97 protein-coding genes (1 of these 97 only partly in view) are annotated in these 115,343 nt (G+C 43.1%); 62 read left to right on the top strand and 35 right to left on the bottom strand.

Translation table 11 applies throughout. From position 1 onward, the window contains the following. Positions 1-5: 5 nt before the first annotated feature. The 22 genes from QM738_RS24150 (at position 6) to uxaC (ending at position 31,462) form a co-directional block, all read left to right on the top strand. Positions 6-1,904 (top strand): RagB/SusD family nutrient uptake outer membrane protein, encoded by a 1,899-nt coding sequence (locus QM738_RS24150; RefSeq protein WP_462279338.1) that lies wholly within the window; start codon positions 6-8, stop codon positions 1,902-1,904. An 81-nt stretch (positions 1,905-1,985) separates the two neighbouring features. Further along, positions 1,986-2,747: a rhamnogalacturonan acetylesterase gene (locus tag QM738_RS24145; RefSeq protein ID WP_462279337.1), complete on the top strand. Its 762-nt coding sequence runs from the start codon at positions 1,986-1,988 to the stop codon at positions 2,745-2,747. A gap of 5 nt (positions 2,748-2,752) precedes the next feature. Beyond that, positions 2,753-3,706 (top strand): pectinesterase family protein, encoded by a 954-nt coding sequence (locus tag QM738_RS24140; protein WP_462279336.1) that lies wholly within the window; start codon positions 2,753-2,755, stop codon positions 3,704-3,706. Between the two features lie 4 nt (positions 3,707-3,710). After that, positions 3,711-4,637, top strand: coding sequence for an alpha/beta hydrolase (locus QM738_RS24135; RefSeq protein ID WP_462279335.1), 927 nt, complete (start codon positions 3,711-3,713; stop codon positions 4,635-4,637). Between the two features lie 8 nt (positions 4,638-4,645). Beyond that, entirely contained in the window at positions 4,646-5,614 is a 969-nt protein-coding gene (locus QM738_RS24130) for an alpha/beta hydrolase fold domain-containing protein (protein ID WP_462279334.1), read from the top strand. 196 nt (positions 5,615-5,810) lie between these two features. After that, entirely contained in the window at positions 5,811-6,413 is a 603-nt protein-coding gene (locus QM738_RS24125; protein ID WP_462279333.1) for an RNA polymerase sigma factor, read from the top strand. 63 nt (positions 6,414-6,476) lie between these two features. Beyond that, complete coding sequence (locus tag QM738_RS24120; protein ID WP_462279332.1) at positions 6,477-7,670, top strand: FecR family protein; 1,194 nt, start codon at positions 6,477-6,479, stop codon at positions 7,668-7,670. A gap of 132 nt (positions 7,671-7,802) precedes the next feature. After that, positions 7,803-11,120 carry a TonB-dependent receptor gene (locus QM738_RS24115; RefSeq protein WP_462279331.1) on the top strand — a complete coding sequence of 1,106 codons (3,318 nt, stop codon included), beginning with the start codon at positions 7,803-7,805 and terminating at the stop codon, positions 11,118-11,120. A gap of 24 nt (positions 11,121-11,144) precedes the next feature. Continuing rightward, entirely contained in the window at positions 11,145-12,662 is a 1,518-nt protein-coding gene (locus tag QM738_RS24110) for a RagB/SusD family nutrient uptake outer membrane protein (RefSeq protein WP_462279330.1), read from the top strand. A gap of 143 nt (positions 12,663-12,805) precedes the next feature. Continuing rightward, entirely contained in the window at positions 12,806-13,825 is a 1,020-nt protein-coding gene (locus QM738_RS24105; RefSeq protein WP_462279329.1) for an alpha/beta hydrolase fold domain-containing protein, read from the top strand. 10 nt (positions 13,826-13,835) lie between these two features. Continuing rightward, a complete protein-coding gene (locus QM738_RS24100; protein WP_462279328.1) occupies positions 13,836-15,710 on the top strand; it encodes a pectinesterase family protein in 1,875 nt (624 codons plus the stop codon). A gap of 92 nt (positions 15,711-15,802) precedes the next feature. Next, entirely contained in the window at positions 15,803-16,591 is a 789-nt protein-coding gene (locus QM738_RS24095) for an SDR family oxidoreductase (protein ID WP_462279327.1), read from the top strand. A 412-nt stretch (positions 16,592-17,003) separates the two neighbouring features. Further along, positions 17,004-18,047 (top strand): Gfo/Idh/MocA family oxidoreductase, encoded by a 1,044-nt coding sequence (locus QM738_RS24090; RefSeq protein WP_462279326.1) that lies wholly within the window; start codon positions 17,004-17,006, stop codon positions 18,045-18,047. Positions 18,048-18,424: 377 nt separating this feature from the next. Beyond that, positions 18,425-19,195 carry an SDR family NAD(P)-dependent oxidoreductase gene (locus QM738_RS24085; protein WP_462279325.1) on the top strand — a complete coding sequence of 257 codons (771 nt, stop codon included), beginning with the start codon at positions 18,425-18,427 and terminating at the stop codon, positions 19,193-19,195. Between the two features lie 171 nt (positions 19,196-19,366). After that, the gene (kduI, locus tag QM738_RS24080) at positions 19,367-20,197 is read left to right on the top strand and encodes a 5-dehydro-4-deoxy-D-glucuronate isomerase (protein ID WP_462279324.1); all 831 of its coding nucleotides are present in this window, start codon (positions 19,367-19,369) and stop codon (positions 20,195-20,197) included. 118 nt (positions 20,198-20,315) lie between these two features. Then, positions 20,316-22,244, top strand: a complete 1,929-nt coding sequence (locus QM738_RS24075; RefSeq protein WP_462279323.1) for a glycosyl hydrolase family 28 protein — start codon at positions 20,316-20,318, stop codon at positions 22,242-22,244. Further along, positions 22,235-22,717 carry a hypothetical protein gene (locus QM738_RS24070; protein ID WP_462279322.1) on the top strand — a complete coding sequence of 161 codons (483 nt, stop codon included), beginning with the start codon at positions 22,235-22,237 and terminating at the stop codon, positions 22,715-22,717. The genes QM738_RS24075 and QM738_RS24070 overlap by 10 nt, the downstream gene beginning before the upstream one ends. A gap of 23 nt (positions 22,718-22,740) precedes the next feature. Then, complete coding sequence (locus QM738_RS24065; RefSeq protein ID WP_462279321.1) at positions 22,741-24,636, top strand: DUF4350 domain-containing protein; 1,896 nt, start codon at positions 22,741-22,743, stop codon at positions 24,634-24,636. Positions 24,637-24,638: 2 nt separating this feature from the next. After that, positions 24,639-26,711 carry a pectate lyase gene (pelA, locus tag QM738_RS24060; RefSeq protein WP_462279320.1) on the top strand — a complete coding sequence of 691 codons (2,073 nt, stop codon included), beginning with the start codon at positions 24,639-24,641 and terminating at the stop codon, positions 26,709-26,711. A gap of 18 nt (positions 26,712-26,729) precedes the next feature. Then, the gene (locus tag QM738_RS24055) at positions 26,730-28,244 is read left to right on the top strand and encodes a tagaturonate reductase (RefSeq protein ID WP_462279319.1); all 1,515 of its coding nucleotides are present in this window, start codon (positions 26,730-26,732) and stop codon (positions 28,242-28,244) included. Between the two features lie 42 nt (positions 28,245-28,286). After that, positions 28,287-29,930: a UxaA family hydrolase gene (locus QM738_RS24050; RefSeq protein WP_462279318.1), complete on the top strand. Its 1,644-nt coding sequence runs from the start codon at positions 28,287-28,289 to the stop codon at positions 29,928-29,930. Positions 29,931-30,061: 131 nt separating this feature from the next. Continuing rightward, complete coding sequence (gene uxaC / locus QM738_RS24045; protein ID WP_462279317.1) at positions 30,062-31,462, top strand: glucuronate isomerase; 1,401 nt, start codon at positions 30,062-30,064, stop codon at positions 31,460-31,462. Between the two features lie 76 nt (positions 31,463-31,538). Here uxaC and QM738_RS24040 read toward each other — a convergent pair whose 3' ends face one another. From QM738_RS24040 to QM738_RS24000, 9 genes are all read right to left on the bottom strand, one after another. Continuing rightward, positions 31,539-31,964: a lysozyme inhibitor LprI family protein gene (locus QM738_RS24040; RefSeq protein WP_462279316.1), complete on the bottom strand. Its 426-nt coding sequence runs from the start codon at positions 31,962-31,964 to the stop codon at positions 31,539-31,541. Then, positions 31,961-32,803 carry a rhomboid family intramembrane serine protease gene (locus QM738_RS24035; protein WP_462279315.1) on the bottom strand — a complete coding sequence of 281 codons (843 nt, stop codon included), beginning with the start codon at positions 32,801-32,803 and terminating at the stop codon, positions 31,961-31,963. The genes QM738_RS24040 and QM738_RS24035 overlap by 4 nt, the downstream gene beginning before the upstream one ends. 78 nt (positions 32,804-32,881) lie before the next feature. Then, positions 32,882-33,457: a GNAT family N-acetyltransferase gene (locus QM738_RS24030; RefSeq protein ID WP_462279314.1), complete on the bottom strand. Its 576-nt coding sequence runs from the start codon at positions 33,455-33,457 to the stop codon at positions 32,882-32,884. Continuing rightward, positions 33,454-34,071 (bottom strand): hypothetical protein, encoded by a 618-nt coding sequence (locus tag QM738_RS24025; RefSeq protein ID WP_462279313.1) that lies wholly within the window; start codon positions 34,069-34,071, stop codon positions 33,454-33,456. Before QM738_RS24025 ends, QM738_RS24030 begins: the two co-directional genes overlap by 4 nt. Before the next feature lie 116 nt (positions 34,072-34,187). Continuing rightward, entirely contained in the window at positions 34,188-34,652 is a 465-nt protein-coding gene (locus QM738_RS24020; protein ID WP_462279312.1) for a DUF5991 domain-containing protein, read from the bottom strand. A gap of 11 nt (positions 34,653-34,663) precedes the next feature. Continuing rightward, the gene (locus tag QM738_RS24015; protein WP_462279311.1) at positions 34,664-35,203 is read right to left on the bottom strand and encodes a lysozyme inhibitor LprI family protein; all 540 of its coding nucleotides are present in this window, start codon (positions 35,201-35,203) and stop codon (positions 34,664-34,666) included. 43 nt (positions 35,204-35,246) lie between these two features. Further along, complete coding sequence (locus QM738_RS24010; protein ID WP_462279310.1) at positions 35,247-35,717, bottom strand: DinB family protein; 471 nt, start codon at positions 35,715-35,717, stop codon at positions 35,247-35,249. 20 nt (positions 35,718-35,737) lie between these two features. Then, complete coding sequence (locus QM738_RS24005; protein ID WP_462279309.1) at positions 35,738-36,946, bottom strand: exo-beta-N-acetylmuramidase NamZ family protein; 1,209 nt, start codon at positions 36,944-36,946, stop codon at positions 35,738-35,740. A gap of 35 nt (positions 36,947-36,981) precedes the next feature. Continuing rightward, entirely contained in the window at positions 36,982-37,188 is a 207-nt protein-coding gene (locus tag QM738_RS24000; protein WP_462279308.1) for a DUF4287 domain-containing protein, read from the bottom strand. 174 nt (positions 37,189-37,362) lie between these two features. Between QM738_RS24000 and QM738_RS23995 the strand changes: the two genes are divergently transcribed. Then, entirely contained in the window at positions 37,363-38,340 is a 978-nt protein-coding gene (locus tag QM738_RS23995) for a hypothetical protein (RefSeq protein WP_462279307.1), read from the top strand. Positions 38,341-38,361: 21 nt separating this feature from the next. Here the strand turns inward: QM738_RS23995 and QM738_RS23990 are convergent, their stop codons facing one another. Next, positions 38,362-38,940, bottom strand: coding sequence for a DJ-1/PfpI family protein (locus QM738_RS23990; RefSeq protein ID WP_462279306.1), 579 nt, complete (start codon positions 38,938-38,940; stop codon positions 38,362-38,364). Positions 38,941-39,168: 228 nt separating this feature from the next. On the opposite strand from QM738_RS23990, the gene QM738_RS23985 reads away from it, so the two are divergent. Beyond that, positions 39,169-40,512, top strand: a complete 1,344-nt coding sequence (locus QM738_RS23985) for an aminopeptidase P N-terminal domain-containing protein (protein ID WP_462279305.1) — start codon at positions 39,169-39,171, stop codon at positions 40,510-40,512. A 33-nt stretch (positions 40,513-40,545) separates the two neighbouring features. Here QM738_RS23985 and QM738_RS23980 read toward each other — a convergent pair whose 3' ends face one another. From QM738_RS23980 to QM738_RS23895, 18 genes are all read right to left on the bottom strand, one after another. Then, complete coding sequence (locus QM738_RS23980; protein WP_462279304.1) at positions 40,546-41,304, bottom strand: hypothetical protein; 759 nt, start codon at positions 41,302-41,304, stop codon at positions 40,546-40,548. Between the two features lie 69 nt (positions 41,305-41,373). Further along, positions 41,374-41,571, bottom strand: a complete 198-nt coding sequence (locus tag QM738_RS23975) for a hypothetical protein (RefSeq protein ID WP_462279303.1) — start codon at positions 41,569-41,571, stop codon at positions 41,374-41,376. Between the two features lie 46 nt (positions 41,572-41,617). Next, positions 41,618-41,809 (bottom strand): hypothetical protein, encoded by a 192-nt coding sequence (locus tag QM738_RS23970; RefSeq protein WP_462279302.1) that lies wholly within the window; start codon positions 41,807-41,809, stop codon positions 41,618-41,620. 4 nt (positions 41,810-41,813) lie between these two features. Next, entirely contained in the window at positions 41,814-42,578 is a 765-nt protein-coding gene (locus QM738_RS23965; RefSeq protein WP_462279301.1) for a hypothetical protein, read from the bottom strand. Between the two features lie 14 nt (positions 42,579-42,592). After that, positions 42,593-43,177, bottom strand: coding sequence for a hypothetical protein (locus QM738_RS23960; protein WP_462279300.1), 585 nt, complete (start codon positions 43,175-43,177; stop codon positions 42,593-42,595). Between the two features lie 17 nt (positions 43,178-43,194). Beyond that, positions 43,195-43,818 (bottom strand): hypothetical protein, encoded by a 624-nt coding sequence (locus QM738_RS23955; RefSeq protein WP_462279299.1) that lies wholly within the window; start codon positions 43,816-43,818, stop codon positions 43,195-43,197. Between the two features lie 58 nt (positions 43,819-43,876). Beyond that, complete coding sequence (locus QM738_RS23950; protein ID WP_462279298.1) at positions 43,877-44,695, bottom strand: helix-turn-helix domain-containing protein; 819 nt, start codon at positions 44,693-44,695, stop codon at positions 43,877-43,879. Positions 44,696-44,729: 34 nt separating this feature from the next. Continuing rightward, the gene (locus tag QM738_RS23945; RefSeq protein WP_462279297.1) at positions 44,730-45,749 is read right to left on the bottom strand and encodes an SDR family NAD(P)-dependent oxidoreductase; all 1,020 of its coding nucleotides are present in this window, start codon (positions 45,747-45,749) and stop codon (positions 44,730-44,732) included. A gap of 504 nt (positions 45,750-46,253) precedes the next feature. Continuing rightward, entirely contained in the window at positions 46,254-46,832 is a 579-nt protein-coding gene (locus QM738_RS23940) for a dihydrofolate reductase family protein (protein ID WP_462279296.1), read from the bottom strand. A gap of 173 nt (positions 46,833-47,005) precedes the next feature. Further along, positions 47,006-47,578 carry a hypothetical protein gene (locus tag QM738_RS23935; protein WP_462279295.1) on the bottom strand — a complete coding sequence of 191 codons (573 nt, stop codon included), beginning with the start codon at positions 47,576-47,578 and terminating at the stop codon, positions 47,006-47,008. Positions 47,579-47,617: 39 nt separating this feature from the next. Next, the gene (locus QM738_RS23930; protein ID WP_462279294.1) at positions 47,618-48,064 is read right to left on the bottom strand and encodes a VOC family protein; all 447 of its coding nucleotides are present in this window, start codon (positions 48,062-48,064) and stop codon (positions 47,618-47,620) included. A 141-nt stretch (positions 48,065-48,205) separates the two neighbouring features. Further along, positions 48,206-48,790 carry a hypothetical protein gene (locus QM738_RS23925; protein WP_462279293.1) on the bottom strand — a complete coding sequence of 195 codons (585 nt, stop codon included), beginning with the start codon at positions 48,788-48,790 and terminating at the stop codon, positions 48,206-48,208. A 94-nt stretch (positions 48,791-48,884) separates the two neighbouring features. Continuing rightward, positions 48,885-49,304: a hypothetical protein gene (locus QM738_RS23920; RefSeq protein ID WP_462279292.1), complete on the bottom strand. Its 420-nt coding sequence runs from the start codon at positions 49,302-49,304 to the stop codon at positions 48,885-48,887. 216 nt (positions 49,305-49,520) lie between these two features. Beyond that, on the bottom strand, positions 49,521-50,093 hold the full coding sequence (locus QM738_RS23915) for a hypothetical protein (protein ID WP_462279291.1): 573 nt from the start codon (positions 50,091-50,093) through the stop codon (positions 49,521-49,523). Between the two features lie 247 nt (positions 50,094-50,340). Next, positions 50,341-51,060, bottom strand: a complete 720-nt coding sequence (locus QM738_RS23910; protein ID WP_462279290.1) for a DUF2071 domain-containing protein — start codon at positions 51,058-51,060, stop codon at positions 50,341-50,343. Positions 51,061-51,256: 196 nt separating this feature from the next. Beyond that, the gene (locus tag QM738_RS23905) at positions 51,257-52,132 is read right to left on the bottom strand and encodes an alpha/beta fold hydrolase (protein WP_462279289.1); all 876 of its coding nucleotides are present in this window, start codon (positions 52,130-52,132) and stop codon (positions 51,257-51,259) included. Between the two features lie 156 nt (positions 52,133-52,288). Further along, positions 52,289-52,807, bottom strand: a complete 519-nt coding sequence (locus QM738_RS23900) for a hypothetical protein (protein ID WP_462279288.1) — start codon at positions 52,805-52,807, stop codon at positions 52,289-52,291. 134 nt (positions 52,808-52,941) lie between these two features. After that, positions 52,942-53,511, bottom strand: a complete 570-nt coding sequence (locus QM738_RS23895) for a hypothetical protein (RefSeq protein WP_462279287.1) — start codon at positions 53,509-53,511, stop codon at positions 52,942-52,944. A 765-nt stretch (positions 53,512-54,276) separates the two neighbouring features. Here QM738_RS23895 and QM738_RS23890 point away from each other — a divergent pair. Further along, on the top strand, positions 54,277-55,848 hold the full coding sequence (locus tag QM738_RS23890; protein WP_462279286.1) for a Na+/H+ antiporter: 1,572 nt from the start codon (positions 54,277-54,279) through the stop codon (positions 55,846-55,848). A 25-nt stretch (positions 55,849-55,873) separates the two neighbouring features. Here QM738_RS23890 and QM738_RS23885 read toward each other — a convergent pair whose 3' ends face one another. The 3 genes from QM738_RS23885 to QM738_RS23875 form a co-directional block, all read right to left on the bottom strand. Then, on the bottom strand, positions 55,874-56,299 hold the full coding sequence (locus tag QM738_RS23885) for a DUF3592 domain-containing protein (RefSeq protein WP_462279285.1): 426 nt from the start codon (positions 56,297-56,299) through the stop codon (positions 55,874-55,876). A 59-nt stretch (positions 56,300-56,358) separates the two neighbouring features. Beyond that, on the bottom strand, positions 56,359-56,814 hold the full coding sequence (locus tag QM738_RS23880) for a NanQ anomerase/TabA/YiaL family protein (protein WP_462279284.1): 456 nt from the start codon (positions 56,812-56,814) through the stop codon (positions 56,359-56,361). Between the two features lie 137 nt (positions 56,815-56,951). After that, on the bottom strand, positions 56,952-57,977 hold the full coding sequence (locus tag QM738_RS23875) for a PfkB family carbohydrate kinase (RefSeq protein ID WP_462279283.1): 1,026 nt from the start codon (positions 57,975-57,977) through the stop codon (positions 56,952-56,954). Positions 57,978-58,172: 195 nt separating this feature from the next. On the opposite strand from QM738_RS23875, the gene QM738_RS23870 reads away from it, so the two are divergent. Next, entirely contained in the window at positions 58,173-58,835 is a 663-nt protein-coding gene (locus QM738_RS23870; RefSeq protein ID WP_462279282.1) for a bifunctional 4-hydroxy-2-oxoglutarate aldolase/2-dehydro-3-deoxy-phosphogluconate aldolase, read from the top strand. A 58-nt stretch (positions 58,836-58,893) separates the two neighbouring features. Continuing rightward, a complete protein-coding gene (locus QM738_RS23865; RefSeq protein WP_462279281.1) occupies positions 58,894-60,318 on the top strand; it encodes an MFS transporter in 1,425 nt (474 codons plus the stop codon). 258 nt (positions 60,319-60,576) lie between these two features. Here the strand turns inward: QM738_RS23865 and QM738_RS23860 are convergent, their stop codons facing one another. Further along, the gene (locus QM738_RS23860; RefSeq protein WP_462279280.1) at positions 60,577-61,605 is read right to left on the bottom strand and encodes a GntR family transcriptional regulator; all 1,029 of its coding nucleotides are present in this window, start codon (positions 61,603-61,605) and stop codon (positions 60,577-60,579) included. 330 nt (positions 61,606-61,935) lie between these two features. Between QM738_RS23860 and QM738_RS23855 the strand changes: the two genes are divergently transcribed. The 31 genes from QM738_RS23855 (at position 61,936) to QM738_RS23705 (ending at position 108,116) form a co-directional block, all read left to right on the top strand. Then, positions 61,936-63,117 (top strand): L-rhamnose/proton symporter RhaT, encoded by a 1,182-nt coding sequence (locus QM738_RS23855; RefSeq protein ID WP_462279279.1) that lies wholly within the window; start codon positions 61,936-61,938, stop codon positions 63,115-63,117. 59 nt (positions 63,118-63,176) lie between these two features. Then, complete coding sequence (locus QM738_RS23850; protein ID WP_462279278.1) at positions 63,177-64,205, top strand: class II aldolase/adducin family protein; 1,029 nt, start codon at positions 63,177-63,179, stop codon at positions 64,203-64,205. Then, entirely contained in the window at positions 64,135-65,298 is a 1,164-nt protein-coding gene (locus QM738_RS23845; RefSeq protein WP_462279277.1) for an SDR family NAD(P)-dependent oxidoreductase, read from the top strand. Before QM738_RS23850 ends, QM738_RS23845 begins: the two co-directional genes overlap by 71 nt. A gap of 100 nt (positions 65,299-65,398) precedes the next feature. Further along, positions 65,399-65,713, top strand: coding sequence for an L-rhamnose mutarotase (gene rhaM, locus QM738_RS23840; RefSeq protein ID WP_462279276.1), 315 nt, complete (start codon positions 65,399-65,401; stop codon positions 65,711-65,713). A 148-nt stretch (positions 65,714-65,861) separates the two neighbouring features. After that, positions 65,862-67,136 carry a sugar isomerase gene (locus tag QM738_RS23835; protein ID WP_462279275.1) on the top strand — a complete coding sequence of 425 codons (1,275 nt, stop codon included), beginning with the start codon at positions 65,862-65,864 and terminating at the stop codon, positions 67,134-67,136. A gap of 97 nt (positions 67,137-67,233) precedes the next feature. Then, positions 67,234-67,587 (top strand): four helix bundle protein, encoded by a 354-nt coding sequence (locus QM738_RS23830; RefSeq protein WP_462279274.1) that lies wholly within the window; start codon positions 67,234-67,236, stop codon positions 67,585-67,587. Between the two features lie 31 nt (positions 67,588-67,618). Next, entirely contained in the window at positions 67,619-68,977 is a 1,359-nt protein-coding gene (locus tag QM738_RS23825; RefSeq protein WP_462279273.1) for an FGGY-family carbohydrate kinase, read from the top strand. Beyond that, positions 68,977-69,720 (top strand): (Fe-S)-binding protein, encoded by a 744-nt coding sequence (locus QM738_RS23820; RefSeq protein WP_462279272.1) that lies wholly within the window; start codon positions 68,977-68,979, stop codon positions 69,718-69,720. Before QM738_RS23825 ends, QM738_RS23820 begins: the two co-directional genes overlap by 1 nt. A 108-nt stretch (positions 69,721-69,828) precedes the next feature. Continuing rightward, positions 69,829-71,202 (top strand): lactate utilization protein B, encoded by a 1,374-nt coding sequence (locus QM738_RS23815; RefSeq protein WP_462279271.1) that lies wholly within the window; start codon positions 69,829-69,831, stop codon positions 71,200-71,202. Continuing rightward, positions 71,199-71,780, top strand: coding sequence for a LutC/YkgG family protein (locus QM738_RS23810; RefSeq protein ID WP_462279270.1), 582 nt, complete (start codon positions 71,199-71,201; stop codon positions 71,778-71,780). Before QM738_RS23815 ends, QM738_RS23810 begins: the two co-directional genes overlap by 4 nt. Positions 71,781-72,190: 410 nt before the next feature. Continuing rightward, a complete protein-coding gene (locus QM738_RS23805) occupies positions 72,191-74,425 on the top strand; it encodes a fasciclin domain-containing protein (protein WP_462279269.1) in 2,235 nt (744 codons plus the stop codon). 50 nt (positions 74,426-74,475) lie between these two features. Continuing rightward, the gene (locus tag QM738_RS23800) at positions 74,476-77,754 is read left to right on the top strand and encodes a SusC/RagA family TonB-linked outer membrane protein (protein WP_462279268.1); all 3,279 of its coding nucleotides are present in this window, start codon (positions 74,476-74,478) and stop codon (positions 77,752-77,754) included. A 21-nt stretch (positions 77,755-77,775) separates the two neighbouring features. Then, entirely contained in the window at positions 77,776-78,201 is a 426-nt protein-coding gene (locus tag QM738_RS23795; protein WP_462279267.1) for a hypothetical protein, read from the top strand. Continuing rightward, entirely contained in the window at positions 78,194-79,285 is a 1,092-nt protein-coding gene (locus QM738_RS23790) for a RagB/SusD family nutrient uptake outer membrane protein (RefSeq protein WP_462279266.1), read from the top strand. The genes QM738_RS23795 and QM738_RS23790 overlap by 8 nt, the downstream gene beginning before the upstream one ends. Before the next feature lie 27 nt (positions 79,286-79,312). Beyond that, the gene (locus QM738_RS23785; RefSeq protein WP_462279265.1) at positions 79,313-81,001 is read left to right on the top strand and encodes a fasciclin domain-containing protein; all 1,689 of its coding nucleotides are present in this window, start codon (positions 79,313-79,315) and stop codon (positions 80,999-81,001) included. A 35-nt stretch (positions 81,002-81,036) separates the two neighbouring features. Continuing rightward, entirely contained in the window at positions 81,037-82,479 is a 1,443-nt protein-coding gene (locus QM738_RS23780; RefSeq protein ID WP_462279264.1) for a fasciclin domain-containing protein, read from the top strand. Positions 82,480-82,517: 38 nt separating this feature from the next. Next, positions 82,518-85,670 carry a SusC/RagA family TonB-linked outer membrane protein gene (locus QM738_RS23775; RefSeq protein WP_462279263.1) on the top strand — a complete coding sequence of 1,051 codons (3,153 nt, stop codon included), beginning with the start codon at positions 82,518-82,520 and terminating at the stop codon, positions 85,668-85,670. Between the two features lie 28 nt (positions 85,671-85,698). Then, positions 85,699-86,580, top strand: coding sequence for a hypothetical protein (locus QM738_RS23770; protein WP_462279262.1), 882 nt, complete (start codon positions 85,699-85,701; stop codon positions 86,578-86,580). 19 nt (positions 86,581-86,599) lie between these two features. Then, on the top strand, positions 86,600-87,544 hold the full coding sequence (locus QM738_RS23765) for a RagB/SusD family nutrient uptake outer membrane protein (protein WP_462279261.1): 945 nt from the start codon (positions 86,600-86,602) through the stop codon (positions 87,542-87,544). Between the two features lie 283 nt (positions 87,545-87,827). Continuing rightward, the gene (locus QM738_RS23760; protein ID WP_462279260.1) at positions 87,828-90,953 is read left to right on the top strand and encodes a SusC/RagA family TonB-linked outer membrane protein; all 3,126 of its coding nucleotides are present in this window, start codon (positions 87,828-87,830) and stop codon (positions 90,951-90,953) included. A gap of 20 nt (positions 90,954-90,973) precedes the next feature. After that, positions 90,974-92,977, top strand: coding sequence for a RagB/SusD family nutrient uptake outer membrane protein (locus tag QM738_RS23755; protein WP_462279259.1), 2,004 nt, complete (start codon positions 90,974-90,976; stop codon positions 92,975-92,977). Positions 92,978-93,058: 81 nt separating this feature from the next. Further along, positions 93,059-93,655, top strand: coding sequence for a hypothetical protein (locus QM738_RS23750; RefSeq protein WP_462279258.1), 597 nt, complete (start codon positions 93,059-93,061; stop codon positions 93,653-93,655). A gap of 8 nt (positions 93,656-93,663) precedes the next feature. Then, positions 93,664-95,061: an alpha-L-arabinofuranosidase C-terminal domain-containing protein gene (locus QM738_RS23745; protein WP_462279386.1), complete on the top strand. Its 1,398-nt coding sequence runs from the start codon at positions 93,664-93,666 to the stop codon at positions 95,059-95,061. A gap of 9 nt (positions 95,062-95,070) precedes the next feature. Then, a complete protein-coding gene (locus QM738_RS23740; RefSeq protein ID WP_462279257.1) occupies positions 95,071-96,408 on the top strand; it encodes a glycoside hydrolase family 88/105 protein in 1,338 nt (445 codons plus the stop codon). A 30-nt stretch (positions 96,409-96,438) separates the two neighbouring features. After that, entirely contained in the window at positions 96,439-97,788 is a 1,350-nt protein-coding gene (locus tag QM738_RS23735) for a rhamnogalacturonan acetylesterase (protein ID WP_462279256.1), read from the top strand. 3 nt (positions 97,789-97,791) lie between these two features. Beyond that, on the top strand, positions 97,792-99,312 hold the full coding sequence (locus tag QM738_RS23730) for a rhamnogalacturonidase (RefSeq protein WP_462279255.1): 1,521 nt from the start codon (positions 97,792-97,794) through the stop codon (positions 99,310-99,312). Positions 99,313-99,321: 9 nt separating this feature from the next. Continuing rightward, the gene (locus QM738_RS23725) at positions 99,322-100,989 is read left to right on the top strand and encodes a GH39 family glycosyl hydrolase (protein ID WP_462279254.1); all 1,668 of its coding nucleotides are present in this window, start codon (positions 99,322-99,324) and stop codon (positions 100,987-100,989) included. Positions 100,990-101,318: 329 nt separating this feature from the next. Continuing rightward, on the top strand, positions 101,319-102,893 hold the full coding sequence (locus tag QM738_RS23720) for a sialate O-acetylesterase (RefSeq protein WP_462279253.1): 1,575 nt from the start codon (positions 101,319-101,321) through the stop codon (positions 102,891-102,893). An 81-nt stretch (positions 102,894-102,974) separates the two neighbouring features. Beyond that, the gene (locus QM738_RS23715) at positions 102,975-104,516 is read left to right on the top strand and encodes a family 43 glycosylhydrolase (RefSeq protein ID WP_462279252.1); all 1,542 of its coding nucleotides are present in this window, start codon (positions 102,975-102,977) and stop codon (positions 104,514-104,516) included. A 177-nt stretch (positions 104,517-104,693) separates the two neighbouring features. Beyond that, the gene (locus QM738_RS23710) at positions 104,694-106,169 is read left to right on the top strand and encodes an alpha-N-arabinofuranosidase (RefSeq protein WP_462279251.1); all 1,476 of its coding nucleotides are present in this window, start codon (positions 104,694-104,696) and stop codon (positions 106,167-106,169) included. Positions 106,170-106,289: 120 nt separating this feature from the next. Next, positions 106,290-108,116, top strand: coding sequence for a M61 family metallopeptidase (locus tag QM738_RS23705; RefSeq protein ID WP_462279250.1), 1,827 nt, complete (start codon positions 106,290-106,292; stop codon positions 108,114-108,116). Between the two features lie 21 nt (positions 108,117-108,137). Here the strand turns inward: QM738_RS23705 and QM738_RS23700 are convergent, their stop codons facing one another. Together QM738_RS23700 and QM738_RS23695 are read right to left on the bottom strand one after the other, a co-directional pair. After that, entirely contained in the window at positions 108,138-109,421 is a 1,284-nt protein-coding gene (locus QM738_RS23700; protein ID WP_462279249.1) for a DUF1501 domain-containing protein, read from the bottom strand. Positions 109,422-109,442: 21 nt separating this feature from the next. Next, positions 109,443-111,056, bottom strand: a complete 1,614-nt coding sequence (locus tag QM738_RS23695) for a DUF1800 domain-containing protein (RefSeq protein ID WP_462279248.1) — start codon at positions 111,054-111,056, stop codon at positions 109,443-109,445. Positions 111,057-111,400: 344 nt separating this feature from the next. Between QM738_RS23695 and QM738_RS23690 the strand changes: the two genes are divergently transcribed. From QM738_RS23690 to QM738_RS23675, 4 genes are read left to right on the top strand one after another with little or no spacing between them, the layout of a single operon-like run. Continuing rightward, entirely contained in the window at positions 111,401-112,918 is a 1,518-nt protein-coding gene (locus QM738_RS23690) for a hypothetical protein (RefSeq protein WP_462279247.1), read from the top strand. A gap of 13 nt (positions 112,919-112,931) precedes the next feature. Then, positions 112,932-113,627, top strand: a complete 696-nt coding sequence (locus QM738_RS23685) for a DUF5995 family protein (protein WP_462279246.1) — start codon at positions 112,932-112,934, stop codon at positions 113,625-113,627. A gap of 60 nt (positions 113,628-113,687) precedes the next feature. Continuing rightward, positions 113,688-114,518: a bifunctional helix-turn-helix domain-containing protein/methylated-DNA--[protein]-cysteine S-methyltransferase gene (locus QM738_RS23680; protein ID WP_462279245.1), complete on the top strand. Its 831-nt coding sequence runs from the start codon at positions 113,688-113,690 to the stop codon at positions 114,516-114,518. Positions 114,519-114,570: 52 nt separating this feature from the next. Then, positions 114,571-115,050, top strand: coding sequence for a DUF1203 domain-containing protein (locus QM738_RS23675; RefSeq protein WP_462279244.1), 480 nt, complete (start codon positions 114,571-114,573; stop codon positions 115,048-115,050). 2 nt (positions 115,051-115,052) lie between these two features. On the opposite strand, the gene QM738_RS23670 is transcribed toward QM738_RS23675, so the two are convergent. After that, positions 115,053-115,343: the final stretch of a PAS domain-containing sensor histidine kinase gene (locus QM738_RS23670; RefSeq protein WP_462279243.1), read on the bottom strand. The gene runs 762 nt beyond the window's last position; only the last 291 of its 1,053 coding nucleotides appear in the window; its start codon lies off the right edge, out of view — the gene reads right to left on this strand; it ends in the stop codon at positions 115,053-115,055.

Here is a 115,343-nt window from a genome sequence, read left to right as displayed (position 1 = left end):
TCAATATGAAAAATAAGATCATGAACATAAAAGGTGTCGCAGTAGCATTGCTGTGTACCGTTCTGCTTTCGCTTTCATGTAAAAAATATTTATCACCCGAACCGGTTTCCACATTCGATCCCAGCTTTGTATTTGGTAATGTACCCAATGCAAGGGCTGCATTGATGGGCGCCTATTTTTCCATGGCCGGCGATTTTGGTTATGGTATCAGGGTGAGCTATTACTATGCACACGATGATGATATTATCATGGGCGGTGGTTCTGCACTGGACCAGTTAAGGCACCAGGAAGCACACTATACATTAGTGGCAGGTAACACGGATATCGTAAGTACTTTCAACCAGTTTTATGCAGGTATTGAAAGGGCCAACAACTGTATCTATTATATTCCCAAAATGCCGCAGTACAGCGAAACCGGCACCAGCGCAGATAATGTGGAGCTGAGAAGGATGCTGGGCGAAGCTTATACCATCAGGGCGCAGTATTATTTTGAACTGATCCGTTTATGGGGAAATGTACCGGAGCAAAGAACGCCATCCGCATTTATACCCGACCTGTTCCCGAAAAGAACCAGCAGGGATACCATTTACGATCATATACTGAAAGACCTTGCTATTGCAAAGAATTTAATGCCGTGGAGAACTGCCGTAACACAGGACGAACGTTTTACCAAAGGTTCAGCAATGGCACTGCGTGCAAAAGTTGCTTTGTTTGCAGGCGGCTATTCGCCTGATATCAATGGTGTGATCTCAAGGCCTGCCAATTATCTTGATTTTTATAAAATAGCCAGGGACGAAACCTGGGAAATAATGCAGAACAGGAGCCAGCATACATTGGCTGCCACGTTCAAAGGTTTATTTAAAGATGTGATCGATGCCCATAAATCAATGGACCCTGCAGGAGAACTGATCATGCAGGTGGCCATGGCCAACGGTACCAACTCCGATAGTAAAATTGGTTTGCAGAGCGGAACCAAGATCAATGGTGTGGGTGGTTCATTGGGCAATATGTTGCCTACTTATTTTTACCAGTTCGATTCAACTGATGTAAGAAGGGATGTAAGCTTTGTGCCTTTTGAAGTGGTAAGGGATGTGTTTGGCCGTGGACATGCCAGCAACAGTATCTATGATGGTAAGTTCAGGAGAGACTGGGTATCTAGTCCTGCATTCTACTTCAGTATTGGGGTAAGCGCCGGCGTTAGTACCACACCTGCATCCAACCAATCATTACAGAATATGCAGCTGAACTGGCCGCTGATACGCTTTGCAGACGTTTTATTAATGTATGCAGAAGCACAGAACGAGATCAACAACGGCCCGGATGCTAATTCATATAATGCGTTTTCTGAAGTAAGCCTGAGAGGACACAACGGCGTTGCGGCACAGGTGCCTGCTAACCCTGGTAATAAAGATGCCTTCTTTAAATTACTGGTTAAAGAAAGAATGCTGGAATTTGGTGGCGAAGGTATCCGCAAATGGGACCTGATCCGCTGGAACCTGCTGGGTAAAGCATTAACTGAAAGTAAAGCAAACCTTGCTGCAATGGCTGCAGGAACTGCGATGGTAGCTTATACTTACCAGGCTGCACCACCTGCTTATTGCTTAACAGCCAACCTGCCTAAGCAAATGTATTATTACCAGAATGCATTGGCTGAAAACGGGCAGATATGGGCGAACTCTTTTTATACAACAACACCGGCAGTGGCACCTTTGGATCCAACTAATGGTAACATACAGTTGACCACAACAAACAGGGTAAACTGGTTTGCCAATACCAATATTACCACCACCTATGTTAACTACTTAGGTTATGGATTTAAAGATGGCCAGAGCCAATTATATCCTATACCACAAGCGGCCATAGATGCGAATGTGAACCTGAAGCCACAGAACTGGGGTTATTAATGTAGTTTTTTTTCTCAATAATCGTTTATGTTTTGAAGGCTGCCCCCGTGGCAGCCTTTTTTAAGCCTCTAAAATTTTAAAATGAAAAAATATCTTTATGCAGCAGCACTCTTCTTAGGTGTGTTTGCTTTTATGCCGGCAAAGAAAAAAATAAAAGTGTACCTGATCGGCGATTCCACTATGTGTGAATATGATTCTTCAAGAGCGCCGCTAACGGGATGGGGTATGCCTTTTAAATATTTTTTTGATTCTACTGTAAAAGTAGATAACCGGGCCAGGGGTGGCCGCAGCACCCGTACCTTCATCAGTGAGAACCGCTGGCAACCCATTGCCGATAGTTTACAGGAAGGTGATTATGTACTGATGCAGTTTGGCCATAATGATGAAGCAAAAGAAGAAATATACAAGGATCGTTACACACCTGTACCGGATTATAAAACCAATCTCATCAAATTCATTACCGAAACAAGGGCCAAAAATGCTAACCCGGTTTTGATAACACCGGTTACGCGTATGCGCTTTGATAAAGACGGTAAGATAGAAGAAACGCACAAGGAATACTCTGCGGCTGTATGGGAAGTGGCTAAGCAAACCAACACACCGGTAATAGACCTGGATGCCAAAAGCCGTGACCTGTTACAGCAGTTTGGTCCTGTCAATTCAAAATTGCTGTTCATGCAGCTGGATTCGCTGGAACACCCCGGCTATCCTAATGGACAAAAAGACAATACACACTTTACTGAATTTGGCGCAAGACGTATGGCAGAAATTGTGTTGAAAGAAATAAGAAATTTAAAACTGGAGCTGGCGGAAAGAATATATATACCACCGGCAAAAAAATAAACAGGATGAAGCGACTGTTGCTGATAAGCCTTTCTTTTATTGCATTGCATGCCACTGCGCAAACCATTAAAAAAACGGTGGCGCAGGATGGCAGCGGCGATTACACCACTGTGCAGGCTGCTTTTGATGCGGTACCTGCCAACAATGCAAAACGCACCATCATTTTTATTAAAAAAGGGATCTATAAAGAAAAATTATTCCTGGATTCCACTAAGAAAAATGTTTCTATAACAGGAGAAGATAAATCGACGACGATACTTACTTATGATGATCATACCGGTAAGATAAGTGCTACCGGTGAGGTGATCAACACCCGCAGCTCCTGGAGTTTCTTGATAAAGGCAGACAATTTTACGGCCAGTAATATCACCTTTCAAAATGATGCAGGCTTTACGGCAGGGCAGGCCGTTGCAGTGGAATCGGATGGAGATAAAGCCGTTTTTACCAATTGCCGTTTTATCGGTTTCCAGGACGTGCTGTTTACCAACAGCGAAAAAAGCCGGCAGTATTATAACAACTGTTATATTGAAGGCACTACTGATTTTATTTTCGGGTCCGCTACTGTATGGTTCGAAGGTTGTACCATTTACAGCAAAAAGAATTCGCATGTTACGGCCGCATCCACTCCGCCGGAAAAGAAATTCGGTTACATTTTTAATCATTGTACTTTAAAGGGTGATACTTCGCTGCACAGTGTATCGCTGGGAAGGCCCTGGCGGCCTTATGCTGCCGTAGTGTATATGCATTGCTATATCGGCGAGCATATTAAACCGGAAGGCTGGAGTAACTGGAACAATACAGATAATTATAAGACCGTACGCTATGCGGAATATAAAAATTACGGACCTTCATCCGATCCTTTGAAAAGGGTGGAATGGAGTAAACAATTAACGGAGGAAGAAAGTAAAGAATATACTATAAAGAACATTTTTGGCGATTGGGATGTTACTAAACAATAAAACTATGCGTAAACATACCGGGATACTATTATTGCTTTTACTGGCCTTGTATAAAATAGAGGCGCAGCAGTTCATTCCTATATGGCCCGAGGGCAAAAAGCCCAACAGCAATGGCAAAAAAGTGACCGACAGCCTTTTCAATGAAAGAATATGGCGTGTAGCCGTTCCCGGTATATATGCATTGCCGGTTGCCAAATCGGACAATAATGGCAGTGCGATATTGATATGCCCCGGCGGTGGATACGAAAGGGTATCATATATCTATAACGGTTTTAATTTTGCCAAATGGTTCAACAGCCTTGGCATCAATGTATTTGTTTTGATCTACCGGCTGCCCAACCAGGCCGACCTGCAGCAGCGGGAACTGGGCCCGTTGCAGGATGCACAGAGGGCCTTGCGCTGGATAAGGGCCAATGCCGCACAATGGAATATCAAGCCCGATAAGATCGGCGTGATGGGCATTTCGGCCGGCGGTCATGTGGCCAGTATGCTCGGCACACAAACCACTGATGTATCGGCCATAAAAGATTCGCTGGATACGGTAAGTTACCGCCCCGATTTTATGGTGCTGCTTTCCCCCGTGATCACCATGGGAAAATTTGCACATCCCGGTAGCAGGAAACAATTTTTAGGAGCGGATACCAGCGCCGCCATGATAGAAAAATATTCCAGCGAAATGCAGGTGTCTTCTTTTACACCACCGGCATTCATCGTGCATGCATTGAATGACAGTACTGTTCCGGTAAAGAACAGTTTACTTTTTTACAATGCACTCGTGGATAAAAAGATCAATGCTAGTATACATGTATTTCCGCAGGGCGGGCATGGCATCAGGCTGGATGAAAACCCGGGTTCTACTGATTTGTGGCTGAACCTGCTGGAATTATGGATGAAAGAAACCGGTTTTGTAAAACCTATACCATTTAAATAAACACCAGGATGACAAAAACAATTGCAGTTGTTTTTGCCGCATTATTTATTGCAGCTAAAACACAGGCCCAGCTTCTTAGTGGCCTTACAGGAATCACCGACACTACATTCTCCAACCGCAGCGCTTTTGCAGGAGCAAAAAAACAATATCCCGATATCAGCCTGCCAACAGTAACAGCAATGCCGGCGGTGAGCATCCAATATGATGTTACTTACAACAAAACAGGCAAGCGCAGTTTAAAGCTGGATGCATTTTATCCCAAAGAAAAAAAAGAGAACAACCATATTGCGATCATCATGATCTATGGTGGCGGATGGCGTTCGGGAAATAAGACACAGCACCATGCACTGGCACAGCAGCTGGCTGCAAAAGGTTATGTTTGTTTTACACCCGAATACCGGCTATCTACTGAAGCATTATTTCCTGCTGCGGTGTACGACCTGAAAGCAGCGATCCGCTGGGTGAGAGAACATGCAGCCAGTTATAATATTGATACAAATAAAATTGTCACTGCAGGTTTTTCTGCAGGGGGTGAACTGGCTTCGTTTTTGGCCACCACGGGTGATATGCCTTTGTTTGAGGGTGTGAATGCACCGGCTGCCACGTCATCTAAAATAAATGCGCTGGTAAATATTGATGGCACACTTTCGTTTGTGCATGCCGAAAGTTCTGAAACGACGGACACCAGCAGCAGGATAGGAGGCAGTACTTACTGGTTCGGCTACACGCAGAAAGAAAATTTTAAACTGATGGAAGCAGGATCGCCCCTGACATTTGCAGGGCCCCGTACACCACCCAGCCTTTTTATCAACAGCAGTATTGCCCGTATGCATGCAGGGCGGGATGATTTTACCCGGATACTGGAAAGCAATCATATTTATACCGAAGTACATACATTTCCCAACACGCCGCATACTTTTTGTTTGTTTGAGCCCTGGTTTACCCCAACGGTAAACTATATTGATGCGTTTTCTTAAAAAAGTGCTCGGGCCGGGAGTTAAACAATAAAACCGGCGCTGGCCCATCAAGACATCTGTTGAAGAAAAGCAGTAATAGGATTACCCGGAACAGCGCCCAGGATCCGTACCCGCCGAAATGTTAAAGCCTGTGAATATCATGTAATATTTTGTAGTTTTACTATACGCTTGTTTAATACCAAATACGTCTTGCCGCATGAATAATGTGTCTTACACAAATGAACAGGAGTTGCTGTGCGCTATTGCTTCGGGAGACCAGGATGCATACCGGTACCTGTTCAACAACAGTAAAGACAAGGTATATTCCTACGCTGTACATTTTACCCGTTCCACTTTTATTGCAGAAGAAATTACGCAGGAGGTATTTGTAAAGCTGTGGGTAGGCAGGGATACATTGACCGATATCAACAATATTGAGGCATGGATGGCCACAATTACCAGGAACCTCTGCTTTAATTATCTAAAAAAGAAAGCGCTGGAGCTGAAAGTAAAAACGGCCGTTACTGCAAAAGAAGATACTGCTACAGAAAATGTGGAAGAGTACATTTTGTACAAAGACCAGCTCAGCATGTTGCAGCTTGCTATGGAACAATTATCGCCCCAGCAGCGCATGATCTTCCGCCTGAACCGCGAAAACGGGTTGAAGAACGACGAGATAGCCCGCCAGTTGAACATTACCCCCAATACCGTTAAAACCCATATGGTGACTGCGCTGCGTAAGATCCGCCAGTTCATGGAAAGTCATCCCGCCAGTATATTTTTACCCCTCGCCATTTTTCTGAAAATTATTTTTAAATAGCCTAATCCTTTTTTTGCTGCCGGTTGTCTTTTGTAAAGAAGATCGATACAACGATTGCAAAAGATGAAAAATAAAAGATTAGCATACCTGCTCAACGGCTACCTGTCCAAAACTATTTCCGGAACAGAAGAAAAGGAGTTATTTGCCCTTTTGGCGGAGGGTGAGAACGATGAAGAAGTAAAGCTTTTTATGAATGACGTATGGAGCAAAACCAATACCGGCCACCAGCTCAGCGAAGCGCATTCCGATAAGATATTATCCCTGCTGTTTGAACAGGAAACACCTGCAAAAGGAGTACCCATGCGCTCTTCCCGCCGCAGGATATGGTGGGCGGCCGCATCCATTGCATTGCTCATCAGCATCAGTGGTATTTATTATTTCGCAAGCAAAAAGACGGCTTCTAAAAATGATATTGCAAAAAATATCCCCTCTTCTAAATATAAAAATGATGTGGCGCCCGGCACTACCGGTGCTGTGTTAAAACTGGCTGATGGAAGTTATATCGTGCTGGACAGCGCTTCCAACGGTACTTTGAGCATGCAGGGCAGTATGAAAGTAGTTAAGAATGGTGGTGTGCTGAATTATGTGCAGGATAATGACAGTAAGGTCAGCTCGGGCTATAATATTATCGAAACCCCGCGGGGCCGCCAGTTTGAACTGGTGCTGGAAGATGGCACCAAAGTATGGCTGAATGCGGCATCTTCTATCCGCTACCCGGTGGTATTTGACGACAAGGAACGTAAAGTGGAGATCACCGGCGAAGCTTATTTTGAAGTGGCTAAAAATAAAGAGAAGCCATTTCGGGTATCCGTTAACGGTACTACGGTAGAGGTATTGGGCACACACTTCAATATCAATGCGTATACAGACGAAGCTTCTCTAAATACCACACTGCTGGAAGGATCGGTAAAGGTGATCAAGAATGAAAACACCATGCTGCTGACCCCGGGCCAGCAGGCGCAGGTGAACGAAACCGGCGCTATTACCAAAGCGCCACGGGTGAATACGGATGAAGTAATGGCCTGGAAGAACAATAACTTTTCCTTCAATAATACCGACCTGAAAAAACTAATGCGGCAGCTGAGTCGCTGGTACGATGTGGAAGTGGAATATAAGAATAACAGCGAGCCCATCAAATTCAATGGTGATATTTCACGGGGTGTAACGCTCTCTAACGTGTTAAAAATGCTGGAACTGACCGGTGAGGTAAGTTTTGCAATTGATGGAAAAAAAATAATTGTATCAACCGAAAATTAAAAATTATGAACGGATAACTGCGTAGGCAGAAAAAAAACCGGAAGTGTTGCAGCACTCCCGGAAATATGTTCTGGCCAACCATAAAAAATAGCTTCACTATTCACTTATTATTAACCAAAACAACACAAAGGTATGAAATTGCTTGTTTCTATGGAAGCCTGGTCGCCGGGAAGGCGGTTGGGTTTAAAAAAACTATTGCTGGTTATGAAATTGTCTGTCATTTTTATCCTGGCAACTTGTCTTACTGCTACCGCCAGGAGCTATTCACAAAAGATCTCCATTTCATTACAGGAGGTGCCTGTGCAGCAGGTGTTTGATGTGATCCGCACACAAAGCGGGTACCAGTTCCTTTACACCGACAAAGTGATCTCCAAATCAAAACCGGTTACCATTATTGTAAAAGACGCCACGCTGGAACAGGCGCTTGAGCTTTGCTTTAAAAGCCAGCCGCTGGTATACACCATCGTTGAAAAAACGATCGTGGTGAAATTTAAAAAGATCCCTGAAGTAAAAGAACAGGCGCCGCCACCCGTTGCGCCACCTCCGCCACCCGTGGTAATAAAAGGGCGTGTGCTGAATGAAAAAGGAGAGCCAATGCCAGGGGTAACAGTTAAAGTAAAGAACTCGAACGTGGGTACAGAAACGGATGCTGCCGGAAATTTTTCTGTGGAAGTGGCCGATGAAAAAGCGGTGCTGGAACTTTCTTACGTGGGATATAAGACCATCTCTGCAGTGGTTGGAAAGAATACTTACTTCAATCTTTCGCTGAGCCTGGACGACAGGAAACTGAGTGATATAGTGGTGGTGGGTTATGGTACACAAAAGAAAAAAGATATCACCGGATCTGTATCGATGCTCAGTAGTAAAGACTTTAATGAAGGAGCTTTATTAAGCCCGCAGCAAAGTATACAGGGTAAATTACCGGGTGTGAATATTTCGCAGAACAGCGGTAAGCCCGGCGGTTCTAATACTGTAAGAGTGCGTGGCGGTACATCGCTTACTTCTTCCAACGATCCATTATACGTAATAGATGGTGTGCCTATTTCCAACAGTGCGGGCCAGGCACAGGCCAATATCAACAACTATGGTATTGATATTTTTGACCAGGAGCCTACCAATCCTTTAATGACCATTAACCCTGATGATATTGAATCGGTGACGGTTTTAAAAGATGCTTCTGCAACTGCGATCTATGGGGCAAGGGCTGCCAATGGTGTAATTGTTATTACTACCAAAAAAGGTGCAGCGGGAAGATCCAAAATAACCGTAGGCAGTTCTATCGGTATATCCAAGGTGGCCGGTACTTTAAAAGTATTATCTGCCGATCAATACCGCCAGGCCATTAAAGACCAGGGACTGACCATTGATGATAAAGGGGCCAACACAGACTGGCAGGATATGATCTATAAAACCGGTATCACACAGGATCATTATCTTTCTCTTTCCGGGGGTGTTGATAAAACTTCTTACCGTGCATCATTGGGTTATGGCGATCAGCAGGGCGTAATGCTGGCTTCTGATCTTAAAAGAGCGAATGCACGTATCAATATCAATCATTCGGCGCTTAAAGACAGGTTATTGTTCGATCTACGGGTGAACTACGGACAAACATTTTCCAAACAGGCGCCGGTGGCCAATACCGTGGGCAGTGAGTTTGGTACCAGCATGAATTACGAAGCGCTGGTGTTCAATCCTACTTATCCTGTATACGATCCCAATGGCAGGTATTATTTTGTTGCCCCTTATCGTGTTAATCCCGTTTCTTATTCCGACCAGGTGCTGGATCAGTTGACCAATAACCGTTTTATCGGCAACCTGTCCACCACGTTGAAAATATTACAACCACTCAGTGTTAATTTAAATCTTGGCTATACCGATCAGAATATCAACCGTAATTCCTTTATCAGTAAAAACAATTTGCTGGGCCAAGGTTCGGGCGGTTATGCCAGCGTGCAAAGGCTGGAAGATTACAGCAAACTGCTGGAGATGATCGTGCGGTATAACAAGAATTTTGGCAAACATGGGCTGGAAGCGTTGGCCGGTTATTCATGGCAGTATTTTGTGAGCGAGGGCGACCGCACCACTGCACAGGGATTTTTATCGGATGAATTTAAATGGTATAGTTTACAGGCTGCCAGCAGCATTACCAGTGTATCTACTTTTAAAGGCAGCAATACACTGATCTCTTTCTATGGCAGGGCGAATTACAGTTATGATGACAGGTTCCTGGTAACAGGTACTATCAGGAGGGACGGATCGAGCAGGTTTGGCTCGGGTAATAAATGGGGGGTATTCCCTTCCGGTTCTGTGGCCTGGAGACTGTCGAAAGAAAAATTCTTTGATGTAAAAGCGATCTCCGATCTTAAACTTCGTGTAAGCTATGGCGTTACCGGAAACCAGGAGATCGGTAACCTGAATTCTATTACTACATTGGGCGCCACCACCACCGGTTATATTGTAGGCGGGGTAAGGATCACCACCGTATTACCACAGCAATATGCCAACCCGAACTTAAAATGGGAACAGACCGGGCAGTTTGATGCCGGTGTGGACTATGTGCTTTTTGACGGCAGGATACGGGGTACCATTGATTATTATGTAAAAAAGACCACTGACCTTTTGTTACGTATACCCGTGCCATCGCCTACAGCCGTAAGTACACAATTGGCCAACGTGGGCAGTGTGCAGAACAAAGGGCTTGAAATTGATATTACCGGTAAAGTGATCGACAAAACCCATTTTAAATGGGAATCCGGTTTCAATATCAGCTTTAACAAGAATAAAGTACTGAGTTTATCGAACGAACAATACAGCGGTAATAATATCCAGATAGCGCCGCTGCAGGGTACTGTATCATTGGGTAAATATGCACAATTGATATTGCCCGGTCAGCCGCTCGGCACTTTCTGGGGACCAAGATTTACCGGCATCAGCAATGGTAAAGAAACATTTGCTGCAGGCGCCGATACCATCATTGGTTGTGCGCAACCCAAATTCATTTTTGGTTTCAACAACACTTTCAATTATAAAAAATGGACATTGAACTTCCTGTTCAGGGGTTCTGTTGGCAATGATGTATTTAATCTAACTGCTGCTAATATGAGTTACCTCAGCAATTTGCCCGGTAAGAATGTACTGGCATCAGCTGTTACCAGCGGTTTAAAAAGAGATGCGCCCAAAACATTCTCATCAAGATGGATAGAGGACGGCAGTTTTGTAAGGCTGGATAATATGACCCTGAGTTATGCTATCAGCCTGAGAAAAACATTTGTTACCAGTGCGAATGTATTTGTATCGGGCCAGAACCTGTTGCTGATATCCGGCTACTCAGGTGTGGATCCGGAAGTGAATGCGGAAATATCCAAAACCGGTGTTGCACCATTGGGTGTGGATTACCTGGGATATCCAAGGGCACGTTCGTTCAATTTTGGTATCAATGTATCATTTTAAATCATTAACCTAAACTTTTTAAATATGAACAATCGTTTTAAAATACTGGCGGCATTGGCATTAACTACCACGCTGCTGGGCGCCTGCACCAAGCTGGAAGAAGAGAAGTTTGGCAGCCTGTCGCCGGATACTTATTACCAGGGAGAAAAAGAAGCCCTGTCGTCTGTAGTGGGTGTGTACCAATTGCTATCACTCAATGTGGATATAGGCGATCCATGGCGCATGAAAGAATTCAGCACCGATGAATTCATTGTACCGGGCAGGGCCAATGGCGGCTGGTTCGATCAGAACAATATCGATCTTACCAAGCATGTGCAGAATGCGGATAATGCCACTATTGCAAGGGCATGGGTCAATATCTTCCAGGAGATCGGTACCGCCAATGCAGTGCTGGAAAGTTTGCAGAGTTCTCCCAATAAGGATAATATCAAACCACTCATTGCCGAAACCCGTGCATTGCGTGCGTATGGCTATTTCTTTGCAATGGACAACTGGGGCAATGTGCCATTGGTAACCGTGGCAAGAATAGATCCCAATAATTTACCAGGTACAACTTCCCGTACGGAAGTATATAATTTTATCGAAAGTGAAATGCTGGCATCCATTGCCGATCTGCCTTCTGCAAAAACGGTGGATCATACCGCTTACTATCCAAGGTTTACAAAAGAATCCATCTACACAGCGCTGGCTTATATGTACCTGAATGCGGAAGTATATACCGGTACGGCGCAATGGGGTAAAGTGGTAACCATGTGCGATAACGTGATCAACTCAGGTGCCTTTGCACTTACACCCAACGTGGTGGACAATTTTGCATCGCCTACGCAGGTGGGATCGAAAGAGATCATCTCTGCATTTACCAAAGATGCCACACAGAATGCGGGCAACAACCAGTTTATGCTGTATACCAACAATGGTTTGGACCAGTTGAAATACAACCTGCCTTTTTCGCCTGCTAACGGCTACAGCACCACGCAGGTATCACTGGATAAATACGAGAACCAGGATGTGCGCAAGACCTTGATAGAATATGGTCCGCAGTATTATTTAAATGGTGCACCATTGAATTATCCCAACGGCACACAACTGGTATTGATACCGGTGCAGGATATTGTATCGGCACAGGATAATGAAGGGTACAAGGTTTTAAAATATACGCCTGTAGGCACCAAGTGGTCGGGCTTTAACGGCGATAATGATTTTGTGCTGGAAAGATATTCAAATGTATTGCTGATGAAAGCAGAAGCATTGTTCAGGCAGGGGCAGACCGCGGCAGCATTGCCACTGGTGAACCAGGTAAGAACAAGAAGTAATGCCAGCGTATTAAGTACACTTACCTTAAAAGATATAGAAGATGAAAGAGCGAGGGAATTTATATGGGAAGGTTGCAGGAGAACGGACATGATCCGCTTCGGTGATTTCTTTACCGGCACCTGGGCCTTTAAAACCACGCAAACAGCATCTTTCAGGAAACTGTACCCGATACCAAACCAGCAGATAACTGCTAATCCAAAGCTGGTGCAGAACCCGGGTTATCAATAAGCTTTTTTCATAGTAGCAGTCGGCGTAGCAAGCAACCAGGGGTTATAATTCTTTATAACCCCTTTTTTACGCAAACGATGCCGTAATTAATGTGTGGTAAAAACAAAATAACCTGTAATTTCAAATCAATAATTCTTCGCTATATGAATAGTTATTTCATGTTGCCTTATCCAAAAGATCGTGGCAGGATAAAGACCTGGTTAATGATCTTATTTGCAATGACCGGAATAAAAGCAACTGCACAATCTTATGCAGGAGTTACCAATATAAGAGACACTTCTTATTCCACTTACAGCGCTTATATCAATACCAAAAAAGAATTCCCGGATATTAAAGTGGTGAATGAATTTCATTCAAAAGCAGTGGCTGAAAAAAGAAATATCACTTACAATGCCATTGGTAAAAGGGAGTTGAAGACCGATGTTTTTTATCTGGTAAAAGATACACCGGTGTTACGTACAGCTATCATCATCATACATGGGGGTGGCTGGCGCAGCGGCAACCGTACACAGCATTATCCGTTGGCGCAAAAGCTGGCAGAACTGGGTTATGTATGTATTACTCCCGAATACCGGCTTTCAACCGAAGCGCTTTTTCCCGCAGCTATTTACGATGCCAAAGCAGCGATACGCTGGGTAAGAAAGCATGCGGGTAAATATCATATCGATACCAACCGGATCGTCGCAATGGGGTTTTCGGCAGGAGGAGAGATGGCCGCTTTTTTAGGCACCACGGGCAATATGCCTTTATTTGAAGGCACGAATGGCTTTACAGATCTTCAAACACAGGTGAATGCTGTAGTGGATATTGATGGTACTTTATCTTTTGTACATCCCGAAACCGGCGAAGGCGACGACATTAAACGTACTTCTGCGGGAACTTACTGGTTCGGGTACCCGAAAAATGATAATTTTAAATTGTGGGAAGCAGCATCGCCTTTAAGCTATGCCGGAGGCAGAACACCGCCTACTTTGTTTTTGAACAGCGCCGTGGAAAGAATGCATGCCGGCAGGACAGATTATATGAAAATATTAAGCGGCTATAACATTTATACCGAAGTACATACATTTGAAGGAGCGCCGCATTCGTTCTGTTTGTTTGAACCCTGGTTTCAGCCCACCGTAAATTATATTGATGAATTTTTAAAGAAAGTATTTAAATAATAATTATAACATGAAAAGGATCTGTTTGCTATTGATGCTGCCGCTGGTATTGGCAGTAAATGTTTTTGCACAAACCTCCAACCCGCAGCAATACAAGTATGTCTTTACAGTTGCCAAAGATGGTACCGGTGATTATATGTTCATCCAGGATGCGATTGATGCTATGAGAGTGTACCCGTTGGCGCCAATAACGCTCTACATAAAGAATGGTGTGTATAATGAAAAGATAGAATTACCCGCCAACAACACAGATGTAACTTTTATTGGTGAAAGTGTGGACAGTACCATCATTGTATTCAATGATTATTCAGGGAAAGGCAAGCTCACTACATTTACCTCTTATACGGCAAAGATATCGGGCAACCGTTTCCTTGCAGAAAATATTACTTTTGCCAATTCAGCCGGCCCTGTAGGACAGGCGTTGGCGTTATACGTAGATGCAGATAAAGCAGTGTTTAAAAACTGTAAATTCCTCGGCAACCAGGATACTATCTTTACCAGTGGTGAGAATGCCCGCCAGTTTTTTGTGGATTGTTATATTGAAGGGACGACTGATTTTATTTTTGGCCCTTCTACGGCGGTGTTTCAGCGCTGTACTATAAAAGCAAAGATCAATTCGTTTGTTACAGCAGCCAGTACTACTAAGGGGGCAAGATTTGGTTATGTGTTTTTAGATTGTAAGATCATTGCCGACACAGCCGTGAATAAACTGTACCTGGGGCGACCCTGGCGTGCCAATGCAAAAACTGTTTTTATACGATGCGACCTGCCCAAAGTAATAGCGCCGGAAGGATGGCATAACTGGAGCAATCCTGAAAATGAAAAGACAGCCTATTATGCAGAGTACAAAAATACCGGCGAAGGTGCTGCAATTGCACAAAGGGTAAAATGGGCCAGACAATTAACTGAAAAGGAGATCAAACAGTATACCCTTGCAAATATTTTTGCGGGCAGCGGGTTTTCTGAAAAACAAGACCTATTTTGGTTACCTGATATTAGTTTGAAAGCAAAGCCTTTTGATATCGCAGTATTCAATCAAAAAACACCGCAGGTGATCCCTTTGTACCAGGGCGCTGTGCCCAATTCAAAACCTGTTGCGGATAAAGAAAGCTCCCTTTTTAAAGACAACGTTACCCGTATCTCCAAAGTGAGCAATCCTACTTTAACCATCTTCAAGCCTGCCAAGCCTAATGGGAAGGCGGTGATCATTTGTCCTGGTGGAGGCTACTCCATCATTACGTATGACAAAGAAGGTACAAGGGTGGCTGAGGAAATGATCCGCTGGGGCGTGACCGCTTTTGTATTGAAATACCGTTTGCCCGATGATACCAGTAATATCGACCGAAGCCTGGCGCCTTTGCAGGATGCACAACAGGCCATTCGTTTTGTGCGCAGCAATGCCAAAGAATGGGGTATTAAAAAAGACCAGGTGGGTATTATGGGATTTTCTGCCGGCGGACATGTTGCATCTACTGCTGCCACGCATTTTAATTTTAAAGCAGATGCGGATAATAATGATACCACTTCTGTAAGGCCGGATTTTGCGGTATTGATCTATCCTGTTATCAGCATGGATTCTGCCATTATGCACCGTGGCTCGCGGGACCGGTTGATCGGTAGTAAGCCTACGCAGGAAAAACAGGATTTTTTTAGTAACGACCTGCAGGTAACAAAAAACACGCCGCCTTCATTTTTGGTGCATGCCAGCGATGATGGAGGGGTGCCTGTAGAGAATAGTGTGCGCTATTATCTTGCCTGTATAAAAAATAAAGTGCCGGTAGAGACGCATTTCTATCCAAAGGGCGGACATGGTTTTGGTATGATCAATAAAACAACCGATGATGTGTGGATGGAAAGATTGAAGAACTGGCTGAACCGCCTTTAATATTAGCAATATAATAAGCTTAACCAGCTTTTAATACGATTGCATGATTGACTGTACTATTTTACCCTACATTTGAATTATAATAAACAGATATGGATTTACAACTAACGAATAAAGTGATCATCGTAAGCGGTGGTGCAAAAGGAATTGGCGAAGGTATTGTAAAAGTATTGGCTGCAGAAGGAGCCATACCGGTCATTATCGGCCGTAATGAGGCTGATAACCTGGCCACGGTTGCGGCTGTAGAAGCAGCCGGTGGCAAAGCAGCGCAGGTAGTGGCAGAATTATCCGAACCGGCAGCCTGCGAATCTGCAGTAAAAAAAATAATCGCAACCTTCGGCCGCATTGATGGCCTGGTGAACAATGCCGGTGTGAATGATGGCGTAGGGCTGGAGGGAGGCAACTATGAAAAATTCATGGCTTCTTTGCATAAGAACGTGGTGCATTATTATTTGCTGGCGCACCATGCTTTGCCCGAATTGATCAAATCAAAAGGCGCAATTGTTAATATCACTTCCAAAACTGCGGATACGGGTCAGGGTAATACGTCGGCTTATGCAGCCAGCAATGGTGGCCGCAATGCATTGACCAGGGAATGGGCGGTGGAACTGCTGAAATACGGCATCCGTGTAAATGCGGTGGTGGTGGCAGAATGCTTTACGCCTTTGTACGCCAAATGGATCGAGACTTTACCCAATCCCAAAGAAAAATTAAAAGAGATCGAGTCAAAGATACCTTTGGAGAACAGGATGACCACGGCGGAAGAAATTGCCAATGCGGTGGCTTTCCTTTTGTCTCCAAGATCGAGCCATACCACCGGGCAACTGGTGTACGTGGATGGAGGTTATGTGCATTTGGACAGGGCCTTGGCTAATGCATAAGGATGTTGCTTCGCAACAAAGGCTGGCCACGGATTACACGGATTTACACAGATTAAAATAGTTAAAAGGTATCCGTGAAAATCTGTGTAATCCGTGGCAAGCTAAACCACGCAGTGTGTTTATTTTTATCAGTTGCTTTGCAACAGGATATTTGGCCACGGATTACACGGATTTACACAGATTAAAACAGTTGCTAAGATATCCGTAAAAATTTGTGCAATCCGTGGCTAACAAAACCAGTCAGTGGGTTTGTTTTTTATCAGTTGCTTCGCAACAGGATATTTGGTCACTGATTACACGGATTTACACAGATTAAAGTAGTAAGAAGATATCCGTGAAAATCTGTGCAATCCGTGGCTAACAAAAACCACGCAGTGGTTTCATTTTTTTAATTTGCAGTTAAAAAATAATCATGCGCACTATTAAAACCGCGTTGTGTTCCTTCGGGATGAGTGGCTGGGTGTTTCATGCACCCTTTCTGCACCTGCATCCGGGTTTTGAATTGTATGCAGTGTGGGAGCGAAGTAAAAAGGCTGCAGCAGGAAAATATCCCGGTATTATTTCCTACGATACGTACGAAGCCATGCTGGCCGATGCTGCCATTGAGCTGGTGATCGTAAATACACCCAACTATACCCATTACGAGCTGGCAAAAAAAGCATTGCTGGCAGGCAAGCATATCATTGTAGAAAAACCATTTTGCATTACCGTAGCGGAATGTGATGAACTGATCGCACTGGCAAAGGAAAAAAACAAAATGATCTCGGTATACCAGAACCGGCGCTACGACAGCGATTTCAAGATTATTAAAAAAGTGCTGCAGGAAAATATGCTGGGCGATATCGTGGAAGCAGAATTTCATTTTGACCGTTACAGCGAGATCCTCAGTCCCAAAGTGCATAAGGAAACGCCGGGACCTGGAACAGGGTTGTTATATGACCTCGGTTCGCATTTGATAGACCAGGCATTGTGCCTGTTCGGCATGCCCGAAGCAGTTTTTGCCGATGTATTTGCCGCAAGAAAAATTTCTCTGGTGGATGATTATATGGAAATATTATTATTCTATCCTTCCAAGCGGGTGCGGATAAAAGCCAGTTACGTGGTACGGGAGCCATTGCCATCCTATGCCATTCATGGTACAAAAGGTTCTTTCATTAAAGCAAGAACGGATGTGCAGGAAAAAGCCTTGCAGGCGGGGCTTTCGCCGGATATGCCCGATTGGGGCAAAGAACCGGAAAATGAAATGGGGCTGCTGCACACCGAAAAAGACGGTAAAGAGATACGGGAATACCTGCATTCCGAAAACGGTAATTACCGGGAATATTATGATGGCATTTATCAAACCCTTACCGCGGGGGCGCCCCTGCCGGTATCGGCCGAAGAGGGGAAAAATGTGATCCAAGTAATAGAAAAAGCCTACCAGAGCAACCGGGAAAAAAAAGTAGTGACATTTTGATCGCTGACAGCCGTTTTGAGTGTGCTTAAAAAATACCATCCGTTTACCCTGGAAACACTATTTTCAGGCATCGTAAAAATCTACGAAAAGATTTCAACAACAAGGATTTATGCGTTTTTTTGCCGGGGCATTTGTAAGGAAAACGATGTCGGGAACGATTGCGTAAATAAAGCCCTTTTAATAGTTTTTTCCCTTGAAATATAGTGGTAAAATTGAAGCTGGAAAAAGGAATAATTGACCCGGAAAATAGCTATAGAAACGAACTTTTTGCAGGAGGTTCGTATAAAATATAAACTTCATCATTAAAAGCTGCAATTTCCTATACCCTCACTAAAGTTGAAGGGTAGGGATCAGGGGCACAAAACGATTGTAAAAAAATGAACATTTTAGACCAGTTTAAGCTAACCGGTAAAACGGCATTGGTAACAGGATGCAACAAAGGAATAGGAAAAGCAATGGCACTGGGTTTAGCCGAAGCAGGTGCAGATATCATCGGCGTATCCGCAACGCTGGCCCTCAGCGGCAGCGAAATTGAGAACGAAGTAAAAGCATTGGGCAGGAATTTTAAAGCTTATCAATGCGATTTCGGCAACAGGGAATCCATCACCGCCTTCACCCAAAAAGTTACTGCAGAGAATAACGTGATCGATATTTTAGTGAATAACGCCGGTACCATCATGCGTAATCCCGCTGCGGAACACAGTGATGAGTATTGGGACAAAGTGATCGCTATCAATCTCGATGCACAATTCATCATCACCCGCGAGATCGGTAAAAAAATGATCGGGCAGGGCAGTGGCAAGATCATTTTCACGGCATCGCTACTGAGCTTCCAGGGCGGTATCAATGTGCCGGGCTATGCAGCCAGTAAGGGCGCTATTGCCAGCCTGATAAAGGCTTTTGCCAACGAATGGGCAGGCAAGGGACTGAATGTAAATGGTATTGCACCGGGCTATATCGCTACGGATAATACCGAAGCATTGCGTGCCGATCCGGTGCGTAGTAAATCGATCCTCGACCGCATTCCGGCTAACCGTTGGGGTGAGGTGGAAGATTTTAAAGGCCCTACCGTATTCCTGGCCAGCAAAGCAAGTGATTATATGAATGGAACGATTGTAACGGTGGATGGAGGATGGATGGGACGATAACCCCCTCCGCCCCCTGAAGGGGGAACTAGAAGCGACGAAAATTAAAGGTTGAAAGTTTAAAGTTCAGAATTGAAAGTTAAAAGTTGAAAGTGTTATGTGATAGAAAAGTAATGGCAAACTTGTGACGCTACTCACGACTGACCACTCACGTCTCACGATAAAAAAAAGAAAATGCAGATAAGATTTCACAACAGTCCAAAAGAAGTAAGCCGCATGAATGCGGAAGAGCTGCGCAGTAATTTTTTGGTACAGAACATTATGGTTGCGGGCGAAATAAATTTTGTGTACACCCATTACGACAGGGTGATCATCGGTGGCGTAGTGCCGGGTACCAAAGCAATTGCATTGCCCACTTATCCTTCCCTGAGGGCGGATTATTTTTTAGAAAGAAGGGAACTCGGCGCTATCAATGTAGGGGGCGATGGTGAAATAACCGTGGATGGAAAAACCTACGAACTAAGCAGGCTCGATTGCCTGTACATGGGCAAGGGTTGCCAGAAAGTTACTTTCAAAAGCAAAAAGAAAGATAACCCGGCCAAGTTCTATTTGCTTTCTTCGCCTGCGCACCACAGCTATCCCACCAAACTGATGAAGAAAGAAAAAGCATCGCCAACAGAAATGGGCGCTGTATTCACGGCCAATCAAAGAACGATCTATAAATACATTCATGCTGATGGTTTAAAAAGCTGCCAGCTGGTAATGGGGCTCACCATTTTAAAAGAAGGCAGTGTATGGAACACGATGCCGACACACGTGCACGACCGCAGGATGGAAGCCTACTTTTATTTTGATGTACCGGAAAATCAAAAGATCATTCACCTGATGGGTGAACCAACCGAAACAAAGCACCTGGTGGTGAGCAATGATGAAGCCATCATTTCGCCGCCATGGAGCATACACAGCGGTTGCGGCACCAGCAATTACGGTTTTATATGGGGCATGGCCGGTGAAAATTTTATTTACACCGACATGGATCCCGTTAACATAAATGACCTGAGATAGTTTTTGTACCGGCATGCAACCTTGATTTTCCTGCGTTGCATGGAACATCCCGCTTTGCGGGACTCTTGTACAGTATCTCTTTATTCGCCATACTAAACAACGATCTTGCTAAACATTCATGAAAAAGTTTTTGCTCATAGCAGTTATCAGCATTAGTGGTCTTGCATTTTTATCACCTGATAAAAAGCCCACTATTTTTTTAATTGGCGACAGCACCTGTGCCAACAAACCATTGGAAGATAATCCTGAAAGAGGCTGGGGGCAGTTACTGCCGGAATATTTTACCGGCGATGTAGAGATACAGAACCATGCGGTGAATGGCCGCAGTACCAAAAGTTTTATCAACGAACATCGCTGGGATACGGTAATGAGCCGTTTGAAAGCCGGTGATTTTGTAATGATACAGTTCGGGCATAACGACGAAAAATCGGAAGACAGCACCCGTTCTGCACCGGCCCATACGCTGTACAAAGAAAACCTGATCCGTTTTATCAACGATGTGCGCAGCAAAGGCGCCACACCTGTTTTGATAACACCCGTAATGCGCCGCAGTTTTGATGCACAGGGAAAATTCACTGATACACATGGCGATTATCCTGCTGTGGTAAAAGAAGTAGGTTTGCAGTTAGGCGTTGCCGTTATAGACCTGCACCAAAGCAGTGAAGCACTGATCGTTAAAGAAGGCGTGGAAGACAGCAAACGGTTTTTTCTGCATATTCCCGCAGGGCATTTTAAAACACAAAAGGGCGTAAGGGAAGATAATACACATTTCAGCGAATACGGCGCTCGTTCTATGGCCTCACTCGTTTGTCAGTCTATTAAAGAGCAGCACCTGCCAATGGAAAAATACCTGGCGCCTTCTGATTTTAAAGAGAAAATGGCTTTTGAATTACCGAAAGTATATGTACCGCATTTTAAGAAAGACACTTTCAATATCCTGAATTATGGCGCCATTGCCGATGGACTTACACTTAATTCTGCTGCTATCAACAAAGCAATTGATGAGTGTGCCAAAGGCGGAGGCGGTACCGTGGTGGTACCCAAAGGCAGTTTTGTTACCGGCCCCATCATCATGAAAAGCAATATCAACCTGCACCTGGATAAAGGGGCCTTGATCATATTCACGCCGGACTTTAGCCAGTATCCTTTAGTGGCTTCTACTTTTGAAGGGGTACAGGCTGCAAGATGCCAGTCGCCATTTACTGCAGAGAACCTGGAGAATATTGCCATCACCGGAGAAGGTATTATGGATGGTAATGGTTTTTACTGGCGCCCGTTGAAGAAAGATAAACAAACAGAAACCGAGTGGAAGGCGCATCAGAAAAAATATGGCGGCGTTTTAACAGAAGATAAAAAAACATGGTACTCTTCTGCAAAGGCATTGAAAGGTTCTTTATCCGGCAATGTAGGTAAACTGGATGCGGGTAAAACTTTAAAAGATTATGAAGATGTAAAAGATTTTCTCCGTCCGAATATGATCCGCATTTTCAACTGTAAAAATATTTTGATACAGGATGTTACTTTTGAAAACTCGCCTGCATGGACCACGCATATCCAGGAATCGCAGCATATCACACTTATAAATCTTACGGTAAAGAATCCATGGTTCGGCACCAATAATGATGCACTGGACCTGGAAAGCAGCAGGAATGCGATGGTGCTGGGTTGTCATTTTGATACCGGCGATGATGGTATCTGTATTAAAAGCGGCCGCGATGAAGAAGGAAGAAGAAAAGGACTGGCTACAAAAGATGTGATCGTGAAAAATTGTATTGTTTATCATGCACACGGTGGTTTTGTAGTGGGCAGCGAAATGAGCGGTGGCGCCAACAATCTTTTTGTAAGCGATTGTAATTTTATCGGCAGCGATATCGGTCTTCGTTTTAAGACCACCCGTGGCCGCGGTGGAATGGTAGAGAATATTTACGTGAATAATGTGAATATGAAAGATATTCCTGCAGAAGCCATTTTGTTTGATATGTATTATATGGCCAAAGACCCGGTGGTATTATCGGGAGAAAAAGGGAACCACCTGCCGTGGAAATAAAACCCGTGAATGAAGGCACACCGCAGTTCCAAAATTTTTATTTGCGCAATATCACCTGCAATGGCGCCGCCAAAGGCATTTTTGTAAGGGGTATACCCGAAATGCATGTAAAGAATATCTGGATTGAGAATGCTGTATTACAGGCCGATGAAGGCATCGATATACAGGAGGCCAGCAATATTAACCTGAATAATGTTACCATGCTGAGCAGGAACACCAATCCTGTTGCCTATGTTTTGAATAGTGATAATATCAACATCACTAATTTAAAATATAAGGATAGCGCGGATGTATTGGCCATTGTGCAGGGAGAAAGAACAAAGAATGTAAATATTTTAAATACCGATGTTACTAAAGCCAAACAAAAACTGAATACCGGCTTTGGTGTTACAGATGCAGTGGTAAGCTGGGAAGCAACGCCGCCTGCACCCGTTAATGATAAAAAGAAAAAAACAAAATCTAAGACAAAATAAGCAGCGCAGTAAATATCATTCGTATGAAAAAGATTATCCTGGTTTTTTTGATCGCTCTTTCAGCAAACACATTTGCACAATCAGTGGAAGAGAAAGTGGCGGCTACCGTAATGAGCCTGTGGAAAGATACCGTGCCCATTGGCAGCAATACCAAATGGAGTTACGATATGGGCGTGGTGCTGAAAGGCTTTGAAGGTTTGTGGATGAATACCGGCAAGGCCGAATACTTCTTTGATATACAAAGGAAGATGGACTATTTTGTAAAAGACGACGGTACTATTAAAGGTTACGATAAAGATGATTACAATATTGATTTTGTGAACAATGGTAAACTGGTACTGCTGTTGTACAGGGTAACCGGTAAAGACAAATACAAAAAAGCGGCCGACCTGCTCCGCAGCCAGCTGGCATCACAGCCACGCACACACGAAGGGGGCTTCTGGCATAAAAAGATATACACCAATCAAATGTGGTTAGATGGCTTATATATGGGCGAACCATTTTATGCTGAATACGCCATGCTGTTCCATGAAGACACAGCCTTTAATGATATTGCCAACCAGTTCATCTGGATGGAAAAACATGCAAGGGATGCCAAGACCGGGTTATTATACCACGCATGGGATGAAAGCAAAGAACAGAAATGGGCCAATAAAGAAACCGGTACTTCTCCCTTGTTCTGGGCAAGGGCCATGGGCTGGTACAGCGATGCGCTGGTGGATGCACTGGAATATTTTCCTGTCAATCATCCCAAAAGGAAAGCATTGATCGACATCCTGAACAGGCTGGTGAATGCGATAGAAAAACAACAGGATAAAGCAACAGGGTTGTGGTACGATATCATGAATTACAGCGGACCCGGTAAAGAAAAAAATTACCTGGAGAACAGTGCCAGCTGCCAGTTTGTATATGCTATTGCAAAGGGGGTTAGAAAAGGATATTTACCTGCTGCTAAAATTGCCATTGCTAAAAAAGGGTATGAAGGCATACTGAATAAATTCATCAAAGAAGAGAACGGGCAAACTGATGTATTGGGCACTGTAAAAGTAAGCGGCCTGGGTGGTAATCCTTACCGTGATGGCAGCTTTGAATATTACATGAGCGAACAGGTGATCCCTAATGATGCAAAAGGCATTGGTGCCTTTTTACTGGCCGCGAGTGAAATGTACATGGTACCTACACAAAGCATTGGTGCCGGCAAAACCGTGTTGCTGGACCGTTGGTTCAACAGCGAAAAAAAGAAGGACGTGACCGGTGCAGATACTTACTGGCATTATGTATGGGAAGAAAGAAGTCATCCCGGTTTTTATACACTGGGCAGCGTATTTCAACGCTATGGTGCAAAACTGGCATCGCTGGATGTAGCGCCTACTGCAGCTAATTTAAAAAATGCACAGGTATACATTATTGTTGACCCGGATCATATCAGGGATAATCCCAAACCCAACTTTGTGAATGCTGCGGATGTAAAAGCCATCAGCGACTGGGTAAAGGCAGGCGGCACTTTATTATTAATGGCCAACGACAGTAACAACTGCGACCTGAAACATTTTAATTTACTGGGTGCTGCATTTGGTATCCAGTTTACCGATAAAAGTGTGAATATGGTAAAGAACGACCAGTTTGAACAGGGCGTTGTGGTGCCCGGTGCCAACAACCCAGTATTCACCACGCCTAAAAAAATGTATTTAAAAGAAGTGAGCACACTGGATATAAAATCGCCGGCTGTTGCCAATGCGGTGAAAGATGGTGACGTGATCATTGCCACTGCTAATTATGGCAAAGGAAAAGTGCTGGCCGTAGGCGATCCATGGCTGTACAACGAATACCTGGACAACCGTAAGCTGCCACTGGAATATGAGAACTATAAATCTGCAGAGAACCTGGTGAAGTGGTTACTGCAATCACCCAAAAAATAAATTTGAAAAAGATAGTAAAAATAGCGTTGTTGTTTTGTGCTGTATGCAGCATGCACACGGTGTTTGCACAAAAAGATATCGTGGTGGCGAAAGATGGCACCGGTAATTTTAAAAGCATACAGGAAGCCATCAACAGTATACCCAATGATGATACCAAAAAGCAGCATGTTATCCGCATCCGCAAGGGCGTGTACAATGAAAAATTATTCATTGATAAGAATTTTATAACGCTCAGAGGCGATGATCCTGAGAACACGATCATCAGCATAGCATTATCCCGGGATGAATGGCGCTGTGATAATAAAGAAGATTATGGTGTTGCCACCATCAATCTCCGTGGCAGCGATATTGTACTGGAAAATCTTTCGTTCCTGAATACTTATGGCAGGGATAATAAAACAGAAAGAGAAGTAACCTGCGCTGCAGACAGTACCGGTAAGAAAAAGATCCGACCCAACAGTCACCAGATGGCATTGCGTTCCTTCAATACCACCCGGCTTATAGTACGACATTGCATCTTTCGTGCATGGGGTGGCGATACCGTAAGCCCATGGAATACGGATGATGGCATGTTCTATTTTAAAGACTGCATCATGGAAGGGGGTGTTGATTTTTATTGTCCACGCGGATGGGCCTTGGCGCAGGACTGCAAATTTATTTGTCACGATAATAATGCAGCTATCTGGCACGATGGCAGCAAATATGAAAAATCAAAAACTGTGTTGCTAAATTGTAAATTTTCCGGCGATGACGGGTTTAAGCTTGGCCGCTATCACCGCGATGCACAGTTTTATTTACTCAATTGCGCTTTTGCAAAAAATATGGCAGATGCAGACATCTACCAGGTACCTACATCCAATACTATCCAATGGGGCAGAAGGGTGTATTATTACAATTGTAAAAGAGAAGGGGGCGATTACAGCTGGTATAAGAACAATGTGCCCGCTGGTTTTGACATTAAAGCATTTACGGCTACATGGGTGTACGATAACCAGTGGAATCCTGAAGCGCCTGCCGAGGTAGGAGATGCCAATACCAATTTACCGGCGGCAATGGCCACACCTACCATTGCAGAAGGTGCTGGCGTAACTGCTGCACCCAAAACAGACCCGGTAGCAGAAAATATGTTATTGTACCAGCGCAAGAATGGCGGCTGGCCCAAGCATTTCCAGGGTAATAAGAATGTGGATTATAAACGTGTACTGAATGATGCAGAACTGAAAGAATTGCGGGATGGTTATGAAAAAGGCATCGATGCAACCATCGACAACCAGGCTACTACAAAAGAGATACGCTACCTGGCACAGGCCTACAAAACCTATAATAATCCTGCATATTTAAAAGCGGTAGAGAACGGCATTGCTTATCTTTTAAAAGCGCAGTATGCCAATGGCGGCTGGCCGCAATACTATCCTGATTTCAGCCTGTACCGCAGCCAGGTCACGTATAATGATAATGCTATGATCAATGTGCTGAATGTATTGCAGGATGTGGTGGCAGGTAAAAATGACCTGGATATTGTAATGGGCAGCTTTGGAGAAAAATGCAGTGCGGCCATACAAAAAGGCATCAACTGTATCTTAAATACACAGATCAAACAAAATGGTAAATTAACTGTTTGGTGTGCTCAGTATAATGCCACTACCTTACAGCCCGAGATGGCCAGGAAATTTGAACTGGTATCTTTGAGCGGTTCTGAATCGGTGGGTATTGTAAAGTTCCTGATGCAGCAGCCGAACCCTTCAAAAGACATGATTGCAGCCGTAAAAGCAGCGATGGAATGGTTTGACAAAGTGAAGATACAAGGCTATAATTTTGTGGATGTAAAAGCGCCCAATGAAGCCAGCGGCCGCGACAGGGTGCTGGTAAAAGAAGAGAACTCGGTGATATGGGCAAGGTTCTACGATATCAATACCAATGAACCATTCTTTACGGGCCGCGACAGCCAGCCCAAAAAGACCATTGCCGAAGTGGAGAATGAACGCCGCATTGGTTACGCATGGTACGGCACCTGGCCTTTAAAATTAATGAATGAAGACTACCCTAAATGGGCAGTAAAGTGGATAAAAAAATAACTATTTAAATTGTTAGCAATGACGTTATCAAAATTTACATTGAAGAATATTCAGGCCGGTAAGGTGGAGCAGGTTCCTGATGGTGTTTTTGACCTTCCTGAAAAAGTGCTGCAGTTTGGTACCGGCGTATTACTGCGGGGGCTACCCGATTATTTTATTGATAAGGCCAACCGCCAGGGCATCTTCAACGGAAGAGTGGTGGTGGTAAAATCCACCAGCGGTGGCGACAGCGCTGCATTTGAAAAGCAGGATGGGTTGTATACGCTATGTATACGTGGACTGGATGATGGAAAACCTGTAAGCAGGAATATTGTATGCTCTGCCATCAGCCGGGTATTATCCGCAAAAGATGAATGGGAAGCCATTTTAAAATGCGCCCACAATCCCGATATGGAGATCATCATCTCCAACACCACCGAAGTAGGTATCGAACTGGTGAAAGACGATATTCATCATCACCCGCCGGTATCATATCCAGGGAAATTACTGGCATTTTTATACGAACGTTATAAAGCCTTTGACGGCAGCGACCAGTGCGGTATGGTGATCGTTCCCACAGAACTGATCAGTGATAATGGAAAAAAACTGGAAGCCATTGTACTGGAGCTGGCGCACCTGAACGGGCTGGAAGAGAATTTTATTGAGTGGCTGGAAAAACACAATCATTTCTGCAATTCATTGGTGGACCGTATTGTACCCGGCAAACCTGATGCCGCTGCTAAAAAAGCGCTGGAAGAAGAACTGGGTTATACTGACGACCTGATGACGATGAGTGAAGTATACAGCCTGTGGGCCATTGAAGGCAATGAAAGTATTGCGTCTGTATTATCCTTTGCCGCAGCAGACAGTGGCGTGGTGATAGCGCCGGATATTCATGTATTTAAAGAACTGAAATTAAGGTTGCTGAACGGAACGCACTCGCTGAGCTGCGCCATTGCTTTTCTATCCGGTATAGTATCAGTGAAAGAAGCGATGGACAACCCGGTGATATCTAATTTTGTAAAAGAGCTGATGACCAGCGAGATCGCAAAGGCCATACCTTACGAATTGCCGGAAGAGGATGCACAGGCTTTTGCAGGCAAAGTGCTGGACAGGTTCCGCAACCCCAGCATTGAACATCACTGGATCAATATCAGCCTGAATTATACATCCAAGCTGGAAATGAGGATCGTGCAGGTACTACTGCGCTATGCAGAACTGTATAAATCCGTTCCGGAAAATATGGCATTGGGCTTTGCAGCCTACCTGGTGTTCATGAAAGCGGTAAAAGTGGACAATGATGTTTTTTATGGTAACTTTAATGGAGCAGATTATCCTATTAAAGATCCCAAAGCAGGCTACTTTTTTGAACAGTGGAAAAATTACCCGGTGCCGCAGTTGGTAAAAAATGTATTGGGCAATGCATCCCTCTGGAATGCTGACCTTACAGCAATACCCGGCCTGGCAGAAAAAATAACAGAGAACGTGGAGGATATTCTGAAATACGGTATGCTGACTGTTATCAATAAAGAAACCGTAACAAGTGTAAAATAAAGCCCGTTTTAATTGGGCGATGGATAAAAATTACAACAGATAATGAAGCAACAGGTTTTAAAAGTTAGTCCGAAGGATAATGTGCTGGTAGCATTGACCGATCTTAAAAAAGGACAGGAAATTGAATATGGCGGCGAAACATTTGTTTTGCAGGAAGACGTAAAAGCCAAACATAAATTCTTTACCACCGATCTGAAAGAAGGCGATAAGATAATCATGTATGGCGTACTGGTGGGCAAGGCCCAGCATCCTATTGCAAAGGGCAGCTGGATGAATACAGAAAATACCAAGCATGCGGCCGATCCTTATTTTTACCGTAAAACAGATTTTCAATGGACGGCGCCCGATGTATCTAAATTTGCGGGCAAAACCTTTAATGGTTACCACCGCAGCAACGGCGAAGTGGGCACGGCCAATTACTGGCTGTTCATCCCTACTGTATTTTGCGAGAACCGTAACCTGGATGTTATTAAAGAAGCCCTGCACAACGAATTAGGATATGCAGTGGCAGACAAATACAAACAATACACACACGAATTAATAGAAGCGTATAAGAATGGACAGGATATCGGCAATGTAGATATCTTTTCAACACCAACTTCGTCTACGGTTAACCGTGTGTTCAAGAATGTAGATGGCATCAAATTCCTGAACCACCAGGGTGGATGTGGTGGCACCAGGCAGGATGCCGGTATATTAAGCAAATTACTGGCCTCTTATGCCAATCATCCCAACGTGGCAGGCGTTACTGTATTAAGCCTGGGCTGCCAGAATTTACAGGTAGCAGATTTTAAGAATGATCTTGCACAGCTCAATCCCAATTTTGATAAGCCTTTATATATTTACGAGCAGCAGCAATCGCAAAGCGAAGAGCAACTTATCGCAGAGGCGATACGTAAAACTTTTGAAGGATTGGTGGAGATCAATAAACTGGAACGCAAACCGGCGCCGCTGTCAAAATTATGCATTGGCGTAAAATGCGGTGGCAGCGATGGTTTCAGCGGTATTAGTGCTAATCCATCTGTAGGATACCTGAGTGATCTTGTAGTTGGTTTGGGAGGAAGGATATTGCTGGCAGAATTCCCCGAATTATGCGGTGCAGAACAAAACCTGATCGACCGTACAATGAACGAGGATGCTGCCAAAAAATTCATTCATTTAATGAGTACTTATAATGCGCAGGCAGAAAGTGTGGGCAGTGGATTTTATATGAACCCATCGCCGGGTAATATTAAAGACGGATTGATCACCGATGCTATTAAAAGCAATGGTGCTGCATTAAAAGGCGGTACATCTCCCGTGGTGGATGTGCTGGATTATACAGAGCCAGCCAAAAAACCGGGACTGAACTTGGTTTGCACACCGGGTAATGATGTGGAAGCCACCACCGGTAAAGCAGCCAGTGGTGCAACATTGATCTTATTCACTACCGGATTGGGAACGCCTACCGGTAACCCGGTTTGCCCTACTATAAAAGTGAGCACTAACAGCAACCTTACCAAGCGCATGAATGATATCATTGATATTGATTGCGGCCCGGTGGTGGAAGGAGATAAAACAATTGAGCAGATGGGCGAGGCGATACTGGAATATTGCATCAAAGCTGCGAGTGGCGAAATAATTCCCAAAGCGGTATTGCTGAACCAGGATGACTTTATTCCGTGGAAGAGGGGCGTGAGCCTTTAATGGGCGTACCAGGTTGCTCCAGCAACCTTTCTGAAGGAATGTTCAATACTCAATTTTCAACGTTCAATGTTCAACTTTCAACATTGAACATCTTTTAACGAGCGCTAAAAAACCAGAGATACAACAACATTATGAAACCGTTCTTAGACGAAAATTTTTTGCTGCAGAATAAAACAGCACAAACTTTATATCACGAGTTTGCAAAATCGATGCCTATCATCGATTATCACAATCATTTACCACCCGACCAGATAGCCAATGATGCCAGCTTTGCCAACCTTACACAGGTATGGCTGTATGGCGATCATTACAAATGGAGGGCCATGCGTACGAATGGTATCAACGAAAAGTATTGCACCGGTGATGCAGCTGATTTTGAAAAATTCCAGCAATGGGCAGCAACGGTGCCGTATACACTACGTAACCCATTGTATCACTGGACTCACCTGGAACTGCAGCGTTATTTTAATATCGACACGATACTGAATGCAGATACCGCTAAAGAAATTTACGATAAGGCAACCGCCCTGCTGCAGACAAAGGAATACAGCGTATGGGGATTACTGGGTAAAATGAATGTAAAAACCCTGTGCACTACCGATGATCCGACTGATAACCTGGAACATCATAAAAAAATAGCTGCGGGCAATTGTCCCATCAAAGTATTGCCGGCTTACCGCCCTGATAAAGCAATGAACGTGGATGATCCCGCTGTATTCAATGCTTATGTGGCTAAAGTGGAAGCTGCTGCCGATGTAAACGTGGTAAGCTATGGCGATTACCTGATCGCACTGAAAAAACGCCACGACTTTTTTGTGGAAATGGGCGCTTCTGTATCCGATCATGGCCTGGAGCAGGTGTATGCAGAAGATTATACCGATGCGGAGATCGATCTTATTTTTGATAAGATCAGGAAGGGTTCCAAACTGAGCCTGGAAGAGAATCATAAGATAAAATCGGCAATGCTGGTAGAGTTTGCCAAATGGGATCACTCCCGCGGATGGGTGCAGCAATATCACCTCGGAGCATTAAGAAATAACAATGCAAGGATGCTGGGCAAACTGGGGCCTGATACCGGTTGGGACAGTATCGGTGATTTTTCGCAGGCAAGAGCGTTGTCTAAATTCCTCAACAAGCTGGACAGCACCGATCAACTGGCGAAAACAATTTTGTATAACCTGAACCCTGCTGATAATGAATTAATGGCTACCATGATCGGTAACTTCAATGATGGCAGCAGTGTAGGGAAGGTACAGTTTGGTTCGGGCTGGTGGTTCCTCGATCAAAAGGATGGCATGATAAAACAAATGAACGCACTGAGCAATATGGGACTGCTGAGCAAGTTTGTGGGTATGCTTACCGACAGCCGCAGCTTCTTATCTTTCCCACGCCACGAATATTTCCGTCGTTTGTTGTGCAACATGTTTGGTGAGGAAATTGAAAATGGCGAACTGCCCAATGATATTGCATGGACCGGAAAAGTGATACAGGATATCTGTTACAATAATGCCAAACAGTATTTTGGCTTTTAAGATATTTTTGATTAGAACAAGTGAAAGTGCGGCATTATTGGCCGCACTTCTTGTATAAATAAGATCAGCACAGTCATTATTTTATTCTCTTGATCAATACAAGTACCCGCTCTTCCACATATTTAGCCTTATCATCGTAGGTGATCATTATCATATCTGTACCCCATATCCTTTTAGTTAGATTTATTTGGAACCTTTTGTCCTGTTTGGCAAAATAAATATCTCTTTTCTTTATCCACGTTCTTTGCTCATCTCTTAAAGTGGTCTTTGCAGTTTCTGATAATTGAGAGCGCAACTTGTTGTACGCAATATTCAGCATGCTGTCCATTTGTAAATAATAATCCCTTGAACAGCCCACCATATTTACCCCGGAATCGAGACAGGCCTGGTGTTTATTATACAACTCTTCCATCGTTTTTTCTGTCTGAGCAACTGCACAGCAACTGCAGCAAATAAATACTTGTAACAGTACAAATTGTTTTGTCAGTCTAGCTGTTATCATCGTAAAGATTCTGAATATTTTTTTAGTTGTTCTTTTTCTTCCTGGGTAAGGCTTTTCATGCCTTTTTTATTGATCTTATCAAGAATAGAATCGATCTCGTTTTGTTTGCTGGTTCTTTCGGCATTGTATTTATGATCGATGGAATAATGGTCTGTATGATTTTTATGGAAGAGATTATCCACCAGCAGCATTTGCGGCCTGTTATAAATAAGATAGATGAATAGTATAGCAGGCACAGCAATAATTAAAATGGTAATATAGTTTTCTGCAAAGGCGGCAGGCTCCATCAGTAAAGCTACCAGCATACCCACTAAAGCGCCACCAAGGTGGGCATCGTGGCCAATATTATCTTTTTTAGAGCGGATACCATAAATGGAAAAACCAACATATACTAATCCATACAACCAGCCGGGAATGCCAATTACTCCAAAAAGGCCAATATCCATACCGGGAAATAATGCAATGGAAGCAAAGATGACACCGCTGACTGCACCGGAAGCGCCAACAGCACTGTAATCGCTGTGATGCCGGTGTATGAATAAAGAAAGCAGGTCGCCACCAACAAGGCTTGCAAAATAAATAATAAGAAATCTCAACTCACCCACCGCAAACTCTAGGCTCGTGCTGAAAAAATAAAGGGTGATCATGTTGAAGATAAGATGCTGCCAGCTTACATGCAAAAAACCCGAGCTGATAAGGCGCAGGTAATCTTTATTAACGAGTATCTTATCTACCTGGAATTTATAGCTGCCGAAAAAAGTTTCGTTGGTAAAACCCTTGTACGAAAAGGCAATATTGGCGATGATAATAAGTATTGCGGTGATCCCTGTACCGGTCATTGCAGTAAGTATGTACTTGCAATGTAAGAAAAAACTGTGTACTCAAAATGAACAACCGGGAAAACAGCAGCACATTATTTAAAAATCTTTTTTCACTACGGTAAATTCAAAAATTTCCTTACCGATACTGTAGGTGTGGCTGCCGGCGGCAACAAAACCGTTCTTTGCATAAAAGCGGATGGCACCCCGGTTCTCCACGTACACCGAAAGCCAGAGTGTGTTCTTTTGCAATGCGGTCATCTCCAGGAATATATTATCCAGTAAAGCCTGCCCGATCTTTTTAGATTGAAAATCTTTCAGCACATAGATCTTCTGCAATTGAGAAACACCTTCACCGCCAATGAAATCAGAAGGGGAGTATTTTTTGAACTTGGCATAACCAACGGGCAGCCCATCACAAAAAGCAATAAAGAATGTATTGTTCTCTTTTTCAAGACTGCTGCTGATCTTGTCAACAGAAAAAGTTTTGTCGCAGTAATCGATCACATCCTGGTAATCCCGGAACAGGTGACCAAAACTTTCCGCAAAAGTTATCCTTGCCAGCAGTGAAATATACACGGCATCATAAACGGTTCCTTTGCGTACTATAACAGTGTTGTGCTGGTCTGCTTTCAATTTTGAAAAAGTATTTGCTGCTGTAAAAGTAGTCATCATTTTGCGATCTTAATTTCGGGGATGGTAAATTTTGCCACCTGGTTCACCAGGTCTTTTTTATTATTCTTCAACGCCAGTAAAAAGGCATCAATATCGTTACCATAACTGCGGGTGCTTACACCAAACAATAAAATGCCTTTCTTACCCGACTTGTCGGTAAAGGTTTTGTAACGATACACATTTCTTTCCACGACGGTTACATATTTTCCATCGGCGCTGTTGGCGCTCAGTAAAAAATCGAGCATGTATTCGCCGGTGGTAGGATTGCCAAAACTTTCAAAGTTCACCATAGGATTGGTTTCCTTCATTCTTTTAAGCTCGGCAGTTTTTTGTGCCACTACATCTTTAATGTTCACGTCGCCTACTATCACATCCAGCAACAATATGGTTTTGTATTTGCCGGTGGTATCGCCTTTGGCAAGGTATTCCTGTTTATAAAAATCAGGAGAGGGATGAGCGCTCCAGTCAAGGCGAAAGGATGTTTTTTCAAAAACAACCGGCCCGGGTACATTTAAGTACTCTTTTGCAGGTTTAGCTGTTTGTGCATTTGCTTGGCCGGTTGCTAAAAAGGTAAATATTGTCAATGCTATAAAAAGGGCTGTTTTCTTTGTCATAAATAATTTTTTGCAAAGAAAACTATCGCAGCAGTACCGGTACGTTGCTGCTTATTGAACGGTAGCGGGTAATAAGCGAACGGATTAATGAAGTGAGTTGTATCGGTAGAGTGATATTAATGAGGTGAATTTTTCTGCTTCATCTCTATAAAACAATCGCATTCCAGTACCATTACGGGAGATAATCTTGGTTCAAGGGCTCTCCATTGTGTAATAAGGGCACCGTTCCTTTTCGACAATATAAATAAAGTGTCGCCCTGCTTTAATTGTTCACCACTCCCGTCAATAACATGGTTATAAGTTACAGCGATCGAATTACTGTCGCCGCTAATGCCGGTAGATAATTTAAAAAATGTTTGCTGTCCATTCACTTCAAGCGTACCCTTGAGGCTGTCATTTTGTTTTTGAATGGAGAAAGACCACTCCATCGCCATTATATAACCTGCATTGGCAGCTACAGGCTCTTCTTCAAAACTATATTCACCGGCCCATTTTTCTATACCGGTATTCTTTTGATGGTTTGAACAGGCTGCCAACAACAATGAAAAAAATACCAGGCAATATGCGATATGCTTTTGCATGAAGGGAATATTTAGTAGATCTGTGCGGCCCTTGTATAGTGACTGAATAATGCGAATACCCTGCTTTTGATAAGATCGAGGTACATGGATGCTTCTGAGAGTTGCTGCATGGTGCCACCGCCGGAGTATTCATCTTTACTGATGGTTTCCACCAGGTTGGTCTCACTATCCCGGAAAGCCAGCCAGTTCTTCTGCGCCTGTTGCAATACCTTTTTATCATCGCCTTTTAAAACGGCCATCAGTTTTTTATAGTATTTATTCAGTAAGCTGTCGTAACCTTCTGCGGCTTTATACCCTGCATCCCGCATACTGAAATCGGCATAGTTCAGTGCAACACATTTCTCCATCAGTTTTTCTATTCTGAAAGTATCAACAATGAATTCTATCTCCACATCTCCGGTCTTTTGTTTTTCCAGTTTTTTCTTTAAAGCCGGCACCTGCAGTTCAATATCTTTTTTAAGTTTTTGTATCAGTTCCGGCGTTATTTCTGTTTGGGCGCAAGCTGCGTTAAAAAAGAGTGCCGAAATAAAAATTATAATACAGGATTTCATATTTTATCTGGTTGTTGGTAAATGATTTAATAATGACGGTGAGCTATTTCAGGTCCACATCATTGGCCAGCTGAAAAATAGTAAAGATATGATGCGCCTCATGCAGCAGGAAGAACTCTGTCCATTGCACGATGCTCAGCGTTCCGTATTTAGCATGTTTCCCTGTTCTGTTGAGTTGCTCCGTTGATAAGCTCAGTAAAAAAGCATGGATATTTTTCCTGTCCTCAGCCATTTGCTGGATCAATGTAACAACATCCATTTTTTGCCAGCGCATGAATTCGGTATCTTCGTCTGCCTTATAACGGCTAAATGCAGGTGTATCATTATCCAGTATCTGTTGCATGCGGCCAATAAAAACCGGCTGATAGCTGCCCAGGTGCGCCATATTATCATGGATATTCCATTTGCCGGGCTGTGGCCGCAGTTGTAAACGTTCATTGGATAATGGCTGTATGATATTTTCAATAGCGAGGTGCTGTGTTTGCAACCGTTCGGCAATAGATGGATAAAGCATTGTTGAAACTATTAAATGGTCTATGGATACAACAGGTATTTCTTGCGCATTTGTTTGTATTTCGATAAAGCCGGTTCCCAGCTGGCCTGTATTTCCTGTGCGGTCTTTCCGGCGATCACCTGTTTCTTGAATTCGCTGTCGCCGGATAAGAAATCAATGTTACCGATCTGTGCACTCACGCTTCTGTCGAAAAATTTGTCTTTAAATGGATAAGCTTTGTAAAGGTCCAGCATCCATTGCAGGTTGATGCGTTTGCTTTTCCTTAATTGTTCGATATCATAATTGCGCAGGTCGATGCCATAACAAAGTTCGTTCATGTGCAACGGAGATTCACTCATGCCGGGTAAGCTTACAGGCGTAAAGGAAAAATCATAGATGCCTTTTAAAGCGGGCGCCCCCAAAATAGTAAAAGGAAAATAAGTACCACGACCATGGTTCAGTATCGTGCCTTCAAACAAACAGGTGGAAGGATAGAGCAGGATGCCCTGTTGCGTATTTAAATTGGGGGAAGGGTTTACCGGTAGCGTGTATGCCATATCGTGAGTATAGTTGGCCACTTTGATGATCTTTAATTTGCATTTCATTTTATTGGGCAGCCAGCCTTCTCCATTGATCATTTGTGCAAATTCGGCAATGGTCATGCCATGTGCAATAGGGATGGGGAACCTGCCGATGCCGGAAACAAGTTTCATGTCGAGGATCGGGCCATCCACCAGGTAACCATTAGGATTCGGCCGGTCCAGTATCATCAGTTCCTTTTTGTTCTCTGCACATGATTCCATTACTTCCTTCAATACATTGATGTAAGTATAGAACCTGCAGCCTACATCCTGTATATCGAATATCATCACATCCACATCGGCAAGGTCTTCGGCAGAGGGTTTGCGTTTTGCGCCGTATAATGAAACGATCTTTATGCCGGTGGCAGCATCCTTTTCATCCTTTACAACTGTGCCATTGCTTGCATTGCCGCGAAAACCATGTTCGGGTCCAAATACTTTTACAACATTGATACCTCTTTTTGCCATACTGTCCACCCAATGCTTTTTGCCAATGATGGTGGTGGGATTTGCCAGAATGGCTACACGTTTGTTTTTAAGGTACTCAAAATATTTTTCTGTTTGATCGGCGCCGGTAAGGATCGTATTCTTTCCATTATCACTGTTGTGTTGCAGCGGTTTTGTAAAAGAGAGGCAGGCCAATAGCAGCAGCAGGTATCCTGTTTTCATAACGAAGCGTTTGTTTTTGAAGAGCGATGCAGAGATCATGCTTTCGATTTTAAATAATGTGTGGTCAATGTACGTGCCCAGTAACGGGGCACATTGTATTCTGTTTGCAGGTGTGTCACCACGTCGTTCGATTTTTTTGTGGCAGCGCCTAACTTGTCCAGTATTTTGATCCATTCAGCGATCTTTTTGCCGGTCTTTTCAACTACCTGCTCGTCGCTTACATCCCAGTATTCTTTTTTCATGTGACTGTTTTTATAATAATGCGGTATTCAAAAATATACTTTTTTATGGTTCTTCATTACGCAAACTGCCGGCCAGGCAGCTTTAGCAATTATACAACAGTAATTATATTTGCAGGTACGGAAAATACTGTACCTTGAATAAGTAATGAAAACCGGTTTACTTAATTGTTCGTCATGATGCTGAAGCGCCTGTTGATTGTATTGTTGCTGTTTGCCGTTGCCCCGGCCTGTTTTTCCCAAAACAATATCAATGGTACCTGGGAAGGAAAATTCCTGCTGGATGAATTTGATCTTGGCCAACCCAAGCTGGTGGTAGAGATCTATGATTTCAAAGATTCTTTATTTACCGGTGTCACCCATCTTTATTACAGGGGTAATAAGTACGAGCATTATAAAATGATCGGCTGGTACGATAAAAAAGATTCTTTACTGGTGTTCAGGGAAGCAAGCACTATCGCGGTTGACCTCGGTATCTATGGCAATTGCCTGGGCACTTATATGATGAGTTTGAGTAAAGAAAACAATTACCTGTTTCAATACGGTTACTGGGTACCCAATATAAAAGGCTGTACCAGCAATGTAAGCGTGTGGTTGCGTAAAAAGATAGAAGAAAAGATCGTGGTGCCGGAAGTAAAGCCTGTTGAAAAAAAGCCGGTAATAGCAAATAAACCACCTGTAAAAGATAAACCTGTTGTAAATAAACCGGTAGCGCCGGTGGTTACTATTCCGGATAAACCGGTTGCCAAAGAAGTACCACAAATAAAAACATCACCTGTAATATTGCCTGCCAAGATCAGCGAGCGGCAAACCGATATACAATCGCTGCTTGAAATTGATCCTTCCGAAAAAGATTCCATCAAAATAGATGTGTATGATAATGGTGATATTGATGGGGATTCTGTTTCTGTATACCTGGAAGAGAAACAGTTGATCAATAAAAAAATGATCACCGCCAAACCGTTGACGATCTATGTAAGTCTCGATAAAAGGATCAATCCAATTGCACACCTGCGCATGGTAGCCGAAAGCCTGGGCAGTATCCCTCCCTGTACCGCATTGATGATCGTGACCACTAAAACAAAAAGATACGAAGTAAGGCTTTCCAGTAATTTTAATAAGAACGCTACTGTGGAATTATTTTTAAAAGAATAATACTACTACACTGCAATTGTTTTAATAGATACAGGATTGTCCCTGGCCAACAGGCAATACCGATGCAATGATATCCTCTTTCAATTTGCTGTAGTACATTTTTTCTATCGCCCAACCTACCAGGTCCACTGCTGCAAGGCAGCCTGCCGCAGTGGCAATATTGCCTTCTGTCACCAAGTGTTTATCTTCTATCACCTCCACTCCGTAATAACGTAATTTTTCAAAGGCAGTGGGATAGGTGGTGGCCGACAAGCCCTGTAAATGCCCGAGCGCTGCAATGATCAATGCGCCGGAACACATGGAGCAGATCAGTTGCTTTTGCGGATCCAGTTGAAAGCGCTTAAGGTAAGTATCATCCTTTATCAGTTCCCTGGTGCCGATGCCACTTGCAAAGAAAACCAGGTCTGCGCTATTGCATTCTTCTATTGATCCCTGTGTGGCAATATCAATACCGCTGGAAGAGCGGTGCGATGCTGCTGTACCTACCAGCTTTACAGTAAAATCTGGTTCCCGGTATTTGATCCTGTTCAACAGGTCCCAGGGCAAAAAAACATCTACATCAGTAAACCGGTCGAAGATCACAAGGACCGCTTTTTTCATGGTGTGTTAGTTTTAAGGTGTTAAATGACAGACCTTTTAAAATTACAATGCAATTTGCAGGTAGGAGTTTATGACTTAGTAAGCGGCGGTACTACTTTATTCAGCGGGTAAAGTACAATTTTCTTAACGGTAATCATAGCAAAAACAGGGAAGTTTATCCACCTGTAAAATTACTGTTCTTAATTAAGTGATAATTCATTATCATTGATGCACTAAAATCAACCTGTTATGATACGCACTACCACCTTATTGCTTGTGTTTACCAGTATTTTCTCTTTACAAACTGCTTTTTCGCAAACCATGTGGAAATACTTTTCTGCAGATGATTTTAATGAGCGCCGCAAGCGGGTGATGGAAAAGATAGGTGACGGTGTGGCCGTATTGCAGGGCGCTTCGATGCCGGAAGGCTATATCAAGTTTCGCCAGGATAATAATTTCTATTACCTGAGTGGAGTGGAAACACCGGATGCAGTAATGATCATTGATGGAAAAAGAAAAAGATCAACATTGCTGGTGCCGGATGAAGTGTACAATGATATTAAGCCCGAGGCACGTATCAAAGCAGGCGACTCTGCTGCAAAGGAATATAAATTTGATGCGGTGATCTCCAAAGCGAGATTTACGGGTATGTTGCAGGGACTTACTTACAGGGATGCGCCGGTGTATATTTCATTTACGCCGGAAGAAATGCAGGAGATGTGCCGCGACCGCAGCATGCAACAGAATGCAAGGAGGCTCAACGATCCATGGGATGGAAGGGTAAGTAAGGAAACCAATTTTTATAACAAACTGAAAGAACGTTTTCCAACGCTTACAATAAAAAATATTTCTCCCATACTGGATGATATGCGCTGGGTAAAGGATGATAAGGAAATTGCGGTGATACGGGAATGCGGCCGTATCGGTTGCCTGGGTATTGATGAAGCAATACGGGTAACACGGCCAGGCATATACGAATATCAAACGGTGGCCGCCTGCGATTTTGTGTACAACAATAATGGCGCTTCTTTCCCGGCTTATTTCCCCATTGCTGCTTCCGGCGAAAGAGGGCTGGACTGGCATTATAATGCCAACAATCATATTTTAGAAGAAGGCACGGTATTGCTGATAGACTATGCTCCCGAACTGAATTATTACATGACGGATATTACCCGTACCTGGCCGGTATCGGGCAAATTCACTGCCGACCAGTTGAAATACTATGCCTGCCTGAAAGAAGCCAGGGCCGCCATTATCGCTGCCATGAAACCCGGTGTATATTTAAAAGAATTGGAAGATATCTGCAAACAGGTGTATGAAAAACATGGTTATGGTAGCCTGTATCCCGGTGGTATCGGGCATTTTGTAGGCATGTCCGTACATGATGTGGGCGATTATACCAAGCCATTTGTAAAGGGTACGGTATTTAATGTAGAGCCTATCATTGAAGATAAAGCAAAGAAATTGCACCTGCGCCTGGAAGATACGATCGTTATCACTGCAACCGGGGCGGAAAATTTGACACCACAGTCACCAGTAGACGAAGAAGCGATCTATAAACTAATGAAGGAGAAAGGAGTGGGGGAAAAGTAATTGATAATTAATAATTAATAATGCTGGAGGCTGTTATTTTTCACAATCGTTTTTAAGGTTGGCGAGTTGCATAGCGATCTTAAATGCGGTAAAGAGGGCTGTGTTCTCTTCAGATATACGTTTTACGGTTTGGGTATTTGTGATGTGCATATCAAAATGATTACGGGTAATGCCTTGTACTTTCAAAGGGCTGCCATCATAAATGATGGCTTCTTTATACGGTACCAAACCCCAAAAGTCAGCATATTCCATTGCGTTGCTGAATTGCTCCCAATTATGCTGTGTGAGCTTTTTATCAATCTCTTTTGTCAATACTATTTCAGTATTGCCCATCACGGAGTTTTTTAAACTGAATACAACCGCATGCAGCCCGATGCTGTCTCCCTTTTTTGCTATTGTGATAACATAATTATGATCACAAAATGTTGACGAGTAATCGAATTGGTATGCTTCTTCCGCGACAATTTCTTTTAAAAGGGGATAATGCAGTTGGTATAAAGGGTTGTCGGGGTATTTGTATTCACTGCGTAATTCTATTCTCTTTTTCAGGTATGCCAGGAAAGGAGAATCGTTGTAATAAAATGCCTTTAATACCCTGTATTTATCATCTGTACTGTCAAAAAAAGATATCGTCTTATCCTGCCTTCCTACAGAATCCATTATAGTTATATACTCTCTCAATACCGAATCCCTGAATGCAATAGATTGTTCTTTCCGATTGTTTTGCTTACAGGAACAAAAAATTGCTGCGCTTAATAAAATAAGAACAATGATCTTAAAAGCAGGTTGCATTGCGGAGGGTTATTCTCCTAAGATAAAAATATCTGCTACAAAACGGTCTTAAAGAAAAGTTATAATGCGCTATTGCTTTGGCTTCTTAAGCAGGAAATAAATGGTAGTGGCTAAAAATAAACCGGTAAATACCAGCCCCATAATACTCAGGCCCGATCTGTCCCGGGCAATATCAGGAGCGTCCGAAGTAAAGATGCGGAAGGTTTCCTGCGCTGCTCCATAAGTTAAAAAACCAAAGATTATTGTGGGTATAGTGTTTTTGTTCATGCCGGTAATGGGTGGTAAGAATTATTTTAAAAATACATTTTATATCTCAGTTGACATTGTTGCGGTTTTTTCTAAGCCATAAAACGATGGTCAAGCCCAGCAGCAGTACGCAGAAGATGACCGATATGACCTTTGTGTCAGTAGCGGCTTTTTCTTTAGTGAACGTTATATAAGTATCTTCTATGGCGCCGATAGTGATTACGGAAAGAATAATGGATGGCGGCCTTGATAATCTCATCAGCTTATTGTTTTATCTCTTTCAATTTGATATTGCTTTTAACCTTTTCATCAAAAAGCAATTGTAAAAAGAGGCCGCAGTTTTTAGGGTCATCACAAATGGCTGCATCCTCTATAATATAGGTCCAGCCATCGTTTTGAAAAGTATAAGTCCAGCCGCCCATGGTGCCCTGCTGTTCTTCCACGCCGTTGTATAAAATGATATCTGGTTTCTCATTCGTGGGTTGCCCCTTGCTCCAGCATACATACCGCAAACCTTTGGCAGTTCTGTCTATCCGCAACAGTAATTTTTCCGAACGGGCCACCAGCACATTATCATCCCAGGTATTGATGCCGGGATAGATGGCTCTTTTGATCTTTGCGTCCAGTTGTTGTTTATTGCTTTGTTCTTTTTGTGAACTGTAATTGACGGTTACGATCTTCCCTTCTTCATTGATCCATATTTCCCCGATGAATCCGCCACCCACCAGGCCATAAAGATCATGGTGTTCAAAAACAATACTGTCGTGGTATTGTTTCACCAGCTCTTTAAAAGCGCTGTCAAACAAAGTGGGATAATACGCAATGAATTGTTTGGCATTTTGAATATCAGGCAAGGGGTTACTGCGCTTTATGGGATACTCCACCTTTTTGGATAATGCTGCTGCATTACCTGAACGGATCAATTGTACAATGTGACGGAAATGTTTTAATACAGCAGAATCAACTGTTGCTTGCAGTGTATCTGCTTTCAGCGATAGGAATGCAAAAAAAATAAATATTATTTTCATTCAAATATTTTTTATTATGTCATCATGCGGTAAGGATGATATTCTTCTTTACGTATTGTTTTAATTTCTTTTTCAAATGAATACCATTGATTATGATACAGTAACCGACCGCTTATTTTAAAAGTATAAAAATTTGCTTTATCGAATTGAGGGATGTCAAAATAAAACCTGATGTTATTGTATGGGGATCCTCCAACGGTAATGGTTCTTTGCTGTAAAGAAAGTTCTTTAAAGGTATTGGTTTCAAAATGTTCAAGATCACCTCCGCTTATTGTAACAGGATGAACAACTGTTGAAATATGATCGGGTTCAATTGGTTGACCTGTTTTATCTGTGTTACGGACTGTTACTGATAGGTTTTGCAACACCATGCTGTCTTTCAGGTTTTCGAAATCTACCACAGCTACTACGGTGCCTGACTTTTCTACATAAAAATCAGGTTCAATGGTAATGCTGTCCATCGACACATAGAGTTTATTATTCTGTTCAGTACATCTTAATACAGAAATAAAATCGTTCCGGTGACAGGCCCCGATGCTTAATGCAACCAATACAATTAACACTGTGACTATTAAAGTTATAATGTTTTTAGGTTTCATTCAGAGCCATGGATTATTTAGGAGCGGTGATAGGTTTTGGTTTTTGTTCCTTTTTCTGAATCGTAGCTGATGGTTAAAGCAGTTGCAGTTAAACTTTTTATGCTGATTCTGTTCAGCACCTGCGGTTCGCTGAATATTGCTTTGGGAAAAGGGAAGGCTTCTTTTTTGCCAGTCTGTACATTGTATAATATCATCCTGTCTTTTTCACTGGGAACATCTTGCTCACAATACAATAACATCTGCTTATTCTCAACATCATCTATCCACGCCGCACTTAACGGCAAAATATTTTTACCGGTCTTCTTCTCTATCAACTCAATATTAGTTGGGTTGCCGCCACTAAAAGAATGCACCAGTACGAAATAACCGGTAAAGTCTGCAGCCAGGTAGCCCAATCCTTTATAAGGCAAACCCCTGGAGCAGGAAGATAGTTCTGTTATTATTCTGTGCTTTTGTTTTAAGTATAAATACTCAAGGCTGTCATCCATCTTAAAACTGATATGGTAGCCGCCTTTTAAAATGCTGTCGTATTCGTACGGTTCCACGGGTTCTGTCTGCGCTTTTACGGAGTTGGAAACAAAAAGAATGAACAACACTACAATGCAGGAACGGGTAAGATATGTTTTTAAGAATAAGGCCATCTTTTTGATGTATAGCGGATAATAATAACCGAATATAATTCAAAATGGTGATACTTTCTTAACGACCTGTTTTTTGCCCTGCTGCTTCCGAAGGCGAATATCCAAAATGTTTTTTAAAAGCATAGGAAAAATGGGAGAGGTTCTCAAAACCCACTTCATAATATACTTCAATGGGCTTTTTCTTTTTTTCGGCAAACTGGTAATGGGCCAGCTCCAGGCGTTTTTGCGTGAGCCATTTTTGTGGCGTGGTATTAAAGGCTTTTTTAAAATCCCTCTTAAACGTAGTGAGGCTGCGGCCGGTAAGGTAACCGATCTTTTCCATCGGCATGTTGAACATAAAATTCTTTTCCATAAAACTCACCAGGTCTATTTTTCCCGGCTCTTCAAAATTGGCCAGCACAGTGTCGATGTCCTTATCGATCAACCGTAATATGCTGATGGCTTCGGTGATCTTTAATGCGGCTATATCAGCAGGAAATGTATCCTTCATGTCAAAATAGGGCAGCAATGATGTAAAGCAACTTTCCAGTAAGGGGTGATCACTGAAGCGGCGGATCTTTGATGCAATATGTTTGTGCACTACATCTATACCGCTATAAAATTGTTTCAGCCTTTCCATCGTTAAATGCATGGCCACTGTTTTATGTGGTAGTCCATCTTTGGGATAATTGATCACCGTGGTGAGCTGGTTGCGGGGAATGAGAAAAATATCACCGGCCTTAAAAATATATTCAGCATCGGCCTGTATGATCTTGGTCTCACCAGAGATGAACCAGATGAGCATGTGATGATCAAACATCAGCTCGGTCTTAAACAGTTTATCCTCGTAGCAGGACAATTTAATATCCGGGCTGATGTATTGAGTCGTGAATTCCATAGTTCAAATTTAAAAGATAAAGCGGGTTGCTGCATCAATTGGCAGGAAATGTTACACCGGTCATGGCTTCACTCAATTGCCACAATTGTTTTGCGTTATTCTCATCAACCGAGTAAGGCTGTACCCCTTTTAAAGTTGCAGGATCGTCAAATCGGTGTTCAATATTGCCCTTGTCCAACGCAGCGATATCTGCGTCTTCGCAATACACGCCACCGATATGATCGAGCTGTGTACTGGTGGCACACCATATACTGGTGGCGGCGCCCTGCGCTACATTCTTTAATCGTTTGGCCACTTCCGGAAAAATATTGCCATCAGCATCATGCGTGCCCATCTGCTGAAATAATTCCATCGGCGCCACCCTCCCCAGGTCGGTACCGAGTACGGAGCCGGGATGTACTGCATAGGCCCTTATACCAAAATGCCTGCCGCGTTCATCCAGCTCCACGGTAAATAAATTATTGGCGGTCTTAGCCTGACCATATCCCTGTAGTGTTTCGTAAGGCCTTGCTGTAAAATTGGGGTCTTCAAAATTGAAAGGCGCAATATGGTGACCATAAGAAGAAAGATTGACCACTCTTGCATTGCCTGCTTTTTTCAATGCCGGCCACAGCCTTGCCGTAAGCTGAAAATGCCCGAGATGATTGGTGGCCAGCTGCGACTCGTAACCGCGTTGGTTCCGTTGCAAAGGCACCCACATAATGCCTGCATTGTTGATGAGCAGGTGCAATGCTTTGCCTGTCGCTATGAATTTAGCTGCAAAAGCGTCTATAGAAGCGGGGGCCATTAAGTCCATTGCTTCTACCGTAGTGTTGGCAATACCATCGATATTCTGCATCGCTTTTTTAATATCCCTTGCAGGTATGATAACGGTGGCGCCTGCACGAGATAATGTTTTAGTGGTCTCCAGCCCGATGCCGGCATAACCGCCGGTTACAATAACAGTTTTGCCTGTAAGGTCGATGCCTTTGATCACTTCGTTGGTGGTGGTGGCTGCAGTAAAACCCGAACCTAGGGGTTGTTGTAATGCGCCGTTGTAATTGTTTTGTTCCATTGTTTTAATTTGATTTGTTGGCACAAAACTAGAACGCAGTAAAGTGAGGGAGTTTGTTTTAAGGGCCGAATTTGTTTGTTGAGAGGGGCGGGGGAGTACGGTGTAGGCCAGGAGCCAGACACCGGCGAAGATAGGGGAGGAGAGGAGCGCACCAGCGATGAAGTAGCCCTATTTTTTAATCACTTTATGGATCATTTTTATCCGTTTACAGTCCGAAGCGTATCCGAACGAAGTCCGAAGGATGAGCGGAATATGTCCGGGGCATGATTATGATAACTATCTTTTATAATCGCTGTAAGTAGGGCGTATCTACGAGGTATCTATGAAGCATACACGAAGTATTTACGGAGTATGGTAGGGGGATGCGGCTTTTAAAGCAGGAGCTTTTTGGCTTTAAGTAAAGGGGTTGGGTAGAGATCAGGCGGTGGCGAAGCGAGTACGCCGTTTGTCAAAGCCAAGACGGCGGCGGAGAGTGGTCCGTGAGATACGGACCACGGTGGGTTGTTATTGTTCTCTGTCCACTATATAATTCAGTTCAACTACGCCCGAACTAAATTGCTGCGAGTTCAACAGTTTCAGGTTTGCTTTTTCCTGTACGCCGGTAAACAAAGGGATGCCCTGGCCCAACAGGATTGGGTTGAGGAATAACCAATAGCCGTCGATTAGATTTTGCTGCATCAGTGAATGCGTTGCTGAGGGGCTGCCAAAAACAAGGATATCTTCACCATCTCCGGAGTTTTTTATTGCATTGATTTTTCCAGATAAGTTATCACTGATGATCGTTGTATTGGTCAGGCCTTCCTGGTGCAGTGTTTGTGATAAAACTATTTTGTGCACCTTACTGTACCAGGCGCCATGTTCTACTTCATGTTTAGTCGCATTCGGACTGGTGCCTGCAGTGGGCCAGTAACTTTCCATCATCTGGTAGGTCACACGGCCGTATAATGAAGTGTCACCTTTTCTTATGCGTTTGCCCACGTGTTCAAAAAGTTCTTCATCAACTTTGGCCCAGTTCAATTCTCCGTTAGGGCCTGCTACAAAACCATCTAATGATATGTGCATGAAGGAAATTATTTTTCTCATATCGTGTTGCTTTTATGATTGTTTTTGAGAAAGCGTGTTTGAAAATGTATTGCTGAAGTTATGAACTAAAATTGAAAGTTATTTCTGCTGGGTGGATTGAAATTGTGAAGAGGTATGTACGGCGTTGGCCAAAGGCCAGACGCCGGCGGAGACGCCATTGAATGACATAATTATCAACGGCTGTAATATTCGACCTGATTTTTATCCAGCCCTTTTTCAGTTATAAAAGCGTAAAAGTCGGCACTTTTGGTCATCCATTTTCTTATATCTTTTCTTTCAAAATAATAGGGTTGCCCCTGGTGTGTGCCGCGTAATCCCTCCAGATATTTTGCTTTGATAAAACCCAAATATTGACCCGCTAACAATTCGTTGAATTTCATTACTCCGTTCCAGGAATCAGTAAATTCAATTTTTGTTGTATCGTTGATATTATTTTTAAGTTTCTCAAATGCTACGGAATCATTTTTTATAAGAATAGAAAAGTAAACCTGGTATTTTAATACATAAGAAGCGCTGTCAAAATACTGTATAAAAGCTTCTTTCCCCAGTGATAACCTCAGGCTGTCAATTTTCTTATATAAAAGCGAAGGGTGACCAAAGCAACCAATGAACTGGTGCTCTATTTGTTTATAGGTTTTTATTTCGCTGTAAAGCCTGGTAGCCAGGATTGTTTTGCCTGGCTCAATTTGACAAATGCCATTGCCTGCCCACGCTAAACAGAGTATCAGTAACAATAAATTTTTCAAGATGGATAATATTAATACCTTCTTCTGGATTATTTATTTTCATTTCAACGGTTCCGCAAGCCCTATCAAAATGCCTTCCGGTCCGCGGATATAACATAGTTTATAAACGTCCTGGTAATTTACTACTTCGTCCACCAGTTCAGCACCCAGTTTATACAATCGTTCCAGCGTATCATTGAGGTCGGCTACTGCAAACATCACCCGTAAATATCCCAACGCATTCACAGGTGCATTGCGATGATCTGCTATCACTTCCGGGGCAATGAATCTTGATAGCTCCAGCCGGCTGTATCCATCCGGGGTTACCATCATCGCTATCTCCACGGATTGATCACGGATTCCTGTTACCCTGCCCGCCCATTCACCTTCTATCATTGCTCTTCCTTCCAGTTGCAAGCCCAGTTCCTGGAAAAAAGTAATGGCATTGTCAAGCGATTGTACCACTATGCCAACATTGTCCATTCTAAGGAGGTTTTCTTTTGCCATTATTTGAATTTTATTTTTTGAACATCTATAAAAGAAACGGGATTATGATGACGGGTTTGGTCATTGTTTGAAGTTAGTAAAAAGTGCAGAGACCGAGGTGAAGAAAATACGCCGTTTGTAAAAGTCAAGACGGCGGCGAAGCTAGTGTGGCCGCATTTTCAGCAGTATTTGCCCAAAAGAAATTTCCGGTTCCTCGTAATCATCTAATGAGGCAAATTTTGAGACCTTGCTTTTGATATCATCTGAAGTGAAATTTTCTTTTGCCATCATTTCTTCATCAAATGAAAGATACCCATAACTAAGATTTACTTTCAACTTGTAATCACTTAATTTTTCATAGCCAGTATCCTCATATTCAAAATCAATGTCAAAATGTAAGGTAGCGTCTATAGAACCGTGATCACTATCGCTAAATTCAATTTTCTTAACGTCAAAAGGATTGTGAACGTCAAATAGAAGTATCGAGCCGTCAATATATCCTTCATCCGGATTTACGGGAAATTCAAAAACTTTATTTTCAAGCTCTTTTAACCTGTTAATATTAAGCCTGATAAAATTCAATATAATCGAAGTTTCAATCGCTTGATCTGCCAAAAAGATTTCTTTTAAATCAATTTGAATTGTGTAGAATAAAGTTTCCGGGATTTCTAAATAAGAATTTTGAAAGATTATTGTATCTAATCTTCCGCTATGCGGTTGTAGTAAATTAGGATTGAATTGATTCATTTGCTCATAAGAATGATTGAATAACATGCTTATAGATACAACCGGTAAGAGTTTCTGAATCTAACTTTTAAATACGTTGGGGAAGGCGAAGAACTTATCGCCCTTTTTTATTTTGCTTTACCAACTCCTCAATTCTGTCTGAAGTTGTTATGAAGCGAAAAGTATCGAGTGCATACTCTTTGTCGAGCGTCAGGCTGGTTGTCTTTGCTCCACCTTTGCTGAAAATGGTTTCAAAAACATATACTTTATTCGGGTCTGTATCGTCAATGCCGATAAATCTGAATGACTTTATTTGGCCATATTTTCCAAGATAGGTAGTAATGTCCTCATTTGTCCATAAAGCTTTGGTGGACTTCATCTCATCCCAACCATGCCCAAACATGGCATTGATACTATCCCCACGCCCTGCGTTATAGAATTTTTGAAATTTTGCCATCGCATTTTTATAATCAGTTTTTGATTGTGCGGCTGCAGCAAGTGGCAGCAGGAATACAAGCAGTACGAAGATTCTCATACAATTGTTATTATAGGTTATGAAATGGTATCAATTAAAGTTAATGTTTTTAATTGTTACGATTGCAGGAGAGTAATAAAATTTTAGTTAAAATGGGGTTTAAGAAGATGCGCCGTTTGTCGGAGCCAAGATGGCGGTGAAGAAGATACGCTGTTTGTTAAAACCAAGACGGCGGCGGAGAAATGGTCCATGAGACACGAACCAGGGGCGACGACTTTAGTTCGCTGTGTAGATCGCCTGACCGCTTTGAATGGTTGTTATTTTGCCTTCTTTATCTTTCGTGATCTTCATTTTTTGCGGGTCAATATTGTCTAAGATATCCATTTCTTTAAATACATGTTTGTTGTCTACGGCATAGAGGTATTGCCCGGATATGAGCTGGAATGTTTTACTGTCGGCACTGTCTAATTTTACGCATAGCATTCCCCCGCTGGTTGGCCGGTAGTAATAGGCAAAGTTCTTATCCTTTGCAAACCAGCCATCCAGCTGCTCAAAACTAACAGGGTCTATTTCCTGTGGCAGTTTTCCATTAAAATATTGTTCCACTACTAAAGTGCATACTCCTTTCACATCCCGATCGGCAAATGTTTTTTCAAACAACTGTCCCGACCTGCTTTTATAAAACTGCCCTTTGATATGTGTCAACAATGCACTGTCTTTTAATTCCAGTTGTGCCAATGCTGTTGTATCAGCAGGGGCTTTTTCGGCACCATTATTTTGCTTTTGTTCTTTACAACCTGTACCTGTTACTACAAGAATAAGAAGAAAGGACAATTTTGTAGTTGTCAAAATTAAATTCAGAGAAGGCAGTAGCGGTTTAAAGTAACGCATAAGGTTTAAAATATGGACGCTGCAACAGCGGCGGGGTAATTTGTGGCGGTATGATCTGCTCCACTGCTCACCGGTCTGCAGGCAGCTTAAAGATACAAAAACTCTTTGTTCTGCTGCCAGCTGCGCAAAAGCAGGAAAAGCTTTTGCCTGCATGGCTTCGGTGAAGTTTTTGAAATGCTATATCTCCCTTGCATAAAATGCCACGTTACAGGAAGAGGTTTTTTTGCCCCATTGAATGCCATTCATGTTTTATTTGAGTCATAATAAGGGCATTGTCAAACTGAACTGAACCTTTGGGGAAGAGATTTTCATTCTCAAAAAAACTCGAATGAACAGATTTTACTTTTAATGGTCTTGCCTGCCAATTAAAAGCTTCCAGGTCAAGCCTGTCAAACTTATCTCCATTAGGTGAATAGCCAATAGCCCCGTTTTCAAAAAACTTTGAAGCCGTGTCGAGTGTTTTAAAGATCGAGTTTGGGTTTAAAGTCGCAGTTTCTTCTCCGTCAATAGAAATGGTTGTACCGTCTGAACTTTTAAAAGCAATATGATAAGATCCATTTCCTTCTTTAACGTCAAATTTTGCATGATAATGCCGGCCCGGAAATATTCGTCCACCTGCAAGTGTATTAAATGTTGATGAAGTGTCGCGACGTGGAATATAAACACCTTCCTTAGTTACTCCATTCCTGGTCCATTCAACTGCTATTCTATGAGCTCCATTTTCGGAGCCAATACCAATGAAACCAGGGAATCCTTTGGGCCTGATTTCTTTAAGCCTGATCAGGCAAATACCAACAATTGCTTTACCCTCGTAAGTCTTTGGTCTGAATGGAGCGGGAACAATCTTCCGGGCAATTTCCGGGTCGGCAGTAAAGTTCACTAAAATCCGCCTGTCAATAATTCCTTGTATGGTTGGGATTTTCATAATGGTCGTTTTGTTATTTGCTTTACCCGGGAGAACTTCGAATGCCAGGTAATGGTACAAGAAAACATCCGGTTTTCCGCCGATAAATGCTGTTGATCGAATCTACCTGGATCGATATTTTGTTAAAGTTATGAACAAAAGCCGATTCATCATATCTTATAGGCCTGGTGCGCTTCAATAACAAATATATCCAGCTCTATTTCAAAAAGCCATTTAAGTAACCTAAAATAGTTTTCGTTTGCATCATCAGGCTCACATGCCCCTGCGATGGAACGATGGCCAGTTGCGATTTGGGCATGGGCGCCATGTCTGCAACAATACCACCGCCCAGCAACTGGTAGGTCTTCATCAGTTCAACTTTATCCAGGCCATCGTTATCGCCTGCAATTAGTAATACCGGCAATGCGATATGCGCAATATTACTATCTCCAACATTGAATGATTCTCCTGCAAAAGTGATCATCTTGTCTAAAAAACTCCTCCATTTGGTTTTGTCCGGCGCCACCGCTTCGTATCCCGTTTTTAAAGGGGTGTTATCAAAAAATTCAGGCTTAAAATCTTTGAAGGCATCGTTTACTACAGACAACCAGCCACTGCTTTTATATGTAGAAGAAATGATCACCAGTTTTTTTAACCGCTTCGGAAATTGTACCGCGAACTGGTAGGCTACAGAACCACCCATGCTATAGCCGGCAACATCTGCACTATCAACCTTTAAGTAATTCATCACCTGTTCCACATCGCTTGCCAGTGTTACAATGTCCATTTTCCTATCGGCATAAGGGCTGTGTCCATGTCCCTGCATTTCGATGGCGATCACTTTCCGCGTCTTTGATAATTCAGGGATCAATTCCGCCCAGTTCATTTCGATGGTGTAAAAAGCGCCATGCAGCAAAACGATCGGTTTTCCTTTGCCGTATACTTCATAATAAACTTTAATGCCATTGACCGGGGCATAGCCACTGCTGGATGGTTTAAGCTTTTGTGCAATTGACTGCGATGCTGTAAAGAGCGAGATTGCAGTGATAAAGATCGCTACAAGCGAATTACTGAACCGGGATATGTTTTTCATCGTGTTGTACAATTTTGGTTACATAATTATAACAAATATCCAACTGAAACAGGGCTTTGTCAAGTGATGCAGCGACAATATCAGGGTAAATTGCGGCAATTGCATTTTGAGAAAGGGCAATTGGATCGCATCAACTCAATGTTGCCTGGAGTGATGCTACTTTATCTTTAAAGAATTTAAAATTTCGTCGGCAGCCTTTTCCCAGTCTTTTTGAAGTTTCTCAATGCAGTTAAAAGTAAATAGTAAAATTTTGCCGTTAAAGACTGTAAAGAAATAAAAGTTAAAAATGCCCTGGTCGATCGCCTGCGATGAGAACTTAATAAAGCCAATACTTTTTCCATTCACCGTCTTAACTCCGTCTCCCAAAATTTTTATGTCTGTTCGTGTTTTCTTCAAATTGGCGATACGAAAATCTTTATAGGCCGCTATTTGGCTTTCGGTTGCCGGTTGTTGCGTTAAGTTTACCAAAAGATTTATCTCTAAGTTTTCATCTGTAAGCGCAAGCTCGGGTTTTGGTGTGTTGTGATATTTTAAAGTCCACTTTTCGTCTGACATATTGGATAATTCCCTGGGCGCAAGGAGCTCCACTTTGTTGTCGAATAAAGCAATGGTTTTGTCGAGCTTAATTTGCCCGAAACTTAAAATTGGGAATAATAATAAAGCGATTATTTTCATGTTGATTGATTAATTTTAAAGTACGTGGTATTGTTGCTGGCGATCATTTGCCGGTTGCAAATATAATATTGAAGTTATGTACAAAAGCTGATGCTTTTTCGCCAGTCTGGAGCTCATAATTTGTTGATAATAGTTTATTTTGTCTTTAAATACTTTCTGAAAGTCGTAGAATACATGTCGCCGAACTTTATAATGCTTATTGTGTCGAATTTAATTTTAGTTGGTTTGTCATAAAGCACTCCGTCTGGATTGTAATTGTGAATTGAAACGCTTTTATCCGTTACACTTTTAATTTCACCAATCCAGAAATCAAGATAGTCTTTGTGAATGTTTTCAACGATGGCGTGGTAATCGTATTTCTTCAAAGTTCTGAAAATGTCAGCCCAGCTTGTCAATGGCAATGGCTTGTCAAAACCAAAACCGTTGTCTAATAATCCCTCACTTTTAAATATTTTTCGTTGTGTGCGCTCAAAGCTCGAATGCCTGATGCTATCAAAGTCGTTTATTCTGATTATTGCAAACCCATCGAGCATAAAGTCATAACCAAGTTGCAGAAACAGGAAATTTTTGGAAAGTCCCAGGATGAACCCGGATAGATTTTCTTCCTCGCCGCAAACAGTTCTATAAAATTTGACGAACGATTTTTTGTCACAGTATTTCTGCAACATCGCGTTATATTCTTTTATTTTTTGCCGCTTCGTCATTTTTATTGTATTATTATGAAGTAAAAGTTGTGACAGGAATTTATATCTCAGTATTCTTAATGGCAGCTTCCAGTTTTTATTTACATGGGTAGAATGTTCGGATTTTTAACCCACATTATGATCATCCCTATAATCCCACCCAATAACATTAGTGGATAGGTTAATTTTATTGTTTTAGCTGTTGGCATATTTCTTAATAATCCCGGATGCTGTTCGAGAAACTCAGCGCCATTCCGGAAATAGATCCATCTTACACTTAATATCCATAGAATTATTATTGTTAAGTGAAAGATCAAGACAATTGGGCTCATTTGCCTGGGAGCGATATAATCGAAAATACTATTTGTTAGCCCGGTAAGATTGCCGATCCCTATTATTATCCAGGGAATGTTGCCATATAATAACCAGCCTTTAAAAAGTTTATTATAACCATCCTGCAATTTTGGGTTTACTGATATGTATCCTTTTGACCTTGATTTAAGAATAAGCCCATTGATAACTGTAACCAGGATAAAGAGTATCCAGGTTTGTCGAAACATTATTTCCAAAAATAGTTTCATTTTGAAATTGGTACCAGTATTAAAACATTGATGACCTCGTTAGGGTAGGAAAATTTACAGTTGTTTTCTGTGTTCCGTTAGCCTGACGCTATTACTCATTAAAGATACAAAAATTCATTGTTTATTCTTTAGCCTGGAGTTAGTCGTCTGCTGAAACTTTCCGGTATACTAAAATCTTTTACCTTTATCAAAACCAAACACCCCCATGCTCGATCACTTTCCCTTTTACCTTAGTTTAATTATCGCCATCGTACTTATTATTATGCTGGCGGATAAAATAAAAGTGGCTTACCCGGTACTGCTGGTGGTGGCAGGGCTGCTCATCAGTTTTATCCCCGGCATACCGGTGATGCATATCGACCCGGAGCTGATCTTTTTTATTTTTTTACCGCCTTTGCTGTACGAAGCGGCATGGGGCGTATCGTGGAAAGAGATGTGGAAGTGGCGGCGCATCATCACCAGTTTTGCCTTTGTGGTGGTTTTTTTAACGGCGATGTCGGTGGCCTTTGTAGCCAATTATTTTATACCGGGTTTTTCGCTGGCGCTGGGTTTTTTATTGGGCGGCATTGTTTCGCCACCCGATGCGGTGAGTGCAAGCGCTATTTTAAAATTTGTAAAAGTGCCCAAGCGCATGTCTTCTATATTGGAAGGGGAGAGCCTGCTGAATGATGCTTCTTCGCTACTCATTTTCCGCTTTGCTTTGATAGCTGTAGCAACAGGCCAGTTTGTGTGGCACCAGGCAGCATTGAGTTTTTGCTGGATGCTGGTAGGTGGTGTGGGCATTGGTTTGCTGGTGGGTTTTATTTTTATGAAAGCACATAAGTACCTGCCCACCGATGCCAATATGGATATTGTACTGTCGGTAGTGGCGCCTTACCTGATGTACCTGGCCGCGGAAGAAGCGCACAGCTCCGGCGTGCTGGCCGTGGTGAGCGGAGGACTGATGCTGGCTAATAATAACCATCGTTTTTTAAGCAGTGCGTCCCGATTGCGGGGCATCAATGTTTGGGAGAGTTTTTGTTTTGTGCTGAACGGCTGGGTGTTTATGCTGATTGGGCTGGCGCTGCCGGAGATCACGGCGGGATTGGGTGATGTGAGTTTGTCCACCGCTATCTGGTATGGTGTATTGATCACCGGCGTGCTGATCGTGGGCCGCATCTTATCTGCCTACGGCGCCGTGGTGGTCACGCTTATCATGCGCAACTTTATAACGGTGGCCGATACACGCAACCCGGGTTTAAAAGTACCGCTGGTGCTGGGGTGGACGGGTATGCGGGGCGTGGTATCGCTGGCTGCGGCTTTGTCCATACCGGAACACCTGGAAAATGCCACACCCTTCCCGCAACGCAATCTTATTTTGTTCATCACTTTTGTGGTGATACTGCTTACTTTACTGGTGCAGGGTTTAACGCTGCCTTCCCTTATAAAAAGGATGGACCTGAGTGATTATGATGATGAGTCGCCGGAAGATGATATGTACCACAGCATCCGCAAGCAATTGGCGCAGCAGGCCCTGCAATACCTGAAAGATCATTACAGCGAGGCCATTGAATCGCATCCCGCATTGCAACAGATGGTGAGTAAATGGGAGGCCACGCAATTACCCGATGAAGTGCTGCTGGCAGAAGAAAGCAAGGCCATTTACCTGGATGTGATCAATCACCAACGTAAATGGCTACACGATAAAAATATTGCAGAAGGAAGCCTGGATGAAGATATTGTGCGCAAGCATTTAAGGCATTTGGATATTGAGGAAGAGAAGCTGCAGTTTATATAACGGTCTGCTGAAGGTAGATCTTATTTTACGAAAATGATATCCGGAACTTACCCTCGCTATAAACAATGGCGGGTTTAAAATCTTTGGGGATAAAAAAGACCGTCCACACAAACAGGAGTGGAGCCAGCCACATTATTTTATCGAGCCATTTGCCTTCAAAGCTGTCGATCTTTACATCCAGCTCATCGGCAGGGTTATACCTCAGCATAACAGAATCATTCCTGGTATAAGGCAGGTTGTAATTGCCCGGCCAGGTAATGCGTTCGCCATTGGCATAAAACTGGAAAACGGGATAGGTTTGTGTTGTGCGTAAGGACCTGGTTTCTGCTGTATAAATTACTACTGCTTTTATTTTAACAGAACGGGAAAGCCAAATGAACCTGGGTAAAGTAAAGAGTGATAGTATGATCACCGTCCCAATAAAATAGATCGACCATTTGGATATTCTCATCTGTTATTATTACCTGTTGAATAACAAAAACGCCTTCACTGATGAAGGCGTTTTTAAAATCATATTTTTACTTTGATCACCAGTTTCCGTATCGGGTGGTCGTCCACCGCGATCATGGGTGCATGCACATCTTCGGGATAGAAAATGGCAAACTGGTTGTTCGTTAATTGAAAATACATATCCGGCACATCATTAAAAAAGCTCACATCCTTTTCGGGATTGTATTCGCCTTTAGGCGCCGTGCAGTTGTTGCGTGGTTTCCAGCCAATGGTCTCTTTACCTTTAATACACAATTGTATGTCGATGTTCTTGTCATGACATTCAAATTTTGCAATGGATTCCGCTGCGCTCATACCTTCTTTTTCGGAATAGATGGCTTTTAATCCTTCGGCAATATCATATTTGCCTATTTCCATACCGGCCAGGTCGGCGCTTTTGATGTATTCAAATGCCTTTGCAAACAGCGGGTGGAGGCTGGTGTATTTGGAGGCGTTGTCGAGTGTGTCTATTATCATACCCCTGTCCCCTAAAGGGGAACTTAATTTTAAAGTTTATAATTTTCTTCAACAGCTTTCTATAAGAAAATGTTGGAGAAGTTAAAAGTCGGTACTATTCGTGAAACCCGGTTCCCCCTTTAGGGGGCGGAGGGGGCTTAACGCTGTACACGTCCGCTGCCATCGCCCTTCATCAGCTCTTTTACATCGCTTAAAGTAGCGTGGTTCAGATCGCCGGGGATGGTGTGCTTTAATGCAGATGCGGCTACGCCGAATTCAGCTGCATCGGCAGTGCTCATACCTGTTACAAGACCATAGATCAGGCCGCTGGCAAAACTATCGCCACTGCCTACACGATCAATGATACGTACATTGTATTTTTTGGTGTGATGGAAATCTTTCCCGTCGTATACCAGCGCACTCCAGCCATTATCGCTGGCGCTATAGCTTTCCCGCAGTGATGATGCGATGAATTTAAAATTGAATTTTGCCTGCATCTGTTTGAACACATCTTTGTATCCATCCAGGTTCAGTTCGCCTTTTGTTACGTCGCTGTGCGCCGCTTTAAATCCAAGGCAGGTTTCTGCATCTTCTTCGTTACCGATACATACATCCACGTACTGGCACAATTCGGTCATTACTTTCTGTGCTTTTTCTTTACTCCATAATTTTTTACGGTAGTTAAGATCAATGCTGGTGGTAATGCCTTTTGCTTTGGCTGCTTTTAATGCCGCCATAGTTAATGCAGCAGCTTTATCACTCAATGCAGGCGTGATACCGGTGGTATGGAACCAGTCAGCGCCGGCTAATATCTTATCAAAATCAAATTCGCTGGCGTCTACATCTGCAATGGATGCACCTGCACGGTCGTACACCACCTGCGATGCCCTCATGGAAGCGCCGGTTTCTAAAAAGTAAATACCCAGCCTGTCGCCACCGCGGGCAATATATTGTGTATCCACACCATAACGGCGTAAATGGTTGATGGCTGACTGCCCGATCGGGTTATTGGGAACTTTGGTTACAAAAGTGCCGTTCTCACCATAATTACAGATAGCAGCAGCAACGTTAGCTTCACCACCACCGTAAGTAACATCAAACGTATCGGCTTGCACAAAACGTTTGTAATCGGGGGTTGATAAGCGCAACATAATTTCTCCAAGCGTAACAACTTTTTTAGGCATCGTTAAAATATTAAATCAAGGTTAAAAAAATAAATAAGTAGAGGCCAAAGATGGTCATAAATTGCTTAACCAACAACAATTTAGCGATCTTATTTGCCAGTTATTTTACGGAAACGTTTGCGTAAATACTATTTCCAAGTTTCTGCATATCATTGCGAATTTGTTGGTATTTTCACCGTTCAAAATAAATTCTAAATGGCCAGTAAAAAAGAGATCCTCGACGGGATCATTGAACAGGGTTTTTTGCCTTTATACTTCAACAAGGATACACAGGTGAGTATTGACCTGATGAAGACCTTATACAAATGCGGTGTGCGCTCGCTGGAATATACCAACCGCGGCGATGATGCGCTGAATAATTTTAAAGCCATGAAGGCGGTAAGGGATGCTGAATTACCGGGTATGAGCCTGGGTATCGGCACCATTAAAAATACCAAAGATGCACAGGCATTTATTGATGCAGGCGCTGATTTTTTAATTGGCCCCGGTTACGAACAGGGTGTTGCCGACCTGGCCAATCAAACCGGTATTTTCTATGCCCCGGGTTGTATGACGCCCAGCGAGATCATTGCAGCAGAGAACAATGGTGTGCAGCTGATCAAATTATTCCCGGGCAATATCCTGGGCCCCGATTTTATGGCAGCGATCAAAGAAGTGTTCCGTAATTTAAAATTCATGCCGACTGGTGGCGTGGATCTTGACCTCGGTAATTTATCAGCATGGTTCACGGCGGGTGTATGTGCGGTGGGTATGGGCAGCAAGCTCATCACTAAAAAGATCATGGAAGAAAAGGATTACGCTACACTGGAATCGAAGATCAAGCAATGCTTCGATTTAATTAAGGAAGCCAGGAAATAATTATATCTTACAGGCCATTTGTTTTATACGGATGGCTTTATTTTTTTAAAAAACGATTATGCTTAAAGAAAAGATTGGCAATTACCGCTGGCAGATCTGTACACTTTTATTTGTTGCAACCACTATCAATTATTTAGACCGGCAGGTACTTTCGCTTACCTGGAAAGATCATATAGTACCGGAATTTCATTGGACAGATTCTTCCTACGGGGATATTACTTCTATTTTTTCGCTGGTATATGCTTTTTCCATGCTGTTCGCAGGCAAATTTGTTGACTGGATCGATACTAAGAAAGGGTTTATGTATGCCATTTTCTTCTGGAGTATTGGCGCTTTGTTGCATGCCTATTGCGGTATTGCTACATCCGGCGTATTGAAAGGTACCTGGTTTGTTGGTTTTGAAACCGCGAAAGAAAATCTTAAAACAGTAACAGATGTTTCTAAGGTACTGAATACAAGTGTGGCATTTTTTATTATAGCAAGAATAGTGCTTGCAATAGGTGAGTCGGGTAATTTTCCTGCGGCCATAAAAACAACGGCAGAGTTTTTTCCTAAAAAAGACCGTGGCTTTGCCACCAGCATTTTTAATTCGGGTGCTACTATTGGTGCTATGCTGGCGCCATTGACCATTCCTTATATAGCAGAAGATCTTGGCTGGGAAATGACCTTTATCATCATCGGCGCCTCGGGCTTTTTATGGATGTTCTTCTGGCAGGCCATGTATAAAAAACCACATCTTCATCCTAAGGTAAGTAAAGAGGAATTGGCCTATATACAGCAGGATGATGTTACGGAAGTAAAAGCTGTAGACACGGGGAAAAAATTATCGCTGGTGCAGGCATTTAAGTATAAGCAAACCTGGGCTTTTGCGGTGGGTAAATTTATGACGGATGGTGTATGGTGGTTCTATCTTTTCTGGACGCCGGCTTACCTTAAAGATGTATATGGATTATCGGGCATTGATGCAGCGCCTTATCTTACTGTTTTGTACACCATCACTATGTTGAGTTTGATCGGCGGATGGTTGCCTACTTTTTTCGTTACAAAAAAGATGATGAACCCTTACAATGGCAGAATGAAAGCCATGCTGATTTTCGCATTCTTCCCGTTATTAGTTTTACTGGCGCAGCCATCGGGCAGTACGAGTATATGGTTGCCGATGATCATTATTGGTATAGCAGGTGCGGCACATCAAAGCTGGAGTGCGAATATATTTTCTACCGTGAGTGATATGTTTCCTAAATATGCAGTGGGTACTATTACCGGCATTGGTGGTATGGCGGGAGGTTTGGGTTCGTTCATCATCAATAAAGGAAGCGGTAAACTTTTTGATTATGCCAAGGAAACCAATATGAGCTTTTTAGGTTTTACCGGAAAACCGGCAGGGTATTTCATCATATTTATAATTTGTGCAGTAGTATATCTTATCGCATGGTTTATCATGAAGCGCCTGGTGCCTAAGTATAAAATGGTGGAAGTCTAAGCTTATTACACGAATTAGAGCGAATTACACGAATTATTATAGATGAAGAGGCTTCAAATATTTGAGGCCTCTTTTTATTTTTTCACGCAAAGAAAAGAAGGAGAGCAAAGAAGCAAAGGAATTGGTGTAATTCGTTTGAATTAGTGCAATTCTTTTCACGCAAAGGAGTAAAGGAAGCAAAGAGGCAAAGAAGGAATGTTCAATGCTCAAGTAAAGAGAATTCGTGTAATTCCTGTCTTTTAATTCGTGTAATAAAGGTTATAAAGAATTACGTAAGGTTAAAAAGAACCTGGCCTCAATATGTTCCGTGGATTTATTGAGGATCAGTTCAGCAGCTTTTTCTCCCATCATCTGGAAATCGGTGGAGATGGTGGTGATGCCGTTGAGGATGATCTTTTTTAATGCTGTTTCATTATAAGATATCACGCCCACTTCCTTGCCGATCTTTAATTTTTTATCGAGTATCTTTTCTATCAATAATACTAAATCGTCTTCCATTAAATTGATATACACTTCGCCTTTGTTGATGTCTTCTTTACTGATATCGTGTACGATCTTATAATTAAATGCATACTCCTGGCAAAAGCGTGCAAAGCCGGTGGTGATCTCGTTAGGATGATAGGTGTATTCGGGCAGGATGATGTTCAGCGTGTGGTATTTTTCCAGGTTGGGCAATGCCTGCTCCAATGCGATATAAATATCCTTATCAAAATTCTCGTAAATGGCGCCGTATTCGCCGGTAACACCGGGTACCAGTTTATCGAGTAAGATCAGTTTTTCCCTCGGTATATTGTTCAGCACTTTGTAAGCATTTTCAGTGCCTTCCATAAAGTGGGGGATGATGACGTAATAATTATAATCTTCCTTACTGTTGAGCAGCAGGTTCTTAAAAAGCGAAAAGTTATTATTGTAAACGTAAAAATCTATTGTCGCTGCATCGCCGAGGGTGCTTACAAAGGCATCGTAAATGATCTTTTTGTGGGCACTCAGTTTATTGAACATTAAAAAGATCTTGATCTTCTGGCCCACATCGGTGTTCTTGATATAATAGCCTTTACCGGGAACGGAGCCAATGATGCCCGTTTTCTTTAAATAGCGGTAGCCTTTTTCGGCGGTATCACGGGATATCTCGAACTCAAAACTCAGTTCGTTGATGGAAGGCAATACATCATCCACCTGCAGCTTCTGGGTTTCTATGGCTTTAATGATGCAGTTGGCCAGTTGCTGGTATTTTGGCGTGGCCGAAAACTCGTCGATATAGATGATCTTGTTAAATGGAGATAGCATTGGCACCCGTATTCTGATAGATTTTTTGCATGTAAGTTCAACAAAAATAGCTTTTTTATTATAATGCTGATTGCAAACTGTTTGTACGGGCTGCAAAGCTTTGCAATTAAACGCAATGGCAGGCCCGGGCGTGCAACCCTTATAATGAATTTTGCAACTTTTTAATGTATTGGTTGTCTTTCAATAAAGCCTGTAATATGGCTGGTGCTGCTTTCGGCTGAGCGGGCCGCGGCTGTTAGGAATACCTTACATGATAGTGCATGATGCTGTGCAGGGCATTTCAGTATATTTTACATTAAAATTGCTTAGCTATATTTAAAAAGGATCTGTATGGGAGTTATTCTTGGAGTTATTTTTCACTTTATAGGAGGTTTTGCGTCAGGAAGTTTTTATATGCCCTACAAAAAAGTAAAGGGCTGGAGTTGGGAAAGTTTCTGGATCATTGGAGGTTTATTTTCCTGGCTGATCGTTCCACCGCTTGCTGCATATCTTACCATCCCGGGCTTTATGGATATTATTAAAGCCGCACCTTCTTCAATCATCGGCACTACTTTTTTAATGGGCCTGTTATGGGGTATCGGCGGTTTGACCTATGGCCTTGGCGTTCGTTATCTCGGTGTATCACTCGGCAGTTCCATCATACTGGGGCTTTGCTCCGTATTTGGTTCGCTGGTGCCTTCTATCTATTATTATTTCAATCCTAAAGAAGGAAAAGATACAATTGCCGACCTTTCCGGCACTACCTGGGGACTTACCGTTTTAGCAGGGTTGTTGCTTTGCTTGATTGGTATCATCATATGCGGTAAGGCGGGTGGTATGAAAGATAAGGATCTTGCAGCTGCCTCAACTGCTGACAGTGGTTCTGGTGACCTGCTGCATGGTGGCGAAGCTGACTATGCACATTCTCACCGCGATGCTTCTGGCAGTGAGTTTTACCTGGTAAAAGGATTGATACTGGCCATTATTTCGGGTGTATTGAGCGCCTGCTTCAGTTTTGGTATTGAAGCCGGTAACAGCATGGGCGCCACTGCCAACGAAATCTGGAAGGCCGCTCACCCCGGTGAAGGCGAATTCCTGTTCCGCAATAACGTGATATTTGTAGTGATACTGTGGGGTGGTTTAACCACTAACTTAATTTGGTGTTTGATACTGAATGCCCGCAATAAATCTTTCGGCGATTATACCAATGGTAAATCACCTTTGCTGAAAAATTATTTACTGTGTGCGTTAGGTGGTACCACCTGGTTCCTGCAGTTCTTCTTTTATGGCATGGGCGAAAGCAAACTGGGCAATGGCGCCAGTTCGTGGATACTGCACATGTCCTTCATTATTTTGGTGGCCAATATGTGGGGCATTGCATTAAAGGAGTGGAAAGGTGTAACACAAAAAACAAGAACAACTATCATTGCAGGCATCCTTACCATTATTCTTTCCGTATTGATAGTAGGATATGGTAATCAACTGCACGAAAAAGCAAAAGAAAAAGCTGCTGCAACTGCTGCAGTTCAATAATAAACAACAACTAATGTGGCTTTGATTGAATACAGCCCTGAATAACTAAATAGAATTTTATGTCGGTACAAACAGCACAATTTAAAAACGTAAGCTACCTGTGGGATGAAGCCAAAGCGGCTACCATGGCCGGTGATGAAGTAGCCTTACTGATCTATCGCTCCAACTTATTGGGAGCTGACCTGCGCCTTACCAACTATGGTGGCGGTAATACCTCCTGCAAAGCAATGGCAAAAAATCCGCTCACGGGTGAGGAAACAGAAGTAATGTGGGTAAAAGGCAGCGGGGGAGATATTGGCACCCTGAAAAAGAGCGGTCTTGCTGCATTATATGTGGACAGGCTGCGCAGTTTAAAGAACGTCTACCGGGGACTCGCACACGAAGATGAGATGGTGGAACTGTTCAACCATTGTATTTACGACCTGGCTTCCAAAGCCCCGTCTATCGATACGCCTTTACACGCATTTTTACCTTTTAAACATATCGATCACCTGCATCCTGATGCAGCCATCGCCATTGCTGCGGCAAAGGATGGTAAAAAGATCACACAGGAATTATTCAATGGCACCATTGGCTGGGTGGAATGGCAGAAACCGGGCTTTGACCTGGGCCTTAAACTGAAGCAATGCCTGGATGAAAATCCCGGTATCCGTGGTATCATGTTAGGCTCTCATGGTTTATTTACCTGGGGCGATACTGCTTATGAAAGTTATGTGAACACACTGGAAGTAATTGAGCGCTGTGCCGATTACCTCAATGATAATTATGGCAAGAAAGGCCCGGTTTTCGGTGGGCAAAAAATAACTTCTTTACCTAAAGAAGAAAGGCTGAAACAGGCTGCAGCACTGGCGCCTATTTTAAGGGGCTTCTGCTCATCTCAAACAAAAATGATCGGCCACTTTACCGATGATGAAAGGGCATTGGAATTCATGAACTCCAACGATCTTGCAAAACTGGCGCCATTGGGTACCAGTTGTCCCGATCACTTTTTACGCACCAAAGATCAGTCCGCTGGTATTGCCATTGACTGCAGGCGAAGACCTGAGCAATGTAGCTGCATTAAAAGAAAAACTGGCGCCGGAGTTTGATGCTTACCGTAAAATGTATGCAGATTATTACAACACCTGCAAACACCCCAACAGTCCTGCAATGCGGGATGCCAACCCGGTGGTGATCTTATATCCTGGTGTGGGCATGTTCACTTTTTCGAAAGATAAACAAACTGCCCGTGTTGCGGCAGAATTCTATATCAATGCCATCAATGTAATGAAGGGCGCAGAAGCTATTTCTGAATACACTTCTTTACCAAGGCAGGAAGCTTTCAATATCGAATACTGGCTGTTGGAAGAAGCCAAACTGCAGCGTATGCCCAAGCCAAAAGCTTTGAGTGGCAGGATCGCTTTGATAACCGGCAGCGCCGGTGGTATTGGTAAAGCGATCGCCAAAAAATTTGCAGAAGAAGGCGCCTGTGTTATCATCAACGATATCAATGAAGAAAGGTTACACAGTGCTACAGACGAATTTCAAAAAACATTCGGTAAAGATGCTGCGGCTGCAGTAGTGCTGGATGTTACCAATAAAGAAACCATCAGCAAAGCAATGGATAGTGCAGCGCTGGCATTCGGTGGTGTGGACATTATTGTGAACAATGCCGGTATCAGTACTTCCAAACCTATTGCCGATCATACTATTGCCGACTGGGATAAACTGTATGATATTTTAGTAAAAGGCCAGTTCCTGGTATCACAGGCAGGCATAGACGTAATGCGCAAGCAGGGCATTGGCGGCGATATTATCAATATCGTTTCTAAAAATGCCGTGGTGGCGGGTCCTAATAATGCAGGTTACGGTTCTGCAAAAGCGGCACAGGCGCATTTAACCAGGCTGATGGCTGCTGAACTGGGTACCGATAAGATCCGTGTGAACACGGTGAACCCGGATGCAGTAATTGCCGACAGTAATATCTGGGCAGGTGGCTGGGCCGAAGGCCGTGCCAAAGCTTATGGCATTACTGTAGAAGAACTGCCAGCCTATTATGCAAAACGCACCCTTTTAAATGAAGCTATTTTGCCAGAAGATATTGCCAACGCCTGCTTTGCATTTGCGGGTGGCCTGCTCAATAAATCGACCGGTAATGTGCTGAATGTGGATGGTGGTGTTGCAATGGCTTTCTTACGCTAATTAAAGATTTACATATATAGCAACAAGCAATCAAAAAAGGTTGATGATTTTCTAATCTGTCAACCTCTATTTTTTTAAAACAGTATTTAATCAATTATACATGACAAGGGTGGCATTTAAGATGCAACTGTTTGCCGGAAAAAAAGAAGAGTACAAAAAGCGCCATGATGAAATATGGCCGGAGTTGGTGGAATTATTAAAGCAGACAGGTATCAGTGAATATTCTATTTTTTTAGATGAAACTACCAATAGTTTATTTGGAGTACTGAAAGCAGAAAACCCTGCAGCACTCGATAATTTACCTTCTCACGCTGTAATGCAAAAATGGTGGGCTTATATGGGCGATATCATGGATAGTAATCCTGATAATTCACCGGTGAGTATTCCGCTGGAAGAGGTTTTTTATTTACCTTGATGGAGTTTTGAGTACAGAGTGCAAAGTACAGAGTTTGGGGTGTAAGTAAGCGGAGCTCACAACTCACTACTGACGACTCACCACTCACGACTCACTACTCACGTCTCACGATTGACTATAACAACGATTAACGATAAAACAAGAACAGATGCTATTAGATAAAAAATTAATTGCCGACAGCAACAGTAAAGCATTAGCCGCACACCAGCGTAAATTTAATTTTGCGGCGCAGGAAATTGCGGGAACGGAAGCGATCATAAAAAAATTAATGGATTTCCAGGTGGCTATTCCCAGCTGGGCATTGGGCACGGGTGGTACCAGGTTTGGCCGCTTTCCCGGCGCCGGCGAACCGGGCAGCCTGGAAGAAAAGATAGAAGATGTGGGTTTGCTGCATGCGCTCAATAATTCTAGTGGCGCTATTTCATTGCATATTCCATGGGATATTCCTACGGATGCCAATGCGATCAAAAATCTTGCTGCACAACACGGTTTGCTGTTTGATGCAGTAAATTCCAACACCTTTCAAAATCAACCCGGTCAAAAAGAGAGTTATAAATTCGGTTCGCTGCAGCATGTGGATAAAGCGGTGCGCAAGCAGGCGGTGGATCATAATATTGATGTGATCAAACACGGTGTGAACCTGGGCTCTAAATCATTAACGGTTTGGATAGCCGATGGCAGCTGCTTTCCCGGCCAGCTGAATTTCCGCCATTCGTTTGAGAACACACTGGAAAGCTTACACGAAATTTATGCTGCATTACCTTCTGACTGGAAGATGTTTGTGGAATACAAAGCCTACGAACCTAATTTTTATTCGATGGCGGTAGGTGACTGGGGCCAATCTTTATTGTATGCCAATAAACTGGGTAATAAAGCTTATACATTGGTTGATTTAGGACATCACTTGCCCAATGCCAATATTGAGCAGATCGTATCTTTATTGCTGATGGAAGGCAAACTCGGTGGTTTCCATTTCAATGATAGTAAATATGGTGATGATGATCTTACCGTAGGCAGTATGAAACCTTATCAACTGTTCCTGATCTTCAGCGAACTGGTGGAAGGTATGGACGCAAAAGGCATGAACCATGCTACTGATCTTGGCTGGATGATCGATGCCAGTCATAATGTAAAAGATCCATTGGAAGATCTGCTGCAATCAGTAGAAGCCATTATGATCGCTTACGCACATGCGTTACTGGTAGACAGAAAAAAATTAACCGAAGCACAAAAGAATAATGATGTGGTGGCGGCACAGGAGGTATTGCAGAATACTTTCCGCACCGATGTAAGGGCTATTGTTGCCGAAGCAAGATTGAGGGCCGGCGCGGCGCTGGATCCTGTAGGATTTTTCAGGGAACAAAAGATAAGGCAACAGCTGATCAAGGACAGGGGGACGAGCACGATAGCAACAGGGCTGTAGCGTGAGTGGTCAGTGGTGAGTAGTGAGTAGTGAGTGGAGTTGGTAAGAGGGGATGGTATATATTTAAGTAATTTTTTAACTACTTAAATTTCGTACTATGTTTTTACAATTAGCCCACACAAAACTGACCGTTTATGAATCCTCCGGAGCACTGACTCTTGAATGTTACAAAGTGACGAGGTGTTTTCCTGCGGATGAAAAATTTGCATTAGTATCACAGATAAGAAGAGCTGCTGTCTCGGTTCATTTGAATATAGCAGAAGGCTCTTCAAGAAAATCTTTAAATGAAAGAACAAGGTATTTTGAAATAGCGAGAGGTTCAGTAATTGAAGTTGATAGCGCAATTGGAATTGCAGTTAAGATAGGGTATGTTTCAGAACAGGATGTACAGGCGCTTGGAGAAAAAATCATCAAGACTTTTAAATTATTAACAGGCATGATAAAAAATTGAGTGACTCACTACTGACCACTCACTACTCACAATGAATGCAACCCCGGTCATAGCGATCTTCGATGTTGGCAAGACCAATAAAAAACTGTTTTTGTTCGATGAGCATTACCGGATAGTTTTTGAAAAGACTTTGCAGTTTACCGAAACAACGGATGAAGATGGTGATCCCTGCGAAAACCTGGAAGCATTGACGGAATGGGGCAGGAGTTCATTAAAAGAACTGACCGAACTGGGGGAGTTTGATATTAAAGCACTGAATTTTTCGGCCTACGGCGCCAGCTTTGTACATATTGATAAGGTGGGTAAACCTGTAGCGCCCTTATACAATTACCTCAAGCCATTTCCCGAAGATCTGAAGAAAAAATTTTACGATGATTATGGTGGAGAGATACCGGTATCCATGATCACCGCTTCGCCGGTATTGGGCAATTTGAATTCAGGTATGCAATTGTACCGGTTGAAGTATAAAAAGCCGGAAGTTTTTGATAAGATCGATTATTCATTGCACCTGCCGCAATATTTAAGCTATTTAATTACGGGGCAGGCTTACAGCGATATCACCAGCATTGGCTGCCATACCAACCTGTGGAATTTTCCGCAGGATAATTACCATGAATGGGTATTACGGGAAGGTATAGCCGAAAAACTGGCGCCTTTGTTCTCTTCTGCCGATGTGGTGGAAGCAAGGGCTTTCTGGAAAGATTTTAAAGTGGGTATCGGTCTGCACGATTCCTCCTCTGCATTGATACCTTACCTGGCCTGTTTTAATGAGCCTTTTGTGCTCATCTCCACCGGCACCTGGTGTATCACTTTGAACCCGTTCAATAAATATCCTTTAACAGAAGAGGAGCTGAAACAGGATTGCCTGTGCTACATGAGTTACCGCGGTGAGCCCGTAAAAGCAAGCCGCCTGTTTGCAGGTAATGAACATGAAACAGAAACCAAACGCCTGGCAACACATTTCAATAAGCCCAACGATTTTTATAAAACCGTGGAGTACGATGAAAAGATCATCAACGCACTCACCGGTAATAACCCTGCTGCACCGGAAATAAAATTTGCAGAGCGCAATCTGTCGGATTATAAAAATTATGAAACAGCTTATCACCGTTTGATACTCGACATTATGTGGCAGCAACTGGCTTCCACCAAACTGGTGATACAGGATGAAAATGTGAACCGCATTTTTGTAGATGGTGGTTTTAGTAAGAATGCTATTTATATGCACCTGCTGGCCGAGGCATTCCCGGATATGGAAGTATATGCAGCTTCGGTGGCGCAGGCAACAGCAGTAGGTGCGGCACTGGCAATTCACAAACACTGGAACAGCAAACCGCTGCCCGGTGATATCATTGACCTTAAATTTTATGCAAAGCCCAGTATAGTGTGATGAATGTAGGATTATTTATACCCTGTTATGTCAACCAGTTTTACCCGCAGGTAGCCATTGCCACGCTGGAGCTTTTAGAAAAATTCAACTGCAAAGTGGGCTATCCTTTACAACAAACCTGTTGCGGGCAACCGATGGCCAATTCCGGTTACGAGAAAATGGCGCAATCCTGCAACGAATTATTCACGGATAATTTTGCGGAATTTGATTACGTGGTTTGTCCTTCAGGCAGCTGTACACTGCATATAAAAGACCATTTGCACAGCAATAAAAATGAAGCCGGAGCATCCGGTATCCGCAGTAAAGTGTACGAGCTCACAGAATTTTTAGTGGATGTATTAAAAGTGGAAAATATTGAAGCATCTTTTCCTTATAAAGTAGGTGTACACCAAAGTTGCCACGGGCAAAGAGGGCTGCATACTTCGCAGATGAGCGAACTGGTAGATCAACCTTTTTCCAAAGGAGATTTTCTTTTGCAGAAAGTAAAAGGATTGGAATTGATCAAACTGAACCGGACAGATGAATGCTGCGGCTTTGGTGGTACGTTTTGTGTGGTGGAAGAAGCGGTGAGCGCCAAGATGGGCAAAGACCGCATTGCGGATCATGAAAAAAATAATGTGGAAGTAATTACCGGTGGTGATATGAGTTGCCTGATGCACCTGGAAGGGATCTTGAAGCGGAAGAAAAGCAGGATACAGATCAGGCATATTGCGGAGATTTTGAATGCCCCCTCCGCCCCCTAAAGGGGGAACCTGCGTAGATTGATGCGGGGCAAATGAAATCGAATAAAGAAAATGAGCGGATCAAATTTTTAACCAAACACAATTAATTCCCCTTTAGGGGTTAGGGGTATGTCAGCAACAAATGCAAAACATCCAGAATTAGCTACCGCCTTTAATAAAGATGAGGCGAGGGTAGACTGGCATGATGAAACATTGTGGTGGATACGGCAGAAGCGGGATAAAGCAGCGTGGACCATTCCTGAATGGGAACAGCTGAGAGAAACGGCTTCTGGAATAAAAAATAATGTACTCAGCAACCTGCACGAATATTTAACGGAGTTTGAAGCCAATGCAAAAGCCAATGGCATTATTGTACATTGGGCGGCTGACGCTAAAGAACACAACGAGATCGTACATGCTATTTTAAAAGAGCACCAGATAAAGCAGATCGTTAAAAGCAAATCGATGCTTACGGAAGAGTGTGGACTGAATGAATACCTTGCTAAAAATAATATTGATGTGGTGGATACGGACCTGGGTGAACGTATTGTGCAATTAGCGAATGAACATCCCAGCCATATTGTATTGCCTTGTATACATTGGAAGAAAGAAGAAATAGGGGAGTTGTTTCATCAACATCTCAATACACCGAAAGGGAATGCAGATCCGCAATTTTTAACACATGCTGCTAGACTGCATTTAAGAGAAAAATTCTTGACGAGGCGCATCGCTATTACAGGAGTGAATTTTGCGGTTGCTGAAACCGGTGAATTTGTGGTATGCACCAATGAAGGCAATGCTGATATGGGAGCGCATTTAGCCGATGTACATATTGCCTGCATGGGTATTGAAAAATTAATTCCGCAACGTAAACACCTCAGTGTATTTCTCCGGTTGCTGGCAAGGAGTGCAACGGGTCAGCCGATCACAACCTATTCCAGCCATTTTAAAAAACCTATTGCCGGCCAGCAAGTGCATATTGTATTGGTGGATAATGGAAGAACAGTGCAACTGGGCCGTGAATCTTTCCGCAATTCTTTAAAGTGCATCCGCTGTGCGGCCTGTTTCAATACCTGTCCTGTATACCGCAGAAGTGGCGGCCACAGTTATCATACTGCTATTGCAGGACCGATAGGGGCGATATTGGCACCTAACCTGGATATGAAAAAATATGCGGATCTTCCTTTTGCATCCACGCTTTGCGGCAGTTGCAGCAATGTATGCCCGGTAAAGATCGATATACACAATCAATTGTACCAATGGCGGCAGCAGATAACGGAAGAAGGTTATTCTCCCAAAACAAAAACTGCAGCCATGAAAGTAATGGCCACCACGCTTTCAAAACCGGGGCTATTCAATTTTGCAGGCAAGATGGGCAGGTGGACGTTGCGCTATCTTCCTTTTTTGGTGAATAACAAACTGAACCCCTGGTATAAGCAAAGAGAGTTACCAGCACCTCCTAAACAATCCTTTACAGAATGGTATAAAAAGAACCGGAAATGAGCAGCAGGGAAAAAATATTAGCGGCCGTAAAAAATAACCAGCCTGCATTGCAGCAATTGCCGGTATTGGAGGATCTTACGCCTGTACAATACCAGGATAAATTTGAGCAGTTTACGAATGTATTAAAGACCATCGGTGGTAACGTGGTGGTAATGAATAGTATGGATGGTATTGCTTACTATGTAAAAAATAATTTCGGCAGTACGCATATTGTTACCACAATAAATGAATTACCAGGCATACAGCAACTGGACAATACACTGGATCCGCATTTTTTGGAAAATATAGAACTGGCTGTAATAAAAGTACTGCTGGGTGTTGCAGAAAATGGTGCCGTATGGGTAACTGATGCTGCGATAAAAATTCGTGCACTGCCTTTTATATGCCAGCATCTTGCAGTGGTATTAAATAAAAAAGACATAGTGCATAATATGCACGAAGCCTATGAAAATATCGGTAATAACGGGTATGATTTTGGCGTTTTCATTGCCGGCCCTTCAAAAACAGCTGATATTGAACAATCTTTAGTGCTTGGAGCACACGGACCAAAAACGATGACCGTTTTTGTTATTGAATAAACCCCATCTTTTTATTGTGTATACAGGATTATTTGCATGGCAGATAAAATCCACATTTGTGGATAAGCCGCTGCCAGCAAGATTTTTACAGGATGCCACAGGATAGTGGTTTATGTAGAAAAACTGAATTTAGTTGCGTAAAAAGTAAAGAACTACTGCTAATTGATTACTGCTGCTGCAGCGTTTGATACTGTTTACATTTTCGATGTAAAAATTTATTTCGGAAAAGACCACGAGCTGCTATATGAGAAAAAACAAATCTTCTTACTCACACAGAAACCTGTCCACCACCAGGTTTTACAATCAAACAATTTATTTGGTATTAACTGTATCTGTGTAAGGTATTTTCTTTTCTATATATAGCGCCTGGGTATAATTAGCAAATTATTTATTTCAAAGTAGGAATTAATATGCGTAAAAAATTTTACCAACTGGCGTATGTAGTTATTATTGCTGCATTATTTACTTCTTGTAAAAAGAAATTTGATGAGTACTATGAAAGGCCGTCTAACCTTGCCGATCCTATCTATACCCAGCTTGTGAACAATGGTAAGTTCACCAACTTTGTGTCCCTTATTGATAAAGCAGGTTATAAGTCAACTTTAGCTGCTGCAGGCTACTGGACCATTTTTGCACCTACCGATTCTGCTTTTACTGCGGATGCTGAATTCACTCAATTCATTAAAGACCGCGGATTTAGCAGTGTGTCTGCAGTGGATTCCACCACAGCGCAGATGATCGTACAATACCTGCTGGTGTTCAACGCTTTTGAAAAATCAAGGATCGATGATTATCAATCCTCACTGGGATGGGTACCCGATAATGCTTTTAAACGCCGTACGGCTTATTATACCGGTTTTTATAATGATACCGATTATAATAATGTTGCTTACAAAGCCATTGCTTCCAACCGTAACAATACCAGTACCAATACCGGTTATTATGTACTGGCAGATAATAACAATAAATATATTCCCTGCTTTACCAGCGAATATTTTGCAGCACAGGGTTTAAGCGCTGCTGATTACAATTATTTTTATCCTACTTCTACGTTCTCCGGTTTTAATATTGCCAACGCAAGGGTTACTCAAAAAGATATTGCTGCTGAAAATGGCGTGATACATATCATCGACCGTGTGGTGACACCTGCAAAAAGTATCGACGAATATTTACGCAACAAACCCAATTACAGCCTGTTCAGGAGTATCATTGAAAGGTTCATGGTACTTTTTATCAAGAACTCGGATGCTACAAGAAGATACCAGGTATTGCATGGTGGTACTACAGATGTTTCTGTAAAAGTATATTCCAACCTGCTGGCTTTTTCTCCCAACAACGAAAACTATTTTAAACTACAGGATAATGACGGGCAAAGAGATGGCTGGACGATGTTTGCTCCTACCAATGATTCTTTGAGCAAGTATATCAACACAGTGGTGCTGCAACAATATCCAAGTATCAATTCACTGCCGTTGAGCATCATTGCCGACCTGCTGAATGCACATATGTGGACCAGTACTGTTTGGCCAAGTAAATTCAATACTACCTATAATTTCCTGGGCGAGCCTGCCAAGATGAATCCCAATACTGATATCGTAGAGAAAAAAGTATTGAGCAATGGTTTGTTCTACGGTACTAAAAAAGTAAACGAGCCTAATGTGTTCGCTACTGTATACGGTAAAGCTTACCTGGATCCACGTTATTCTTTAATGACGAGGTTGCTGGATATGGAGATCAAGGGCAATATCACCAACCCGAATGTAAAATATACTTTGTTCATGATGTCGGATGCGGTACTGGCGGCCAGGGGTTACAGTTATAACTCCAGCAATAACGGTTGGGTATTTACCAATCCTGTTGGCGGTGCCACTTCCACCAACGACAGTAACAGGCTGAACTTATTAAGGATGCTGTATTCCGGTGTGATCGAAACACCGAACAATGAACTGAACAATATCGGCACCACTGGTGTAAAAGGTATCATCGGTTCTTACGGTGGCGAGTATATTAAATACGATGGCAACCAGGTATACACTGCAGGATCGATAGAGCGCAATGTTACTGTAAGGATAGATAGTGTAAGGCAGGTATTGAACGGACAGGTGGTGTACATTAACGAATTAATGTATTTCCCTTACCAGCTTATCGGGAATAATATCAGCACACTGGGTACGCCCACTACATCTGAGTTCAATTATTTCTGGAACTATTTAAAAAATTCTACTTTATTCAATACCACCACTTTTGAAATAACGGGTATCACTGCCGGTTCTTACTATACCGTATTTATTCCAAAGAATTCTGCGATCATACAGGCAGTGAATGATGGCGTGCTGCCGGGCACTGCGGGTGTACCCAACTATACACCTACTTTAACTGCGGACAAATTGAAAGTAGAGAATTTTATCAACTACCACATACTGGACAAACGAACAGTGATAGCGAATGGTGCTGATATCGGTTCGTTCCCATCACTGCTGAAGAATACAGCTGGAGACCCGGTGACTTTCTCGATACTTTACCCGGGCGGTGTGTTTGAGCTGGGGGATGGGTATGGACGAAAGGCGAGAATGGTTACCACGTTGAACAATAACCTTTCTAACCGAACGGTGATACACCTGATAGATAATTACCTGAAATATTAAGACCTATAAAAGCCATTTTAAAAGCGCTAAAACACAAAAGAAATTTTATAATGAAAGTATTAATCACAAAAATCAGCTGCCTGTTGTTAGCAGTTTTGTTTGCCGGAGCTGTTTCGGCACAAACCCCCGCCACAACTGTACAGGGAAAAATTACAGGTGCCAATAAAAAACCTGTGGAGCATGTTACTGTTGCAGAAGTGGATGCTGACGGCAGAACGATACATGCGGTAAAAACTGACGTGGAAGGAAACTTTGTAATGAAGATATCGAGCACGAAGAATAAAATATCGATCAGCCATATCAGTTACCGCTCTCAAACGCTGGCTATCAACACCCGCACTACTTTCAATGTGTCGCTGGAAAGCAATAGTAAGGATATGGGCGATGTGGTGGTGGTATCGCAGAGAAAAGTGGATAACGGTAACGTGGCCATTCCTGAAAGGGAGCTTACCACAGCGCAATCGCATATTGCTGCCAAAGACCTGGAAGAGATGCAGGCTGCTTCTATTGACCAGGCCTTACAGGGACGCTTACCCGGTGTTGATATCACTGCCAACTCCGGTGATCCCGGTGCCGGTATGCAGATCCGCATCAGGGGTACTTCTTCTATCAACTCTTCCAACGATCCGTTGATAGTGGTGGATGGTATGCCTTACGAAACTTCTATTCCATCTGATTTTAACTTTGGTTCTGCTGATGAAATGGGTTATGCAAGCTTATTGAATATTGCGCCTACTGATATACGTGATATCACCATTTTAAAAGATGCTGCTGCCACTGCCGTATGGGGTTCAAGGGCTGCGAATGGTGTGGTGGTGATCACTACCAAGAGGGGAGCGGTAGGTAAACCTGCTTTTACTTATACCAATAAAACTTCTGTTACCAAACAACCGGAAGCGATACCGATGCTTACCGGCGACCAGTATTCCACACTGATACCCGAAGCCTACATGAATGCTACTGGTACACCGCTGAATACACAGAGCATTAAAGAATTTCAATACGATCCGAATGATCCTTACTGGTATAATAACTACAGCAAGAACACCAACTGGATCAAAGCGATCACACAGATCGGCCTTACACAGGATAATAATATTTCAATGACCGGTGGTGGTGAAAAAGCACGTTACTATGCATCACTTGGTTACCTGGATCAGAAAGGTACCACCATCGGTACTTATTTAAAACGTATCAGTACCCGTATCAACCTGGATTATATTGTATCTGAACGCATCCGCTTTAAATCCGATTTTTCCTATTCGTATACTGACAACAACAGGAACTTTGCTTTGAATTTAAGGGACCTTGCTTATCGTAAAATGCCAAACATGAGCATTTATGAGTACGATGAATTTGGTAATTTATCCGGCAACTATTTTACGCCTGCTACCAATATCCAGGGCCAGTACCTCGGTATCAACAGCAGCAGCAACGTAACCGGTACCACCAACCCGGTGGCAATGGCTAAAGATGCCAAGAACAATATCATCAGCCAGCGTGTAACACCGCACTTTAACCTGCAGTACGAAATTCTGAAAAAAGTACTGATGGCAACTTTTGATGTACAGTTTGATGTGAACAATAATAAGAACAACAGTTTCCTTCCTCAAACCGCTACCGGAAGGCCATGGACAGAACCTTCTGTGAACAGGGCTTATGATGGGGATATCGATGTGTTCAACGTGCAGACAAAAACAAACTTAGTGTACACGCCAACGTTCAAGAGCCCGAATCACTCTTTGATCAGCTTTGTTTCGCTGACCACTTATGATAACAAATATGTGTCGCAGGAAATACTGACCTCCAATACCGCTTCTTCTGTATTGCAGGATCCTTCTTCTCCTTCGCGTACGCAGAACGGTGAGAGCCGCCTGACAGCCAGCACTGGACAGACAAGGAGCGTGGGCCTGCTGGTGAATGCACAATATGGTTATAAAGACCGCTATATCTTCAACGCCGGTTTGCGTGGCGATGGTAACTCAAGATTTGGTCCTGAAAACCGTTATGGTTTATTCCCTTCTGCTTCTGTACGCTGGAGGATATCAGACGAAAAATTCATGAAGCGTTTCCAGAAAAGCATCGACGACCTGAGCTTCAGGGCCAGTTACGGTCAATCGGGCAATGCTCCTAAAAAGGATTATACCTATATCAATACCTACAACACTTTTACATGGTCGTACCTGGGCCAGGCGGGTGTTTATCCTGCCAACATGCAATTGTCGGACCTGAAATGGGAAACCATTGTTGGACAGAATGCCGGTATCAACCTGAGTATGTTCAAACGCCGCTTAACGGTGGATGCAGAGTTTTATGTGAACCGTACCAAGAATATGTTCTTCCCCGGCCTGCAGATATCTTCTGTAAATGGTTTCAGCAGCGTGGATATGAACGTGGGTACCATGGATAACCAGGGTTTTGAATTAGGCCTGGGCGTTACTCCTTACAAAACAAAAACATGGCAGGTTGATTTCAATTTCAACATTGCACGCAATATCAATATCATCCGCGAAATATCTGATCTCTATCCTTTGGATAAAGGAGATATTACTACCAACGGTACTTACAAAACTTACATGCAAGTGGGTAATCCTTTCGGATTTTTCTACGGCTTTAAATACAAAGGTGTTTATAAAGACCTGCAATCCACCATTGCTACTGATGCCAATGGCAAGAACATCATTGGCCCGACAGGACAAACCATTTACATGAAGTTCAACTATCCAAGTATTGGTTATACCTTCCAGCCGGGTGATGCGATGTATGAAGATATCAACCATGATGGTAACATCAACTACCAGGATATTGTTTACCTCGGTAACAGTAACCCTAAATTCACCGGTGGTTTTGGTACTTCAGTAACTTATAAAGGTCAATGGAAATTCACCACGTTCTTCAACTACCGTTATAAAGTGGACCTGGTGAATGGTACCAAGATCAACACCACCAACATGTATGGCTTCGATAACCAGAGCACCGCTACTTTAAGAAGGTGGAGAAAAGAAGGTGATGTTACCGATATGCCAAGGGCCATGTACCGTACCGGTTATAACTGGCTGGGTAGCGACCGTTATGTTGAAGATGGTTCGTTCCTGCGTTTCAGAACGGTGACCATACGTTATACTGCTTCTAAAAAATTAGTACAGAAACTGAAAGTAAAAAACCTGAGCGCTTACTTAACTGCTGAAAACCTGTTTACATGGACCAACTATACCGGCCAGGATCCTGAAGCAAGTGTAAGGGGTAGTGATCCATTCAGGGTAGCGATAGATTATTCTTATACACCGCCAGTAAAAACATACACCATAGGTATCACCGCAAGTTTTTAAAATCATTTAAAAGAAGTAACAATGTTTAAGAAAATAGTTTCGATCGTATTGATAGCGGCCCTGGCACTGCCATTCGGCTCCTGTAAAAAATGGCTGGATCTGCAGCCGCAGGATGGACTGACCGGTGCGGAGTACTGGAAAACAAAAGAGCAGGTACAGGCTGCCGTTATAGGCATCTATGCATCGCTTACCGGTTCTGCCACCGGTTCCAGGAATAATGCAGAATCATTCTTCCTGTGGGGAGAGTTAAGGGCTGATATGATCAACAGCACCCTTTTTACTGCTGCAGAGCAGGTGGATATCATCAATGTGAATATCCTGCCTACCAATACAGTGGCCAACTGGCGTGGTATTTACGAAACCATCAACTACTGCAACACAGTAATTGATTCTTGCACCGGGTGTTTTAACTGCCGATCCTACATTTACGCAATCCGCTTTGGATAAAGCCATTGCCGAGGCAAAAACGATCCGTGCGCTCATGTACTTTTACCTGGTACGTACTTTTGACCAGGTGCCTTTAAAATTAAAAGCCACTACCAGTGATGCAGATATTGTTTCTATCCCTAAAAGCAGCCAGGACGAAGTGCTTACACAGGCGCTGAAAGACCTGAGTGAAGCAGAGCCATTTGCTGTAACAGATTATGGCGACAGGGCTTCTAATAAAGGAAGGATCACTAAAGCTGCTATCAATGCCATACAGGCGGATATTTACCTGTGGATGGAAAAATATACCGAATGCGTTACTGCCTGCAACAAAGTGATCAACTCTAACCAGTTTGGTTTAATAAGCGGTACCGATGCCAACACCTGGTTTCAAACACTGTATGTGAATGGCAACAGCAACGAAAGTATTTTTGAACTGCAGTTCGATCAGCAAAGACTGAATACATTCAACTCATTGTTCAATGCCAGTAAAAAATTTATTGCCAGCCCGATCGTAATGGATGAAGTATATACCGTTGATTTTACTGATCCTACAAAATTTGATATCAGGGCGGATGGGGCTGCTGTAAGAGCTACAGACCAGACGATCTGGAAATACATTGGTTTGAATAACTCCGGTAATAACAGCAGTATCCGAGCAGCGGAAGAATCTTATGCACACTGGATCATGTACCGCTATGCTGATGTGTTGCTGATGAAAGCAGAAGCGCAGAACCAGTTGGGCAACGGCCAGGAAGCACTGGATATCGTTAACATTATCAGGAACAGGGCAAGGGCATTGATCGCCACAGCTGCCAATCCTGCACCCAGCGATAAAGTAGCCATTGCAGATTATATTTTAAGGGAAAGAACGAGGGAATTTGCATTTGAAGGCAAACGCTGGTATGATATTTTAAGGAATGCACGCCGCAACAACTACCAGCGCCTGGACCTGCTGATAGATATGGTGTCCGGCACGGTGCCGCCTAACCGGCAGCAATCGGCTATTGCAAAGTTCAAGGATAAGAACTGTCATTACCTGCCGATCTACACTTATGAACTGACCACCAACAAAGCATTAGTACAAAACCCCTTTTATAAATAAATTGTTTTAAAATATAAATCTTGGTATATGAAAAAACATTTAGGCATCCTGGTAACAGCAATCGTTAGCCTGCTTATCATTTTCTACAGCAGCAGCTGTAAAAAAATTAAGTATGTTGAAGCTACCACCACCGATCTTAATATCTATGGCTATATAAAAGCCAATCCCTCTAAATATTCCTCTATCGGAACGATCGTGGATAAATCGGGGTATGCAGGTTTTTTAAATGCTTACGGATCTTATACTATGTTTGTACCAACAGACAGCGCCGTTAGCCTGTATTTAACAGAAATAAACAAAACGCTTGCTTCACTCACCGAAGCAGAAGCACAGGCCATCGTTAAATTCCACTTGCTGGAAGATACGCTGACCACGGCAACATTTAAAGATGGTAAACTGCCTACTATCACGATGTACGGGCAATACCTGGTTACCAGCGTGGTGAACAATGGCGGTACATCTACCATACTTGTTAACAGGCAGGCTACTATCACCGCAGGTAATATCAAAACCGGTAATGGTTTGATCCACCAGATAGACAGGGTGTTGAAACCTGCTTCCAAATCTATTTCAGAACTTATTTCTGCCGATACCAGGTTCTCTATTTTTAAACAGGCATTGCAGGCTACCGGTTACTATGATACGCTGAATACAGTTAACAGTACAGTACCGGGCTTAAGAAGGTGGTTCACTGTATTTGCAGAAACCAACCAGGCATTGGCTGATTCCGGTATCACCAGCTTTGCAGCATTAAAAACAAAATATTCCAATACAGGTAACCCTTTGAATCCACTGGACAGCCTGAACATTTACGTTAAGTATCATATACTACCTGATAACAAATACCTGGCAGATATCGTATCAGCAAGTTCACACGTTACACTGGCCCCACTGGAAGTACTGGCATCCAAACTGGATGATGTGAAAGTATTACTGAACGATCTTGACTTTAACGGTGTGCATGAAAAAGGCGTGGAGATAGAGCGTACCACCAGCGATATTTCCGGTACCACCGGTGTGCTGCATACTGCGCTGGCCCACTTTGCACCCAAAGTGCGTCTCCCGACAGCTGTATACTGGGATGTAGCGGATTTTCCTGAAGTAAGAAAACTGCCTGCAGTATTCAGGAGAGGTAACTTCAGTTTCCCTTACGGCGGTATCAAGGATATCACATGGGACAGAACCACCAACACCATGGATTATGCCTACACCACTTCATCATCTATCAACGTGTATTACGGCGATTACCTGAGTGTGCCCATGGGAAATACCACCAGGCACAACTGGATAGAATTCACCACACCGATCATCATCAAAGGAAGGTATAAAGTATGGGTATGCTACAGGGCGGCAAAAGGTTCGGGTACGGTAGGTTTACCGGGCGGATCGAACATGCCGGTGCAGCCATCATTTGATGGTGTGGATCTTTCAAGGCAGTTCAACTTCTGCGAGCAGCGCCCGAATCTTTCTGATGGCGAACTGGAAGCATTGGGCTGGAAAAAATATTCACCCAGCACCACGCAGTTCATGACCGGTAAGTTCCTGGGCATTATAGATGTACCTACAACAGACAGGCATAAATTCAGGTTAAGGTCACTACCGGCTGCGGGTACCGGAAACCCATCCGATTACCTGGATATGGTTCACTTTATTCCGATCAATCAAAACCAGTATTTACCAAGATTTGCAGTTGACGGTACGCTGCAGTACTTCTAAGAAAGACAACTATATCAGTTCATAAATATTACAAAATGTATACTAAAAAGAATATAGCGGGCATCCTATTGTGTTTTACGATCGTAATTACGGGATGTAACAAATGGAAAGACCATACAGAAGTGGTACAACAGGATCTTACTCAAAACCTGTTGCAGGCAGTAACTGCCAACCCCGACCTGAGTAAGTTCAGGGAATACGTGGGCCTTGCAGGACTGGATTCTGTATTGCAGAACACCAAGACCTATACGGTATGGGCGCCTACCAATACGGCTTTGCAAACCATCGATCCTGCAACAGTGGCTGATAAAGCAAAACTGAGGGCCTTCCTGCTCAACCATATTTCCAACCAGTTATATTTTACAAGAGATGTGGCGGTGCCCCTGCGTATACAGATGCTGGGTGGTAAATACAATAATTTCAGCACCGTAAAATTTGATGAAGCGGCACTGGCCACTACTGATAAATATGTAAGCAATGGTGTGCTGCATACCATTAAAGCCATGGTGCCGCCATTGCAGAGCATCTGGGAATTCATCGGCAGTACCACCGGTCAGTATGCACAGAATGCGTATGTAATGGGGTTGAACTATAACGCCTTCGATCCTACAAAAGCAGTGATCGACAGTATCAGTGTGTTGACCGGTTTACCGGTATATCATCCCGGTACGGGCATTGTACAGCGCAATTATTTTAACGACAGGGTATATGATGTAAAAAGAGAAGATAAGCAATACACTTACTTCATAATGCAGGATGCCAATTTTGTACTGGAAGCAGATTCTTTAAAACCTTATTACGCCGCACTTACCACCACTATAACGGATAGCCTTACACGCTGGAATGTGGTAAAGGACCTGGCGTATGAAGCCCCTTATCAAACCACCTTTGTAATGCCGCAGCCACTGGTATCTAAATTCGGTATCACGGTGCCGATCAACAGCGCCTTTGTGGTGGATGTAAAAAGAATGAGCAATGGGTATGTGTACATTATGAGCAAGATAGATGTGCCTACCAAAGGTAAATTCACACCCATAACCATCCAGGGCGAAGCGCCAACAGGGTTTATACAAACTGATAAATCGGCCTATATCAATTACAGGGTTCGTTTAAATCCCGCTACAGGCATTACTTTCAACGATCTGTATGTTGCCAGCGGCCATGGTGTTACCGGCTTTTATGCTTACTACCGTACTTCGGATATGCCATCCATGAAGTATTCATTGTATGCTGTGGCCAGCAACGATTTTCAAACAGGTGCATTGGTGCAGAGTTTTGTAGCATGGAATACAGCATTGGGCGCTTCTGTTGGAACCCTTACACACAATGTGCCGCTGTATACTGCAGCAGGTGCATATAATGAACTATACCTGGGAGATATCACCAATACAAGGTTTGGTACTATTGACTGGAGGCTGACCGCCACCACTACTGGACCTGTATTGCTGGATTATGTTCGCCTGGTTCCGGTACCTTAATATAAAACTCTTTATCAAAGCTATTTTATTCTATTATCATGCATATTTATAAAAAGATACTAACGATTGCTGTGGCGTTGACCTGCTGCTTATGGGTAAATGCTCAAAAAGAAGCAACAAAAACCACGGAAAATAAATTCAGGGTAAGCGGTACTGTTACCAATGCCTCTACCGGTAAACCACTCCGCGGTATAAGGCTGAGCTATAAAAACTTTGCTGCATCCATTACCGACAGCGCCGGAACTTTTGTGATCAAAGTGCCCGGCAGCGAAGTGCTGCTGCTGGTGGAAGGCGATGGCTACCAAACCAAAGAAGTATCCGTTAAAGGCCTCAGTAATTTAAAGATCGCACTGTTTGAAGATGGTTTTTCTTCTGCATCGGATGAAGTGGACCTGGTACAGGGACATACCACCCGTACGCTGGCGCCTTTTGCTGTAGCAGGCGTACAGTTCAGCGATGGATGGAGCAGGAGCAACGAAACACCCGATTCGTACCTGCAGGGAAAAGTTGCGGGCCTGAATGCGATCCGCAGGAGCGGTACACAAAATGTGGGCGCCACACTTTTTTTAAGGGGCATCAATTCTTTATACGCCACCAACCAGCCATTGATCATTGTTGATAATGTGATCTTCAATAATAACAATACCGGAGGTTCTATCATCTCTAATAATTATACCAACCCGCTTTCCACCATCGATGTAAGGGATATTGATAATATCACTGTGCTGAAAGATGCTTCTTCCTTATATGGTACAAAAGGCGGTAACGGTGCGATCATCATCACCACCATACGTGCAAAGGAACTGGGTACAAAGATCGATTTTGCAGTGTACGGTGGTTACAACATGCTGCCTAAAAATCTGCCGGTAATGAATGCTGCAAATTACAGGACCTATCTTTCGGAGATACTGAAAACAAAAGGTATGACGGATGCAGATATACAGGCGCAGCCTTATATGAATGACGATCCATCACAGTCTAACTACTATGCCTATCATAACCAAACCAACTGGCAGGACCTGGTTACCCAGAAGGCATACACGAAGAATATTTACCTGAAAGTAACAGGTGGTGATAATATTGCCAAGTATGCGATCTCTTTAGGCTTCCTGAAAAATGACGGCATTTCAAAAAATACTGACCTTTCAAAATACAATATGCGGTTCAACGGCGATCTGAACTTAAGTCGCCGTATGACTGCTACCACTAACCTGAGCTTTTCTTTTGCAGAACAGAATATCTGGGACCAGGGGAGTGCTTCAAAAACAAACCCGATCTTCCTGGCATTGGTAAAAGCGCCGTTCCTGCGTACCAATGATGTATCTGCAACAGGTATTGAATCACCCATCATTGCTGATAAGGATACATTAAATATAAGCAACCCGTTTGCCATTACCAGCGCAGGCGTGGGGCTGAATAAATCTTACCGCTTCCTGGGTTCAATTGGTTTTAATTACGACCTGGTAAAGAACGTAACACTTTCCACTACGGTAGGTGTGGTATATCATAAAGTAAGAGAGAACTTTTTTATACCACGTAAAGGTGTGGTGCCTGATACCCTCTTTAATGCTGTAGCTTACAGCAGGCTGGGTACACAGGTAAAATCACTTTTCTCTTTGTATAACGATACCCGTTTAACTTACCGCACTATTTTTAATAAAAAACATTCCTTCTCTGCTATTGCTGGGTTAAGGTACCTGAAAGATAAATCTGAACAGGACTTTGGACTGGGTTACAACTCTGCTATTGATGAACTGGTGAGCGTGGGTAATGGTTTGAATGCATTGAGGAAGATCGGCGGTGAGATCGGTGAATCAAAATGGGTGAATACTTATTTCAATGCAGATTATTCTTATGCCGATAAATATTTTATCTCTGCCAATTTAGCTGCAGATGCTTCCAGCCGTTTTGGAGAAAAAGTTGCCAGCGGCATCAATGTTAATTCCAATGTGTTTGCTATACTGCCTTCTGTTGCAGCAGCATGGTTGGTATCCGGCGAAAAATTCATGGCCAGCAGCAAAATCGACCTGTTTAAAATAAGGGCTTCGTATGGCTTATCAGGTAACGATGATATTGGTAATTATACGGCACAACAAACTTATACTTCTCAAAATCTTCTGGGCATGCAGGGACTGGTACGTGCAGGTATTGCCAACAACGAGCTGCAATGGGAAGTAGTAAAAAAACTGAACCTGGGTGTGGACTTTGCTGTATTGAATGAAAGACTGCAGTTTACTTTCGACATCTTTAAAAATAAAACTGATAAACTGATCACTTACGAACCGGCGCCATCTGCCAGTGGTTTTGATTACGTGGTAACCAACAGCGGCGGTTTAAAAACAGATGGCTACGAATTGTCTGCCACTGCACGTATCATTACCAACAAAAACTTTAACTGGGATGCAGGTTTCAGCATAGGCAAATACAAATCTTCCGTTACAAAATTACCTGCAGGTAAAATCATTACCAGCTTTGGCGATGCCACTTATGTAACGCAGGAGGGTGGAGCCCCCAATGAATTCTATGGGCACAAGGCCAATGGTGTGTATGTTTCTGATGCAGTAGCAGCAGCAGAAGGATTATCCATAAGAAAAGCAGACGGAACACTGGTGGCTTTTAAAGGCGGTGATATCCGTTTTGTTGATATGAACGGTGATAAAGTGATCGATGATAATGACAGAACCGGTATTGGTAATCCTAACCCGGACCTGTATGGATCTTTTTACAACAGGTTCAGCTATAAAAGATTTACACTGAATGCGGTGTTCAGCTTTACATCGGGCAACAAAGTATACAACTATACCCGTGCGCAACTGGAAGGCATGGACAATGCCTATAACCAGACTGATGCCGTGCTGAACAGGTGGAGGACCAATGGCCAGGTGACCAACATGCCTAAGGCAACCTGGGGCGACCCGATGGGTAATGCACGTTTCAGCGACCGATGGATAGAAGATGGTTCTTACCTGCGTTTGAGGACCGTTACCTTCTCTTACGATGTGCCATTGAAATCAAATTTCTTTAAGTATGCAACCTTATACGCAACCGGCAATAATTTAATCACTTTGACCAATTACAAAGGATACGATCCGGAGTTCAGCGCTACGGAAAGCATCTTTGGACAAGGGGTGGATAATACACTGGAACCACAGTTCAGATCAGTACAGGTGGGCTTCAGGATCGGTTTATAAAATATCAAGTTATAAAATTTTTATACAGATGAAATTAGTTAAGAAAATTACGATGAGCTTTTTTGCAGCAGGTGTATGCATTGGTATGGCTTCCTGCAAAAAATTAGTGGAAGTGGAACCTCAAACCAGTGTAGGCGTTGCCGATATGTACCGCAATGTGTTTGATGCAGATGCTGCTGTGATCGGTATCTATGGTAAGTTGATGAAACTGGCCAAGCCTTACGTACTGATGAACGAGCTGCGTGCCGACCTGATGGATATTACCACCAATGCTGATGCCAACCTGCGCCAGCTGAGCGAGCACACTGCTACAGTAAATAATCCTTACATCGATCCGCAGCCTTTTTACGAAGTGATCGTGAACTGTAATGATGTGCTGAGCAACTTTAAAAAAATGTATGCGCAAAGCAAACTGAAAGAAGCTGAATATACACAGCGCTATTCTGATATCGGTGCCATCCGCAGCTGGGTGTATTTACAACTGGGTATTCACTATGGAAAGATACCGTATATCACCAACCCGCTGGTGCAGGTGAAAGACCTGAATGACAGCGCCAACTTCCCGATGCTTACTTTACCGGTACTGATCGACTCGCTGGTGGCCTTCACTGAAAAATTACCTTATACAGATGATTATCCAACCGGTACTACTTTACAGACCGTGGTGGATGGCTACAGCACCAATAAATTCTTTATCAATAAAAATATTTTACTGGGCGATCTTTACTTATGGCAGGGCCAGTATGATAAAGCTGCCGACCGTTATAAAAGGGTAATGGAGATCAACGGGTCAACCGGAAGCTCCACGCAGTTTTATAATCAATACAAAATATCCAATGGTGCTACTTCTCCATCACTCAACAGCATCAGCTATACCCGTGGATTAGATTTCAGTTCATTGAATCTATGATGGCGTAAGCTGGAGGAATTTGTTTGAAAGGCCGATGGGGGATAACGAATTTTTCTGGGAGTGGATATGGGCATTGCCATTTGATAAGAACTTTGAACCTACCAACCCTTTTGTAGACCTGTTTTCGCCTAATGGTGGCAGTTATCTTGTACAGCCTGCACAGCAAGCAATTGATTACTGGAACAGCCAGACGCAGATATACACTTTTACAGCCGGTACACCAACTGTGCCCGCTGTGTTCCGCGACAACTTTCCTTTTGATTCAAGAGGTGTTTTCAGCTATCGCCAGATCAATGGCAAGAACACCATTATGAAATACCTGTACAATTATTTAGGTACCAATAACCTGCCGATCAGTACGCTGAGCAAGCCGGGCAAATGGTTCCTGAACAGGGGCGCTACATTGCACCTGCATTATTCCGAAGCGGCCAACCGTGCCGGCAGGATGAAAGTGGCTTATGCGCTTACCAACAGGGGTATCGGTTATACATTCGACAGTATACCGGGCCTGGGCGGTACAAGGGACGTAACAAAATTCCAGCAGACCTTTTTACCTTGGCCTTATGATTTTGACGCACGCCAGGGTGATGCACCTTCTTACCGTAACCCATGGTACCGCAACAGCGGTATCCGCGGCAGGGCAGGGTTGAAGCCGGTGTTCATCGACTCGACCAAATATTTCAGTATGTCAACCCCCGGGCCGGTAAAACCATTATCGGATTCGCTGGGTTACCAGAAATTCATTGAAGACATGATCGTAACAGAAGACGCCCTGGAACTGGCTTTTGAAGGCCAGCGCTGGAGCGACCTGCTGAGGGTGGCCATCCGACGCAACGATCCTGCTTTCCTGGCAGATAAAGTGTATGATAAATTACGCAAATCAGGCCTGTCGGCCGGTGCAGCCAGCGCCGCCAGGGCCAAACTGATGAACAAAGACTGGTTCCTCCCTTTTAAATTCAAGTAATAATAAAACCCTTTTCAACGTATGGCGCCTGCTTTTTGCAGGCGCTTTTTTTATCTCAAAATTTTCCCGGGCAGGATGCAGCAGGACAGTACAGGATGATGTCCATTATTTCTTTTATATATTAGTTATCAGAATAGTGTGTTGCATGCTTATGAGAAACTACTATTCAATGCAATCGATTGCATAGTTTTTTCACCTTTGCACGTCTACAAGCTGTTTCGAAAAACGGGTATTTTAAAAAAGATACTCCTCTGCTATTTTTAACCAAATTAACGATGCTATCATGAAAAAAACTTTTCCCCCCGGGAAGAACTTTGCGATTCTTCTTCTTTTTCTCCTGTTCTCTTTTTCCATCAAAGCACAAAACTTTTCAGTGTCCGGTAAAGTGATTGACGATGCCGGTAAGAACCTGGAAGGCGCTACCGTACTGGAAAAGGGAACAAACAATTCTGTACTCACCGGCCCTGGTGGAAACTTCAAATTAACAGTTGCTTCCGGCAAAGCCGTACTGGTAGTGAGCTTTGTAGGTCACGAACCCCAGGAGATCAGTGTAAAGAACCAGGCTACAGTTACAGCTGTATTAAAATCCACTACAGAAAGTTTATCAGATGTGGTGGTGATCGGTTATGCAACCGTAAGAAAGAAAGATGTAACGGGTGCCGTAGCCGGCATTGGACAGAACGAAATTAAATCCCGCCCGGTTGCGGATGCCTTACAGGCCATGCAGGGTAAAGTGGCCGGCGTTGATATTGTTTCCAATGAACGTCCCGGTTCATTGGGCTCGATCAATATCCGTGGTATACGCTCATTACTGGCATCTAATACACCATTGTTTGTTGTGGATGGTATTCCACTGGTATCCGGCGGTATTGAAAATTTCAATCCTTCAGATATAGAATCAATCGACATCCTTAAAGATGCATCTGCCACCGCTATCTATGGTAGCCGCGGCGCCAATGGTGTGGTAATTGTTACCACCAAGCAAGGTAAGAATGGTAAAGTAACCTTGAATCTTAACAGCTCTCTCCGTTATGATAATATCGTGAATAATCAAACCATGTTCAATGCTTCTGAATATATCACGTTCCGCAGGTGGGCTTATTACTATGCCGGTATGAACTACGCCACCGGCGTAAGTACCAACCCAAGGGGAGATCAGCCTACGCTGGCAACCGACCGTACTTTCTTTAATGCCACCGGCGATCCTGCTGCCTGGTCCAATATCGCCAAAGGATGGGCATCCGGCACATGGGATGGCAGTAAGGTTGCTACTACCGATTGGTTTGCCATCGTTAAACAACAATCAGTTACTACGGATAATACTTTTAGCGTAAGTGGCGGTACAGATAAAATAAAAGCGTATGCCTCTTTTGGTTACCTGAATAATACAGGTACTATAAAAGGACAGTCTTTTAAAAGATATACTTCAAAACTGAATGTAGAGGTAACACCTACCAAGTGGCTTACATTTGGTACCAGTGCCAATATCTCTTACAGCACACAGCAATACGGACAGTCTACAAGAAACGTATCTACAGTAGGTACACCTCCGGGCGGTTTATATGAATCTGCAAGAACTTTGTTCCCTTATGCAGTACCGTATGATTCACTGGGCAACAGGGTGTTGTTCCCTGGCGGTGATAACTCCTGGAAGAATGTAGTGGATGAATGGAATTATAATATAGATAAAAGGATGACCTTCCGTGCATTTGGAAGTATCAATGCACAGGTTGATTTTGGTAACATCTATCGTCCATTAAAAGGATTGAAATACAGGATCAACTTTGGTCCGGATATCGATACCTACACTGATGGTGTTTATATTGATGCCAACTCTGTATCCAATGGTGGTAGTACCAGCTATGCTTCTTTATTAAAAGGTAAAGCGTTCTCTTATACAGTAGATAATTTATTGTACTACGATAAAAGCATTGGTGAACATAGTTTTGGTGTGACTTTATTAGCAAGCCAGACAGCATTTACTGCCGACAGCAGCACCATCAATGGTAATGGTGTTCCTTTCTCTTCTCAATTATGGAATGCATTGACAAGTGGAACTGTCACCGGTGCACTCAGCACCAGCTCTAACCTGCTGGAACAGCAATTGCTTTCCTATATGGCCAGGGTGAATTATAGTTTCAGGGATAAATACCTGTTAACCGCTTCTATCCGCCGTGATGGTTCTTCTGTATTTGCAAAAGGTCATCAATACGATAATTTCCCAAGTGCCGCATTGGCATGGCGTATCAGCAGGGAAGATTTTATGAAACGTTTTAATTGGGTAAATGATCTTAAACTCAGGGCAGGTGTGGGTGTTACCGGTAACTCTGCGGTAGCAGCCTACTCAACACAAGGTGCGATCATTTCTCTTTTTTATCCTTTCTCATCTACCAATACGGCCGGTGCATACACCAATCCATTATTGGCCAACCAGGATCTTAAATGGGAAAAGACACAGCAATTCAATGTAGGTTTAGACTTTTCTTTATTCAACCGCAGGGTATCCGGTAGTGTGGATGTGTATACTTCCAAAACTTCGGACCTGTTGATGAACAGGCCGCTGCCTTCAGTAACCGGTTATACCAGCACTTATTACAATATTGGTAAAACAGCTAATAACGGTATCGATATCACATTAACTACAGTGAATGTTAAAACAAGGGACATCATGTGGATGACCACATTTAATGCAGCCTGGCAGAAAGATCATATCGTAGGATTATCTAACGGTAACCAGGATGATATCAATGGTAACTTATTCATTGGTCAACCGCTGAAAGTATTGTATGGTTATAAAGCGGTGGGCATCTGGCAGGTAGGTGATTCTGCTGCTATGAAAGCATTCAATGCCAATGGCGGTTCCTTTACTCCGGGCTTTACCCGTGTGGCAGATCTGAATGGCGATAACAAGATCGATCCTAATAACGATCGCCAGATCATTGGATGGACAACTCCACGCTGGGTAGTGGGTATGAGTAATACCGTTTCCTACAAAAATTTAGAATTAACTGTTTTCCTTTATGGCCGTTTGAACTACTGGTATAATACCGGTGGCGAAGGTGAAGCAGGTCGTGGTACACAAAGAGCGATCAATTACTATACACCTGATAATCCAAAATCAGAATACCAGAAACCGGTATACAATGCAGGTAATGCATCACTCGATCCATATTATGCGGCATTGGGGTATAAAAAAGCCTCTTTTATTAAAGTGCGTAACATTTCTTTGGGTTACACATTCGATAACAGCATCAAGTATTTAAAGAAAGCAGGCATTTCAAATATCAAAGCCTATGTGCAGGTAGCCAACCCTGGAATGTTGTATTCTAAAATAAAATTCCTGGATATGGATGTAGCCGGACCTACCTGGAACAGGGGCGTTACATTCGGGATCAATGCATCATTTTAATACCATTAAATCGAATTTATATGAAAAAAAATAGTTTATATATAAAAGCATTAATCGTTGCAGTGATAATTACTGCATCAGGTTGTAAGAAAAAATTCCTGGACGAAACACTGACCACCGCAAGGGGTACCAGTTTCTTTACCACAGATGCAGGTATACAACAGCTGGCTGTAGGTACCTATTACCAGGTCATCGCATCTCCGTTCAATGGTGAGTGGATATACGCCGCCACCAATTATGGTACAGATGAATTCCACGTAGGTGGTGACCCATCCAATGCGCCCTGGAACAATTACGACGCTACTTTCAATTCGGTGAACCAGGGTAGCAATACCAATATTGCGTTGGCTAATTTTCAATGGGATCAATTGTACGTTGGAATTGGCGATGCCAATTTGTTGATCCAGAATGCCACCAACAGCGCTTCAACTTCTACTGCAATAAAAAATACAGCATTGGGAGAAGGGTATTTTATGCGTGGCTACAACTATTTAAGGTTGGTAAGTCAGTATGGCGCTGTTCCATTGCAATTAACACCTATCAGCACGGTACAACTGGAATTTACCAGGGCTACACCTAAAGAAGTGTATGCACAGATCATAGCTGATCTTACCAAGGCACAGCAACTGTTGCCTACCACTGGTGGTCCATTCCGCATTACGCAGGATGCTGCTGCACACTACCTGGCAAAAGCTTATTTATCCAGGGCCAGCGAGATCAACAGTTCCTGGAACTCGGATACCAAAGCTGCAGACCTTGCAGCGATCGTTCCGCTTTGCGATGGTATCATTTCGCGTCACCCTTTGGCAGCAAATTTTGCCAGCGTATTTAATTTTACCGGCATCAATTCTGCCAACGAATCTTTGCCGGAAGTGATCCTGTCTGCACAGTTCACCAACGATGTAAATACCAACCAGGCCAATGGCAGCACACAGCATTTATATTTTGTTTCCAGGTACGATATACAGGACCAGATGGCACGTGACCTTACCGGTGACAGGCCTTTCAGCCGTTTGGCTACTACTTACTATATGTACCGTGTATACGATATGGTGAATGATTCCAGGTTCTGGAAATCTTTCAGAACTAAAAGCGCTATCAATGGTGCAGCACCCGTTGCTCCTAACAAACAGGGTGATCTTGGCATCATGTTCGTGATCGATCAGCCAGGTGATAACCGTTTTGCATTATCCAAAATATGTAAAACCACTGCCGGTACCAATCTTATCAACGATACATACGGAACAGGAAGAGCGATCCCAACCACTTATGTGGCATATCCTGCAGGCAGAACAACAGACGGGGCTTTGAATACCGATCTTACCACTGCCGGTCAAAGCTATCCTTCCTGCAACAAACATTTAGATGGTTCAAGAAATTCATTGAATGATGTAGTGGGGCACAGGGATGAGATTTTAGCAAGATCTGCAGAAACTTATTTGATCGCTGCTGAAGCCAAAATAAGACTGGCACAGGCAGGGACCGGTACTTATGCAGATGCATTGCCATATATCAATGCGGTAAGAACACGTGCTCAATTCGCTACCGGCGAAAACAGGTCGGCATATAACGATGGCGGTAACACGCTGCAGTCAACCACACTGCAAACACCGGGTGTTGGACCTTCTTTCTATGCAGGCAACTCTTATTACGAATCGAATAATGTACCTGTAACTACTGCAGCATCAACCGGTCTTGCAGTTGCCAGCATTGCTCCATTACCATTGCAGGACGAATATATTATCAGCGCCCTGGGATTAACCAGTACTTACGACAGGATGCTGGCTTTTGTATTGAACGAACGCTCCCGCGAATTAGTGGGCGAATTCAAACGTTGGGAAGACCTGTCAAGAACACAGACTTTAGTGAAAAGGGTGCAGGTATTCAATCCCGAAGGAGGACCTAATGTAAAAATTACGCATAGTTTAAGACCCATACCTCAAACATTCCTGGATGGTATTCAATCCGGGGGTGTTAATTTAACACCTGCACAAAAACAAGCGATGCAGAACCCGGGTTATTAAGTTTTTTCTCATTTTAGCAGTTGGCAAAGGGCGGTCAATTTAAATATTGTACCGTCCTTTCCTTTTTAAGTAAACTAATCAATGAAAGCAGTAATTTTAAGCATGAAAAAAACCACGCTTGTACAATTTTTTTTCGCGGCGCTGCTGCTTTATAACAAAAGCCTGTATGCACAACAGGCGATACAACTGAACATTCAGCCTACCAAACCCACTACTGCCATTCAGCCCACCATGTGGGGCATTTTTTTTGAAGACATCAATTTTGCTGCCGATGGCGGCTTGTATGCAGAACTGGTGAAGAACCGATCCTTTGAATTTCCAATGCCCATGATGGGATGGAGAGAGATACGGGATAAAGAAAGTAAAGGCAAAGTACTGATAGAAAATATCAGCAGCGAAGCCACCACCAACCTGCGCTTTGCCCGCATTACTGCCGATGGCAGAAGGTATGGCATCAGTAATGAAGGTTTTAGAGGTATGGGCATTTATGCCAACACGAAATATGTTTTTAGTTTACTGGTAAGAAATAATAAAGACGCGGCAATAAAGATCCGTGCACAGGTATTGAATGCATCCGGTAAGATCATTGGCGAAACATTGATCGATAACCTGGACAATGACTGGAGAAAAAGAGCGCCATCATCACCACCACCGATTCAGCACAAAAAGGCAGCCTGAATATTTTGGTGGAAGGTAATGGTATGGTGGATGTGGATATGATCTCTTTATTTCCGCAAAATACTTTTAAGAACCGGCCCAATGGTTTACGTGCTGATCTTGCACAAAAACTCGCCGATCTTAAACCGGGCTTTATCCGTTTTCCCGGTGGCTGTATTGTTGAAGGAAGGGACCTGACCAATCGCTACCAATGGAAAACAACGGTTGGTGATATTGAAGAACGTAAACTGATCATGAACCGCTGGAACGTAGAGTTCCGACAAAAGCTTACACCGGATTATTTCCAGAGTTTTGGCCTGGGCTTTTATGAATATTTTCAACTGGCCGAAGATATTGGTGCAGAACCATTGCCCATTTTAAATTGTGGTATGGCCTGCCAGTACAACAGTGGCGAAGTGGTATCGCTCGATGCGCTGCAACCTTATATACAGGATGCACTGGACCTGATAGAATTTGCCAATGCACCGGTTACCAGCCGCTGGGGCAAACTGCGCAGCGATATGGGACACCCGGCACCCTTTAATTTAAAAATGCTGGGCGTAGGTAATGAACAATGGGAATCACAATATTTTGATCGCTATAAAATATTTGAAAAAGCCATACTCGATAAATATCCTGCCATTAAAATAGTATCCGGCTCAGGACCTTCTTCCGACGGTGGTTATTTTGATATGGCATGGAAAGAACTGAAACAACTGCATCCTGGTTATGTAGATGAACATTATTATAAACCACCCAAATGGTTTTTGGATAATGCTAACCGTTATGATAATTACGACCGCAATGCACCTAAAGTATTTGCAGGTGAATACGCAGCGCATCCCAAAGAATCCGGTAATCCTGAAGGAAGGAATAACTGGGAGAGCGCTATTGCAGAAGCCGCTTTTATGACGGGACTGGAACGCAATGCAGATGTGGTGAACATGGCATCGTATGCGCCACTTTTAGCACATGTGGAAGCATGGCAATGGCGGCCCGACCTGATATGGTTTGATAACCTGCGCAGTGTGGCCACACCCAATTATTATGTGCAGCAATTGTTTGCCGCCAATAAAGGCACGAACGCAGTACCCATATTGCGCAATGGCGCTGTGGTTGCTGGTAAGGATAGTATCTATGCTTCCGCCGCTATTGATAAAAATACCGGCGAGCTGATCGTTAAACTGGTGAACGTTACAGATGCTGCTGTAACCACCGTATTGCAACTGGAAAAAGTTACGGTACCTAAACAGAATGCCACTGTAACAGTACTAAAGTCTACGGATAAAAATGCTTTCAATACACTGGATAATCCTGTGCTGGTACAACCGGTGCCCGCTGTAGTAATGGTCAACGGCAACAAAATACCGTATGTACTGGAGCCTTCATCGGTAACTGTTATCAGGATAAAATGTAAAAACATCTAAACGCTTTATATGAAAAAAATAATATTACCTGCGGCCCTGCTTTGCTGCCTTGCTGCAACAGCACAGGTAAAGCAGGCCAACGATGCCTCACTGCATGCTGTAAAACCCGTGTACACGGTACCGTATGAGGCTATGCCTAAAGAGGAAATAAAAAAAGTAATGGACAGGGTGTTCGGTTACCTGGATGCGGTAACGCCTGCGCAGATGATCAATAAAAAAACCAATGAGCCGGTAACAGATATTGCAAAAATTGACAGTAACACGGTATTGCAGCAGGGTGATTTCAGGATCACCAGTTATGAATGGGGGGTAACTTATTGCGGCATGTTATGGGCTGCGGAGGCCACCGGGGATAAAAAATATACCGGTTATGTAAAAGACCGGCTTGATTTTTTAGCCAAATGGATACCCGCAGTTAAAAAATTAAAAGCTGCAGGAGGCTATAACGGAGAAGGATACCCGCTGCATCAGCCTGTTGACCCGAGAGCACTGGATGATGCCGGCGCCATGTGTGCTGCCATGATAAAAGCCACGAGGGCAGGGGTGAGCAATAATCTTCGCCCGCAGATAGATGTATACAGCGACTGGGTGGCCAATAAACAATACCGCCTGGCCGATGGTACCCTGGCAAGGGTGCGTCCGCAAAAGAACACGCTGTGGCTGGATGATATGTATATGGGCATACCAACGCTGGCGCAGATGGGCAAACTGACCGGCGATAAAAAATATTTTGACGATGCGGTGAAGCAGGTAAAACAGTTCAGCGACCGCATGTTCATTAAAGAAAAAGGCGTGTATATGCACGGCTGGGTGGAAAGTATGGAAACACATCCCGAATTTAAATGGGCCCGTGCCAATGCCTGGGCGCTGATGTCGATGGTGGAATTGCTGGATGTATTGCCCGCCGATCATCCCGGCAGGCCGCAGGTGATACAACAACTGAAAGCGCATGTAAAAGGATTGGCCGGTTATCAGAGCGGCAGCGGCTTCTGGCATCAACTGCTGGACAGGGAAGACAGTTACCTGGAAACATCGGCCACGGCGATCTATTGTTATTGCATAGCGCATGCCTGCAATAACGGCTGGCTGGATCCTGTAGCGTACGCACCCATGAGCATGCTGGCATGGAATGCAGTGGCAACAAAAGTAAATGATAAAGGACAGGTGGAAGGTACCTGCGTGGGAACAGGTATGGCGTTTGATCCTGCATTTTATTATCACCGCCCGGTAAATGTATTTGCGGCGCATGGTTACGGACCTGTGTTGTTAGCGGGCGCTGAAATGTACAAACTGGTGGAAAAAAATAAATTCAAAATGAACGACAGTTCATTGCAATACGAGCCGTAAAACAAAAACCTTTACCGAATAAAAAATAATATGAACATCCGTAAGATGAAATTGGTATTTGCTGCGCTGTTGATCACCGCGGTAACAAATGCACAGCAGCAGCGTTTTAAATTCGATTTTTGTAAAAGCGATGCTGCAAAGGGATATACTGCTGTAACACCGGAAACTTTATACAGCGATGCAACCGGCTATGGTTTTTTAAAGAATGATGGGGTAGAAGTTAAAACAGCCGTTGCGTCAAAAGATAAAAAGATCACCGATGATTATATTACTGCGCCGGGGCCTTTTTTCTTTTCGGTAAAAATACCCGAAGGAAATTATGATGTAAAAGTTACGCTGGGTGATATGGCGGGCACTTCGGCCACTACTGTAAGGGCAGAATGCAGGCGTTTGTTTTTGAAGAACCTGGTCACAAAAAACGGGGAGACAAAGACGGTTACTTTTACGGTACATGTAAAAGACAGTTTGATAAGGGATGCCAAAGGAAATATTGTTGATAAGGTAAAATTAAAATCAAGGGAAGTAACTTACTTTCATTGGGATAACCAGTTAACGCTGGAGTTCAGTGATACCGCTGCAAAAGTATGTGCAGTAGAGATAACCCCCAATACTACTGCCACCACTATATTCTTATCCGGTAATTCCACCGTGGTGGACCAGGACCGGGAACCCTGGGCTTCGTGGGGGCAAATGCTGCCTTCTTTTTTTGAGCCCTCCAATATCTGCGTTGCCAACTATGCAGAAAGTGGCGAAACACTTAGTTCATTCAAGGGTGCAAAGCGCCTGAAAAAATTACTGAGCCTGATGAAACCGGGCGATTATCTTTTTATAGAATTCGGGCACAACGATCAAAAACAAAAAGGAGAGGGCATCGGGCCATTTACTTCGTATAAAGCCGACCTGAAATATTTTATCAACGAAGTGCGGCAGAAAGGTGGTACACCGGTATTGGTAACGTCGATGAACAGACGAAGTTTTGATTCAACAGGGCATATTACGAATACACTGGGCGATTACCCCGAAGCGGTGCGGCAAACGGCTAAGGAAGAAAACGTGGCTTTGATAGACCTGAATGCTATGAGCAAGATCATGTACGAGGCATGGGGACCGGTAAAATCGGTGAATGCATTTGTGCATTATCCTGCCAATACATTTCCCGGCCAGGATAAGAAACTGGAGGATAATACGCATTTCAACACATACGGCGCTTATGAAATATGCCGTTGTATCGTGCAGGGAATTAAAGAGGATCAGCTGCCGATCGCAAAATACCTGAAAAATAATATTCCGGCATTCGATCCTGCACACCCTGATGGGGTAGGCACCTGGTACTGGCCACAAAGTGTTTTAATGGCCGCGGTAAAACCTGATGGTAATTGATATATGAAAGCGCTGCTCTTTATACTTATAATTACCGGTATTGTAAATACCGCTGCAGCGCAGCAATTCAATGTAAAAGATTTTGGCGCCAAGGCGGATGGTGTCAATCTTGATACCAAAGCGATCAATGATGCTGTTGAAGCTGCTGCAAAAGCGGGTGGTGGTACCGTGTATTTTCCTGAGGGTACTTACCTGAGTTTTTCCATACATTTAAAAAGCTTTATCACCCTCTATTTTGATAACGGGGCCACATTGCTGGCGGCCGATTCTACTGCTGATGGAAAATATGATGCAGCAGAGTTCAATGCCAATGATAAATTCCAGGATTATGGCCATAGTCATTGGCACAACAGTTTGATATGGGGCGATAGCCTGCAACATATTGCTATTGTCGGCACCGGCGTAATTAATGGCAAGGGATTAAGAAGGAATGCATCAGAAAGAAGGCCCTGGGGCAATAAAGCGATTGCATTGCGTTTATGCCGTAACGTTATAATCCGGGATATAACGTTACTGAACGGTGGGCATTTTGCCATATTGGCCACCGGAGTGGATAATTTTACGGTAGATAATGTAAAGATGGATACCAATCGTGATGGTATTGATATTGATTGCTGCAATAATGTACATGTATCCAATTGCAGCATCAATGCACCCTGGGATGATGCACTCTGCCTTAAAAGCTCTTATGCACTGGGCTATGCAAAGCCAACCGAAAATGTAACGATCACTAATTGTATAGTGAGCGGTTATGATCTTGGTACATTTTATAATGGCACTTATCAACGTAATGAATGGAAAAAGGTACCCGATAAAATGGGACCTACCGGCAGGATCAAATTTGGCACGGAGTCCAATGGTGGGTTTAAAAATATCAGTATCAGCAATTGTGTATTTGAATATTGCAGGGGCCTGGCGTTGGAAACGGTGGATGGCGCTTTACTGGAAGATGTGGTGATCGATAATATCACCATGAAGGATATTGTGAATGCACCTTTGTTCCTGCGGCTGGGTGCAAGAATGCGTGGACCTGCGGGTACACCCGTTGGCGCAATGCGTAGGGTTAATATTAGTAATATCAATGTGTACAATGCCGATGCACATTTTGCTTCCATCATCAGCGGTGTGCCAGGCAATGATATAGAAGATATACAGTTGAACAATATTCGTATTGTTTACCGGCCTATGGATTCAGTCACAACAAAAATTCCATTGATCGTTCCGGAAAATGAAAAGGATTATCCTGAACCTGCAAGAATGGGTATCATGCCTGCTTATGGGCTTTATATCCGTCATGTAAATGGTGTCAGTTTGAATAATGTGCAGCTAAGTTATTCCGGTGTAGAAACACGCCCGGCCATTATGATAGACAGTGTAAGAAATGCGGAACTCTTTCGCATAAAGACACAACCGGTTCCGGGAACGGGTAATATCATTTTAAAGAACGTTGAAAATTTCAGTATAAAAAACAGCGAAGGATACAAGGATAAAAAAATAAAACAGTCTTCATCCACTGCTCTTTAATTGTTTGATATGAAAAAATATTTTCTGCTGCTGGGTTGTGCATTTAGTTTTTTTGCAAAAGCGCAACAGGCCACTATTTCCGTTGATCTTAAAAAAGAAACAGGCGATATGAAGCCGATATGGGCATGGTTTGGGTACGATGAACCCAACTATACTTATATGAAAGACGGGAAGAAATTATTGAGCGAGATCGCTGCATTAAGCCCCGTGCCGGTGTATGTGCGTGTGCACAGCCTGTTGGTAACCGGCAACGGTGTGCCCGCATTGAAATGGGGCAGCACCAATGCTTACACAGAAGATGAAAAGGGTAATCCTGTTTATAACTGGACGATCGTTGACAGCATTTTTGATACTTATATTAAGAGAGGAATGAAACCATTGGCGCAGATCGGTTTTATGCCCGAAGCATTATCCACTAATCCCACACCTTACAAACACGACTGGAAGCCAGGCGATCCTTATTCCAGGATCATGACCGGCTGGGCCTATCCCCCCAAAGATTATAACAAATGGGCGGCATTGGTGTATGAATGGGTAAAGCACAGTGCGGCACGTTATGGAAAAAAAGAAGTGGAAAGCTGGTACTGGGAATTGTGGAATGAACCCAATGGATACTGGAAAGGCACGCAGGCAGAATTCTTTAAATTATATGATTATACCACGGATGCAGTGAAGAGGGCATTGCCTACCGCCAGGATCGGTGGTATCAATATTGCCGGCACGGCGGGCAGTGGCGCACAGCAATGGCTACACGCTTTTGTAAAACATTGTTTCAGTGATACTAATTATGTTACAGGGAAGATCGGTGCCCCGGTCGATGCTTTTTTGTTTCATGCAAAAGGATCACCCAAACTGGTGGGTGGCCATGTACGTATGAATATGGGAAGACAATTGCAGGATATCAATGCAGGATTTAAACTGGTGGCATCTTACCCGCAATTAAAAAATATCCCTGTTATCATTGGTGAATCAGACCCTGAGGGATGTGCTGCATGCGGCATGCACACCAACCCTGAGAATGCTTACCGCAATGGCACGATGTACTCCAGCTACACAGCGGCTTCTTTTGCAAGAAAATATTTACTGGCCGATTCTTTTAAAGTGAATTTTACCGGTGCTGTATCATGGGCTTTTGAATTTGAGAACCAGCCCTGGTTCTTTGGTTTTCGGGATCTTGCTACGAATGGTGTTGATAAACCGGTGCTGAATGTATTCCGCATGTTCGGCATGATGAAAGGAAAACGGGTGGCGGTCAATGGCAGCCAGATGTACGATCTGAAAACGATCGTTGATTCGAGTGCAAGAGGAAAATACAATGATGTAGGTGCGTTGGCATCGAAGGATAAGAATGGCGCTGCAGTAATGATCTGGAATTATCATGATGATGATGTGCAATTGCCTGCGTTGCCGGTTGCTGTTTCTGTAGATGGAATAAAAGTTGCTGCAGTTAAATTGACAGAATACCGGATAGATAATGAGCACAGCAATTCGTATGAAGCATGGAAAAAAATGGGTAGCCCGCAAAACCCTACCAAAGAACAGATCGATGCTTTGGAGAAAGCAGGACAACTGGCCATCATAAAAAAGCCACAACAGGTGAAAGTGATCGATGAAAAATTAATGTTGACCATTGATATGCCGCAACAGGCGGTTACATTATTGAAAATAGAATGGTAATTGTTTTGGATTATAGATAGTTGTTGTGCAATATCGCAAAGCAAGCCTCATCGAGGCGATATTCTGGTTGAAAATAGATGCATGATCTATCAGAGCCCCATAGGGGCGACATTTTATTAAAGCAGCAGGTTAAGAAGTGTCGCCCCTACGGGGCTTGCTGTATCGGATCATTTCTAAGGGTATTACCAAAATGTTGCCCCGATGGGGCTTAAGAAAATATTCAGGCTTTGGCGCTTAACAGCATTCATCCAGTTCAATCAAACGCAGGACACAGCAGGATTGCTGCGGGCAGCCATTAAGTAATTTAACGCGGCAATAAATTGCTCGCTATGAATTTTTCTTCCTTATCTAAGTATATCATTATACTCACTTTATGTTTCCATGTATTTACTGTAGCTGCACAGGTTAAACTGCCTGCTGTTTTTTCGGATGGTATGGTATTGCAGACCGGCAAACCTGTAAAAATATGGGGCACTGCAGCTGCAAAAGAAAAGATCACAGTAAATTTTGGTAAACAGAAAAAACAAACCACCGCCAATGATAAAGGCGCCTGGCAGGTGACATTAAATCCGCTGGCAGTTGCATCAACGCCAACTGACCTGCTGGTAAAAGGATCTAACAGCATCGTTATAAAAAATGTACTGGTGGGTGAAGTCTGGATCTGCTCTGGTCAATCCAACATGGATATGACGGTTGCAAAAGAAGACCGCTACTGGTGTGGTGTTATCAACGAAGCAACAGAAGTAGCTGCAGCCAACTATCCTTTGATCCGCGTATTCGATACCGATTTTACACCCAGTGCTACTGCCAAAGATGATGTAACGGGTAAATGGGAAACCGTATCTCCGCAAACGGTAGGGCATCTTTCTGCCGCGGCTTATTTTTTTGCAAGGGATGTACAAAAAAAACTCAACGTGCCCATTGGTTTGATCACTACCGCTTATGGCGCCAGCACTGCTGAAGCATGGATAAGGGAAGAAGCGTTGCTGAATGTCCCGGTATGCAAACCATTGGTAGATAGTTTTAAAAATAAACTCAATAAATATCTTGCCGATACCGCGGCGCAAAATAAATACATTGCTGCCGAAGCAAAATGGAAGATACAGACCGACTCCGCAAAAGTTACCGGCAAAACCGCACCCAAAGCGCCGAGAAATCCTGATCCTGTAAGAGACCAGCACAATGCATCCGTATTATGGAACGGGATGGTAAAAGGTTTGGTGCCTTATACTTTACGCGGTGCATTGTGGTACCAGGGAGAATCGAATAGTCCCACCGCGAAAATTTACCGCACCATTATGGAAACATTGATCAAAGACTGGCGCAGCCAATGGGCGCAGGGCGATTTTCCTTTTATCTATGTGCAACTGGCGAATATTGGCAAGACCTATGATTCATTGCCTGCAAAAGGCGGATCGGAAGCCATTAAAAGAGAAGCGCAACTGCAGAATCTTTCTTTACCCAATACCGCAATGGTTGTTGCGATTGATAATGCTGATGCCAATGATATGAATAATGTGCATCCAAAAAATAAACAGGAGATAGGAAGGAGACTGGCATTGGCTGCATTGAACATCGCTTATCAACAAAAAAATGTTTATTCAGGACCTTTGTATGATAAGATGGAAATACAAGGCAATGCAATAAAATTATATTTTAAAAATACCGGCAGCGGCCTGGTTGCTAAAGAAGGTGAACTAAAAGGATTTGCTATTGCGGGAGAGGATAAGAAATTTGTATGGGGTAATGCAAAGATCGAGGGTAATGCAGTAATCGTAACTGCGGATGGGATTGATAAGCCTGCAGCAGTAAGATACGGCTGGAGTAATAATCCCGTTACCAGTTTGTATAATAAAGAAGAGCTGCCGGCCTCACCCTTCCGCACAGACGCTTTTGATAAATAAACCAACAAAGAATAGCATTTGAATTCATTTAAAAAACATATGGCAGTTTTTGTTGGGTGCTTTTTTAGTACAATAACAATATTGCATGCACAATTGCTCAACATAAAGAACGATGTGTTCTGGGATACAAAGGATGGACAGCCCATTTACAGCCAGGGCGGTGGTATATTCCGTTTTGCTAACCCGGTTACCGGTATAGAAAAATATTACTGGTATGGAGTGCATTATGAGGAAGCAGATATTTACCGCAACAATCCATCAGTAACACAACCCAGGGCCAGTTTTAAATCAGTTACCTGCTACAGTTCTGTTGACTTAGTGAACTGGACATTTGAAGCAGATGTATTGACAAAAGAAGAAGTAATGAAACAGGGGCGAAGAGGCTGGGTAGGCCGATTGGGCGTTGCTTACATAAAAGAACTGAACAAATATGCGATGCTGGTACAGCATGACAGCAAAGTAATGATCGCTGTTGCTGATAAACCTAATGGAAATTTTACCGTGCACCAGGAGATCAGCATGATGGAAATGATCGGCACTTCCAATACCGGCGACCAGACGGTGTTTACAGATGATGCCACCGGCAAAAGTTATTTGATCTATTCTTACGGCAGCGGCAGGAACAAAATTTATGTTTCAGAGATCGGTGTTAAAGATGGTATGGTAAACCTCCTGGATTGTACCAAAATATTCCAGGGCGAAAGCCGGGAAGGCAATTGCATGTTCAAATACAAAGGGAAATACTATATGTGTGCTTCTAATATTTATGGATGGGATGCATCCTATGCGTATTACCTGGTGGCCGATGATATCCGCGGACCTTACACGCCTGCAAATAATATGCAGGTGATGAATGGTTGCAATGATGATTATGCACATATTACACAAACAGGGTTCTTTGTAAATGTAAAAGGCAGCAGGCAGGAAACAGTAGTTTATTGCGGCGACCGGTGGGCCGATTTTGCGGGCAATGGTTTGGGATATAACCAATGGTTCCCGCTTTCGTTTGATGGCAGCACGCCTTATTTTAATTCTTTGCACTCCTGGAATTTAAATGCAGCCACCGGTGAATGGAATGTAGCAGCTGATAATGATTATGTAAAGAACGGCAGCTTTGAAGCAGACCGCAGGAAGATACCGAGTATTGTAAAACCTGTACAGGACTTTATACTGGGATGGACCACAACCGTTATTGAAGGCAATAAAATTTCGCAGGATAGCAACAGCTCGCCCATACTGAATTACTTTAATACAGAAAGTGACCGTAAAATTGTACCGGGCGAAAAAAGTTTGTGCATCAGCGATAAGGTTAATTTTAAACGAAAGATCTCGCAAACTATAATATCTTCACCCTATGTGAAACTGGAGGATGGTTATTATACGTTGAGCGCTCAACTGAAGAACAGCAGCGGATTTGAGCAGCTTGAAATGTATGGCATGAGCAATGGAAAGACGAATGTATATGCTGTTATAGAAGAAAATACTGCATGGAAAACGATCCGTATAGAACGCATTGCAGTGAAGGGAGGAAAGATCGAAATAGGGTTTGCTGCAACAGGAACTGGCAATGCTTTTTGCTATGTGGATAATGTAATGTTGGTGAAAGAGCGGAGTGCAAAGTGATAAGTACTAAGTAATAAGTACTAAGTAATAAGTACTAAGTACAAAGTAGTAAGTAGAGAGTAATGAGTATGAAGTGATAAGTGTAGGATGCTGTGTATTCGATATCGTTTTCGTAATTTGATAAAATATAGCGGCAGTAATTTAAAAACACTGCTGAAACATTCAATAACTTGGGATATGAAAAAAATATTCTTTTCGTTCTTAACGATCGCTTTGCTTGCCGATCTCTCAAAAGCACAAACAACTGTTGTCATTGATGGTTCCAATTCAACCAATACTATCAGTCGCCATATTTATGGGCATTTCTCCGAACATTTAGGCCGTTGTATATATGATGGTTTTTGGGTAGGCGATTCTATTAACGTTGCAAAAAAAGACCGTATAAGGCTGGATGTGGTGGAAGCATTGAAAAAAATTAAAGTACCTAATTTAAGATGGCCGGGTGGCTGCTTTGCAGATGAATATCACTGGCGGGACGGCATCGGTCCGCGTACACAAAGGCCGTACATGGTAAATACCAACTGGGGCGGTGTATCGGAAGATAACAGTTTTGGTACACATGAATTCTTAGAACTCTGTTCGCTGATCGGCTGTGAACCTTATATAGCGGGCAATGTAGGCAGCGGTACCGTGGAAGAAATGGCCAAATGGGTGGAATACCTGAACAGTGATGCCAAGAGCACCATGACCGACCTGCGCAAAGCCAATGGCCGCAGTGAACCATGGAGAGTGAAATTCTGGGGCGTAGGTAACGAAAGCTGGGGCTGTGGTGGTAATATGACAGCGGATTTTTATGCGGATCAATACAAACGTTATGCAGTGTATTGCCGTAATTATAAAGATGCCCCTTTATTAAAAATTGCCAGCGGCGCCAACAGCAGCGATTATAACTGGACAGAATCATTAATGAAAAATGTTGGGCCGGGAAGAATGTGGGGCGTAACGCTGCATTACTACACTATCCCTTCAGGATCCTGGGGTAAAAAAGGATCTGCTACCAGCTTTGATGAAAAAGAATATTTCAACACGATGAAGAATTGCCTGGTGATGGAAGAACTCGTGACACGGCATTCCACCATCATGGATAAATATGATCCTGCAAAAAAAACAGCATTGGTAGTGGATGAATGGGGGATATGGACCGATGTGGAACCCGGCACCAATCCAGGTTTTTTATACCAGCAAAACAGTTTGCGGGATGCATTGATAGCAGGTACTACACTCAATATCTTTAACAATCACAGCGACCGGGTACGCATGGCCAACCTTGCACAAACCGTTAATGTATTGCAATCCATCGTTCTTACTAAGGGCGATAAAATGCTGCTGACACCGACCTACTATATTTTTGATATGTACAAAGTGCACATGGATGCAAAAAAATTAAACATCAATTTTAAATCACCCGACTATACCATTGATGACAAGACCATCCCTGCTTTGAATATTTCTGCTTCGCAGGATTCATCGGGGGCAACACATATCTCACTGGTAAATTTAAATCCCAATAAAAAAATAACACTGCAGACTGTGTTGCCGGGCATTAACTGGAAAACGGTTACGGGACAAATTGTTACTTCTGCAAAACTGACCGATATCAACACTTTTGAAGATCCTTACAAAATCAAGAATCGCATCATTCAATGGCGCTAAAAAAACGGGTGATCAATTGGTGGTGGAACTGCCTGCACAAAGCGTGGTGGTGCTGGAGTTGAAATAGTTTTGTATATTATGCAGTGATCTTACATTGCTGGTACTAATAAACTATTACTCATGAACTGTTTTCCTGTTTGTAAAAACAAACTCCGGGTATTCGTAAAAATCATATTACTTCTTGTTGTCTGCAATACTTCATTGTATGCAGGCAATAGTAAGTTGTCCTTATCATTCGTGGTATCGATGCCACAGCCTGCCAATCATTTATATCATGTGGTTTTTAACTGCAGCGGCTTGCAGCAAAAGCAAACGGAATTTAAAATGGCGCAGTGGACGCCGGGTTATTACCAGCTGATGCATTATGCCAATAATGTGCAACAGTTGCATGCAACAGATGAAAAAGGGAATGCGCTGAAAGTTGAAAAGAAGAAAGAGAACAGCTGGCTGGTAAATACAGCAAATATTTCCACCGTTGTAATTACTTATGATGTAAAAGCAACCTTGGCATTTGTTGCAGGTAATTACCTGGATGAAGAACGGGGTTATATTTCGCCTGCCGGGTTGTTTGTTTACCCTGAAGGAAATATAAAAAGCCCGGTTAGTGTTAGTATACAACCGTACGAAAAATGGAGTACGATCGCAACCGGTCTTGAACCGGTGAAGAACAAAAAAGGATCTTTTACTGCCAGTAACTATGATGTGCTTTTTGACAGTCCTATTCTTATGGGCAATCTTGATAGCCTGCCTTCCTTTACTGTAAATAATATTCCGCACTATTTTGAAGCATTCAAACCGGGGGAATTTGACCGTGCTGTTTTTATGAATGATCTGAAAAAGATCATTACAACGGCATCAGGCATTATTGGTGATATTCCCTACGGTCATTATACTTTTTTAGGCATCGGCCCGGGTGGCGGTGGTATTGAACACCTGAATTCGGCATCGGTTGCATTTACCGGCACACAGATGAATACACCGGAAGGGAAGCTAAGGATGTATAATTTTTTGGCACATGAATATTTTCATCACTACAATGTAAAACGTATCCGGCCCATTGAGCTGGGGCCTTTTGATTATGATAACGGGAGCCGTACAAAGATGCTCTGGCTTTCGGAAGGCATTACGGTGTATTACGAATACATTATTGTGAAAAGAGCGGAACTGATCAACAGCAGTGAGATGTTGAAACTATTCCAGCAGAGTATAAAAGAATACGAGACGAAACCCGGCCGTAATTTTCAAACGCCTGCAGACGCCAGTTATGTTACCTGGGACGAAGGCCCTTTTGGCCGCACCGGTGATGAAGTGAACAAAACCATTTCTCCTTATGATAAAGGCCCCTTGTTAGGCATGCTGCTCGATTTTAAAATAAGGCACGAAACAAAGAATAAAAATTCGCTCGATGGCCTGATGCGGTTACTTTACAACAAGTATTATAAAAAACTGGGAAGAGGTTTTACAGAAAAAGAATTTCAACAGGAAGCGGAAAAGATCGCCGGTACTTCGTTGAACGATTTTTTTGATTATATCTATACGTTAAAAACAGTTGATTATCCAACCTATTTGAATTATGCCGGCTTATCCATTGATACGGTATCACGGGAATTACCGGGAGCATGGTTAGGTATTGCTGTAAGAGACAGGAATGACAGCCTTATTGTTACCAACAGTACCTGGCAATCGCCTGCATGGGAAAGTGGTGTACGAAGGGGTAATACTATACTGGAGGTAAACGGAACAAAACTAAACGCAGCTGCTTATACGGCACTTGTAAAAAATTTGAAACCCGGTGATAAAATAAAGATACGTTTTGTAAAGTCCGGTGAAACAACCGAACAGGAAATTGTAACTACTGTTAAAAAGGAAGCGAGCTATCTTATTCAACCCATTGCACAGCCGGATAAGCTACAGGCTGCGATATTAAAAAGCTGGCTGGGAGAATAGAATCTATTTTATAAATACTTTTTACACGATCGGCAGGTTACTGAATTGCCCCGGTAAAATATTATTTACATCACCGGAAGATAAATTGAACCATCCTTGCAAAATACTGCTGTACACAGCTCTGAAATCATTTTGCATTACCACATTATCCTGCACTGTGGCAGTAGCGGGTAACACAGGATTGTTACCAATTATATTGCCCTTAATAGCATGACCAAAATAAAAGAGGGGAGCGGCTGCACCATGATCGGTGCCACCACTCGCATTGCTCTTGATCCTTCTGCCAAATTCTGAAAAAGTAATACCCATCACTTTTTCTTTAACGCCCTGCATTTCCAGGTCGGCCATAAAGGCATTGATGGCTTCGGATAATTTCTTTAACAGGCTGGCATGATTGCCTGTAGTAGTATCTGTTTCTTCGGTTTGTTTGGAGTGCGTATCAAAGCCACCCATGTTCACCATGTAGATCTTTGTTTTTAAACCGCCGCCTATCAATCTCGAAACAATTTTTAATTGATCTGCGAGGCCATTTTTTCCTGCGGCAGGATATTTATCTGTTTGCGTGGTTACTTTCAGCGCTGCTTTCTTAATTACATCTGCATACTGGTCCGTCTTCAGGCTCATCTCTTCAATATAATTGATCTGCTCGCCCCATCTTGTATCGCTTTCCACATCTGTTTTGCCTTCAATTAAATTATAGAACTTATTGGGATTACTGATGGCGAGCCCCATGGAAAAAGTGGGTCCCTGTAATGCAGAAGAAACAACCGATCCCACCTGTATCGCCAACGGATCGGGCATTGCAGCATTGGGATAAGCCGAAGGGAATTTGGGAAAGATATTATCCAGCGTTCTGCCTGCCCACCCGGTATTTAATACAGCGCTGCTGTCGCTGGCCGTCATCCAGATATCCGTTGCACGGAAATGCGAAAAATTGGGCTTGGGGTAACTTACCGATTGTACAATGCCCAGCTTACCGTCGTTGAATAATTGCTGCAGCTCGGTAAGCGAAGGATGCAGCGCCGTTTTATCAAAGCCGTTCAGCTTTAATAATTTGTCTTCGGGCAAAGCAATATTGGGCCTTGCAGCAAGGTAGGCGGCATACTGATCGATAGGGATCACCGTGTTCAAACCATCATTACCGCCGGCCAGTTGTATCAATACCAATACCCGGTCTTCGGCCATAAAGCGGGCCAGTGTATGCATCAGCGAAGTGCCCGCCAGCGCCTTTAAGGATATGCCATTTAAGAAGGACGGCAGTACCACGCCTGCGGCCACATTTCTTATAAAGTCTTTTCTTTTCATACAATTATTTTTTACTGACGATCAGCACAACTGGTATTGTGGCAGGTTCATCAAATACTGGTAAAGATTTTTTAATTTGGCTGTTACATCTTTTCGGTTAACCGTGTCCGTTATATCTGATAATTTTGCCCAGGCATCGGTCCAGTAATGATCACTCATCTTACCCTGCAGGCCGGATAGTAATATGCCCTGTTTTAAATATTGCCGCTCCTTATCCGGCAGGGGCACGCTGTACAATCTTTGCACGCATTCATCTATCAGCGCATCAGGATTGCCGGGGTCCGTAAAAGTTTTTGTATAAGCGATCACATCAATGATGGCTTTTTGTTTATCCTTCACAAAACCATTCATGATCATACGGTCGGTAAACTGGTTGCGTTTAGGTAAAGTGTCCGAATTGATCCAGAGTTTATCATACTGTGGTACCTGGTAATAAGCCGCCCAGCCTGCCACATTGGGCGGATCGCCAATGTTCTGCTGCAACTGGCTGGCAGCAGTTTGAATATTATACCACAATGCGTATTGATTGATATAGTCATCATTGGCAGGAAAGCTGACATTGAATTCCCTGCAAAGCCCGGCGCAAAAATCAACCGGGCTTTTGATGATACAGCCGCGGTTATTCTCATCAAAAAAATGTTTGCTGCTGAACAATTGCTGCAATACGGGTTTTATCTCGTACTTGCTCTTACGAAAAGTCTTTGCCAGCGGTTCAATGATATACTTTTCAGTATCATCATCAATGTTATGATATACAAAGAAGCGATACAGTTTCCTGCATATAAAGCGGCTCACTTCTTCCTGCTCCAGTATCATGTCGATCATCTGTACCAGTTCGGTAGCGCCGTCTTTATCTTTTAAACCTTTAATGACCGTATTGTTGTAAAAAGAAGAGAATTGTTTGTCGGTAGTATCATGCCTGCCCGGCTCAAAAATGCCGTGCGCTTCTGCCAGTATCTTGTTTTCTATACGAAAACCGGTGAGTACTCTTGCAGCAGCTTTTACATCATCCTCTGTATAATGCGAACCTTTGTCTTTGCCCACGGTGAATAATTCCTGCAATTCCCTTCCGTAATTTTCATCCGGCGCTTTTTTTACATTGTTAGTACCGTTCAGGTATTTCAGCATGCAGGGATCAACAGTGATGGCGTTCAGTAATTCCCTGAAATTACCCAGTGCATATTGTCTTAAAAGTGCATTGTGTTTGTAAGTAAAAACTGGATTATCCACCTGGCTCATTTCAGTAGCAAAATGGTTGTGCCAGAATAATACCATCTTTTCCCTCAGTGAATGTTGCTGATTTAGCATTAAGCCCATCCACCAGCTGCGCAATGAATTTTTTCGCCGGCCGATATTCATACCAGACTGCTTGGTGGCTGTTACCCAGCTTTGCCCCAAAGGAATTTCTTCATCCGTATACTTATCATCATTGTAATTATTCAGTGGAGGAGGCGGCATCATTGCATCATCTTTAAATAATTCCTTCATCGCTTTTTTGAAAGACAGTTTGGAGAAGTATTGCACATCATCCCAATGTGCACCAAACTGTGTACGCCTTACCAGGTGTGTCGCCTGGCTGATGCCCCATTTACCTTTGTATATTTTAATGCTGGTGTTTGCAGGTGCAATACTCATATACTCAAATTAAAATAAGATTAAAAAACTATGGCGTCCTGCCATGAATTTAATGAAAAGATGAAAAAATGGATGTTAAGTGCCGGTTAACTTATGCCTCATTTTTAAACAGCCAATGCACAACATCTCTTTGATATATAACCAAAAACTGTACCACCGGCATAAAGCGATTTATTTGTAAAGCTGCTTTTGAGCGGCACCGTTACCGGGATAAAATTTTAATGTAACAATCCACATCTGCCAAACGTACTGCTGCGTATATGCAAATATTGGCCAGGTAACATTAAAATACCTTGAATTGGGTATAGGTGGTTATAAAACACGGGCTATTTTAGCAGAACATAATGAAACCCTTCTTTTCTAAAACATACCACAGCAGCAAAAGGCCTGCCCATGCAAGGGTAAAGCTGGTGGATTTTTATACCACCGACCAGCAATTGCTGGTAAAACTTTTGAAGGATAACCGGCAGAAAGACGCACAGTTCCTGGCAAATATTTCCACAGAATGTTTGAATTTCCTGCAATTCACCTCTTCCATGTTACTGGCCTTCCCGGTAGGTTTATACATGCGCAACCATATACGCAAGAACAAAAGGCTGAATTATATTCTGCAGTTCAAAGAATTGCTGCAGGTGCGTAATAATATTGAGAAGGGATCTTTTGCTTACGATACTTTATTGTTCGGGCAAAAAGCATGGCAGCTGTTAAAAAACAAAAGTCACCTGGCCAACCTGGTGTGCCTGGCCATTTTGTTTGGCGATGAATTCATTGATGGTATTGCCACTGAACACGGCAAACATAATATTCAGCAACTACTCAACAACAGCCATGTGGATTATTACCTGCGGTATAAAAAAGAAGCAGGTAAATACCGTTTGTATTACGAATTTGATATCTGCAATGTGCTGCCGGAAACAGTGTTGACAGCGGTCAATCAAAAATACGGGATCAGTTATAAGGCATTTTATGAACACCTGCAGTTCCTGCTCAGCGAAATGAATGTGCATTTGAATAAGCTGGAGGAAGAAAAAGCGGAAGAAGCAGCACAGCTCATCTGCAGGGCCTGCAACAAGTGTTTTGATACCTATAAGGCCGATATCAAAGAATTTAATCCCAACCACAGCCTGGCAGAATTATTATACTACCAGAAAACAAAAGATGATGATATTATACAGGTATTGCTGACGTTGAGAGCAGTATTGCTGGATAAAAAACAATTGCAGTACCAAAAACAATTCAGCAGCTGGAGCAGTATGGTACGCAGCATGCAGTTGTACGATGATATGCAGGATGTGGCGGTGGACTGCGGTTTCCAGATGAACATTGTTTGCTTTTTTGCTAAAAATTATTTTACAAAGGAGTGGGAGTGGCTGCAGCAGCATAAAGCAACACTGCAACAACAAACCGGCATGCCTTTGCATGCTGCTATTGCAGTGAATATGCCTGCCAGCTGTATGATCACCCTGCAGTATGCCCGTAATATTGCACATCCCAAACTCAGCTGGGTACAGCGTAAGATACAGAATTACCTGTGGCGTAAGAACTGGCTGGGTTTTAATAATGCCCTGCTCAATCCTGCCGGTTTTTCATTTTCTGATATCATGCAGAAAGAAGCACAGAGTATTCCCATGCGGCTGCATTTTATACGGCAGCAGGTAATGGGATCTGCAAAGGAATACATTACGGACGATATGAAGTGGGCTTACATCATTGATGTGGCTTTAATGGATACCGAATTGAAAAAATACCTGCAACAAAAACTCAGCCGAAGGGAAAACTATTTTTTAACCAGTTGCTTTATTGAATTTCCTGTAAAAGAAAAAGCACGGATAGCCAAACGCCTGTTTTTACCTGCTCAATAAAATATCAGCCCTTATGCGAAGCCTGGCTATTTTTCTGCTGGCATTTTTGCCTGCTGTAATAACTGCACAACATAGATACAATGCTGCTTTGCTGGATACGCTGGAACAAATGAGCGCCGGCAATTCGCCTGCCAGGCATTTTGCCCGGTTATACCACCGGGCCATTGAGGCTACTAACGTATATGCAAAGACGCAATCGGAAGAGATAAGGCAATTCATATTTGGTTTTGAGGCTTCCTTTGCACCCGGTTTTTTTCAATCGGAAAGAAATTTTGTCGGCGGCAAGCCCCAGTTGCCCTGCTGGCAGGCTTATTATTCCGATACCGGTTTAAACACGCTGCAATACCAGTTCATGGGAATGAATGCGCATATCAACGGCGATATGTGGCTGGCATTAAAAGAGCGGCATAGTTATGATAGTATTAAAAAATACCGTGGTTCCCTTATCCGTTTTCAAAGGGCGCTGAATGTTTTTTTCGACAGTATGTATACAGCATCTGCCGGGTATAAAAAGATAAGAATGCTGCATACACTCAGCCTGGGTACAGACAGGATAGTGGGCAAAAAAATAATACTCCACTGGCGCAAAAGGCAGGTGCGGATGGCCTTATTGTATTACAGTGATCCTGAAAAATGCCGCAGGAAACAGCGCCGCCTTGAAAACAAAATGGACCGCTGGAACCGTTTTGCCCTTCGGTGGATCAAATAATAACACAAATACCGCAAGTTTCGGGTTTTATGCACCATGGCGGCACTGTATTTTTGTGTTATGAACGATTATCAAAGAATAGAGAAAGCAATTGTTTACCTGAAGGAAAATTTCAAAGATCAACCTAACCTGGATGATGTGGCCAGGCAGGTGCATCTCAGTCCCTTTCATTTCCAGAAATTATTCAGTGATTGGGCTGGCGTTAGTCCTAAAAAATTCCTGCAGTTCATCAGCGTGGAATATGCCAAAGGTTTGCTGAAACAAAACCACTCTTTATCAGAAGTAAGTTTTGAAACGGGTTTGTCAGGCACCAGCCGTTTACACGATCTGTTCATGAACATAGAAGGGATGACGCCGGGTGAATTCAAGAACGGGGGAGAAGCATTACAGATCAATTACAGTTTTGCAGCAACGCCTTTTGGCGATATCATTATCGCTTCCACTGCAAAAGGCATCTGCCATCTTTCTTTTACCTGGGATAAAAAAACGGACCTTGAAAGCCTGCGCCATGCATTTCCTAATGCAAAATTGATAGAACAAACGGATGCGCTGCAAAAGAATGCTTTATTGTTTTTTAACGGTGATTGGGAAAACCTGCAAAAAATAAAACTGCATTTAAAAGGAACGGCCTTTCAATTAAAAGTATGGCAAACATTACTGCATATACCTTTTGGCAATGTGGCTACTTATGGCAGCGTTGCAGGGGGTATCGATAATCCTAAAGCCTCCAGGGCTGTGGGCACTGCCATTGGCGATAACCCTGTAGCATTTTTAATACCCTGTCACAGGGTGATAAGATCGACCGGCGTTTTAGGTGATTATCACTGGGGCAGCAACCGCAAAACAGCGATGCTGGGTTGGGAAGCTGCCAAATGCTTTGCGGAGCATTAAATAATAATGCCCGTTTACCACCACATTTATTAGAGCACTAAAAATTTAAAACATGCAACAATTTAAAATTGTTCCGTTAACGGAAGCGTATGCGGCAAAAATAAGGGCCGCTCAAAAAGATGACCTGGGTCATGCTGTTGTTGAACAACTTGCAACGGGCAAAGGGCCGTGCAGGGTTTCGTTGCAGCCTTTTGAAGTGGGAGTGGATGAAAGATTACTGATCGCTCACAGTCCTTTTGAAATGGATAATGCCTTTAATCAACCCGGTCCCATCTTTATTCACAAAAAAGAAGTGGAAGCGTATAAAGATGTGCACCGTTTTCCGCCTGCAATAAAAGCAGATAAAAAAAGTTTTCCTTTATCACTGATAGGTTACAGTAATGAGCAGCAGATGGTTTTTACGCAACTGGTGGGAGAGGATGATGTGGATGAACTGATCGTGAAAATATTTGAAACGCAGCCCAAAGTAGCTTACCTGCATGCAAGAAATGCAGAGGCCTGTTGTTTTATATGTAAAATTGAACGGGTATAGTCTCAGGACTGGCTAATGTTTGTAATAGGACTGCTTACTGTGAAACATATTTTTGTACCTGCTCCCGGGGCGCTTTCAATTTGTACGTGCCCGTTCACAGACGATGCCCGTTCCCGCATATTGGTAAGGCCGGGTGTTTCTTTGCGTTGATTCACATCAAATCCTTTTCCGTCATCCTGGATGGTCAATCTTATTTTATCTTCCCATTCATCAATGGAAACGGATACATTGGTAGCCTGCGCATGAAAAGTTACATTGGTGAGCGCTCCCTGGCATACCCTGAAAAGGTCGGT

Origin of the sequence: Ferruginibacter sp. (assembly GCF_049840995.1) — a bacterium.
GTDB lineage: Bacteria > Bacteroidota > Bacteroidia > Chitinophagales > Chitinophagaceae > Ferruginibacter.
The sequence above is the reverse complement of the archived record's forward strand: the minus strand, read 5'-3'. Positions and strand labels throughout refer to the sequence as shown.

Excerpts from the sequence above, each read along its gene's own strand:
- QM738_RS24150 (WP_462279338.1), top strand. The coding sequence starts at position 6 with ATGAAAAATAAGATCATGAACATAAAAGGTGTCGCAGTAGCATTGCTG.
- QM738_RS24145 (WP_462279337.1), top strand. The coding sequence starts at position 1,986 with ATGAAAAAATATCTTTATGCAGCAGCACTCTTCTTAGGTGTGTTTGCT.
- QM738_RS24140 (WP_462279336.1), top strand. The coding sequence starts at position 2,753 with ATGAAGCGACTGTTGCTGATAAGCCTTTCTTTTATTGCATTGCATGCC.
- QM738_RS24135 (WP_462279335.1), top strand. The coding sequence starts at position 3,711 with ATGCGTAAACATACCGGGATACTATTATTGCTTTTACTGGCCTTGTAT.
- QM738_RS24130 (WP_462279334.1), top strand. The coding sequence starts at position 4,646 with ATGACAAAAACAATTGCAGTTGTTTTTGCCGCATTATTTATTGCAGCT.
- QM738_RS24125 (WP_462279333.1), top strand. The coding sequence starts at position 5,811 with ATGAATAATGTGTCTTACACAAATGAACAGGAGTTGCTGTGCGCTATT.
- QM738_RS24120 (WP_462279332.1), top strand. The coding sequence starts at position 6,477 with ATGAAAAATAAAAGATTAGCATACCTGCTCAACGGCTACCTGTCCAAA.
- QM738_RS24115 (WP_462279331.1), top strand. The coding sequence starts at position 7,803 with ATGAAATTGCTTGTTTCTATGGAAGCCTGGTCGCCGGGAAGGCGGTTG.
- QM738_RS24110 (WP_462279330.1), top strand. The coding sequence starts at position 11,145 with ATGAACAATCGTTTTAAAATACTGGCGGCATTGGCATTAACTACCACG.
- QM738_RS24105 (WP_462279329.1), top strand. The coding sequence starts at position 12,806 with ATGAATAGTTATTTCATGTTGCCTTATCCAAAAGATCGTGGCAGGATA.
- QM738_RS24100 (WP_462279328.1), top strand. The coding sequence starts at position 13,836 with ATGAAAAGGATCTGTTTGCTATTGATGCTGCCGCTGGTATTGGCAGTA.
- QM738_RS24095 (WP_462279327.1), top strand. The coding sequence starts at position 15,803 with ATGGATTTACAACTAACGAATAAAGTGATCATCGTAAGCGGTGGTGCA.
- QM738_RS24090 (WP_462279326.1), top strand. The coding sequence starts at position 17,004 with ATGCGCACTATTAAAACCGCGTTGTGTTCCTTCGGGATGAGTGGCTGG.
- QM738_RS24085 (WP_462279325.1), top strand. The coding sequence starts at position 18,425 with ATGAACATTTTAGACCAGTTTAAGCTAACCGGTAAAACGGCATTGGTA.
- kduI (WP_462279324.1), top strand. The coding sequence starts at position 19,367 with ATGCAGATAAGATTTCACAACAGTCCAAAAGAAGTAAGCCGCATGAAT.
- QM738_RS24075 (WP_462279323.1), top strand. The coding sequence starts at position 20,316 with ATGAAAAAGTTTTTGCTCATAGCAGTTATCAGCATTAGTGGTCTTGCA.
- QM738_RS24065 (WP_462279321.1), top strand. The coding sequence starts at position 22,741 with ATGAAAAAGATTATCCTGGTTTTTTTGATCGCTCTTTCAGCAAACACA.
- QM738_RS24055 (WP_462279319.1), top strand. The coding sequence starts at position 26,730 with ATGACGTTATCAAAATTTACATTGAAGAATATTCAGGCCGGTAAGGTG.
- QM738_RS24050 (WP_462279318.1), top strand. The coding sequence starts at position 28,287 with ATGAAGCAACAGGTTTTAAAAGTTAGTCCGAAGGATAATGTGCTGGTA.
- uxaC (WP_462279317.1), top strand. The coding sequence starts at position 30,062 with ATGAAACCGTTCTTAGACGAAAATTTTTTGCTGCAGAATAAAACAGCA.
- QM738_RS24040 (WP_462279316.1), bottom strand. The coding sequence starts at position 31,964 with ATGATAACAGCTAGACTGACAAAACAATTTGTACTGTTACAAGTATTT.
- QM738_RS24035 (WP_462279315.1), bottom strand. The coding sequence starts at position 32,803 with ATGACCGGTACAGGGATCACCGCAATACTTATTATCATCGCCAATATT.
- QM738_RS24030 (WP_462279314.1), bottom strand. The coding sequence starts at position 33,457 with ATGATGACTACTTTTACAGCAGCAAATACTTTTTCAAAATTGAAAGCA.
- QM738_RS24025 (WP_462279313.1), bottom strand. The coding sequence starts at position 34,071 with ATGACAAAGAAAACAGCCCTTTTTATAGCATTGACAATATTTACCTTT.
- QM738_RS24020 (WP_462279312.1), bottom strand. The coding sequence starts at position 34,652 with ATGCAAAAGCATATCGCATATTGCCTGGTATTTTTTTCATTGTTGTTG.
- QM738_RS24015 (WP_462279311.1), bottom strand. The coding sequence starts at position 35,203 with ATGAAATCCTGTATTATAATTTTTATTTCGGCACTCTTTTTTAACGCA.
- QM738_RS24010 (WP_462279310.1), bottom strand. The coding sequence starts at position 35,717 with ATGCTTTATCCATCTATTGCCGAACGGTTGCAAACACAGCACCTCGCT.
- QM738_RS24005 (WP_462279309.1), bottom strand. The coding sequence starts at position 36,946 with ATGAAAACAGGATACCTGCTGCTGCTATTGGCCTGCCTCTCTTTTACA.
- QM738_RS24000 (WP_462279308.1), bottom strand. The coding sequence starts at position 37,188 with ATGAAAAAAGAATACTGGGATGTAAGCGACGAGCAGGTAGTTGAAAAG.
- QM738_RS23995 (WP_462279307.1), top strand. The coding sequence starts at position 37,363 with ATGATGCTGAAGCGCCTGTTGATTGTATTGTTGCTGTTTGCCGTTGCC.
- QM738_RS23990 (WP_462279306.1), bottom strand. The coding sequence starts at position 38,940 with ATGAAAAAAGCGGTCCTTGTGATCTTCGACCGGTTTACTGATGTAGAT.
- QM738_RS23985 (WP_462279305.1), top strand. The coding sequence starts at position 39,169 with ATGATACGCACTACCACCTTATTGCTTGTGTTTACCAGTATTTTCTCT.
- QM738_RS23980 (WP_462279304.1), bottom strand. The coding sequence starts at position 41,304 with ATGCAACCTGCTTTTAAGATCATTGTTCTTATTTTATTAAGCGCAGCA.
- QM738_RS23975 (WP_462279303.1), bottom strand. The coding sequence starts at position 41,571 with ATGAACAAAAACACTATACCCACAATAATCTTTGGTTTTTTAACTTAT.
- QM738_RS23970 (WP_462279302.1), bottom strand. The coding sequence starts at position 41,809 with ATGAGATTATCAAGGCCGCCATCCATTATTCTTTCCGTAATCACTATC.
- QM738_RS23965 (WP_462279301.1), bottom strand. The coding sequence starts at position 42,578 with ATGAAAATAATATTTATTTTTTTTGCATTCCTATCGCTGAAAGCAGAT.
- QM738_RS23960 (WP_462279300.1), bottom strand. The coding sequence starts at position 43,177 with ATGAAACCTAAAAACATTATAACTTTAATAGTCACAGTGTTAATTGTA.
- QM738_RS23955 (WP_462279299.1), bottom strand. The coding sequence starts at position 43,818 with ATGGCCTTATTCTTAAAAACATATCTTACCCGTTCCTGCATTGTAGTG.
- QM738_RS23950 (WP_462279298.1), bottom strand. The coding sequence starts at position 44,695 with ATGGAATTCACGACTCAATACATCAGCCCGGATATTAAATTGTCCTGC.
- QM738_RS23945 (WP_462279297.1), bottom strand. The coding sequence starts at position 45,749 with ATGGAACAAAACAATTACAACGGCGCATTACAACAACCCCTAGGTTCG.
- QM738_RS23940 (WP_462279296.1), bottom strand. The coding sequence starts at position 46,832 with ATGAGAAAAATAATTTCCTTCATGCACATATCATTAGATGGTTTTGTA.
- QM738_RS23930 (WP_462279294.1), bottom strand. The coding sequence starts at position 48,064 with ATGGCAAAAGAAAACCTCCTTAGAATGGACAATGTTGGCATAGTGGTA.
- QM738_RS23925 (WP_462279293.1), bottom strand. The coding sequence starts at position 48,790 with ATGAATCAATTCAATCCTAATTTACTACAACCGCATAGCGGAAGATTA.
- QM738_RS23920 (WP_462279292.1), bottom strand. The coding sequence starts at position 49,304 with ATGAGAATCTTCGTACTGCTTGTATTCCTGCTGCCACTTGCTGCAGCC.
- QM738_RS23910 (WP_462279290.1), bottom strand. The coding sequence starts at position 51,060 with ATGAAAATCCCAACCATACAAGGAATTATTGACAGGCGGATTTTAGTG.
- QM738_RS23905 (WP_462279289.1), bottom strand. The coding sequence starts at position 52,132 with ATGAAAAACATATCCCGGTTCAGTAATTCGCTTGTAGCGATCTTTATC.
- QM738_RS23900 (WP_462279288.1), bottom strand. The coding sequence starts at position 52,807 with ATGAAAATAATCGCTTTATTATTATTCCCAATTTTAAGTTTCGGGCAA.
- QM738_RS23895 (WP_462279287.1), bottom strand. The coding sequence starts at position 53,511 with ATGACGAAGCGGCAAAAAATAAAAGAATATAACGCGATGTTGCAGAAA.
- QM738_RS23890 (WP_462279286.1), top strand. The coding sequence starts at position 54,277 with ATGCTCGATCACTTTCCCTTTTACCTTAGTTTAATTATCGCCATCGTA.
- QM738_RS23885 (WP_462279285.1), bottom strand. The coding sequence starts at position 56,299 with ATGAGAATATCCAAATGGTCGATCTATTTTATTGGGACGGTGATCATA.
- QM738_RS23880 (WP_462279284.1), bottom strand. The coding sequence starts at position 56,814 with ATGATAATAGACACACTCGACAACGCCTCCAAATACACCAGCCTCCAC.
- QM738_RS23875 (WP_462279283.1), bottom strand. The coding sequence starts at position 57,977 with ATGCCTAAAAAAGTTGTTACGCTTGGAGAAATTATGTTGCGCTTATCA.
- QM738_RS23870 (WP_462279282.1), top strand. The coding sequence starts at position 58,173 with ATGGCCAGTAAAAAAGAGATCCTCGACGGGATCATTGAACAGGGTTTT.
- QM738_RS23865 (WP_462279281.1), top strand. The coding sequence starts at position 58,894 with ATGCTTAAAGAAAAGATTGGCAATTACCGCTGGCAGATCTGTACACTT.
- QM738_RS23860 (WP_462279280.1), bottom strand. The coding sequence starts at position 61,605 with ATGCTATCTCCATTTAACAAGATCATCTATATCGACGAGTTTTCGGCC.
- QM738_RS23855 (WP_462279279.1), top strand. The coding sequence starts at position 61,936 with ATGGGAGTTATTCTTGGAGTTATTTTTCACTTTATAGGAGGTTTTGCG.
- QM738_RS23850 (WP_462279278.1), top strand. The coding sequence starts at position 63,177 with ATGTCGGTACAAACAGCACAATTTAAAAACGTAAGCTACCTGTGGGAT.
- rhaM (WP_462279276.1), top strand. The coding sequence starts at position 65,399 with ATGACAAGGGTGGCATTTAAGATGCAACTGTTTGCCGGAAAAAAAGAA.
- QM738_RS23835 (WP_462279275.1), top strand. The coding sequence starts at position 65,862 with ATGCTATTAGATAAAAAATTAATTGCCGACAGCAACAGTAAAGCATTA.
- QM738_RS23830 (WP_462279274.1), top strand. The coding sequence starts at position 67,234 with ATGTTTTTACAATTAGCCCACACAAAACTGACCGTTTATGAATCCTCC.
- QM738_RS23825 (WP_462279273.1), top strand. The coding sequence starts at position 67,619 with ATGAATGCAACCCCGGTCATAGCGATCTTCGATGTTGGCAAGACCAAT.
- QM738_RS23820 (WP_462279272.1), top strand. The coding sequence starts at position 68,977 with ATGAATGTAGGATTATTTATACCCTGTTATGTCAACCAGTTTTACCCG.
- QM738_RS23815 (WP_462279271.1), top strand. The coding sequence starts at position 69,829 with ATGTCAGCAACAAATGCAAAACATCCAGAATTAGCTACCGCCTTTAAT.
- QM738_RS23810 (WP_462279270.1), top strand. The coding sequence starts at position 71,199 with ATGAGCAGCAGGGAAAAAATATTAGCGGCCGTAAAAAATAACCAGCCT.
- QM738_RS23805 (WP_462279269.1), top strand. The coding sequence starts at position 72,191 with ATGCGTAAAAAATTTTACCAACTGGCGTATGTAGTTATTATTGCTGCA.
- QM738_RS23800 (WP_462279268.1), top strand. The coding sequence starts at position 74,476 with ATGAAAGTATTAATCACAAAAATCAGCTGCCTGTTGTTAGCAGTTTTG.
- QM738_RS23795 (WP_462279267.1), top strand. The coding sequence starts at position 77,776 with ATGTTTAAGAAAATAGTTTCGATCGTATTGATAGCGGCCCTGGCACTG.
- QM738_RS23785 (WP_462279265.1), top strand. The coding sequence starts at position 79,313 with ATGAAAAAACATTTAGGCATCCTGGTAACAGCAATCGTTAGCCTGCTT.
- QM738_RS23780 (WP_462279264.1), top strand. The coding sequence starts at position 81,037 with ATGTATACTAAAAAGAATATAGCGGGCATCCTATTGTGTTTTACGATC.
- QM738_RS23775 (WP_462279263.1), top strand. The coding sequence starts at position 82,518 with ATGCATATTTATAAAAAGATACTAACGATTGCTGTGGCGTTGACCTGC.
- QM738_RS23770 (WP_462279262.1), top strand. The coding sequence starts at position 85,699 with ATGAAATTAGTTAAGAAAATTACGATGAGCTTTTTTGCAGCAGGTGTA.
- QM738_RS23760 (WP_462279260.1), top strand. The coding sequence starts at position 87,828 with ATGAAAAAAACTTTTCCCCCCGGGAAGAACTTTGCGATTCTTCTTCTT.
- QM738_RS23755 (WP_462279259.1), top strand. The coding sequence starts at position 90,974 with ATGAAAAAAAATAGTTTATATATAAAAGCATTAATCGTTGCAGTGATA.
- QM738_RS23750 (WP_462279258.1), top strand. The coding sequence starts at position 93,059 with ATGAAAGCAGTAATTTTAAGCATGAAAAAAACCACGCTTGTACAATTT.
- QM738_RS23740 (WP_462279257.1), top strand. The coding sequence starts at position 95,071 with ATGAAAAAAATAATATTACCTGCGGCCCTGCTTTGCTGCCTTGCTGCA.
- QM738_RS23735 (WP_462279256.1), top strand. The coding sequence starts at position 96,439 with ATGAACATCCGTAAGATGAAATTGGTATTTGCTGCGCTGTTGATCACC.
- QM738_RS23730 (WP_462279255.1), top strand. The coding sequence starts at position 97,792 with ATGAAAGCGCTGCTCTTTATACTTATAATTACCGGTATTGTAAATACC.
- QM738_RS23725 (WP_462279254.1), top strand. The coding sequence starts at position 99,322 with ATGAAAAAATATTTTCTGCTGCTGGGTTGTGCATTTAGTTTTTTTGCA.
- QM738_RS23720 (WP_462279253.1), top strand. The coding sequence starts at position 101,319 with ATGAATTTTTCTTCCTTATCTAAGTATATCATTATACTCACTTTATGT.
- QM738_RS23710 (WP_462279251.1), top strand. The coding sequence starts at position 104,694 with ATGAAAAAAATATTCTTTTCGTTCTTAACGATCGCTTTGCTTGCCGAT.
- QM738_RS23705 (WP_462279250.1), top strand. The coding sequence starts at position 106,290 with ATGAACTGTTTTCCTGTTTGTAAAAACAAACTCCGGGTATTCGTAAAA.
- QM738_RS23700 (WP_462279249.1), bottom strand. The coding sequence starts at position 109,421 with ATGAAAAGAAAAGACTTTATAAGAAATGTGGCCGCAGGCGTGGTACTG.
- QM738_RS23695 (WP_462279248.1), bottom strand. The coding sequence starts at position 111,056 with ATGAGTATTGCACCTGCAAACACCAGCATTAAAATATACAAAGGTAAA.
- QM738_RS23690 (WP_462279247.1), top strand. The coding sequence starts at position 111,401 with ATGAAACCCTTCTTTTCTAAAACATACCACAGCAGCAAAAGGCCTGCC.
- QM738_RS23685 (WP_462279246.1), top strand. The coding sequence starts at position 112,932 with ATGCGAAGCCTGGCTATTTTTCTGCTGGCATTTTTGCCTGCTGTAATA.
- QM738_RS23680 (WP_462279245.1), top strand. The coding sequence starts at position 113,688 with ATGAACGATTATCAAAGAATAGAGAAAGCAATTGTTTACCTGAAGGAA.
- QM738_RS23675 (WP_462279244.1), top strand. The coding sequence starts at position 114,571 with ATGCAACAATTTAAAATTGTTCCGTTAACGGAAGCGTATGCGGCAAAA.